The sequence below is a fragment of the Niallia sp. 03133 genome, assembly GCF_052663225.1.
Genome location: NZ_JBQTCY010000013.1, coordinates 57425 through 144519, shown reverse-complemented (window position 1 = coordinate 144519; position 87095 = coordinate 57425). Strand labels below are relative to the sequence as shown.

Sequence of the window (87095 nt, the reverse complement as noted above, 5' to 3'; positions counted from 1 at the left end):
ATTTTCTAAACTCATAATATCATCCCTTCACCTTATTATTATTTGTTCTACTTTTTTCATTCCACCTATGCGTTCTTTTAAACAGGGATATTGGGATTTTTACATTTTTTTCGTATAGACGCTAGAGAAATTGGAGTGGAGTGTAAGGCCTCTTTAGTTCAAGTTATAAGAAAAAAAGACCACCCTTTCATGAAAAGGATGATCAATAATTTGGAAGTTTCTTAAGAAGCTAGATTTAGATGGATTGCAAAGTCGGTCTAACGACAATCTCGTTCACACCTGCATCATCTGGCTCATTAATGGCATAGGCAATTGCTCTGGCGACACTGTTAGGAGAAATACTGGGATAATCTTCGTATTCTGGAAGAACACTAGTCGCCGTCATTCCTGGAGAGATAATAGTGGAGCGAATATTCGAGTTAGGTGATTCTTCCTGGCGTATCCCTTCCGCAATAGCACGAACTGCGAATTTAGTGGCACTGTAAACAGTTGTTGTCGGAATGACCTTATGCCCCATAATCGAGGAGATATTGATAATATGTCCCGATTGCTGTTCCCTCATGATCGGCAGAACTGCAGCAATTCCGTACAATACTCCTTTTATGTTAACATCAATCGTTTGATCCCAATCATGGACTTTTAGTTCATTTAATAAAGAATTTGGCATAATTCCGGCATTATTCACCAAAACATCGATACGGCCATACTGCTTTACTGCAAACTGTGCCATTTCCTGCATATCTTCCGGTGAAACAACATCTGTTTGGATGGAAACAGCTTCACCACCCTCTTGTTCAATCTCCTTTATGATGGTTTGTAAACGTTCCTTTCTTCTTGCAGCCAATACAACCTTTGCCCCTTTTTTGGCTAGCAGCTTTGCAGTTGCTTCTCCTATTCCACTGGATGCGCCCGTAATAATAACTACCTTTGATTTCAAGTTTTCCATTTTCCTTCACCCCTTCTATCATTTTGTTTTACTATGAATTCATCAATAGACGGCGTTTTGTCATACTCGGAAAATATAAAACACACGTTGAATAATTGACTTATGTTGATTTTCTAACCGCCGTTGATTATTATTATAAAGAGAAGAAAAGGAAGTTCAATCGCTAATATACGTACTTTTGTTATATATCCAACAAATGTAAGTAAATTGTTCATTAACTGAAGGGAGAAATGAGAAGAATGGAAACTGCTGCTAAAACAGATAGACGAATCGCAAGAACAAGAGAAGCCATAAACAAGGCATTTCTCGAACTGTTTTCTGAGAAAGAATTTGAAAAAATCACCATTAATGATATTGCTGAACGGGCAAATATAAACCGTGGAACCGTCTATCTACACTATACCGATAAATATGATCTGTTTGATAAGTGTATAGACGACCAATTAAACAAAATGTTCCTTTCATGCACGACAAAAGAAAAAACAGATCTAATCGGTGCTCTGGAGTCTATATTTATTTATTATGAAGAGAATGTTCAATTCTTTTCTTCTATGCTTTCCAATCAAAGAACTTCTGTATTTCGGGAACGCATGATGCAGGTAGTAACTTCTATCATAAAAGAGAGAATTGATATGATGGGCAGCAATAAAGACATGGATAAGGAATTGATTATACAATTTACTGCATCTGCATTTGTTGGACTAGTGGAATGGTGGATTTCGAATCAAATGCCCCATACACCTCAGATTATGGCAGAGCAAGTCTGGAAACTGTTTGAAAGAAATGATATTCACCCAATGGACTTATTATAGAATCCAGGCAGATTGTATGAAGATGATATAATGGGAATAAATCTAATTGATCGAAAGGGAGACTTAGTTATTTTGGATGCGAAATGTATTAAATTCTACGAATTCGGTAGTCCTAAAAATGTATTAAAAGTGGAAGACAAGAGGATGGAACCACCAAAAGATAATGAAGTAATTGTTCGAATGTTAGCAAGACCTATAAAGTGAACCTTTCCATCAGTGGGGGTTTTCTTCATCGCCCACTGATGGAAAGGTTCACTTTATCTTTCGGTACTTTTTAAATTACAACTTAATTTTCACCTGTAAAAGTGATGGTATTTTTTATATCAATATCTTCGTAAACAAATTCAAGTTTTTTACCAGGAGACATTAATAAGGTAATGTAACCGCTAATCGATTTACCTTTGGATAATTTAGCAAAAGGATCTAATTCAAGATCATTATCTACGTAATCAACCGCACCGTAAGCATTATCAAAAACATCGTAATACTCATCATCCACGTAGCCTTCTGAAAGCCAGCCAATATATTCTCGATCCCCATAGTTAGTGGTTGTAACAGGAAGTGCAATGTATTCATTTTCTCCTTCAAACACATATCCTTCCCCAAATTCATTGATCGGTTTATCGATTTTCACAGTAAAATTTCCCAACTGAACTGTTTTACCAAATGGAACACTTTTGACCTTTTCCGCGGCAAGCTTTGATGAATAAATGTAGCCAGATTTTCCATTGTATGATACTTTATACATTTTACTGCCAACAACAGATTGAGTTGTTAATTTAGCGTTGATTGGAATCGATAGTACCTTCTTCTGTTTTTTAGAAGTATTGTCGTATAAATTAGCACTATCCTTCACATAAAAAGTTAAGGTTGTTAGTTTCGTAGAAAATTTAGATGCGTAAACATACCCTGTTTTCCCATCATACGTTACTTTATACATTTTCTCTTTTTTCGATGTAGTCGTTGTAAGCTTTGTATTAATAGGAATGGACTTCAGTTTCTTCTTGTTGCTTTTCGTACTGCTATACAAATTAGCAGTAGATTTTATGTAATACGTGTACTTCGTTGCTGCTTCTGCTTTTTTTGTAAAGGGAGATTGTAGGAAGATGTTTAAAGCTAATGCTAAAACCAAGATAAATGAAATTTTCTTAACGAATTGTTTCAAGTTTTCCCCTTCTTTCACTATATTTAACAAGAAAATATTAACATATTTAACAAAAAATAAATATAGAAATTTCTATAAATTCTCCAAAAATAAACTTCCTATTTATTCAATAATAAGAGTATAAACAAGCAGAAATAACTTGTTCAGGTGAGACCCTTCTATTAGATTTCAGCAAACTTATCATGAAATCGACAACCAAACGATTTTATTTTATTATTTTTTCCATAATTTGTTATATTATCTCCGATTTCAACATCTATATGAGTATAGTTAAGTCGAAACATCCCTAAATGTAACCGTTTACTTTATTGATCTTTTCTTTTACAATGAACTTATCATAAAAAGTTGACGTTAATAATAAATAGAAAGAAGGGGATAAAAGATGAAGTTTTTAGATAAACAAATTTTCGAGAATTTTATTGAAGACGGTCATTTTGCCATACATTCCTATTTAACATTTTTGTTTTTTAAGCATAGTAAATTAGAGGAAACGATGAGAGATAATACACTATCTATTGAAATAAAGAAATAATAGTTGCAGAATACATGGTGCCAATACATGGCAATACATGGTGGTGCCTGACCCCCAATACTTTAAAGCGTTATCGCACTGGGGGTCAGGCTCCCAAAACAAAAGTATTGTTTTAAGAAGTACATGGAAGGGGAAACTCCTGTTCATACTATTATTAGGAGGTTTACCGTTTTATGAAACAATTATGGATGGCTTTTTTTTTGTTTTTGGCTCAACCCGTTGTGCTTCCTGATAGCTTAACGGTGACTCAGCAAGGGCAGACGATGGCCACGGTTAACCGTGAGAACTTTACTACGTCCTTGCCCGGTACTCCAATGGTTAATGGAGAAAAATATAATCAATTCATCAATAAACTTGATCAGCAAATTTTCCTGGCTCCCATAAATGCCAAAATCAACGATCAAGGAAACATTGTCCCAGAACAGGTAGGTTACATACTTAATAAACAGCGATTTAAGGAGCAATTTTATAACTATTTCTTTGGAAAAGGGTCCTCTATAGTAGAAGTGCCGAAAAGGAACATCTATCCGAAAGTTGACAGTGAGTTGCTTGCCCATATCCGGGTACAACAGATTGGTCAATACGTAACCTATTTTAATTCAAGCAATAAAAACCGTACGCATAATATCTCACTTGCTGCAAAATCCATTGACAATTATGTCATCTTCCCTAACGAAACGTTTTCATTTAATCAAGTAGTAGGAAATAGAACACCAGATAAGGGATACATGCGAGCTCCCATTATTGTGAAAGGAGAATTTTCTGAAGGAATTGGAGGGGGAATTTGTCAAGTATCTTCCACCTTGTTTAATGCTGTAGATCGTGCAGGGTTAAAAATCGTGCAGTAATGCATCATTCTAGTCCCTATTGAATGGGATGAATCCTTTATGAAATTCCTTGCAAGCTAGAAAATAATGGAACATCATGGACGAAAACGAACCTTTTAAAGGAAGCCTGTTTTGTATTAAAACAGGCTCTTTTATCGTAATGGGGGCATGCACTCATATTCAAAAAAATTAATAGGTGTAGGAAAAAGAACACTACTCAAGATGGAAAAAACAATTTCAGAAGAGCATGAACTTATTCAATATTTTTATAAAGTGAACCTTCCATCAGTGGGGGTTTTCTTCATCCCCCACTGATGGAAGGTTCACTTTACAAGTTATACACGGTGTCGCTTGCGAGAGAATTTTGCAATTCAATTACTACCTTATTATATTCCTTCATACATTTTCTCCCGACTATATTGATTATCCTTAATTACCTTCCTTTAAATGCCGGAATCAAGGATAATAATTCTTTTAAATCAGTCACTACCTGTTCATCCGTAAATGGCTCTCCCCAATAAGCTGTCTTTTTTCCATATGGCATGCATTCCTGCATTGCGTGCGGCTATTACATCATTCTCTGGATGATCTCCTACATATATACTTTCTTCGGCTTTCACTTTTAAACGTTGCAACACTCTTAAAAAGATATCTGCATGTGGCTTTTTTATTCCTTCTTGCTCGGATACCAATATAGTCTCTATATGCTTATCAATCCCTAAAGCTCGAATGTTATTGAACTGAAAGTCAGTAAAGCCATTTGTGATCATTCCTATTAAGAATCCTCTATTTTTAAGTTCTTTTAAAACATATTCCATATTGGAAAAAGGAACACAGTGATGCTGAAAATGATTGATATAGTCGGTGAGCATTTGCTCCCATGTTAAGCTTGAAATAGCATATTCTCTTAATAGTTGGTTATACACTTTATCTTTCCAAACATATCCCCTGTTATCCAACTCCATAAATCTTGCTATGTATTTCTCTTCGGGTATATGCATCAGCTCTTTGATGTATCTTTTATACTGATCTTTTATAAAAAGCTTAAGCGAGCTATCCCTGTCTAACAACGTTCCATCTAAATCAAAAATTACCGCTTTAATCATTATCACAGCCTCCTTTTCTAAAAATGAACAATTCATATAGGTGTTCAAATAACCGTTAAATTTAATGATTTCATCCTATCGAAGATTTAGCTGCATTTATTCATCTTCTCCTACCTTTAAAAAGTATGACATATTGCTTGCTAAATTTTTTTTCGTTAGGACTCTTCCAATCAATATTTTTTATCCTTTCACCATCTTTCAACACGAAAGGAGTATATGACGTCGAAATACCCCTAAATGTAACCGTTTACTTTTAAGTTCTTTTCTTTTACAATAGACTTTACATAAAACGTTAAAAAGGGGATGGAATCATGAAGATTCTAAATAAATAACTATTTGAGAATTTTATTGAAGACGGTCATTTTGCCATACATTCATACTTAACTTTTTTGTTTTTAAAATATGGTAAAAATGAGGAAATAACGAAAGAGAACACCCTTTCTTTAAAAAAAAATAACTAATAAGTGCAGAAATAGGTATTTTGTAAAAAATCTCCAAAAAAGGAAGTATCCAGACTATGCTAATACTAGTAAAATGCTGGTTCTCCAACCAGCATTCCTAATTGTACAACCTCAAGTAAGTCTGTCACTATTCTTTTTACTTCATTCTCTTAATGAGTCTTCATTTAACTCCTGATTCCTTCTTCTTTTACTAAGTTTGCTGACAAATCAATAGAAGGATTGCCATATAAAAAACGATGCAAAGTCTTATTACGGATTATTTTTTTTCCATAAAAAAGACATAACAGCTTCATTGATTATTTCAGGCTGCTCAAATGACAATCCGTGACCTGACTCCTGAACTATTTCATAAGTGAGATTTGGCCATAGATGCTTAGCTTTTTCTACCATTTTTCTCGGATTGTAAATTACTTCATACTCACCTACAAGTAAAAGTGTTTCGACAGATAGATTTTGCAGTTCTTTGACGGAAAATACTGTTGGGACCACTTTCATGCGTGGAATACAATTCATACCCGATATGACAAATTGGTGAATTAACTTATCTAATTGTTCGTTTGATTGGTAATAAGGACTCAGGAACCACGAAAGAGCTTTTTGTAAGCGTGATTCTGATGGAAACAAAATAGCAGGGTAAACTTTTAAAAGAAATTTGGGAGTTACTTTATGTATTCCGGCTGCAGGTGCGAGTAAAACTAATTTTTTTACCTTTTCAGGAGCTTGTATAGCATAATTCATAGATATCCACCCGCCCATAGAATGCCCAATAAAATAAGCTGAAGTAAGATTAAGCCCTATGAGTACATCATCTATCCATTCAACAGCATTTTGACGAGTTTTCATTATCTTTGTTACAATCCCTTTGCCTATATCCCCAATTGTATCCAATGCAAAGACACGATAACGGCCAGCTAGAGATTCGATATTTGGATACCACATCGTAGCACTAAAAGCCATTCCATGAATTAAAATTAAAGGTTCGGCATCCTTAGGTCCTGCTGCTATTAAATGTGTTTGACCAAAACGGGTGGAGATCATTATTTCCTCGTATGGAACTGGCCAGAGTTTTAACACTTCCTCATATGCTTCTATAAAAGGTTGTTCATTTCCGTTTTTTCGAAAAATTGTTAGATTATTAGACATACGCTACCACCCCACTGTTACTATCATCTTATTATGATTCTATTTGAGTAAATTTTCTTTTTCTTATGGATCGTACACCTAGTTTTTAGGGAATAATATCTGGATGGAAAAGGTTTTGAAATTTCTTGCTAATGTCTTAAAGTTTCCGCATCCATACTGAAATTCAGATCCTATTTGTTTCTTATTTTACTCCATTTTTACTAGATTATGTTGCAGAAGGATTAACCAAGAAATAGTGAAGCTAGTTACTTACCCATATTACAGATTTTTCCCAGTAAAATAGAATGCTATTTGTAGAATATAAATATTGCTTTGGATTATTATGAAGGAAAAGAGGCTGTAATAGATATATTTTATTACCCTGTTATAGATAATGTGACGTATGTATTTTTCTCTATCATTTCTGCAATGTTATTTTAGTTTTTCATATCATTCTAGTACATGGTGCCTGACCCCCAATACTTTAAAGCGTTACCGCACTGGGGGTCAGGCTTCCAAAACCAAAAGTACATATTCCTACTTTATTTGACAACATTTACATGAGTTCACATAAAATTAAAACGTTATTAACAGTAAGATTATATACTCAATCCAATGATGAAAAATGATACATATTTTCCTCACAAAAAGAACAGGAAATTCAAAAACGAAAGGATTGAAAATTTTGACATTTAAAAAGAAAGTCAGTAGCGCTGTTTTACTTTTAATTTCTTTATTTGTATTGGCGGCATGCAGTAATGGAACAACATCAAGTTCTAAAGATTCATCCACTACTACAGCAAAGAACGATGAGGAATCTGCTAGTTCAGATGAAACGTTAGTCGTTTATACTAACTCAAATGGTGACGGCCGTGGGGAATGGGTTGTGGAAGAAGCTGCTAAAGCCGGCATTAAAATTAAAATAGTTGGCGCAGGTGGTGGTGATGTTACAAACCGTTTGATATCAGAAAAAGCGAACCCAGTAGCAGATGTTGTTTTTGGATTAAATCATATGTTCTATGAACAATTGCAAACGGAAGATGTGTTAATTCCATATGCACCAGTTTGGTCCGATGAAATAGAAAAAGGCATTAATGATTCAGATGATTATTATCATGGTTTAGTAAAACAAGCTTTAGTATTATCTTATAACCCGAAGAAGGTAAAAGAAGCAGATGCACCTAAAAGTTATCTTGATTTAGCCAATAATAAAAAATATGAAGGTATTTACCAAGCACGTGATGATCTAGGTACGGCTACTGCAAAAGTCATTGTTGCAAGTATCTTATCTCAATTTAAAGATCCAAATGGTGAATTAGGTGTCTCTGATGAAGGATGGGAAACAATTGATCGTTACTTTAAAAACGGTGTTCAAATTCCAGAAGGGGAAGATTACTACTCCCTATTTGCATCTGGTGACGCACCAATAGGTACGATTATATCTGGTGAATTGGCAGCTAAAACGAAACAATATGGCACGGAGCCAGCATTTATCCAACCAGAAGCAGGAACACCACAGGTTGTTGAAAGTATTGGAATAGTTAAAGGCACAAAAAGAGAAGAATTAGCAAAGAAATTTGTTGATTGGTTTGGCTCTGCAGAAGTCCAAGGTGCATTTGCAGCTAAATTTAATGCGATGCCCGCTAATGTAAAAGCCCAAGAGCAAGTGACGGACTTTCAAAAACAAATTTTTGCTGACATCGTTCCACAAGATATTGACTGGTCATTTGTTACAGAAAATATTGATGCTTGGGTAGAAAAATTAGAACTAGAAATATTGTAGATTGTTTCTAGTATCCTTAAACATGTAAATCCATAAAAAATCATACTTCCATATCAAGGATTGAAATAACATGTGCGTTTACTAGTTATTTCAATCTCCTATTTTTTATTAGCATTAATCCAAGGGAGAGGAAATTCATGATTACCTTTAAAGATATTACGATCAAGTATGATGATTTTGTAGCAGTAGAGAATTTAAACTTCCAAGTGGAAGATGGAGAATTTTTCACCTTTTTAGGACCTTCTGGCTGCGGCAAAACGACAACATTACGAGCATTAGTTGGTTTTATTCATCCTGAAGCAGGACGAGTTTACATAAATGATCAAGATATAACCGATTTACCAACCGAAAAACGCGATATCAAAATGGTCTTTCAAAGCTACGCACTATTCCCTACTATGACAGTCTATGAAAATATTGCTTTTGGACCTAAAGTAAACAAAGTGAATAAAAAAGAGATTAACCAAATAGTTCAAGAAATCGCTAGAAAAGTCGACCTTAGCGAAGACCAATTAGCGAAAAAAGTCTCTGATTTATCAGGCGGACAACAACAAAGAGTCGCCATTGCTAGGGCGCTTATCAATAAACCCAGCATTTTAGTATTAGACGAACCTCTATCAAATCTTGATGCCAAGTTAAGATTACAACTGCGAAATGAATTGAAGAATTTACAAAAAAACTTTGGGATTACAACCATTTATGTTACCCATGATCAAGAAGAAGCGTTAATATTGTCCGATCGGATTGCTGTTTTTAATAAGGGAAAAATTGAACAAATTGGTACACCAGAAGAAATTTATGAGCAATCGGCGACCAAGTTCGTATGTAATTTCATTGGAGACAATAATAATATTACGCCATTGGTACAGAAATATCCGGAGAAGTTTAATCAATTAAATCTAACAGATAATACAACTTATTATTCTCGAATTGAAAAATCAAAAGTTTTGCCGGCAGGGAAAGATTTTTCATTAGAAAAGGATGAAATTTCATTTGAAGGACAATTAATGGATTCCCACTATTATGGAATTTACAGAAAATGTTTCATTAAAATAGAAGATATTATTGTTCGAGTTATATTAACGGGAGATATTCCTGTTAATACCTTTCAAAATCAAAAAGTAACGGTCATTTTTAATCAGAAAAATATTCTACAGTATGCATAGGAGTGGAGGAATGAAATCTTTAAGGATTAGAAGGAAACCATTTAATCCAATCATTTTTGTTTTATCTCTATTTATTCTCTGGTTTATTTACTCATTTTTGATTTTCCCTAATGTGAACCCTATTTACGAGACATTTTTTGGAACCGGCACCTTTTCCCTTGAATCCGTTCAAAAGCTTTTAGGATCAGAACGCGCTGTTTCCAGCATAATAAATAGTATTACGTTAGCGATTATTTTGGTTTTCACCGTAAATCTTGTCGGAATTTTTCTTGTTTTAATCATCCATTATTTTGATATAAAGGGTGCTGTTATTTTAAAACTAAGCTTTTATTCTACCTTAATTTATAGCGGTGTGGCGCTTAATTTTGGCTATAAATTGGTTTATGGCAAAAACAGCCCGCTTACGAATTTTTTGATTCAAGTGAATCCCGATTGGGATGCCAATTGGTTTAGCGGATTATTTGCAGTAGCCTTTGTGATGACTTTTGCCTGTACCTCTAATCATGTACTCTTCTTATCCAGCGCTTTAAAAAACGTGGACTATCAAACGATTGAGGCGGCAAAAAATTTAGGCGCATCACAATATACCATCCTTAAAAAAGTAGTGCTGCCTACCTTAAAACCGACTCTCTTTGCCATGACGATCCTAACCTTCTTAGTAGGACTAGGCGCCACCTCGGCACCATTAGTATTTGGCGGGAAAGATTTTGAAACAATTACACCAATGATTTTAACTTTTGCTAATAGTTCCAGTTCGAAGGATTTGGCAACCGTGCTGGCGCTGATTCTAGGAATTATTACCATTATTGTCTTATCATTTATGCTGCATTCTGAAGGAAAAGGCAATTATATTTCCATATCGAAAACAAAAACGAATGTTAAGAAACAAAAGATTAAAAATTGCCTGGCTAATATCGTTGTACATGTAGCTGCATATTTATTGTTTATTATTTATACACTGCCTGTTCTTGCGATTATTATCTATTCCTTTACTGATTCATTAGCTATTTCATCAGGTGTCATTACGTTAGATAGCATCACGTTGGATAATTATGTACTAACGTTTTCCAGTATAGAAGCACTGCGCCCATATTTCATTTCCTTAGGCTACGGCTTTACAGCTGCTTTCCTAGTGGTTGTTGTTTGTTTATTATGCTCCTACCTGATGAAGAAATATGATAATGGGTTAACCAAAGCACTGGATTATTTCTTAATGATTCCTTGGTTTCTACCATCTACATTAATTGCAGTAGGACTAACCGTTACCTTCAATGATGTTCAAGGGATAGTCTTTAATCAAGTCTTAACAGGGACACTTTGGCTGCTGTTAATTGGATATGTAGTCGTTAATCTGCCATTTACCTTACGTATAACCAAATCAGCCTTTTTCGGCATTCATAATCAAATGGAGGAAGCAGCAAAAAATTTAGGAGCCAATGCTTTTTATACGTTTGTAAAAGTTCTCCTTCCAATCATTCTGCCGTCTATATTAGGTGTCTTTGCCTTAAACTTTATCGGCATTCTGCCAGATTATGATTTAACCGTTTTTTTATACCATCCTTTGTATGAACCGTTGGGCATAACGATTATGAACGCCATAGGAAATTCTGTAACAGCAGATACGAAGGCATTAAATTTAGTCTACACCGTCATTTTAATGATTATTAATACTATTATTTTAGCATTTGTGTATGGTAATTTACGCTTCAATAGAAGAAAGATGGGTGAGCATGAATAATCTGAGAATAGCAACTTATAACATTCGAATGGAAACCCCCTCTGATACCGAGGATCTTTGGAGCGATCGAAAAACAAATGTCATGAAAATCATGCAAGATTATGACTTTGATATCATTGGCTTTCAAGAAGTAAAAGAGAGTCAACTAAATGATTTAAAGAAAATGACGAATTACGATTCTTTTGGACTAGGCAGATCAAAGGATGAAAGCAATGAATACAATCCCATTTTTTATAAAAAAGCTAAGATAGATAAGTTGAAATCAGACACATTTTGGCTATCAAGCACCTTTCAGTACGAGGAAAAGTCGAAAAGATGGGATGCAGATTGTCCGAGAATATGCACTTGGGGACATTTTCGGATAAAAGCAACCGAAAAAGAGTTTTATGTCTTTAATACACACTTTGATCATATTAGTGAGATTTCCCGCTATCGTTCAGCAGAAATTTTATTAAACAAATTTTCAAGCATAGATCAAGAAACGCCTATTTTTTTAACTGGTGATTTTAACGGAGGAAATAATGAACGTTTTTATTCATTAATCCTGTCTAAATTGATTGATGTTGTTCCCCATTCACCACATCATATTGGCCCCAAAGCAACCTGCACAGGGGTTGGTTTCAACCATGAGCTTAGCTGGGATAAATATCAATTAATCGACTATATCTTTGCAAATACATGTTCTAAAATTAATAAAACAATGGTCATTACCGATCAATTTAGTGGTCGTTATACATCAGACCACTTTCCTGTTTGTTTAGATACAACCTTAACTTAAATACGGCGATCAATTCCAGAAGATGGGCTATACCAAATCTTATAAAGTAAACTTCCATCAGTGGGGGTTTTCCTCATCCCCCACTGATGGTTAGTTGCACTTATCGGACCTTTACGGGCAGTTATCCCCCGCCTATCTTCCTCGATTTCTCGTAATCTTGAGGCGGGGGTCTTACTGCTCGTTAAGAGTGGGATAAAAGGATTCAAGATGTATGAATAATTACATCTTGAATCCCTTTTTATATCACATCCCCTGCCAACCTTAGCTGACAACAAACTGCAAGCCAACGGTTCTCTAGCTAAACCGTTCTTTCTAAGTTCGGGATTAACACCTACAAAATGTATGTAGGATTCAAAGGAACAGAAATTACTGATGTTTAAACTTCAAAAAAAGACGATTTTCCATTCGGAGCTTGAATAGAAAGTCGTCTTTAATTTTGATATCTACTGTTTTTTTGCCACGTTTCTTCTATTTATTATTAGCAACAGAATAATCTTGAATTTTTTCCAGTCTCCTTGAAATGATTTTTCAAGTGATACAAGGCTAGTGATCTAACACCGCTTTATAAGTGTTAGTTTATTGAAGCTTGATTCACATCTTTTAACAATAACCCACAGCACTTTTTAAATTTCTTCCCACTTCTGCATAAGCATAAATCATTTCTTAGAGGAAGCTTAACTCCTCTTTTGAAAGCTTCATTAAGCCAATGAACTTTAACTTTTTTTGTCAGCTTGATCATTCGCTCATCAGCATATTGGTAGAGCATCTTATAGCTTTCGCAGAAATAATCAACATCTGTTCCTTGATTGCTTCGGCTTCTCGGGCATCCACCATGACAAAAATTTAAGTACTCGCATTTTTTGCACTTATCTGGAAGCGATGGTTTTAGGTTAAGAAATGCTTCATATTTAGGATGATTTAATATATTTTCTAATGAATCTGTACCAACGTTTCCAAGTTTATAATCATCATGGATAAAAAAATCACATGGATATGCATCGCCATTTTGCTCTAGAATAAGCATCTTTGGACAAGTTTCCCGGTGAATGCAAAGCTCTGCACTTTGATGAAGATACATATCTAATAAATTATCAAAAAATCTAACTGACATCCTTGGATTTCCATCGTTAAACCAATAATCAAAGGACTCACACAAAAATTGCCCGTATTCTTCTGCAGTTATAAGATATTTGCCGGACTTTTCTGTTTCCTGTGCTCGAAAATCCATACATGGAATAAATTGAACATAATCAAAACATTGTTCGTTATAAAAGTCTAAAAGATCCCTCGCCTTACTTACATTGTCTTCATGAATAACAGACAATATATTAAAACTGACTTTCTTCTCCCTTAAATAAGCTACCCCCCTCATTACCTGATTGAAACTACCTTTTCCTGACCCTGTGACCCGCCTTCTATCATGTATGTGTTGAGGGCCATCTAAACTCACACCGATTAAAAAATCATGTTTTTTAAAAAAGTCCGCCCATTCTCTATTAATTAGTGTCGCATTTGTTTGAACCGAGTTTGAAATTCGCATATTAGGTTCTGCATATTTTTTTTGTAGCTGCACGATTTTTTCAAAAAAATCCAACCCGGCAAGAAGTGGTTTTCCTCCTTGCCAGACAAAAGCGGCCATGCCATTTGAAACTTCTAAGTATTCTTTAATAAATTTTTCAAGCATATGTATTTTCAAAGTTATTTGGGAATTTAGATTCGCATCCAACAGTACCAACTAAAGAAGCAACTGATTATATCCACGAACTTGATTCCTCTCATGGAGGAGGTAGAGCCAACTCTTGGCATACAGATGTTACATTTATTGATTCATATCCAAAAGCATCCATTTTACGAGCAGTTGTTGTTCCTCCTTTTGGCGGAGATACCGTTTGGGCCAATACAGCTGCAGCCTATCAAGATCTTTCTCCTGAGTTACGTGATCTAGCTGATCGTCTTTGGGCTCTACATACCAATGAATATGATTATTTAGGGTCACACACACAAGCATCTTCTAAAGAAATTAAACATTTCACCGAAGTCTTCGCCTCTAATGTTTTCGAAACGGAACATCCGGTTGTCCAAGTACATCCAGAAACTGGGGAACGTACTTTAATACTTGGACATTTTGCAAAAAACATTTTAGGATTGTCTACCCAAGATTCTTTTCATATATTATCCGTTTTGCAGAATCATATTACTAGATTAGAAAATACTATACGTTGGCGTTGGAAAGCTGGTGACGTAGCGATTTGGGACAATCGTGCAACACAGCATTATGCAATAAATGATTATGATGACCAACATCGCGTTGTTCGGAGAGTTACTGTAGAAGGCGAAGTACCAGTTAGTGTAGATAACCGCCGAAGTGTTACTCGTAGAGGAAAATAAAGGATTAATACATGGTGCCTGATTAATACATGGAGCCTGACCCCCAATACTTTAAAGCGTTACCGCACTGGGGGTCAGGCTCCCAAAACCTAGCTGGCAACAAACTGCAAGCCAACGGTATAATGATTTTTCTTTTTCTTCCGAACCCATTTAACAGATGCAAGACGTTCGATATCCATATTCGGAAAAGAAACAGCAATGATTTGTTCTATCTCAAGGGGATTCTGCACACTAATTTGGCAGCCAGTGGAACTAAGGTCAATCAGCTGTATCTCATAAGAATCCTTATGAAACATGCTGGTTTCTTCATATGATTCCAACGAAGCAGCTACTTCCTTGTTTAGCACATAAGGAATAAGCTGACCGGTGCTGTTCGTTTCTTCTCGCAAATTCTGGCGTTTAAACGATTGCGGTATTTTCTTCGATGCTTTTAAAAAACGAACAACCGTAAAAAAAAGATCGGAGCCTTTTTCTTTCTCAACTTGTTTAACAATCGAGCCATTGTAAATAAATTTTATAATCTTTCTATACAAATCAACTGATATGTCATCGAATTTCAATCCTATTTCCACTCGATTATGAAGTGGTGAAACCCATGTTACTTTGCTAGGAATCCTACCGATTGGTTCTATTTCTATTGTTTGCAGAATCCCATCGAGCTGTTTATAACGATCAACAGGCATTTCAATACGAGCTCCCGAATCACTAATATCTTTTAAAATTGCTTGATGATGCTGTGTTTGGTGATGCAAGGAAACTTGAAACCCTCTGCGAATGGAAAATCGCTCTGAATTTCGAAACCGAGGACGTTCAAAGGCAAGAAAAATGGCCATAATTAAGCCGCCGAAATTAAATAATGTCCAAAAAAGATTAATAAGCGTTAAGTTCTTATTAAAGGAACCATAGACAAAATAATCAACAGAAACTTTAATCAATGCGCTAACCGTCAACACAATTAATATCACATGTGGTCTAACAGAAGAGCGGGCAAAGCTTCTTGAATCCGACTGTTGTCCTTTCGGAGTTACCTTAAATTCCAACCGCTTTTTCAAAAGCAGCTCCGATAAAGCAGAATAAGCAATATGGGGAGCCATTGTCGTATCATAGATGTGAGACCATGTCATACTTCGTTTTCCTTTGGAAATTATCCGAAAAGCAAGATACGAGCTTAAAAATGATGGCAGCCAAAAAACAAATATAGAAGAAAGCGTCGCATTTAAGCTATGAATGCCAAACAGTAAAAACAATAAAGGCGCGAGTACATATATCATTTTATATACACCAAAAAACCAGTAAAGAATGCCATCAAAATAGAGTATTCTCTGCATCCAGGATAAGCCCGGCAAAGTCAATGGATTCCATTTTCTTGCACATTGAATATTCCCCCGGCACCAGCGATCCCGCTGCTTCAACATATCGAGCCAGCTTTCCGGTGCCAATCCCACGGCACACACATCACTAACAAAAACAGAGCGAAACTTCAGTTGAATTAACATGCCTGTAGCCATATCCTCTGTAATAACTCCTGTCGCAAATCCTCCAATCTCCTCCAAAGCTGTACGACGAAAAATAGCATTGCTTCCTACATACATAACAGAATTAAAGCGATCTTTCCCAGCCTGCAATGTCCGCATAAAAAAGTCCTGTTCATTTGGGATATTGACATTCGAGAACATATTAAACTGATAAGGATCCGCATTATAAAAAGCCTGCGGCGTTTGGACAAACGCTACCCTGTTCTTTTTGAAAAATCCGACTGTTTTTTCCAAAAAGGATGGAAATAGCACCATATCTGCATCCATCGTGACAATAAGATCTCCAGTAGAATGCGCCATCGCATGGTTAAGGTTCCCTGCTTTCGCATGCTTATTATCAGGACGAATCATATAATGAACAGAGAATGCTTCCGCAAGCAGCTGTATCTCTTTCCTTTTTCCATCATCGCAAATATAAATAGTAATAAGCTCTTTTGGATACGCTAGATTGGTGCATCCAGCAATGGTCCGCTTTAGAATAGAAGCAGGCTCATTATAGGTTGCGATAAAAATATCCACAGAAGGAAGCTGATCAAACCCCTCTAGTGAAGATTTCCTTTGAAGAACTGGCTTCCATTGAAGGGTATAAAACACAATGATTTGTAAAAAACCAATTACCTCCGTTAGAAGCAGTAAAATACCGACTACTATACTAATTGGATCAGATGCTGGCAAAGTAAAAAATAATCTCCAAACGATATAGAGTGCATTTGTAAGCAGACAAACGATAATAAGCGGCTTTATTACCTTTTTCGTCCACTTGCTTCCTAAAAATAAGAAAAGAATAACAGGCAAAATAATAAAAGGATAATACTCCGTTAAGAAATCAACCATGGATAGATGTCCCCCCCCCCTTTATATAAGTATACTATCTATTATCACTTCGATAACAGGCTGAAACTTTTGAGAAGGCGAAAAGAAGGAAATAATAAAGTAAACTTCCATCAGTGGGGGTTTTCCTCATCCCCCACTGATGGTTAGTTGCACTTATCGGACCTTTACGGGCAAGTTTCAACACCTATCTTCCTCGATTTCTCGGAATCTTGAGGCGGGGGTCTTACTGCCCGTTAAGAGTGGGGTAAAATGGAAATCTTCCAACACTATAGTGGCAAAAGTAGATAGTAAAGGAAAAGTAACGGCTTTTGGTGTAGGGACAGCTAAAATATTTAGAACCATGGCAAAAAAGGAAGAAAAGCAAAAAATACGTTATCATAACTACTAATGATGAGTTTATCCTATAATAATATGTACCAAGACAGGCAGGAAAAGGTAATGATAATATTATTTTCACAAAAAAAATCAGCAAATAGGGAGGAAGCATGACAAAACCAAAGAATCGACAAAGAAAGAACAGAATCATTCTTTTTACACTATTGTGCAGCTTGCTGCTTTTGTCTCTTCTTCTCTATTACCAACATAAGGAGAGGAAGCAAGTAATGTTTCGATCAATAAATATTGGAAATGCACTGGATGCTCCGCGGGATAATCCGTGGGATGTTACGATGAAAGCCGAGTATTTTAAAGCGATTAAAAACGCAGGGTTTGATACGGTCCGGCTGCCTGTACGTTTTTCCGATTATGGCAAAAACGCACCAAATTATGAATTGGACGCTTCCTTTATGGAACAAATAGATTCTTACATAAAGGAAGCATTGGAGAATAACTTAACCATCATTTTAGACTTTCACCACTTTGATGAAATCATGCAAAATCCGGAGCAGTATCATGATTGTTTTATCAAAATATGGGAGCAGCTTTCTGTTCGTTATCAGGATTATCCATCTAAGTTGATATTTGAAATTCTCAATGAACCAAAAGACAATCTCCAAGGAGAATTGTGGAATACTTATTTGGCGGAAGCAATCTCTGTTATTCGAAAAACAAACCCGGATCGCCAAATCATGGTTGGACCAGACAACTACTATTCGATAGATAGGCTCGAAGCGCTTCGTTTACCGGATGATCCAAATCTAATAGTTTCTTTCCATTATTATGAACCAAGCAATTTTACATTCCAAAGCAACCCTTATCTCGGCTTCCCCGATGTCCATAATCTCGATTGGAATGGAGATGCAAACGAACAAAACCATATAAAAATGCGCTTTACGCTCGTTAAAAAATGGGCAGATGAGCATGATGTTCCCATCTATCTCGGTGAATTTGGCGCAAACAAACAAGCTCCATATGAATCTCGATTGCGCTGGACGGAAGAAGTTCGAAAACAAGCAGAAGATTTTGGATTCAGCTGGGGGTATTGGGAGCTTGCTTCCCATTTTGGAATCTATGATCCCAAAACTGGTGAATGGGATGAAAACATGCTGCGGACATTGCTGCCTTAAAATAAAACTGATTATCTCTTTGTTTTCGTTAATACAGCTAGAATGAAAAAATGAAAAATAGGGTTCAATAGATACAATGGATGCATTTCATCTTATCTATTGAACCCTTGTTAAAACTATTTTCAATGATGCTTTCTTTATGTTTCCTCTGTCCTATTAAACTAGCTGCGATACTCCTATTTTAGATAAGAAAAGAAAGGTGAAGAATATGACGGAACATAATCAAAAAGGGAAAGAAAACAATAGTGCTTCCAGTAGTCTAGAAAAAATTATAGGTTACATTTATACTTCCTTTGCCTATCTGCTTTGGGGATTTTTAGCATTGTATTGGAACATCTTAGATACAGTCTCCTCCGTAGAAATATTAATTCATCGGATTTTTTGGGGATTTCTTTTTCTATTTTTTATTATGTTCTTTCAGCCGAAAAAGCGATCGATCTTCTTCTCCCTGCTAAAAGATTATCGTTCAAACGTCAAACAATTGATTTATATTTTTGCGGCCACACTATCGATAAGCGCAAATTGGCTTATTTATATATGGGCTGTCAACTTCGGTCATATAATGGAGGCAAGTTTTGGGCTATACATAACCCCTATAGTCAGCATGATGATTGGAGTCCTTGTATTAAAAGACAAAATCAACAAAGGAGCTTGTCTATCCATTATATTGGCTTTTTTAGGGGTGTTAGTTATTACCTATGACTTTGGCAAAATTCCATGGATCGCTGTATCTTTAGCTGCTACTTCAGGAGTATATGGATTGGCGAAAAAATATATCAAGCTTGATACATTAGTCGGAATGTGTTTAGAAACCATGATGGCCACCCCATTCGCTTTGCTTTTGTTCTTGTTTTTACAACGAACCAATAATATATATTTTGGTTCCACCCTTCCTTTAACCTTATTACTAATTGGTGCAGGCATCCTTACTGCGTTACCACTACTATGGTTCACAGAAGGTTCAAAAAGACTTTCCTTAACTACTATCGGATTTTTCCAATATATTACTCCAAGCATCACCTTTCTTTTGGGGTTATTTATATTTAAAAATTCCATCACTTTGACTCAATGGATCTCCTTTGTTTTCATTTGGTTTTCTCTCGCTCTTTTCTCTTTTTCTTCAAGCAATAGTAAAACGACTAAATTTATGAATCGCCTTTATCCCCATGATAATAAAGACCAGAAATTTTATTGAAATTTTCTCTCTATATATTATGGAATGAAAAAGAGATTCGAAATGCACCATAACGACACCTCGAATCTCTTTTATACTTACCGTATCTATTTTAGTTGGCCACAAACTGCAGCCCTACAGCATATTCATTTCTCTTTTTCTTCCGAATCCATTTAACATTTGCAAGACGTTCCATATCCATATCTGGAAAAGAAACCGTAATGATTTGTTCTACCTCAAGGGGGTGCTCTACTTTAATTTGGCAACCAGCCACACTAATATCTACCAACTGAATCGTATATGAATCTTCACGAAATTTGGAGGTTTCTTTATACGATTCTAAAGATGCTGCTACCTCCCTGTTCAGGTTGGATGGCATAAAGTGACCGATGCTTTTCATTTCTTCCCGCAGATGTTGCCGTTTAAACGACTGCGGTATTTTCTTTGATGCTTTTAGAAAACGAAAAACGGTAAAAAGAACATTGGAGCCTTTTTCTTTTTCAATTTGTTTAATGATCGATCCATTGTAGATGAATTTTATGATTTCCTTATACTGATCAATCGATATTCCATCATATTTCAACCCAATTTCCACTCGATCGGTAAATGGCGAAACCCATGTAACTTTGCAAGGAATCATACCAATCGGTTCTATTTCTAGTGTTTGGATACTACCTTCCAGCTGTTTATATTGATCTATTGGCAGCTCAATACGAGCACCTGCATCACTTATATCTTTTAATGCTGCTGCTGCAAGCTTCGTTTCATCATGCAAGGAGACTTGTAATCCTCTTTTTATTAAAAACCGTTCTGAATTTCGAAATCTAGGACGTTCAAAAGCGATGAAAATAGCCATAATTAAACCGACAAAATTAAACAATGTCCAAAAAAGATTAATAATGGTTAAATTCATATTAAAAGAATCAAAAACAAAGTAATCCACTGAAATTTTAACCAGTGCGATAACCGTCATCACAATAAATAGCATATGCGGCATCACAGACATCAGGGCAAAACTTCTAGTATCGGATTGCATGCCTTTTGGCGTCACCTTAAAGTCCAGCCGCTTTTTAAATAGCAGCTCCGATAATACCGAATTAGCAAGGTGCGGAGCCATTGTCATATCATAGATATGGGACCATGTCATACTTCGTTTTCCATTGGAAATGATCCGGAAAGCAAGATATGAGCTTAAAAAAGACGGCAGCCAAAAGACGAATAAAGAAGAAAGGTTCGCATTTAAGCTATGAATGCCAAATAATAAAAACAATAAAGGCGCGAGCATATAAATCATTTTATACACACCAAAAAACCAATAAAGAATGCCATCAAAATATAAAATTCTCTGTATCAAAGATAACCCCGACAAGGTTAATGGATTCCATTTTCTTGCACATTGAATATTGCCTCGACACCAGCGATCCCGCTGCTTTAACATATCGAGCCAGCTTTCCGGCGCCAATCCAACTGCACATACATCACGGACAAAAACGGAACGAAATTTCCGTTGAATCATCATGCCTGTAGCCATATCCTCTGTAATGACTCCCGTGGCAAATCCTCCAATCTCCTCCAAAGCAGTCCGGCGAAAGATGGCATTGCTTCCCACATACATTACAGAATTAAACCGATCTTTCCCAGCCTGTAATGTTCGCATAAAAAAGTCCTGTTCGTTTGGGATATTCGTGTTGGAGAACATATTAAACTGATATGGATCCGCATTATAAAAAGCCTGCGGAGTTTGAACAAACGCTACTTTCTTCTTTTTGAAAAAACCTACTGTTTTTTCTAAAAAGTGTGGAAATGGAACCATATCCGCATCCATTGTGACAATTAGATCTCCCGTAGAATGTGCCATCGCATGATTAAGGTTCCCTGCTTTCGCATGTTTATTGTCAGGACGAATCATATAATGCACCGAGAATTCCTCAGCAAGCTTCTTTATCTCTTTCCTTTTCCCATCATCGCAAATATAGATGTTGAGAAGTTCTTTCGGATATGCTAGATTAGTGCATCCAGCAATTGTCCGCTTTAAGATTGTAGCAGGCTCATTGTAGGTTGCGATAAAAATATCCACAGAAGGAAGCTTATCAAACCCATCCAACGATGATTTCCTTTGAGGAACCGGTTTCCAAAGAAGTATATAAAACACAATAATTTGGAGAAAACCGATTACCTCCGTTACGATCAGCAAAATACCGATTGCTATACTAAATGGATCAGATGAAGGCAAGGTAAAAAACAAACGCCATATGATATAGAGTGCATTTGTAAGTAAACAAATGATAATAAGTGGCTTTTTTACAAGTCCAGTTACTTTACTTCCCAAAAATAATAGGATAATAATGGGCAATATAATAAAAGGATAATAATCATACAAGAAATCAAACATGTGTATTAGTCCCCCTGATGTTGTCCTATATAAAATTATTCTCTTATTATATATTATTATTGCATCTATAACATTATGAAATTATTAGGTGATTACCATTCTTGGAATAAGAAAAAGGAAAATGGTTATGAAAGATTAGGAATAGTAGGCATCAAGAAGAAAATAGCGATTCAGTAAATGATTGAATCTTTATAATGGGACTCAAATAACTACTAAAATGAATACTATGTTTCAATTTACCTTTAATTGGTTAAACCAATAATACTAAATAGGAAGAGGTGGACGGATGAAGGCTAGCGGCTGCTTCATGAGTATTATCATAAGTATTGGATTAACCATTTTGCTTAATATCATTCTTTGGTTCGTATTCGGTTCTCCATTTATCATATTTCGATAAGCACAAGTATTAAAAATAAAATAATCAAGGAAATTTTCAGAGCGAATAAAAACTTTTCATGATAAGACAAAAAGCCTTGCAGAAAAACTACGCAAGGCTTTTATACTTTAAAACAGTGATGGTCAGGCACCCTTCGTTTATGCTTTTACGTAACCCGATTCAGTCCCATTAAGCAACGATTGAAATCTAGAACGAAGATAATGGTATACTCCATCTTCATCGCATGTGAATTCGGTTACGTCAACAGCTAAATCTTTAATGAAATCTGGTGCATTTTTCATCGCCACAGGAAATTTAACAAATTTAAGCATCGGTATATCATTGTTACTATCACCAATTCCCATCGTTTCTTCCTCTGACAAATTAAATCGTTTTAACATCTGTTGAATGCCTGTAGCTTTGTTCACATTCGCAACCATTAATTCAACATTATGATCCGAAGATGTAGAGATAGTAAAGTCTATTTCTTTCTTTAATTGATTTAGTTCATTAATCCATTGATTAATATGCTCCTTCGTTCTTGCAAAGAAATAAAATTTCGAAAATTTCGTTCCCTCTACCTTATCCTTCCAGTCTATGTTTTTTTCTATTGCTTGTTGACGGGACATCCATTCATTAATTCCGACACTATCTGGCTTCGGCTCTCTCATTTCTTCTTCCATATACTGTTTATCTTGTTTTAATGTTATACGAGATGCCTCATATGGGAAAAGCTCATAATAAACCTTACTATTTCTTGCCTTCTCAATAACGGTTTCCACCAATCCAATATCAAGAGAATGTTCGAATAATACTTCATCTCCTACATACCCAGTCATCCCATTCGAAGTAACCATCCCATCCACTTCAAAACCTGGTGGTACTACCTTCTTTATTTCATTAATCGCTCTGCCTGTAGCGATAAAAACGTATATTCCCTTTTTTCGCAAGTCATCAATGATTTCTTTTGTATGAATACTTGCCTCATTATAATGATTTAATATCGTCCCATCCATATCTAAAAAAATTGCCTTAGGCTGCAACACTACTATTCCCCCCTAGTTTTTATAAAGAATTTACTTTCTCCAGTATACACGTTGCCTTTTTTAATCTCCATGTGAAAATTTGTTATTATGGATTTTACTGGATAAAGTAAACTTCCATCAGTGGGGGTTTTTCCTCATCCCCCACTGATGGTTAGTTGCACTTATCGGACCTTTACGGGCAGTTATCCCCCACCTCGATTTCTCGGCATCTTGAGTGAGGTGGGGGTCTTACTGCCCGTTAAGAGTGGGATAAATATACCTCCAAAATATGCGAAAGCGCGGTAGAAACTCTGTGTCTACAATCTTAGACTTAATTAATCTAATCTTCCATCTATTGAGGCTGCCTACAACACCATCCTTAACTTCTCCACCGCCCCCTTCTTCCAGCCCTTAACAGCAGATAGCGAAACATTCTCTTTTTCGGCAATTTCTCTAATGGTCATCTGATGGATGATCGTGTAGATGACCCATTTGGTTTGGCAGTCTGTTAACGGTTTGCACAGTTGTCTAATGGCATATTCTTCTTCCGTATAGAGGCTTGGGCTTTCTATCATCAACCAAAATTCTTCTTCTGGATGCACATGTCTTTCTTGGTCTTTTGTTTGTTTTTTTAATTCATCAACAAATCGTCCCCACATATGTCGGTAGAGGTAGCTGCTGTATTTTCCTTTCTCTGGCTGATAAGTATTGGTTGCTTCCCATATACTAATTAATCCAATCTGAAAGAATTCTCCCTTATTTTTGTAAATAGATAGTTTATTGATCATATGTTGAATCATCGGGGAATACTGTTCGACCAACTCTTCAAAACTAGCAAGTTCCATTTTCCTATCCTTCTAGAAAAGCGCTTTTCTTGTTATTCCTAGGTACGTTCTAAATTACAGGAAAAAGAAAAGACGAGCGAAAGCAGAAACGCTACGTTTAACGGAAAAAGGAGAAAAATAAAACGCAAATTCGCTGTAAACGTAATAAATGGACAGATGAAATTGCAAGAACAGCAAGAAAAAACCTTAAAAAGGAGAAAAAAGTGGTTAAACAAGGTATTTTTAACTAATTGTCACATTTTGTTAACAAATTCATTTCTATAAAATGTAGAAATTTTTCCATTTTATCAGATAATAACTATATAGATAAAAAGAACTATTAATTGGAGGGGAAAAGCTTATGACAATTTCAGTAGGGAAACAAATTAGAGAGGCGAGAAGGAAAAGGAATTTATCATTGGCAAAACTAGCAGAAAAGACGAATATCACACCTAATCATTTAGGAAAAATTGAACGGGGAGAGGTAAAGCCATCCTATCATACTATTAGTGTTTTGTGCATAGTACTCCAGTTTAATCCCTTAGATAGTTTATTAAGAAAAGAGAAAAAAAGGATGAAGTAGATTGTAATGAGTAGGCGTACAAGTAATATTATCTGAATTTTCAAAAATAAATAAACTAACCTATTGCTTTATGTAAACTTTTAGAAATACTTATCCTTTTAACAAGCTAACACTGAAATCTTTTTATCTTAGATCACTAGATCACAAAATACGAACAAAAAAGGAGCTAATATGACCACTATCTTATCCGATTATGATATCAATGAAAAAACAATGGCGCTTTTGCCAGCATTCCATCACGAATACGATACGATTGTATTAGAAGTAAATCAAATACTGTTTGTTAAGCAAACAGCCCTAAAGCTGATTGAAAAAGCTGCCATAAAAGGCGGAGCCGACTACAGAGGTCGTCGAACGTATGTAATTTACCTGCTTGGTGAAAAAAACAAAATTCCGATTCCAATTAACGAGACAAAACAAATTTACGCCTTTCCAACCAAGTCTCCCAGTCATATAAACTGCTCTTGGATTTTCTTCCACCATGTTGAATGCATCCAAAAGCCAAACCATTCTACTCCTAAAGAATTCCGCTCTATCGTTGTTTTTAAAAATGGTCAAGAGCTTCCAATAAAAGAATCTCCGTATACCCTTGATAAACAAATGTACCGAACATGGAAGTGTATCAAGGATTTAGGTGGGGATGATCCTTCCATTTCTATCAGTTGAAAACTTGAGATTTACTTTTTCATCTTTTAACACTATTTTAGTTTTTATTATATTGCTTCTTGTCCTTAAAATAATTCCAATCTATTAACATACAACGATTCATCATTTTTTCAAAAACAAACGCTACAGATTGTGAATTGACTATTTTCCCAATTAAATAATGGAAAAATAGAGGGCTTCTGCCAGCGTATGATAGTGTATCTATCATTTAATCGAGCTGAAAATGAGACGTGCATAGGAAGTAAAACGCCAACTCTGTCCCTTAAGTATTCACTGAACTGTCTAAGAAAAGCACAAGCGCCCTTGCTCATCGACGAAAAAAGCTGGACTGAATCGAGTGAGATAAAGGAAACACGATGAGCGTTAGCGAATCGATTGGATAGGCTTACACTTTTTATCCCACTCTTAACGGGCAAAGACCCCCACCTCGGGGATGCCGAGAAATCGAGGAAGCTAGGTGGTGGATAACTGCACGTAAATATCCGATAAGTTCAACTAACCATCGGTGGGGATGAAGAAAACCCCCGCTGATGGAAAGGTTCACTTTATCGTTATTTATTTTTTCATTTGGATTTCATTTTATATTTTGGGGGAAAATATAATAGCAAAGTTAAATGAAGAATTGTTAAAAAGATAGAATTTGTTTGTTCTAGATGATAGTAATGGAATAAAGAGTTATACTCTCTTGTTAGGAGAGATAACTCTTTATTAAATGAGGAGAGGCATGAAGGTCATTGGGAGTTCATAAGAAAGGGATCTATGTAGGCTATCCTTTCCTATCTCCTAATATATATATTCCTCTTTTTCATCCTCAAGCGGAAAATAATCCGGATATTTCTCTATTATTTCTCTATAAGTGCCGCTATCTTTATTCCTCAGTGGATTGAAGCAAGCTTTATGCGTTAACGTATTACCTATATCCATATTTAGTTCATCCCCTAAACTAAAGGGTTTCCTACATACCGGACAATAAATTAATCGGTCATAGTATTTTAATCGCTTTAGCAACCTAACAGTTAACATATAATCCCTCCTCCTTTTATAAGAAGAGTTCTTGTTCATAGGTGAATATTCCTGTTAGTTCACAAAATGATCATAAAAAATCTTTCTTTTCAATTACTAAAAAGATGCTTCATATAGATAGCTAAATTCCCTAGATATTCTTTTAAAGCTAGATTAACATTGGTTAAGTTAGAAGGAACAAATTTGTTTGCATATAAGCTGCTAGTTAAACTTGCTAAATAATCGGTTGGATATGGTTGAACGGTTATGCCTATTTGGGAAAAATTCTTTACAGATCGATCCATATGAAAGGCTGAAGTTACTAAAATAGGACGTTTGAAACCTTTTTCCAACAATATCTCTTTGGAATTTTGTGCGTTTTCCGCCGTATTTAAGCTTTTATTTTCCACATAAATTTTTTCTGATGGAATCCCTAAACCGATTAATTGTCGTTTGGCAATTTCCGCCTCATTGCCGTAATCTTCGAAAACCTGTCCACCGGAAACAATAATGGGCAAGCCAGTAAGACGATAAAGCCTCGCTGTGGTGATTAAGCGGTTAGCAGCAGATCCTCTTAGCTGTCCTTCCCCATCGATATCTGGTACTCCACTAACGGCGCCAGCACCTAACATAATAATAACATCCCCTTTTATTTCATTAGGCTGTTTATAGTTGTTTTCTAAGGATCTTATTAAAAGATCACCTGTTAATGGGATGGAAAAAATATATACAATGAATGTAAGGAGCAGCATTATTTTAAAGTAAGAAACTTTCTTATAAAAAAACCAAATACTAAGCAATAATAACAATGTTATAAATAATCCTGGAGGAAGCAAAAAGCCATAAATAATTTTTAATAGATATAACAAATGGTACACTTCCTTTTATTTGTAAATATTTTGGTGATTACTCTATTAAATCTATCCTATACTACTTGCTCTATTTTTTATTACTTTATTATAACGAATAGTCCCTATGACCAAAAGTTAGAGTTTTTTATACAGAAGAAGGAGAAATAAACAATTTGTTGAATCATTAGATTTATTTTGTTTGGAAGAGTTTTTCCTAAAAACATATTGTAGAACTAAGACTTTCATCCTTTATCGTGGCATAAGTCCGTCTCTCCATTTAAGAACAAAAGCGCAAGCGCCTTGATCATCGCCGTACAAACTGGAAAGGCTTCGACTGAGATAAAGGAAACACGATGAGCGATAGCGAATCGATGTTGACTTATCGTAGGGAGACGACCTGAAGTTTGATAGGCGATAGGCGCTGGAGCTGGACGCGGACCAAACTGCTAAGTTATCCACAACTCTATCTCGTTTATAATTTCCTAGACGACAATAAAGGAAGAAGTTTCTGGGAATATCCTCAAAATATCCCCAAAAACTTCTTCCTTTTTATAGGCTGTGGTATTTCTTTATAAATATTTTTATCTTCTATCAACAGCTCTGCATTTTCTGTAAATAGGTAGACATAGTCGGTACCAAATACTGCTTCGATTTCGTCGAATGCCTGCCTCACTTTAAAGGTTCGGGTTGTGGTATTATGGGCATCGGATGCGATGAAATGAGTTAAATTCGCTTCGATTAGCTGTTCAGAAAATTGTTTTACCTTTTTGCCAAAGGAACCGCAGACACTTGCTGCTGTTACTTGTGTCAGTGCGCCGTTTTGGACAAGCTTGTACATTAATTCTGGTTTTTCCTGCAGTTCTTTATTTCGCTCAGGATGGACGATAATGGGAATGATGCCTTGTGTCTGGATATCGTATAGCAGTCTTTCTGCATATCTCGGTACAGAAGAGGATGGGAATTCAATAAAAAGATATTTCGTATGGTTCAGTGTCAGTATTTCTCCTTTTTGATAGTCTTCCAATACTTCTCCAAAGATGCGTACTTCTTGTCCCGGCAAGATGGTAAGCGGCATGTTTTCTTGTACAAGCACCTTATTTAACGCTTCAACACCTTGCAAAATCTCTTCTTTTTTGTTGTTGTATTGATTGTTTCGATGATGAGGTGTCGCGACAATCGTTTTAATGCCTTCTTCCGCTGCAGCTTTCGCCATCGCTAAACTATCCTCTATTGTTTTTGCCCCATCATCTATACCGGGCAATATATGACAATGAATATCAATCATTATTCAAGTTCCCCTCCCTTTTTCCTATTATTCTATTATACTATTTATTTTAGAAAAAACGCAGCAAATCTATTTATCCCACACTTAACGAGCAGTAAGACCCCCACCTCGGGGATGCTGAGGAATCGAAGAAGCTAGGTGGGGGATGAAGAACCCCCCCAATGATGGAAAGGTTCACTTTATCGAAGTGATAGTTCGCTGTTGCATAAATGTTAGATTTTTCTTTGTATCATTACTTTATCAATTATATATATATCTTAAAAGTTATTTCAAATAGATGGAAGAAATTCCTTATTGGCTGCTTATTTGGGGAATAAAAGGAGGCCTCAATGCATGGTAAAGCAAAAGAAGCCAACAAGATTCCCTGTCAGCTCCTTTCCTTCTAAAAAATCTTTTTTAACTATTGCTGATGATTTCCTTGCTTCTCATAGGACTGATTTTTGGTGCCTGTCCCCCCATTCATTAAAGCATTACTATACTGGGGGGCAGACTCCAAAATTTATTCTTGATGGGCAAACTCGCGTTGGAATCTAGCATCTTGTAAAATACGTTCCATACGCTCAAAATGCTCTGTCTCATCTACAATCAAATCTTCTAATTTAATAGCCAGCTCTTTTAAGCCCAATTCTTCCGCTTGTTCAATACGAGTTTTATATCGTTGAATCGTATCTTGTTCTGCTTTGCGTGCTTCCATAAGCATATCCTTTAATTCCGTCACTTGTTTAACAGGAGCCGGAGTTGTTGTTGGTGTACCACCATATGTGGAAATTTTTTCAGATAAGTACAGTGCATGACCTTGTTCGTCAGGGATCTCTTTTTCAAAAAATGGTTTGAACATTTCATAGTGAATCCCCTTAATAGTCGCTGCATAATATGTATATTGAATAACAGCAGCATACTCATTAGCAAGATCTATATTTAAATCATCGATCAGCTCTTTCATTTTTTGTTCCATAAAAAAATCACCCTTTCGTTTTTCTATATTTAATAAGTACCCGTTATAAAAAGGGATAAACATTGAAGCTGGTTCCCCGGTACATTCAAGCATCACCGTACTAGGAGGGCAGACTCCAAAATCAGAACCACTTACTCCCTTTGCATGATCGTATTTTCCCCATAGCCCCTGTTCAGAACAACACGTATACATATAGCCAAATTTGCCAATTGCAAAAGCAGGTAAATATTGTATTAATTGATTTTGTATTGACAGGACCTAATAAATCACTTATTATCTTTGATGTTATAATGAATACGCTTTGAGTGGGAGTAGTAAAAGATTGATTCGTTAGGTTAAGAGAGCTGCGGGGTGGTGAAACGCAGTCCAATGACACTTTGAACTTGTCCAGGAGCGGTAAATTAGTAAAAGATAAATAAAAGCCTTTGTTTTCTTTTCCTAATTTAACGGTTTACCTTCGTTACAAGGTATTAGTATAGTTACATGTACTAGTAAAGGTGAATTCTAATGCGTTAGAATTAATAAGAGTGGTACCGCGGTAAGTTAAATCTCATCGTCTCTTATCTTATATTTATATATATATAAGATAAGAGACGATTTTTTTTTGGAGGGAGAAAGAAATTGAGTACACAACAAGACAAGACATTAAAACGCACAATGACTACACGGCATATTATGATGATGGCATTGGGCGGTGCAATCGGAGCAGGATTATTTAAAGGAAGCAGTGTAGCAGTCGATATGGCTGGTCCAGCTGTATTACTTGCTTACCTCTTAGGAGGAATGATCTTGCTTTTCATTATGCAAGGCATCGCTGATATGACAATTAAAAATAGACAAGCAAGAACATTTCATGATCTTATTAAACCAGCCATTGGATCCTACCCAGCTTATTTCTTAGACTGGATTTATTGGAAAATGTGGGTATTAAACATTGCGGCAGAAGCGATCGTTGCTGCTTTATTTTTACAATACTGGTTTCCTCAGTACCCTATTTGGGCATTAGCTCTCATTATTTCGGTTGCTGTTACGATAGTAAATTTATTATCGGTAAAAATATTTGCAGAAACAGAATATTGGCTAGCTCTTCTTAAAATCAGTGTCATTATTATTTTTATTATTGCAGGTTTATTTTTAATGTTTATTACTACCGGCAGCCATGAAGCGGTTGGTGTATCTAATTTAACAAAACATGGTGGATTTTTCCCGAATGGAATAGGCGGTTTAGTTACTGCCATGTTAGTCGTTATTTATTCATACGGTGGAACTGAATTGATTGGAGTGACATTAGGGGAAACGAAAAACCCGGAAAAGGTAATACCAAAAGCTGCTCGTGGCACATTAACACGAATTGTCGCTTTCTATCTATTGCCATTCTTTATTATTGTCAGCCTTATTCCTTGGAATCAGGTAAATAAGGCAGCAGAAAGCCCTTTTGTTACAGTCTTTCATTTATTAGGCATTCCTTACGCGGCTGATATTATGAATGGTGTTATCTTATTAGCACTTATTTCATCCATGAATTCTGGATTGTATGCCTCATCCCGCGTTATTTATACACAATCAGTAGATGGCACTATTGCCAAGATATTCAGTAAGTTATCGATAAAAAAAGTACCAACCTATGCAATTTTACTATGTACTTCTTCTCTTTATATCGGTGTATTAATTTCTATTATTGCAGGGGAAAATACATTTAATTACTTAATGGGGTCATTAGGCTATACCGTTCTTTTCATTTGGTTAATCATTGCCACGGCTCATTTTAAATCAAGGATGAAACAGAATAGTACGGAGAAAAGGAAATTCCCAATCACTACCCTTATCGCCATTATTTTCTTGTTGGCCATATTAGTTGGTGTTATTATGACAACAAAAATAATGATTACCTTCATTACACTAACAATCTATTTAGTAATTACTGCTTTTTATTTTATAAAAAAGAAATAACAAAAAACGATACAAGTACTTATAGCGATTCTTTAAGTGCTTGTAGCTATATAAACGTCAAATAGTCCCCACCTCCACATCCGGCTGGGGGCTATTTGACGTTTACTCATCAGCAGGGAGAGTCATAAGGAGTCGTGATGTTAAAGTCAAAAGTCCTTCTTACAACATACTAATTATTATGTTTATCATTTTGCAGTGCTTGTCGCCATTGTTTTTCACTATCGCTCTAGTAAAATACCAATTATTAACTGTAAATAATTGCAATAATTTTTACAGAGGTTTACAATTAATGCGGTAGTACATCCTACATATAGACGGGGGTTTTATTATGACCAAAGTAGCAATTATAACAGGATCTGCAGGTGGACTTGGGAAGGGAATAGCTAAACTCTTAGCTAAAAACGACTTTAGAGTAGTACTTCACGATATTAATAATGAGTTACTTCAGTCTGCTTTAGAAGAATTTAAATCGGAAGGCTTTGAAGCAATCGCTGTTGCAGGTGATGTTTCAAAACGCGAGGATCAATTCCAATTAGTTTCAAAAGCGGTAGAACAATTCGGAAGATTAGATGTATTTGTCAACAATGCCGGCATCGATGCCGTTACCCCACTATTAGAAATTGATGAAAAACAATTAAATCGTTTATTTTCCATAAATGTTAATGGGGTAGTATTTGGAACACAAGCCGCGGCTCAACAATTTATTAAACAAGGGTCAAAAGGGAAAATTATTAATGCTTGCAGTATTGCAGGGCATGAATCATTTGAAATGCTAGGCACTTACTCCGCTACCAAACATGCTGTAAAATCATTTACACATGTTTCTGCAAAAGAACTAGCGAAGCATCAGATTACAGTAAATGCTTACTGCCCTGGTATTGCTAAAACAAAAATGTGGGATCGTATTGACGAAGAGATGGTAAAATACGATAAAAACCTAAAACCTGGTGAAGCATTTGAAAAATACTCAAGCGGTATTGCTTTAGGTCGTTATCAAACACCAGAAGATGTAGCGAATCTTGTCAATTTCCTAGCTTCAGATGCATCCGATTATATTACAGGTCAAGCTATCTTAACGGATGGTGGTTTAGTTTATAGATAAAATTCAACTAACCACCAGTGAAGGTTTTTCTTCATCCAACACTGATGGTTAGCTGAACCAATGAATGCTACAGATGAGGTAGCATGGGCAATAAAAACCTACCATCGCATCATACGAAATCCGCACGTCCATCTGCACTTGTCAATCCTTCAAACCTTTTAATCCACTATTTAAAATCCACTAGCTTGCTAAACTTTCATTCGTTGTTTCTATGCTTTTCTTTATTCTGATCTTGCCAGCAAAACCTCCTAGTATTTCTTGTAGGAGAGTATCGCATAGAAAGAAAGGACGCCCTAGATGGGGATGGGGTGAAGATTATATCTTTTTCAGCAGTGACACCCCGAAGCTCCTCAAAATTTGTTGAAGATTCATAGATTGTAAGTGCAACTGCTGAATTGTTGTGTTTGTTTGTTTCTTATTGAATTTTTGTTATCCTAGTCCTTAAAATTTGCAGAGAAAGGCAATTACAACTATTAATTCCTTTGTCTTTTTTTGAGGGTCTGACCCATAGACAAAAAAGAACAAAAAGAAAGAAGCACAACAATTAAGCTGTTGCACTTCTCGTAAATGAAAATTCGATACTTTGGATAGTCCCTATGACCTTGTGTTACTCTGCTGGAAACAATTCTGTTGATAAATATCTTTCACCTGTATCAGGTAGTAGGACGACAATTGTTTTGCCTGCATTTTCTGGTCGTTTTGCGATTTGAACGGCTGCAAATGCTGCTGCACCTGATGAAATACCTACAATTAGGCCTTCATTTCTTGCTAATTGCTTAGCTGTTTCAAAAGCATCCTCATTTGAAACAGTATAAATTTCATCTACTACAGATCGATTGAAATTATCTGGTACAAAGCCTGGTCCAATTCCTTGAATTTTATGTGGAGCCTTTGAACCACCAGATAGAACTGGAGAGCTAGAAGGTTCTACTGCAATAACTTGCACAGAACTTTTTTTCGATTTTAACACTTCTCCTACTCCACTAATCGTACCACCTGTTCCTACTCCACCTACAAAAATGTCTACTTCTCCATTTGTATCTTTCCAAATTTCTTCTGCTGTTGTTTTTTTATGAATTTCTGGGTTGGCTGGATTCTTAAATTGTTGAGGAATATAAGAATTAGGAGTTTCCGCAGCCAATTCTTCTGCCTTTTTAATCGCACCAGGCATACCATCAGCTGCTGGTGTTAAAACTAGCTCCGCCCCTAAAGCAATAAGTAATTTTCGACGTTCAATACTAAAGCTTTCAGGAAGGGTAATAATGAGTTTGTACCCCAATGCTGCTGCTGCAAATGCTAAGGCAACGCCAGTGTTACCACTTGTAGGTTCAATAATAACCGAATCTTTATTAATTAACCCCTTCTCTTCTGCATCTTTAATCAGCGCAAGTCCAATTCTATCTTTTACACTTCCAGCGGGATTAAAATACTCTAATTTGGCAATAATTCTAGCTCCAACATTGTTCGTTTCATTAAATTTCACAAGCTCTAGCAAAGGTGTATTCCCAATAAGCTGAGTTAAATTAGTCGCAACATTTTCTAGTTTAGTTACCATTTTCATTCCTCCAACAATTTTAATCCCGATTTACCTTATCGGATAAATAAACTTTACTACTATTTGGGAAAAAAAACAAGTATGAGTTTTTAAAATTTTTTATGTTCTTTCACAGTGACGTCCCGAATATTACCGAAACTTATCGAAGGTTGATAGATTGCAAGTACAATAGTTGGATTATCGTTGTGCTTGGTTGTTTTTTATTAAACTTTTATCATCCTAGTCCCCAAAAGCTCTGATTTCAGCCCCTCATCGAATCAGAATTCACCATTGCATCAAACTCTTTCCACTTCCTGGCGGGCCACTCATAAGTACATTATGCTCCCCAGCAGCAGCAATTTCTAGTGCTCGTTTCGCTTGTTCATGCCCGATCACATGACAGAAATCCTTTTGATGAGAGTCAACATTTTGTGACAGTTGCTCGATTGGAGAGGCACAGGGATGCAAGAATAAACTTTCTTGACCTTCGATCTGCTGGGAATACTAGAAACTTTAACAATCATACATCCGCCTCCAATTTAAAATTTTTAAATAACAGCAACATAAGAAGTAGGATTCATTTAAAATAAATACATGGAGATAAAAAATAAAGAGGAAATCCATTGAGGTTTAAAACAGGAGCGTTCCCTTTTAGAACATAGGAACGAAAAACACTACTATTCTACAAAATAAGCCAAAATCCTGCCATGACATTACAAAAAATGGATTAAAGAAAGAAGCACAACAAATCCAACTATCGCACTTCTAATCTATCAATATTCGACAAATCTCGAGGCACTTCGGGTCGTCACTGTGACCTAATCTTAATATTTCTAGCACGATTTGAGATTTAAACTCTGGTGTATACCGATTTCTTTTTGTCATAAACCTACTTTAGCATCTCCTTATTTCGTGTCTAGATTTATGGGTCCATTATACTTCTTTCTTAGAGCACTATTGTCTAAACCATCCTTTCATTTATTTCTTATTTATATTATTCCGATAGGGTTAGTATAAATCATCATTCTTCCATTGTATAATCAGCATTATTAAAGTTACACTTTAATAATTCTCATACAAAAGTCTGGAGCCTGCCCCCCATCGCATTAAAGCATCACCGTAGTGGGGGGCAGGCTCCAGAACCATATATTATTATCTATTTATAGCGAACAGAACCGCCGTTTACTGGGAATTCTGCGCCGTTTACATAGGCAGCTTTATTGGATGCTAAAAAGAGTATAACATTTGCAACTTCTTCTGGTTTTCCAATAGAACCGCGGGGAATTTTACGAACTTCTTTTGCAAAATAAGAGACCGCTTCTTCCCGTTCTTTATTAAATTTCTCAGCTAACATATCTACCATGCCGCCTGGTTTGTTCCACATGCTTGTTCTTGTTGGACCAGGTGATACAACGTTAACACGTATTTCATCACCAAATTCATTGGCAAGTGCTTGTGTTAAATTTAACACGGCCGCCTTACTGGCACTATAATCGATTGCAAAGTCATCAGGTACGTGTCCGCTTTCTGATGCAATATTAACAATGCTTGCTCCTGCTTGTTTTCGTAAATATGGAATAGCTTCTTTTGTTAGTCGTGCAACAGCAAAAACATTTGTTGCAAATGTTTTTTCCCAATCTTCATCGGTTACATCTAAAAAACTTTCTTTATAGATGGCAATGCCTGCTATATTGGCAAGAATATCAATTTTTCCAAAATGTTTAATAGCAGCATCTATTAATTTTTTACTCTCATTTTCCTTTGTTAAGTCGATTGCTAGTGGAAGAAAAGTATCGCTATTTGCTAAATCCTTTATATCGTCTACATTTAAGCTGGCAGCTACCACTTTTACCCCTTCTTGTAATAATGCCTTTGTCGTAGCAAGACCAATTCCATCATTTGCGCCTGTTACAATAGCGACCTTATCTTGTAAACCATAACTCATATCGTTTCCATCCCCTTTAAATGTTCATCTCTAATGCATGTTTCCTGTTATCAGAGTAAATAAACATATTGTGGGAATTTGCTTACTTAATTGCACCCATAACTATTATCAATCTTCTTTCTCTTCTTCTATTCTTCCATATGTATATCGTGTTCTCCTAGATAAATAGGACCGTTTGCATGGTCAATTCTGATGGGCCATTCATATGGAACTGCTAAGCGTCTTGCAACACCTCTCCAAAATCTAATTGACTCCGTTTCAAAGTCTTGAAACTCTTTTAACAGTTCTTTATAAGACACACCATCAAATTGTATATTCATTTCTTGTAATCGCATGAAAGCCGTATATCTAATTTCAAGCTCTGCTGCCTTTTCCATCTCTTCTTCCGTTGCCTCCCCAATAATGGTTCCTGGAGGGGGTAAAATAGCATATATATTATCTACTTCAGCTTCAGTTTCTTGTGCGGAAATCATTTTATTTAGAATCCGATTAAACATAAATTCAACTCCTAATAGTAAGTATATTTTATATATTAGACTGTTTTTACTCCAATCTAATTCCATACTCAACTAGCTTAACCCTATTATAACATGCGGAAAATAAGCTACCATAAAGCAGTATACATTTTAATTTGGGAGCCTAATTTGGGAGCCTGACCCCCAGTACGGTGATGCTTTAATGCATTGGGGGTCAGGCTCCTAAATTCTAGGAGAGGATGGTTTTTTGCTTACATAACTCGGCGGGAATACCACCCGCTATATGGTGCGACATTGCTCAGTCGCTCTCACTGTGACCTAAAGTTAGTCCATAGCTCCGTTCATTGAAATGTTTATCCTATCTAGGTCTAGTACTGGATTATTCGAGAAAATAATCTTGAACACAAAAAGAAATAACCATCATCCTATATCAGAAACATGGTTATTCCTATTTTTGTCCTCCCAAGAGAGACAAATTATCCAATTGTCTTTGCTAGGGGTCTGCCCCCATAGCCTTTCTTTTTTTCTTTATATCATTGATTGTGTCCATTTTGTTTTTTCAGGCTCTGTTTCGATCAGAACTTCCCCGTTCTTAAATACAAATCTGCATTTAGGCTGACGAAAGAAAAGATCCCTAATATTCTTTACAGGGTAGGAAACGAATGTAGCTGGTAATCCTATTTTTATTCCATATGTCTCTTTAATAGAAAATGCATCAGCGCCATTAGACGTTATCATATGATAGATATGAGTTAATTCTTCACTTCCTGTCATATGGGCTAAATGAATCGCCATATGGGCTGCCTGCAGTATATTCCCATTTCCAAAAGGATAAAAAGGCGTTTGTATGTCATCATGGGCGATGCAGACATTTATTCCTCCTTCTGTTAACTCTTTAATTCTTGTAATACCTCTTCCCTTCGGATGGGCATCCATTCTTCCTTGCATAGTGCTATTAATCAAAGGGCAGCATACAATAGTAAGCTTTGCTTTTTTCACTAATGACATAACTTTTTGCGCATACGCATCCGAATAATAAAGCAGGGCATTTGCATGGCTAGCGGCAACTCTTCCCTCCATCTGCTCTTTTATTGTTATACTTGCAACTACTTCTAAAAAACGAGAATGTTCATCATCAGTCTCGTCACAGAAAATATGTACGTCCTTCCCATATTCCTTTGCCACTGAAAATGCAAATTCCAAAGATTTTACTCCATCCTCTCTTGTATACTCAAGATGTGGAACAGCACTTACAGCATCAGCGCCTCGTTTTACTGCTTCGATAAGTCTTTCTCTATTAGCAGAACAGGAAATCAACCCATCTTGAGGAAACGCAATAACTTGCAAATCAACAAAAGGCTGAAGTTGTTTTTTCAAATCCAAAAGTGCAGTTAATGCCGTTAAATTGGGATCAGAAATATCAACAGCAGCTCTAATATGCAATGCACCATATTCCATGAGCATTTTTATAGCCGCAGCGGCTCTTTTTTTGACATCATCCTCCCTTAAAGATTGCTTTCTTTTTGACCAAATTTCAATTGCTTCACTTAAGGTGCCGCTATTATTAGAAGTTGATTCGCCTGCTGTCAGCACTGTATCTAAATGTGTATGCATTTCTACTAAAGGAGGCACGAGTAAACTTCCCTCTAAATCAAATTCTTCCTTTCCAATAAGCTGCTCTGTTGAAATAGATGCAATGACACCATCTATAATACCGATATTCAAAAGATCCTTTTGAAGTGGCAGCTGAGCATTTTTTATTACTTTCTCAAACATATATTTGACACCGAACCTTTCTGAAATATATCTGTTCTCAAACAAAAACCTAGTCTTTTCCTATTACACTTGATAATTGGTTTAAACGTTCGTTTTCAAACCGATGATCAGAAAACATGCAGCTTATCCATTCACCATTATGAAAAATCCTGCGAGTAGGAGACAGATTTGCAAAAAGATCATACATATCTTTTGCGTCAAAAAGAACAAAGCTAGCTGCATTTCCTTCCTTTATTCCGTATCTGTGATCATTAAATAAAAATGCCGGTGTACTTGTCATCATTCTTAAAACGGCTAAGAGCTCTTTTTCACTTGCTAAGTGAGCGGTATATGCAGTCAAAAGTCCAATTTGCAGCAAATCTCCTCTCCCAAATGGATGAAAAGGATCATTGACATTATCGGAGGCTGTTGCAAGCATAACACCTCGTTGAAGCATCTCTTGCACCCTTGTAATTCCTCTTCGAATTAGCCCTTTATCTCCTCTCCCCTGCAAATACATATTTGCTCCAGGCAATGTAGCTGCTCCGATTTGCTGAATTGCCATATCTTCTATTATTTTAAATGCTTTCCTCTCTTCCATTGCCGATAAAGAACACAAATGTCCTGTCATTACTCTTCCTTGAAAATCCCATCTTTTTGTATTTTGAATTATCTGTTCAATTGTACAAACATTAGGATTATCCTGTTCATCCACATGCAAATCAATAAATTTATGGTGCTTTACAGCAAGTTGGAATAAATAGTCAATATCTTCTTTTGCCTTTGGCGACAAATGGGGTGCACCGCCAATACCATCAATCCCATAAGATATTGCTTCCTCGATAATTTCTAGGTCCTCTCGGCTTTTGGATGAAATCTCTGAAAACATTGGGACAATTTGCAAGTCAATAAATGGTTTCATCAATTCCTTCGCTTCGAGAACTGCTTGTAAATTGCTCAACGCAACCTTCGGCGAAATATCCAATTCAAAGTTCACATGTGTACGAATACGAGTAGTTCCATAGGATAAGGATTGAAGCGCTGATTTTATCACTCTATTTTTTATTTCTTCATAAGTAAAATCAGCAGCTTTTTGACTATAGTTTAAAATAGCCTCTTGCAAGGTCCCTGATTTATTAGGAACCATTTTGAGAGAAAATGCTTTATCTAAATGGGTGTGGATATCAACAAAAGAGGGAAGAATTACCCTCCCCTCCAAATCTATCTTTTTTTGACTTTTCCAATCCACCGAAAAACCTTTAGAAAATTTCGGGATATTTAATATCCTTTTTTCCCCTTGTTTCTTTACTTTGGAAAAAACTCCATTCTTGATGGTGAGTGTATAGAAATGTTGACTGTCTAATATTGGAATGCTAACATTATATAATTGGATTTCTTCCATAATTATTCCCCTAGATATTTAGTTGTATATAGTTTTGACACATCTTCCTTCTTTTTAATGATTCCTAAATCTATTAGTTCCTCTTGAAGTTTTGTCCAGCGCTCTTTAGACATATATCCAAATCCATGTTCTTTTGCATCCCCGCCGAAGATTAAGTCTTTTTCGGTTTTTGCTCCATATTCCATTACATCTAAGGATAAATCTGGATTTTTTTCTTTTAAAAATGGATTAATTTCATCCGAATTATCACGATAATAATTCCATCCTTTAACAGTCGCTTTCATAAAGGATTCCACAAGCTTCGGATTGTTTTTCAAAACATCCTCTGTCGTAAAAATAACGTTCGCATATGTTTCAAAACCAGAATCATGAATATATAGGTAATTTGTTTTCACACCTTTTTGATCCAATACAAAAGGTTCAGAAGTTACATATCCTTGTGTCACGGAATTTTTGTTATCAATAAATGTAGATAAAGAACCTGTATATGCCATATCTTTTACATTTAAATGATACTTTTTCTTAATATATTCCCAATAGCCGCTTCCTGGAGCAGTATAAACCGTTTTTCCTGCTAGATCTGAAAAATCTTTTACAGCTCCTTCATGAGAAATAAGGACTTGTGGACTTTTTTGGAAGATTGCACCGATTGCAACTAATGGTATTCCTTTATCTCTAGCAATTAAAATATCTTCCGCTTGCGTATAGCCAAACTGCGCTTTTCCAGATGCTACAATTTGAGTAGAAGATATTTGAGGACCTCCTGGCTCAACCGTCATATCAATGCCTTCTTCTTTATAAAAGCCTTTTTTCAACGCTGCATAATTTCCCCCATGCTCCGGCTGAGCAAACCAGTTTGTAACTAACTTTGCTTTTTCCAAACCGTCGCTGGTCTTTGTCCCACTTGTCTTATCACTATTTCCGCATGCTGCAAGCATCAGTATCGCAGAAGCTGTTAATACCATCCCAATTCGTTTTCCCGCTTTCCATCTAACCATCAGCTTTTCCCCCAATATTTTTTGTAATTACCTAATAAAAATGTCTTTTCTATTTCCCTACTAAAAAATACCTTCATTTTTTTAATTATCACGTTTCATTTCTGATTCATGCCAAGATCCAAGCACCCATTTCGAAAACAAATTTACTACCAGGAAAAACAATATACCTAAAATACTAGCAGAAATCCCACAAGCAAATAAAAAAGGTGTTTCCATTTTAGTAGAAGCAACAGTTATGGCATAGCCTAAGCCTCCATCTCCTCCGCCTATTCCTGCAATATATTCCCCAACGATAGCACCAACAACCGCTAGCGTACAGGATATTTTCAAACCTGCCATTATATAGGGAAGGGCAAAGGGTATACGGACCTTCCACATAATTTTCCAATTAGAAGCTTGATATAAATGTAAAAGATTAATCATCCCTCTATCAGTTGCATTCAAGCCAACCAATGTATTGGAAAGCATCGGGAAAAACCCAATTGTAAATGCAATAATAACAATTGCATTTGCACCGGATCCGAACCAAATAACGATAATGGGTGCTATTGCAACAATCGGAATTGTTTGCAGTAGAATAGCATACGGATATAAGCTTCTTTCTAAAATTTTGGAGCTAGCCATTAAAATTGCACCAACAATTCCACCAATAACACTTAAAAGAAAACCAATGATAGATTCGGAGATTGTTCTAAAAACCGCATTTCTTAAATTCTCGCCATTTTCTATTGCTGCTGTTAAAATATCGGTTGGTTTTGGAAGCAAATATGGTGGTATTTGAAACCACACCGTACCATATTGCCAAATAAACATAAACAAAATAAACACAAGAACAGGTGGTGTCCAAATATTTAAAATTTTCCGTGAATTTTTATTACTTTTAATCTTAACAGCTTGAACTTTCGTCAATCCTTGTCGGGCTTGTTCCACGTTGTTCCCTCCTCTTTATTTATTGGCTCTGTTAAATTTTGTTGTTAATTTTAAAATGGTCAGGGAATGCACTCGTTTTCCTCGGACGAACTTGCAAGCCACCCCGATCGCACCTCGCTGCAGCGTCTTGCCAGCCCGTTTTTCCGCAGGAGTCTCGCAGATTCCCCAAATCAACAGTATCGTTTAACAGAGCCTATTTATTAAGCCTCGTTTCCTGTTTCACTGGAATTTTTCCTGGATTTAACAAATCGTAAGGATCATTTTCTTTTTTCTTCTGCAAAATTTCTTCCATTCTTAAATTATATCCACCAAAGCCTAGCAAATAAGTATGGGGATCGTTTATTTCTACTCCAACACTTCTGAAGTAATCAATTATTTCATATAATCTTTCTTTTGACTGATAAATTAATACCGGTAAGGAAGCTGGCGTAATTTCACCTTTTATCTTTATATATTCAAAATGAAATTGTACTTCATTCCCATATTTCCCGCGTATCGCATCCATTTGTTCAAAAATTTGACCTACTTTAAAGCGTGCTTGTAAATAAGTCATGTTTTCACCATGTTTATGCGCCCATAATGTCGCATGATTCCACGTAAAATCAGATACTTTCAACCCTCTATGATATTTACTAGCAGGAATTGTCAAATCAATTGCCCCAGCATATTTCTGTATCAACTGCTTCAGTAATTCCCTTGATTTTTCTTCTAATTCCAACATGACAATCGACTTATTGGGCTGTAAATATTCTTTTAAGCCTTGGAAATGAGTTGGAATTGGCCATTCACATACAGATACAAGACGTTTCGTTACTTCTTCTATATGTGCTAACTCGTCTGCAAATTTAATTGCTTCCTTAAAAGTATGAAATGACACAATATGCTGTTCCCATTCTGTTCGATTCTCTATTGGCAAAACCGCTTCCAATACGATGCCAGTTGTACCATAGTTATGTATATATTGTTCTATTTCTTCTCCAGCTACATCAAATATTTGCGGTTCTTCTTCAACGGTCATTACCGTTACACCTAAAATGTTTTGATCCCATAAATTGCCCCATCTTATGGAGCCAATACCTCCAGATCCCCCACAAAGAAATCCTCCAACTGTTGCAGTCATAAATGTACTAGGAAAAATCCGCAATTCTTTTCCTTGTGCACGCAGACTCTTTTCTAACACACCTAGCTTCATTCCGGCTTGTACACGAACTGTTTGATCAGTAACCTCCAATAAACGGTTTAGCATCGTTAAGTCAAGTACAATTCCGCCTTTAAGAGGGATAGCTTGTCCATAGTTTCCTGTACCTGCTCCACGAATAGTGACTGGAACTTTATGATCTACCGCAAAAGCTACAATTTCTTTCACTTCATCCATAGTCGTTGGCTTCATAATGCAATCAGCAATCTTTTCTTTTAACTCTTCATAAAGAACTGGTGAATACCAATAATAGTCTTTTGATAAACGTTCCTTTACATTTTGACTGACAATTACTTTATCTTCTCCCATTAATTCCATTAATTTTTCCAGCCACATATTAACCACCACCACCTAAAATTTTAAATAATGCGAAACTTTTGCTGCAATATCACTAAACTTATGATCTGTTCTTAGTTCTGCTTCCCTTGGAAAAGGAAGGTCTACAGCTACCATATTTTCTATTTTTCCAGGACTAGGTGTCATTACTGCTATTTTTGTAGATAAATAAACCGCTTCAAATACATTATGGGTAATAAATAGAACGGTCATTTTTTCTTGCTCCCAAATTTTTAATAATTCTGCTTGTAATTTTTGTCTCGTAATTTCATCTAGCGCCCCAAAGGGCTCATCCATTAGTAATAATTTTGGTTTAGCAATCAGAGCTCTTGCTATCGAAACCCTCATTTTCATTCCACCGGACAATTCTCTTGGAAGTGCTTTCCTGTAATCTTCGAGTCCTACCATTTTTAATACTTTTTCAGCCATTTCACGCTTTTCCGCTTTCGGAATAGGCCGAAATTCTAACGGAAGCATCACATTATCCATCACATTTCTCCAAGGAAGCAGGGTTGCATCTTGAAAAACAAAGGAAACATCAGTGCTTTGTTTTTGCGCAAGACGTGGGCTTGTCCCTAAAATTTGCAGCTCTCCTTCTGTATGCTCAATTAATCCTGAAATCATTTTAAAAATCGTGGACTTTCCACATCCTGAAGGACCAACAAATGAAACAAACTCTCCTTGCTGAATATCTAAGTTAACATTTTGCACTGCCGTTTTTCCATTTGGATATACTTTATTGACATTTTTTAAATGAACAATATTCCTATTACTCGTCTGTTCGACGTCTAACACGGAAAGGTTTGAACTTTGATTCAATGAATTCTCCTCCTTTTTAAAATAATTGCAAAGGACTTTTAACGGTTGAAATGTCAAATCGAATCATTTCTTTTAATGCACTAGCTACTTGTTGACTAACGAGAGCATTTATTTTCCTTCCTTTTTCAATTGTAGCGCTTGCTGCATCTCCTGCTACACCTGTATTGGAAATGTCATTCATTACCCAGGCAAAATAGCTTGACCCTTTTAAATACAGATGCTTTGTATCCTCCGGCAATTGTACAAATTCAGTTGGACTTAAATCCATATTTACCCAAGATTCTTTTAATGCTAAAATCATGGAAGTTTCTACTTCCCCTGCATGTATGCCAAATTTTTGCTCCTTTTCAGAAATAAGTGAAGCAACAACGGAGTAGTCAGGATTTAAACGAAAAACCGTTAACCCTGTCTCAATCCGAATATCTCTTGAAATCATATTTAATAAATCGTGATTGCCACCGTGTGTATTAAAAAGCAGCAATTTCTTAAAACCACTTTGCTGCACACTCTTCGCAATATCAGTAATAACCGCTTGCAATGTGGAAGCAGACAATGTAATCGTACCTGGCATTCCTAAATGCTCTGTGCTTTTTCCATATGCAAGTGGCGGAAGCACCCAGATATTTTCCTCTTCTGGAAGCATCTCTAATGCTTGAACTAGAAGTCCCTCCCCTATTAAAGTATCTGTATAAATGGGTAAATGGGGACCATGCTGTTCGATAGCACCAATTGGTAGGACAACTACTGCATCTTCCTTTTCTAAAACCTCTACTTCTTTTGTAGATAATCTTGGTAAAAATCTTTTTTCAAAAGCATGTCCAGAATAACGATTGTGTAGCATTCTTTCCTCATTCCTCCCGAAAAATCTTTTTATTTTTCCAAAATTTAAATAAAACACCTTATACTTAACATATTAAGTGATTTTTTCTAACATCAATACACTATTAATGATAATAAATAGAAATGAAATATTCATTAGTATATATAGCTGTTTATTTTTTGAATTTTTGTACAATTTAAACAAAGGATTTACATTTTATGTAATATAATCTCACATATTTATCCCCTTTAAAAAAACATTGTAATCATAGTGAATCACTATTGTCAGGTTTCAGCCATAACCCTCATAGACAAATAGAATGGGGAACTAATAGTTAACTTCATTGTTAACCGAAAGGGATCTTAACTTTTGAATGTATGCTAAAATTAGCATTTAATTCGGGTAGTCACTGTGACCAAGTCTTTTAGAAGAAAAGTAGAACAAAGCAAGGAGAAGCTTATACAATTAAAACAAAATAACACTTTAACCTCCCGGGGACAGTGCAAAAATCCAAAATTCTTCAAATCTATCAATCTTCGACAAATTCCGAGTCCCTTCGGGTCGTCACTGTGACCTAGGTGTTAAATTTCCCTCTTCTTAGGTGATTTAGTACTCTGTATTCAGGACATATTATATCGCTAGGAGGTAAAATTTCATCGTCAATAAGATTTTCTCTTTCCACCATTTTACTCACCCGCATCTAAATTATTAATAACTTTTAGAACAAATTCTTCTTTTGAATCAGTGTATTCATTGATGCCTTCATTGCTTTTATTTGTAAAATTCAGTTTGATTAATTCGTACTCTTCACGTAATGCTTTGTTTTTATTTAATATATCTCGGAAGGTAACTAATTGAGACCATTTGTATCCCTTATATTTAACTAAATGAATAAAATGAGTTTTAACCTTAAAAGTTCCATCTGTAAATTTAGATAAAACTATTTCTTGTTCTCTTTCAACTCTCAAGCGGTAAAATCCTATTTTTTCAAATTCTTTTAACAAATCAGGTTTAATTTCATCTAGATTACTTACTCCTACTAATATATCAATTATAGGTTTTGCAGCTATATTTACAATTGCTGTGCTACCGATGTGTTCTATACACTCATAATCTAACCCTGTAGCAAGTTGAATTTCCTCTTTAATTTTCAAAAATTCTTTTTTCCACTCTTTGTTGTGTGGAACAAGTTTAACTTCGTTTCTCCCTAAACCTAACTGCATTCTATTTACTCCTTTCAACAATAAATATAGATATAGTGAGTCACAGTGACGCCCCAAAGCTCCTCAAAATTTGTCGATGAATGATAGAATATAAGTTCAATAGCTGGATTGTTGACTCGTATGTTTCTTATTGAACTTTTGCTATCCTAGTCCCTAAAATGTTGCAGAGAAAGACAATTATAATTATTAATTCCTTTGTTAATTCCTTTGTTGAATTAAGGGGTTGACCCCAATGTCATCAAGCTAAACTTCAAAAAATTAGAAAAAAGGTTAAAAAAGTAGGGGGAAGTGTTAGGTTTTCCGAGGCTTACCACTCGCTTTCCATGGGGCTACGCCTGAGCCTCTCCTCGTCGCAGACGCTCCTGTGGGATCTCGCCTGTCTCGCAATTCCCATAGGAGTCGAGCGGACGCCTCTCCAAACGAACAATTTTTAAATGAATACAATTTATGGAATCTTAAGTTGATGATATTGGGTCTGACCCCATAGCCCAGGAGAAAAATCTAATCCCAATCTTTTTTTGTTAATATGAAATATTCTCTGTCTTCTATAATTAATTGCAAAGGCGAAATTAAATCTTTGAATTTCAACTCTGTACATTTTAATAAGGGATCATTTTCTTCCCCATACCATGCTGTATAAAACTCAATATTAAAAGAGTGCTTCTTCACTTGATTAATATATTTAAATAATAATACTAAACATTTTTTATCAGCATCAGAGTCATCTTTAAATTGTCCGCCTTCTGGAGTGATAGTAACACAATAAGGATTTTTCAGATGAATAGGTATTTCTGTTTTTTTTATTTTATTCACAATAATAGCTGCCAAGTCTAATTCCGATCCAGAGAAAACTGTGTTTTTTTAAAATTTCTGCCAAAAATTCCAGTAGGTAAAGGATCTTTTGCTGAAAGAAAATAACGTTGAGTCATAATTTATCTTCCTTTCTAAATTTGAAAATGTATGTCAAGTTTGAGCAATTAATATTTTGAAAAGAAAAACGCAACTAATTGTAAGTTGCGTTTCAAATTTTAATTAATGTATCCAGTATTAAATAATGCAATAAGGAAGGTTTCATATTCTTCATTTCCAAGCACGCAATCATTTTCATTAATACCCTTAAAAACTAATAGCTCATTAAGTAATTGTTCTGAACCTCCTTGTATACTAAAGTTACTAATAAATTTTTTATCAATGGATTCAAAAATAATGTTAATAGAATTTTCTTCTATTGTTATTTGTTGTTTTTCTTCTTCACTAAGCTCTAAGTCATTTAATATTTGTTTTTTAATATATTCTCTTTCTTTCTTTTCTTCCTCAGACAAAATACTGTTCAATACTTTATCTTCGTCAATTGTAAAACAAAAAATAATTTTTCGGGAATTCACAAAAGAATCTGAATTTAAATCTTTAAAATCTTCTTTATCTTTTTCTTTAGCTTGATATTTTGTCATTAATAAATTACTCACATCAACTAAAGAATACTTATATGGTAATTCTGATTCCATAAAATTTTGATGCAATTTGTTAAGATTCATATAAAATTTTCACTCCTATCTTAATAAAAGGAATGTCCACCTACCCTTTTATTATAAGCATCTCTTGCATGATAATGTCAAAAGTAATTGGTTCCCGTACCATGTACTTCTGTTTTAGTAGGAGCATATTTTCCTGCTTTATCTGCTATTGTCCAAGCAAGCGAACTACTTCTTTACTCTTTGTCACAGTGACGCCCCGAATTTGCTATAAAACAATACGGTAAAAAACTAGCTATGCAAGCCCTAATTGATTTTGGAGTTTCAAAAATTTCAGATGCTTACGGCGGATCAACTAAAAATGCTAAAAATGGAAAAGGAAAAGTTATTACTATTCCTAATAAAAAACAAACTATTGTTATTAGATTAATGGAAGCAGGATCTGGTGGTAGAGATGAAGCTTACTGGAGAATGTCTGTTGGCAATAAAGCTGTTAATAGAGCAGGCAATTTCTCTGATAATGCTAATGAGACTAACATAACTTTACAAGAATCCTCCATTTCTACAATAATAAATCTTATAAAAAAGTATAAGAAATAGAGGTGTAGTAATTTGTTAAACAAAATAGAATTTGCTGAAGAGATAAATAGCCTATTTGTTCAGAATGCAGAATTTTGGAAAATTATTGATCTACAAATTAGTTATTTAAATGAATCAATTATTTTAAAATTAGTTTCAATCGAAAATGAAGTGATTAAAATAACTAATATTCAATTTAATCAAGTTTTATCATTTTATCTAAATCAAGAAGCAGAGATTGAAACCTATAGATTAAATAACTATGAAGATAATGATGACTTATTGCTTACTGAAATTAGTTACCATCCAAATGGATTCGGACAAATATATATCAAAACGCTTGAACCAGAGCTAAAAGAAATCGAATCACTTACTGCTCCAACAAATTTTTATTTCCAAGTTAATAATAAAGATTGTTTTTTTATAGAAGCTAATTCAATTCTAATTAATGGGAAGTCTTATAATAATCTAATTGAGGACGAAAAAGTTCTTAAAAATCCATATTAAAACGTCTCGGTTAATTTTGGAGCCTGCCCCCCAGTACGGTATGCTTTAATGCATTGGGGGACAGGCTCCAAAATTCAAAGCCTAACATCACATCATACGAAATCCACACCTGCACTTGGCAATCCCTCAAAGCTTTTAAGCCACTATTTATAATAATCTAGTAGGCTATTCCTATTCATAAACGGAGGAGCGGTGTATTTTGCAAGACAAAAATACACATATCGTTTTTTCCACAAATGATATAAATATTTTCCACACTTGTATAGTTGTATTTCACAGATGTTTCAACTCCCTCATGACCGTTTGGATGATGTGCTTATCCACGCTGTTGAAGAAGGAGATTTCCGCGTTTGCTATTTTATCGTGCAAGCGTTATCGGAAGAGGTTGTTGATGAAGTGGCAGTAAATGAAACTTTATTTTCGGAATGTAGTGTAACGGCAACAATGGTAAGTTTTTGTTGCAACATATGAAAAGCACCTCCTTAAATTGATACGTTTATCGTACCAGGAGGTGCTGCATGTTCATATGCGTTGTTTGATTGGGGGCTTACCTTGTAACCCAAGTATGTCCCAGCCATATTTGTTATTTTCCTTTACTGTGCCACTTCCATGCACTACTAATAATCTCTTCTAACTTAAATTTAGGTTCCCAACCAAGCTCTTCTTGAATCTTCTCTGATGAAGCAACTAACTTTGCAGGATCTCCTGCACGGCGATCAGCATATTCAATATTCGCTTTTCTTCCTGTTACTTTTTCGCATGTATCAATTACTTCTTTTACAGAAAAGCCATTACCATTTCCTAAGTTATAAGTAACCGTTCTCTTTGATTCAGATAAAAGAGCCTCTAGTGCAAGTATATGAGCATTTGCCAGATCCGTAGCATGAATGTAATCTCGGATACATGTACCATCAGGAGTATCATAGTCAGTACCAAACACACTAATTTTGTCACGTTCTCCTAATAAATGCTGTAGAATGATTGGAATTAAATGTGTTTCCGGATCATGACTTTCACCAATCTCAGCGGAAGCATGTGCACCAGCAACGTTAAAGTAACGAAGCACTACATAGTTTAAACCATATGCATCTGCTAAATCAGCTAAAATATACTCCACCATTAGTTTGGATTGCCCATAAGGATTAATCGGCGCATTCGGTTGTGTCTCATCAATTAAATCTACATGTGGGATACCATATGTAGCAGCAGTAGATGAAAAAATAAAATTCTTCACATTATAATCTAGCATTGCTTTTAATAAGGTAAGCGTTGCTGCAACATTATTTTCATAATACTTATAAGGATCTACTACAGACTCCCCTACTAAACTATTTGCTGCAAAGTGCATTACAGCTTTAATTGGGTATGTAGTAAATACTTTATCAAGCACTTTTCTATCCCCTAAGTTTCCCTCAACAAAAGTTGCTCTTAAATCTACTAGGCTTTTAAAACCAGTTGATAAATTATCTAAAACAATGACTTCTTCTTTTTCGATAAGTTCTCTTACCAGATGACTACCTACGTATCCCGCTCCACCTACTACTAGAATCATGTGAGCATCTCCTTTGGGATAATTATTTTTAATACATGGACACTGTTATTATAAATATATTTTTCATTTTTTAAATTCACTTTATAATAGCCTATACTTCGCCAAGTTGATATCTAGTGATCTTCTTATAGATATTTCCAACTTTAAACTAGTCATCTTTCTTCTTACCATAATTATCCTTAAGACTACTTAATTGCTCGAATGTGAGGCTATAATTCGCATGTCCCCTTTCAATTTAAAACGCTCTACCCCGTTCGGAAGAATAAAATGGCATCCCTTTTGCAAGGTGAAAATTTCATCATCAATATGAAGTGTACCTTGTCCACCAATAACACTAGCTAATATAAAATGATGGTCTTGAACCAGTTCTAATGAACTTTCAACATCCCACTTATAAACTGAAAAATAATCTTCTTCAACAAAAGTAGTGATAGTACCACCTTCTTCTTTTGCAATTACCGCTTCTACTTTCGTTGCAGTATGGGGAACTGTTGTTACTTCAATAGCCTTTTCTAAGTGAAGTTCACGTAAGCTTCCATCTTGTCCTATACGATCATAATCATATACACGATAAGTGGTATCAGAACTTTGTTGTGTTTCTAATACCAGCGTACCTTTACATAATGCATGAATAGTGCCACTTGGTACGTAAAAGAAATCACCTGGTTTAATTTTTATGCGTTGCAACAAATTATCCCATTCTCCAGTTTCCATCATTTGTATTAACTCTTCTTTTGACTTTGCATGATGGCCAAAAATCATGTCCGCACCTTCATCGCAATCAATAATATACCAACACTCTGTTTTCCCTAACTCTCCATGTTCAAATTCCTTCGCATATTCATCATTCGGATGTACTTGAACAGATAAATCATCGTTTGCATCTAATATTTTTGTCAGTAATGGAAAACGATCACTTTCAAAATTCCCAAATAAAGCTGGCTGCTCGTCCCACAGTTCACCTAAAGTTTTCCCCTCTAAATCTCCATTTAGAACTACACTTTGTCCATTAGGATGTGCGGAAATTGCCCAACATTCCCCTGTTTGATTAGATGGAATTTTATATCCATAAACATCACTTAGTTGATTTCCACCCCAAATACGTTCTTGAAAAATTGGTTTTAAAAAAATTGGCTGCTTCACCTTATTTTTCTCCTTTATTCTTTAAACTTATTTTAAAAAAAGTATGTAAGGTTTCATTCGGTTGTAAGTATTGCAAATCTTCCTTTGTATTAAAAGCGTTAGGTTTTGCCATCCAAGGCTCTACACAAATAAATGGTTTACCTGGATCAGACCAAAGCGTTATATATTTAAATTCTTCACCATATTCCAGTAAAAGCTCTTTTTCTTCATCAATAGGAAAACTAATGTTATTTTGTTTATTATCTAATAGAATAAGAGCCTCTTTAGTTTCAGTTAAATCTAAAAAACTCTCAATTGATTTTACCCTAGAATCATTCACATCAAAATATGTTTTTGCATCTGTTCGATAATACAGATTTTTTTTAGCAACTTTAAAATATGGATGAAAACCCGCATAAAAAGGCATCTGTTCTTCTGATTTATTCTGATAACTTTGTTTAACGATAAAATTTTCATCCTTCAAAACATACTCAAATGTTAATTTGAAATCAAATGGATATTGTTTCTTGGTAATTGCATTACTCTCTAGTACTTGAGTAATCGCACTCCGATCCTCTTCTATTGTTTTAACAGACCAAGGAAGATTCCTTGCAAAACCATGGTTCTTCATTCTGTATTCCTTATCATTTAACATATAAGTTTCATTTATTAACCGATCACAAATTGGAAAAAGAATTGGTATTCCTCCACGGACATTGCTATCACTGTCATGGAAAGTATCTTTATTTAAATAAAGTATTTCTTCTCCTCCAAGTACAAGACTAGTAACAATACCTCCACGTTTTGGCGCTATCGAAAACCATGAGTTTTTATTTTTCTCATGTTGTTTATAAGTTGGAAATTGTTTATTGGACAAATTATATCTCCCTTCAAATCATAGAGTTAGAAACTAATTTTCCACTACGAATCACCATCTTCTAATGTAATATCTAATAGTGATTTATATGCTACATTAGTTAAATATATCCTTTTAAATTATTCTACTTAATTGTAAGCTTTAAGATATTCTCGTAAATAATGAAAGTTTTCCATTGAATTTTCCACTTTTTTTTCAAAGTGATAGTTTAAGCTACTTTCTTTAAAGATATCTTCTATTAGGCTATCTTTAATGGGATTATTGCTATATATATCATAATATTTATCACTATTAATAGACTTATAAAAATAGTCAATTTTAGGACTATAAGATAAACTAAGTGTTGGAACTTTAAAAAACTCAGAAGCAATACTACCATGTAACCTACCTGAAAAATGAAATTGAGCGTTGTATATTATATTTGTTATATTTTCAATACTTGAATCTTCATCAAAGTAAACCTCCACACCTTTTTTTGTAAATTTATCCTTTAATATTAAACAACTTTCAATATCAAAGTCAGTATCTAATGCTGATAAAACAACGTTTGAATAATTTTTTTCATTCATAAGATTATGAACTTTTTCAACTACTTCATCCATAAGTAATAATTCTTGGTCTTTGGACATATAACCTATTAAATTTCTCCAAGTTACAAGTACATAATTATTCAACTTATATTTAGAAATATCACCTAAATTATGAAAATACATATATGCAAGATCTTCTGCAAGTTTAAATCTATTTAATCCAGTATATTTTTCTGCTCGTTTCAAAGAAATTTCATCTCTAAATACCGTAAATTTACTTCTTTTCAATAGATACTTTGTTTTTAAGTATCTATTTTTTTTATTTAGCGAACCAATCCCAACACCTATATAACCAATTTTCCCTCCTAAGTTTACTATTGAAGCAAATGAAGAAAAATTGCCATCACCATCTGAATCAGTAAATATTGTTCCTCCTCCCCATAAATTAATATCATATTTAGCTAAAGCTTTTACAATTTTAAGTTTCTTTATTTTTGAATATTCATAATAATTAACAACTTCAATATTTTTATATTTATTTTGTATTTTTAATTGTAGATTATGATTATAAATATCAATCAGTTTTATATGTGCTCCTTGTTTTTCAAAATAACGGAGAATAACGTCCATCATTATATCATCACCATAATTTGTTCCATAATATCCCCATAGAGCTACTTTCATTGCGTCCTCCTCAAATAACCTTTATTGAATACTAAATTTAATAAGTTTTTATTATAAAACCCTGCTATTACTATCGATAAAATAATAGTAGTAATTCGAATAAGTTCAGATTCAACATTAAAATAAATAACCATAAATATTAACGTAATAATTGTGAGAGATATCAAAGTTTTATAATCTAATTGTATTCTGAAATATTTTTTTGTTTGCTTAATTCTCATTATCCACATAGATAAAAACGCTAACATTGTTGCTATTGCTGCCCCTTGTACTCCGACCATAGGTATAAGTATAATATTTAAGATTATATTTATTATAGAGCCTACAACTGAACTATAAAATGAACCCTTTGTTTCTTTAGAACTTTGAAAACCAGTCCCATAAAAAGATGAAAATGCAGAAAATATTGCACCAAGAAATAGAAAAGGCATATAAAAATATGCATCTTTAAATTGATTATCCACAAAAAAATACATTAAAATATAACTACATGATAATAAAATAAATAAGCAGGAAAATTGAAATTTCATATATCCATTAAACATTTTTGTATAGAAAGAATCTCTATCTTTTGATTCAAACTCAGTAATTGAACTCTCTTGCCATGCTAAATAAAAAATACTGCTCATTACAAACAACATTGATGGAAACTTATTCGCCACGGCATAAATACCATTTGCTTCAATACCTATATAATAATTTAATAATAGTCGATCTGACACGTTCATAATCCACCAATTTAATATATTAGGTATTAGAGGTATAGAATAACTTAATAATTGATTATTCATTACAGAATTCCATTTAAAAAAATTAACTTTTTTTATAAGTTTTAATTTAATTTCTAAATATCCTATCGATATTAAAAAACCCAGAATAACAGAAATTAATAAAGCCTCGATTTTCAAATGCAGAATTATTAGTAATAATATAATTGAAAATACATTACTAAAAGTATTTATTACACCAGCAGTTGCATATTCTTTATTTTTTTTAAGACCTCTTGCAACTTGCAAATATAATTCCGAAATAATATAAACATTAAAATATAACATTATCAAAATAGAATATTTTATATTAAATAAATATACAACTGCTATATATACAATATTTGTTAATGAAATATTTCTAATAGCTATCTGAAATGCAGATGATATCACCTGATTTCTTTTCCTACTAGAATTCTCATCAATGATATAACGAAAAACAGCCTCTTGTATCTGAAAGCTTATTATAGGAACCATAAGGGCAACAATAGTAACAATTAAGTCATATGTACCGAATTCAGATGGAGTTAAAAACTTTGTATAAATAGGTAAAAATAAAAATATTAAAAATTTTGATGAAATATTTCCTATAGCATATATTATTGTATTTTTTAATAATTTTTTATCTCTACTCATATCATAACCTTCTAACCTGATTTTAATTTTTAATTTAATCAATTATTTTCTAATTATTATGATTTCTTTCTATAATTTTTATCTTTTAACAATTAGTTATTAATTATCTTCACTTCCCAAGATATAAATTGGACTATTTCCAATTTCAACTTTTTTTGAACTGTGCACATTTCCAATTTTTTCACCGTATATAGTAATTATTGAGCCATCAACTCCATCTGGCAATTTAATAGAATGGAGAGAGTCTGTAGTCCATACAACATATTTCTTTTCACCTTTTTTATTCTCGAACATTAGTAAATAATCATTATTATTATTTAAACTAATTCTTTCAGAAAATTTGTATCCGGATAGAATATTTTCTAAGTTTTTTATCGCAAAATATGATTGTTTTGGTTTATATACATTTTCTTTTCTCAATCCAAAATTATGCTCACCGTTATTTGGATCAAGACCGTCATTTTTCCAATCATACCAAATGCTTAGAGGAATATTATTATACTGATTAATAAGAAACATTCTAACAGCATAATCAGCCTGTTCATATTCATTTAAATTTAAACCACTCCATCCCTTACCTGTTGAATAACCCCATTCTCCAGAAATTATTTGAATTTTTTTATCAGAATACTTCGAAATTAACATTTTTAATTGCTTATAATCTGATGTAACTGTTTCAGGCATACTGGCACGATAAGGATGAACTGTAATTGCATCAATATATTTCAACAAATCTCTTTTTAATAATTCTTCAAACCACATTAACGATTCACCGTTCAAACCAGCTAAAGCTGGAGCGACAAGTATTGATGTTGGATCATTCTTCTTTATAATTTTAGAAGTATTTTCAACTAACTTTGAGTATTCTTCATAATTTGGTTTAGGCTTCCAAAAACCTTCTATATTAGGCTCATTCCAAATTTCCCAAATTATATCTTTTTCTTTATAACGATTCGTTACTGCTGAAACAAACTTACCAAAATGCTCCAATCCTTCCTTAGTAGTAATTGATTTTTGATTTTCATATAAACTATTACTGTAAGCTAGAATAAACATAGGACGTAATCCATTTTCTTCTAAACCATTTACTAATTCATCATAACCAGTATTACTGAAATCATATACCCCTCTTTGTTTTTCAATTGTTGACCATTGCATATCCATTCTTACAGTTTTTAATCCAGCATCCTTAATTAATTTTAGATCCACTGGATTTCCTGTAAAGTGAACGCTCACTCCATATGGATTAAGAATACTTTTAGGTCTTTCATTCTCTTGTTCACTAAAATAATTATTGATAATTAGTATTAAAGCAATAACAAAAAGAAATAATGAACATATAATTTTAATGAATTTCTTTTTTCCTCTACTAATTACTATCACTCCAGTAACTAATTTTTTACGAATTAATTAACATGTTTATAAAGGAATATTAAGTCTTTAGTTAATTTGCAAAAAACATATATATTTAAAACATTCTAATTTAAAAAGGAAGTAAAATAATTATTCTACTCCCTCTTTTACTAATCAAAAAATCTTATACCCTTATAGATTTACAATAGTCTATTATACAACTCCAATCAGTTTCTAACCTAATTATATCTTCTTCAATTAATTGTGAACCCCGTTGCACTTCAATGATTTCAATTTCAGTAATAGCTCGAATTGCATGCTTAGCTGCGATCGGAACTTCGAGAACATCTCCCGTATTTATTTGGAATAATTGATCATTTAACACGAATTCCCCTGAACCTTTTATTACTGTCCACACCTCACTACGATGATAGTGTTGTTGATAACTTAAATTTTTACCTTTTTTAATACAGATGCGTTTAGTAAGCGTTTCAATTCCCTCTTCAAATTTTGTATAATCTAATACTTTGTACCAACCCCATCGACGTTCTTCATACATAGGACGGTTATCAAATTGTCCAATTAATTCTTTTATACGCGGACTTGCATCTTTATCAGATACTAGTATCCCATCTGGACTAGCAGCAACAATTAAATTATTACTCCCCAAAACAGTAACTGGTATGTCCAATTCATTAATTAAGTGTACATTCGTACTATCCTCACTTATAATCCCTTTACCAAGCAAGTTTGTTCCCATTTCTTCTGTAAGAGTGTTCCAAGTTCCTAAATCTTTCCAATAACCTTCATAAGGTAAAGCAACAATGTTTGCTGTTTTTTCTACTACCTCATAGTCAAAACTAATTTTCTGAAATTTTTCAAATTGATTTGAAAGTTTCTGATAATCTAGAGGTAACCCAAGTGCTTTAACCTTAGATATGATATATCCTAATTTAAATGCGAATACACCACAATTCCACAGTGCAGATTGATTAATAAGAAGTTTTGCTTTATCAGGTGTTGGTTTCTCCAAAAAATGTGCGACGTTAATATAGTTATTTGTTTCTTGACTATTTTTTGGAACAATATATCCATATTTAGAAGATGGATAAGTTGGTTTAACTCCCATCAATGCTATATCAGCATTTGTCTCATCAAGTAGCATTTCTAAATCTGTAATCCTCTTAAAAAAATGATCGTCAACATAAGGATCTACTGGTAACACTCCCACAACTTCTTCTAAATCTATATTCAATTCAGAATAAAGATAAACTGATGCTAGTGCAATTGCAGGAAATGTATCACGTCTTGAAGGCTCTACAATAAGAGGTACTTCTAAGTTCAGTTGATTCTGTAACATTTCTACTTGACTTTTACTTGTTGCAATAACAGTAGATTGATCTAAATTAACCTTTTTTAGTTGTGAAAACACACGTTGTACCATGGAGTACAACTTCTTATTATCATCTTCTAAAACTTTTAGAAATTGTTTCGAACGTGCATCATTAGAGAGTGGCCACAACCTTTTACCAGAGCCACCTGATAATAGAACTAATTTCATAATAATTACACCTCTACTGAAAAATTTTTTTCGTTTTTTTACTTTCTTGAAATTTTTCTTCTACAAATGTGGAAAATTCATTTCTAAAACGCTCAGGAGAAAACTTTACCGCATTTTCACGACATGCTTCGGAACTAAATAAATTATATTTTTCATCAAAAATTCTTATCGCTTCAATAATAGATTCAGCACTTTGTTCATAGAAAAACAAACCTGTTGGAATTTTTGAGTGATCTAACCCATTAACAGTTTCTAAAGAACCACCTTTACCATATGCTATCACAGGTGTACCACAGGCTTGTGCTTCTACAGGTGTAATACCAAAGTCTTCTTCCGCTGCAAATACAAACGCTTTTGCACGTTGCATATGGTCTCTTAACACTTCAAAAGATTGATATCCTAGAAAGAGGACATTTGATGTGGCTTTTGCTTTAATTTTTTCAAGGTCAGGTCCATCCCCTATAACAACTAGGTTTTTATCTGGCATCTTGCTAAAAGCCTCTACAATAATATTAACCTTTTTGTAAGGTACCATTCTTGATGCAGTTAAATAAAAATCCTCTTTTTCTCCACCCAATGTAAATGCAGAAACATCAACTGGAGGATACATGGTGACAGAATTTCTACGATAGACTTTCCATATACGGCTACCAATAAAGTTCGAATTAGATAAAAAATAGTCTATTCCATTTGCAGTTCGATAATCCCAATCACGTATTTTATAAAGCATTATCTTAGCTAATAATCCTTTAAAACCCTTACTCAAACCAGATTCCTTAAGATATTGATGTTGTAAATCCCAAGCATATCGAATTGGAGAATGTACATAAGATATATGAACTTGATCAGGACCAGTAATTACTCCCTTAGCAACTGCATGTGAACTAGAAATTACAACATCATATTTTGATACATCTATTTGTTCTATTGCAAAAGGCATTAATGGTAGATAGCTACGATATTTTTTTTTTGATAATGGTAGTTTCTGAATCAATGAAGTAGTTACTTTTTTATCTAATATAAATTGTCTGTTTCCTTCTGGTATATAATCTACAATACTAAATAAATCTGCCTTTGGATAAACTTTTAACATTTCTTCTAGTACTTTTTCAGCACCAGCATACGTTACTAACCAATCAACTACTATTGCTATTTTCATTTAATTAGCACCTCTTCCATTACTTTAATGGTTTCAGTAGCACAGTTTTCCCATGAAAACAGCCGTGCCCTTTCAATTCCCTTCTTCTTAAGTTTAATTTTTAAGTTACCATCTTTTATTAACTCAAGCATCTTTTCAGCAATTTCTACAGAATTAACTGGGTCTATATAAATTGCTGCATCACCACAAATCTCCGGAAGAGAAGCCCTATTAGATGAGATAACCGAACACCCACAAGCCATAGATTCAAGTGGTGGTAAACCAAACCCTTCATATAGGGATGGAAAAACTAAAGCCTCTGCATTTTCTACATAATTTTTTAACTCTTCATCATCTACAAATCCTGTAAAATGTACTCTATCACTTAAAATTTCTGCTTGATTTATTACATCAGAATCACCAGTAATAAAACCTTCTTTTTTTCCTATTATTATTAAGTTATGTTCTACTTTATCTTTCAATAAAACAAAGGCTTCAATTAATTTTTTTAAGTTTTTATGTGGCTTTATATTTCCAACATATAAAAAATAAGGTTTTCTATGCACTCTTTTTGATTCAGACTCTTGAAACCAAAATTTATCGACTCCATTATAAATAGTATACAAGTTATGCTGACCATTGTTTACTAGCCTTTTATACTCATCCTTTGTAAAATTTGAGACACAAATAATCTTTTTAGCTTTCCTTGATATTCTACTGAATATCGATTTAACATATACTTTTCTTAATAATCCATGCATGTATTCCGGGTTTGCCAAATGAAACAAATCATGTATGGTTACTAATAGCTTACCTTTATAAAACATAGGAATATTGAAATGTGGTGACCAGAACATATCTATTTCTTTAGGAATTAATTTAATAAAATCCAATTGTTCTTTTAATGAATAAATTTTACTGTCAAATTGAATAATATTTATCCTAATATTTTTAAAATTTAATGCCTTACTGATTTCATCTTTGTCTCCGAATAAAACTATTCTTTCATGCCCAAAATGATTAACAATATACGGAACAATATTTTTAAGATAGGTTCCAATCCCTGAAGAATTAACCATCCTCAGGTCAATTCCTATTTTTTTCATTTGAATTCTCCTCAGCTAGTTTGTTTTGAAAAAAATAAAATAACATCAGGCAACAATAATATAGTACTTAATTCTATAAAAATTTCTTGTAGAACTAAACGTAAACAAAGTGGCAAAGTTGAAAAGAAACAACTTCCAAATAGTAAAATTAAGCCAATTAATTTAAAGGGATTTCGGCAACATATTATTGTTATTTAAATAATTTAATGATGATACAAAAAAATCTTGATATTTTCATCTAATATATTTAAGACAACTTTTCATGTTTATTATTTTTTCTCTAAAGATTCCTGCACTATCTTAAAAAAAGACTCTCTAAAAGAAATAAAAGATAATTGCTCCCTAGCAAACTCTCTTGATTCTTTACCAATACTTGCCCTTATTCTGTCATTTTTAATTACCTCTTTAAGTTTATTAGTTAAACTTTCTACTGATCCTGCCTTATGAAGTATCCCATTTCTCATATCAATAATTATTTCTTTTGCACCACTATTATCAGAGGCTACCACTGTACATCCTGCATGCATTCCTTCTAAAACAACTGTTGGAAAAGGATCCCTTTTAATTGAGCAATGTACGAGAAGATCTATACTTGATAATAGATTATGAATATCTGTTCTACTTCCCAAAAAATTAATTTTAAGTTCTGGATAATCACCTATAATTTCTCTAACTTTGTCTTCATAACCATCTTCAACAAATGGACCTATTATCCAATATTCTAATTTTTTATATTCTCTTAAGTTGATAGCAGACTTAAAAAGTATATGTAACCCCTTCCATTCAGCAAGAGCCCCTATAAACCCTATAACAATTTTATCTTGATCGACTTTTCTTGGTAATTGGTTTAACTCAATTCCATTATGAATTACTTTTATTTTATTTTTGTTATAATTCAATTTCACTAGATCATTCGCTACATCATTGGATACACAAATTACTTTTGTTACTTGTCTTCTTAATAATTTTGCTATTATTCTCACTAATCGATCTTCAGAATAATAATCATGGACATGTAAAATAATGTGTTTTTTAAGCATATATGTAGATATTACAACATAAAGTAAAGACGGTATATTATTGACATGTATATACGAAGGAGCATATTCTTTAATATATTTTCTCATGTATGGTAAAGATTTTATGACTGCAATTAATTTGCTTAATCGAAAATTTTTTCTTTCAAGGGAAACTAGTCCTTCCATATATTTAACCTTAAAATCTTCTTTTTTAAAGTATTTCTCTTGAGGCTTACTACCTGTTAAAACAACTGTTTTATTTTTATTTTCACCATATAAAAGACTAGTAATTTTTTCAGCTCCAGAAGCAATTTTTCCTTGAGTAACTATTAATACTTTCATAGGATTCCCCTTATATATTATAATTACAAATACTTCTAAATAAATAACTATACTATTTATTCATTTTTACTTCCTCATAAAAATCCATAACTTCTTTTTTTATATTTGACCAATAAAACCTTTTCGATTCATTATGTGTATTTACTCTTAGAATATTATACTGATCAGTGTCCATTCTCTCAACATCTAAAAGTTCATTAATAAGTTCTTGCTCAGAATCAAATAATCGAGTAGTTGAAAGAGCATAATCTTTAATAGCTTGCAAATTAGTTGCAACTGTTGGTACTCCAAGTGCATGAGCCTCTAATAAAGCATTATTAGCAGTTGCAAAAGTAACAGGTAATAAATGAACATGGCTATTTTCTATAATACTTATATACTGATCTTCTTCTAAATACTTATAAACTTTCACATTTTTATTATCTTTAAATTCTGAAATACGACTTTTCTCTAAACCTAGCATATGAATTTCCCAATTTTTAGATTCCGATTCTATAAACTTCAACAGATTGTATATTATATTGTAATCTCTAAAATTTGATCCAATAACTACAATCTTAAAATTATCCTTTGGTATTTTTAAAGGCTTGGAAGTTAGCTCGTTAATACCATGTGGTATAAACTTGATATTTGAATTAGGTAAATATTCTTTAAGAAGATCTGCCTGATCTTGGCTTAGTGTAATAATACCATCTAACTTTAAAAAAGCATGATATCTTAATTCCCCAATAAAACTTCTTTTACTATTTTTTTCCAACCACTCTACTGGTAAATGGACTGTTGCAACGTTCACTCTTTTTTTAGAAACACTAACCAACAGATGATTTTCCGGATATATATAATGGATTAATTGATGTTCTTTATATTTAAAAGGGATTAATATGTCATATATTAATAAATTAATTTTTCTCTTAAATGAGCCAAACTCACTATTTCCAAATAAATATCTATTAGCATTCAGATATTCATCTGAGATTAGTGGCACTATATGATGATACCCACTTGAATGCGAGTGGTGTGGAAAGTTAAAACCACAACATAAAACTTTATTTATTGATAATCCCAAGATTCAATCTCCCTTTCTAAATAGTAATGTTTTTATTTTTTTACTCATAAATAAAACCCTAAAAAACTTTGGATAATTATGAAATAATGGGCACAAAGGGGATTTTTTATTATTAATTTTAATATGCGCCTTTCCTAACAATAACAAGTAAAACAGTATTTAATAAAATTTTCATATCTAATTTAAAACTCTGATGATCAATATAATAAAATTCCAAATCTGCACGTTCTGGATAACCTACATCACTACGTCCACAAATTTGCCAATATCCCGTAACTCCTGGTCTTACTGTTAGAAACTCATTTAAACGAAACTTATATTCTTTTAATTCTTCTTTGACAACTGGTCTAGGCCCGACTAAACTCATATCACCTTTTAAAACATTTATTAATTGAGGTAACTCATCTAAGCTAGTCTCCCGTAAAAATCTCCCTATTCTTGTAATACGCGGATCCTCATCTGGCTCTAATTTATAATTATTTTGTAAATACTTATTATAAAGGTCAATATCGCTTTTTAAAACTTCCTCTGCATTTACAATCATGGATCGAAATTTATAAATTTTAAATTCCTTCCTATTTTTCCCTATTCTTTTTTGACAAAAAAATATAGGTCCCTTGTTATCGCCAAATAAATATAAAATACAAATAATTAAAAAAATAGGCGATGTAATAATAAGACCAATTAGTGCACCAATTATATCTATAGATCTTTTAGTAGCTAGATAGAAATTGCTTAGTTTTCTGTATTCAGGTTGCATATCATTTAATTGAACTTGGGTCAATATTCTTTTTTCAGAAACTTTTCCACTCATATGATCGCCTCCACTTTTAGTACTTTCACCTCGAAAACTATGAATAATTGAATAACAAATAAATTTTATATCAATCAAATTTAAGCATTCGCCCTTTAAATAAGATATATTTTTACTATTCTGGTTATTTTAATATTACTACTATCTTATTTTTGCATCTCAAGGTTTTTTCACTAACACATGTTCTCTTAAGTGATATTTTCAAGCATGACTGGTGAGTATTATACTAGTAACCTGTTATTTGAATAACCTATAGTAAAGAAATAAACTACAATGTTACTTTATATAATTTTAATAACTATAATACATGGATTAACTTAATTTATTATATTTTTTATAGCTTTCTATATTAATATTAAATTTATAATTATTTAAAAAATCCCAAAAAACTTTTTCTTTTTAATTGGTTGAGGTAATTCTTCTAAAATGTTTTTATTCCATTGACCGATTCTGAATTTACTATAAATAGGCATATTGTATTACGAATCGCTCCTCAATTAAGTTATATGCCTCATTGATTTTGAATGTTCAACTGAAAGTATTATGTGCATCTGAAGCAAAAAAATGGGTTAAGTTATAGTCAATTAGCTGTTCAGAAAATTTTTTTATTATTTCCCCAAAATATCCAGCGATACTTGCTGCAGTTACTTGAGAAAGAGCACCATTCTTTACTAATTTGTAAAGAAGATCTGGATTTTCTTGCAATTCCTTATTCCGTTCTGGATGAACTATAATTGGATAATCCCCTCAGTTTGAATATTATACAATAATCTCTCAGCATATCTCTGAACATAGAAAGAAGGAAATTCAACAAAAAGATAATCAGTATGAGAAAGAGTTAATATTTCTCCATTTTGGTAACCTTCTACTATATCTCCATATATTCGTACTTCTTGGTAGGATACTTAACGAAATATTTTCATCTTGTAATCGCTTATTGAAAATTTCCATATTTTGAACAATCGATGCTTTTTCATTTTCATATTTATTATTGTGATGATGAGGTGTGGCAATTATTGTCTTAATACCCTCGCGAACTGCTTCCCTTGCCATTTCTAAACTTTCTTCTATTGTTGTTGGTCCGTCATCTACACCAGGCAATATATGACAATAAATATCAATCATTACTACACACCCCTTCCTCTTTTCTTCTAATGTTTAACAACCTTTTCTCTCTAATAATATTAAATTACCACCCTATTAACTTTCTATAAAATAGATTTATTTAGTGAATTTAATATAATATTAATTTGTTCCATAATAATAATAGTTGCCTTTTTTTTCATGTTTTTTATTGTTTAAGACAACCCCTAGAATCTTTCCGTTTGCAGCAGACAAAAGTTCTTTTGTTTTTAGTAAGGAATCTTTTTCGGTATAACCACTGCTTACCACCAGCAATGTCCCTTGGCACACATTTGCCAAAATTTGTGCATCTGTAACCGCAAGCACTGGGGGAGTGTCAAATAATACAATATCAAACTCTTCTAACGCCTGATCCATAAAATGTTGCATTGCCCTTGATCCTAGTAATTCAGATGGATTCGGTGGAATCGGTCCACTTGGCAGAACATATAAATTCTTCTCATCATTGACATGAACTGCTTCCTTAAGCGCGGTTTGATTCGTTAACACAGATGTTAATCCTGAAGTATTAAGCAAATTAAACGTATAATGTACAGTTGGTTTTCTTAAATCTGCATCTACTAAAAGTACTGTTTTTCCTTGTTGGGCAAAAACTACCGCTATGTTCGCAGCGGTTGTTGATTTTCCTTCTCCTGGACCTGATGATGTAACCATTAAAGTTCGAATTTCCTCATCCACACTAGAAAACAGAATATTCGTACGAATCGTGCGGTACTGCTCAGATATAGGAGATTTCGGATCCATTTTTGTAATAAGTTTTCTTTTACTGTCTAGTAATCTTTTTTTACTGACTTTATTATTTGCTGCCAACCAAATCACCCCTGCTTCTGCCACTACTCGTTTTTAACTTTGCTTCTTTGCTTTCATCAATTGTTGTAATCGCTCCTAATACCGGCAATTCTAATAAACTTTCAATATCTTGTTCTGTTTTCACTGTATTGTCTAGGTATTCTAATAAAAATGCAAGACCCACACCAATCATTAATCCAATTACTGCTGCAATTGCAATATTTATTGGAGGATTCGGACTTACTGGAGATTGATTTTCTTGATCATTAGCAAGTGGAAGAATACTTACATTATCTACTTTCATTAATTTTTTAATTTCTTTTTCAAATACTGCTGCGGTTGTATTTGCAATTTCTAACGCGAGTGCTGGGTCTGAATCTGTAACTGAAACTGTCATAATTTGCGAATTCTGTGTACTCTCAACAGTAACTTTGTCATTTAATTCATCTACGCTTAAATTTAGATTCAGGTCACTTTTAACACTATTTAAAATAGCTGCACTTTTAATAATTACACTATATGTATTTATTAACTGAATATTTGTTTGTACTTCATTGTAATTGTAAATAGATTGGTCATCTTTTGCTTGATTCACAAGAATTTGGGTTGATGATTTATATTCTGGAGTTAAAACAAAGTAACTAATTACTCCGCTTATAATCATTGCAATCAATGTAACGGAGATGATCATTGCTAACCTTTTCTTTACTGTCTGAACTAGTTCTTTTAAGCTAATAGTTTCTTCCATGATTTCCTCCTAAAAAAAATTAAAAACATACACATTATATTATAAAGGATTGCTAAAATTGTCTAGACTTGTCATAATTTTAGTAGAAAAGTTTTCTCTTTGATTTCTACTTTAGCAAGTTTTTTACATTTTTAACAGCAATTTTTTTATAAAGGTTAAAATTTCCTATGTAATTACTTTGTTTTTCTATTATTCACTTGAATTGATTAAACTAATTTATTATAGGAGGATACAATGAAAGCAATCATCATTTCTTTACTTGCTATTATTCTAGCTATTGTTTTAATTTTTGGAAATATACTATGGGGAAAACAGCAATCAAGTCCGTCTCCAATTAAAAAAACAGAAAACTATAAAAAGAATACTGTCCCAACTAGTTCGGGCACCCCTTTCAGTTTAGATTATTATTTGAGTATTACTGATGCTTGGCCAAAAAATGCAAAGAAGCAGTTGGAAGCAAAGCTACAAAAGAATCAAAACTATCATATTTTGCTATTAGGTTCTGAAGCAATTGGTGATAATAAAACTGGCTTATTGCCGATCATAAAAGAAAAACTAGCTTCGTCTTATGATCGATATGTAACGATTGAAAGCATAGTGTATGATGGAACTTCTACGGAGTATGTGGAAAATGATGAAGTAGCAAATTTAATTCAGAAAAAACCAGACATGATTATTTTTGAGCCTTTTACTTTGAATGATAATAATGTTGTTGGTATGGATGAATCTCTTTCCAATATTTCTAACGTTATAAGTGATACACAACAAGAGCTTCCAAATGCAACTTTTGTGCTGCAGCCGCCTAACCAAGTTTATCATGCCAATCTTTTCCCATTACAGGTAGATGCATTACAAACCTATTCAGAAAAACACCATATCCCTTACCTCAATCATTTAGAAAGCTGGCCTGCTGGTGATAATGAAGACTTATTAAATTATGTAACTAAATCGGGTGTTATTACTGAAAAAGGATATGAAGTTTGGAGCGACTATATTACTAACTTTTTAGTAAAAGAATAACGGGCGGTATTGCTCGTTCTTTTTTTTCACAATTATCGTTCTTTATAACGTACATTTATCATATCACCAACTTTTCTAAACGTAAATAGGGAAAAACCGATTATTTTCAAGAATTTTAGCTTTATTAAAATGTAAGCGATACCAAGTTTCTTCTATTATATATCTCTTTTTGGATTTTAATTCAACTTCCTTTTAGATTCATAAACTAAAATTGTTTTTTATAATTAAAATTAACTTGTTGGAAAGATTTAATTTTCATCAAATAATATGATTAATACTGATTATTAAAGATAAATATTCAATTATTTTTAGCCTTCTAAAGGAACCGGTTCCGAGTTTCTTCCATTATATATACTTTTTCTCACTATGCCTATTCGTTTTTTATAGTTGTTCTTAATTTGTATGGATAATCATGAAAACACCAAACTATCTTATTAACTTTTTGGACAGATTTGATTTTTCATTAAAGAATATTATTACTTCTTTTTCACAGATTATAAAAGTTAATGTTTCAATTTTATAAGTTTTTAGGGAACCGGTTCCGAGTTTCTTCTATTATATATGCATTCAGTATTTAACATCCCATAACTTGATCCAAATTCTCTTTCAATTTTGTTTCTAAAAATCCCTTACTTAGTTATGTTGTCAGATCATTAGGATGATAAATAAGAAAAAGTACTACACAAAAAAAATGATTAATTATTTTATTAATTTCATTGTAAGTTCAACTATAGTTTTTTTGGGGAATAAGGGAGATGAGAACGTTTTGAGGATTTGCTGTACCAAAATTATGAGAGTGTAATGTAATCTTTCAAACCAATTAAGAGAAAGTTTGAAGCAACAAATTATATTGGCTAGAGGATATTTATTATTGCATGATGCCAGTTATAAAGAGGAATTTTCTTAAAAGACGGGAAAGCGAGTAGAAATGAAATTAAGTTCTTTAATTGGGGATACAGATGCTTTCATGGATGGGGTGATTAGAGTGCAAAATAGGAAGGGGTATTATTAAAGTCTTTCCTGTTTTTTAACAAGAAGGAGTAGACAATGACCTATTAAATGCAAATTGTGATATATAAAGGACACATCTAACGAGTGCCCTTTATAATAATTTAGCAATAATTACAATAGCAATAATCCATAATGGTATGGTAATAACTAATCCTGAAAAACAACCTTTCAATATGCTCTTATGCTCATTTTCCATCATTCATCACAGTTACCCTTTGCTTTGCATCTACTCTTTTCATCTTGTAGTAGGCAACAACTTTTTGTTCCTTTGTCGTTAAGTAGCCGCATTTCCTTCTGGTAGCATTTTTTCTTTTATTTTTTCTGTTCATTTTCCCCTCCTAAAGTAATCGTAGAGAGGTTATGTAATTATTCGGCACCTGGCAAGCATAGTAGATAGACCTTAGCCCCTATAGTTTTGCGACACCATCTTTCAATGATGTTGCCTTTTCGTACGAGTAATTTTTCTATAATTTATTGTTACTTACATAGTACCATAGACACAGATAATAATAACAAGTAAACATGCATATTAATCAGAATATTCAGATTTTATATATTTTATTTGTTTTATACTTTAATTTATTTCTCCTTTGTCTACCTAAACATAAAAAACCTACAAAATCTTTTGCCTTTAAATGAAAACTTTAATAGCTATCATTTGAGAAATATCCTAAAGGTTTATTTTCTGTTAAACCGTCTATATAATAATAAACCATTAAAGGAGGTTGTTTAAGATGGTGAAAAGAGATGATTTAAAAAACAAAACGCTCGAAAGAGTAATAGGCACTGTTAAAAATGAAAAGTAAGTGCTAAAGAGAAGGAAACGGAATAAAAAACATGAAAAAAATTTGGATCAATTAAGAAGCAAGGTCCCATATTAACGATAATAATTTGTTAATATAAGACCTTTTTTTATTTATATATACTTTATAAAATTTGTCGTAAAAAGTCAGAATATTTTTATTTATCATTTTACTAAATTAAAGTATATTTAAATTAATATACATAGATAAAGGCAAACTCTTCGAAAGAGTAGGACGCAAAGCTGCAGGTCTAAGGTTGTTTAACTACGACGGCTGTGCTGCCTGAAATATTAAGTTATTTTAGGGGGACGTTTATAATGTTTTCTATTTTTGTTGATGAAAATGGACTAGACAAGGAATGGGCAGAATTAATTTTGGAAGCACTGCAAATTGGCATACCTATTGAAGACGTTAGAGACTTTCTTCAAAAACGATTTAGAAATGAGTAGTTTTTTTGTTTTAGAGCAACTATATGCTGTAATCAAGGGAAATAAAAACAATTGGTTTTTGGAGTAGAGCGAGCTATCAACAATCAGAGCATAACAAGAGAGTTTATGTGAAATCCTTCGTTTAGTTGTCAAACTTGGTGTATACCCGTTATAATGGCATACTTGCATCATAGCTATAAAGCTGTAGTTTATACTTGTGATAGTTTTATCCAATGAAGGATTTACATTTTAAAAAAAACGTTGCTAATACAAAAAACACCTTTACACCATTTGTTTTATAAGCCTTATGACTAATAATTCGTTCTCCAATCGTTCTCCAAGAACGATTGGAGAACGAATTATTTCTATAACCCATTAAGAGCAAGTATCAAAGCACCTGATATAAACAATGTGTTGTAGTGTATCCTGTATACTATGTACTATACTGTATAGATACATAGCACGTTCTTTTAGCATCGGAAGAGCGTAACAAGACTATGCATAAACTTCAATAAAATTAATTTAATAGAAGGAGGTACAAGTCTATTGATTTTTGATGTATATCTTACTGATTAAAATTTTTTTAAATCTTCTAACATATAAAACCATTTATTGCTATAATGTTATATAGTATATCGTAAAAACAGCTAGCGATAGGGGGGAACTTCTTGCTAAAGAGTTTAAGTTTCGAATTATCTAAAAATGATAATTTGCTATCAAAACTAGTAATACTGGTTTATAGGTATGGAAATTGGGTCTATTATCAAATGAAGGTCCCCATAATACGAGAATTATTATATTTATTATATAAAATAGTAGATTTAATTTTTCTCACAACGATTATCGGGGTGGAAATACCAGCAAAATGCAAAATCGGAAAAGGTCTTGTCATTGCGCATGGAGGAAAAGGTGTTATTATCAACCCAGAGGTAATAATAGGTGAAAATGCGTATATTATTCATCAAGTTACAATAGGAGCTATTGGCCAAGGAAATACTCCAATAATAGGAAATAATGTATTAATAGGGGTTGGAGCAAAAATTCTCGGTAAAATAACAATAGGTGATAACGTTAAGATTGGTGCAAATGCTATTGTAGTAAAGGATGTTCCCAGCGGATCTACTGCAATTTCACCATCTGCTACTATTATTAACAAAGAAAAAGGAGAAAAACTTGGAATAAGTTAATATGCACTATGCTTTAATTATGAATATAGCAGGGTAGCATTTTAATATACAAATCTCACCTCAGAATAATATTTATGAGTGAGATTTTGGTTAATTGGGATTCCAAAATTTTTATAGGGATATTATTAGATATTGCTTATCCAATATCATAAAAGTAAAATGAAGGTAAAAATGGGTTGTGGTGATATGAATGAAACGATTTGCAGACTATTTAATTTTAATCTTTTTTTTAACCTATGTTTTTAGCGCATTAATTCAATATCTTGTTTCTTTTGTTGGAGCATCTTCCTTAATAGTTTTTGCTAAAAACATTATTCCGGTAATAGTGCTATTAATTTGCTTAATAAATATGCTAAAAAATAACATTATTTATACAAAGTTTGCCTTAATACTCATAATATTATTGTTTTGTACTCTTATAGGGATATTAAATAATCTCCCAATCATTCAGATTATTTTTGGAATAAAGGCAGTGATTCCTTTACTTTCTTTATATTTGTACATCGTTAACTTTAAACCTAAAATTAATTTTGTTATGTGGTATAGAATTTTAGTTCCTCTTGTAGCAATTGGTATAGTTTTAGATAAATTTTTAACATTACCTTGGTCTAGTCTGGTGTTTAGCATAGGAGGTCTAGAAAGAGAAGTTAGTCGTCAATGGAATGCTTTCGGAATCGAAAGATTAGCTGGATTTCAAGCGTCTAGTGTTGATAGTGGTACAATTCTTTCACTTTTGATTCTCTTTAGATTCACTACCATATTCGTTGGAATTAAACAAAAATTTAATATATATGACATTTTAATATTATTAATAGGTTTATACTGCATTTACCTAACTACTTTTAAATCAGCGTATATTTATATCCTATTTTTATTAATTATTACTTTGTCCTTTAAACTGCATAAATACAGCCCTTGGTTTCAGTTAGTTACGAAATTTTCCATGTTAGTTGCTTTAGCTTATTGTATTGTTCCACCTGCATTGTCAATTTTCATGAAAAATTTTAAATTAGACTTTACAAATAGTAGTTTTATTTATCAATATTTATTTACAAGTTACGGTATGAGAATAACATCAACTTGGCCACTAGCAGTACAATTACTTGATGGTTCAATTGCAAATGGATACTTCGGTAGAGGAATCGGTGGGATAGGAACTGCGCAAAAATTTGGAGAAATGACTAGATATGCGTTCGCTGATAATTTGTTTGTTTACCTTTATGTATCAATTGGAACTATTACATTATTAATTGTACTATTTATGCTAAAGGTTATTCTATTTAATAAAGATAGCAATGATAAATCTTATTTATCATTTTCTCTAATACTTTTAGTATTAATATTTGGGGCTACAACAGACTTTATTGAATCAGTATTATTAATGTCAGTAATTGGATTAATATTAGGCGAATATAGTAATCTATCTTTAAAGGATACATTGAGTATTAGGCAGGAAAAGCCTCTATATAAAAACAATTTAGAAATCAGTTAAAAAAATATATTAAAATAAATGCAATTAAATGAAAATTAGAATCATAGGACAATCAAGCACTTCGTTATGAAGTGCTTTTTTTATAGGCAAGGAGGAATGAAAATTGCACTAAAAAACCTTATCAATGTAAATAGTGATAAAACCAAATCCACCACAATAAATCACCCCAATAAAGACTTCGGAATGGATTATTCCCTTGGATATGCAACATAACAATCGCAAAATTAAATAGTGGTATTAATGTTATTCAAGATGATCGAAATCTACGTATAAACTTGAATAGACAAGCAGCTATATTTATAAAAACTAAGATTATTATTATGAATAAATACCATTTTTTCCTTTTTTAAGTTTTTCCAATCAACAACCTCTTTTCATTGCGAAATATCAAAAAAACATTTTATTCTAAACGCTTGTACTGAGAGATTCCACCATCCTTTTTCTTCTTCCTACGAAACCATATACAAATTCCCTCCCATTCTTACCATCATTTTTCACAAAATTACTTCAAAAAGACTAGCCTAACTAGTGTCATTTTGGCTAGTTATTTCTTATAGCTTAATCTCTCTAATAGTAACATCGACATTAAACTTCCTAATTTTATCCATGAGCAATAGGATTATCTTCCCTTCCTCCTTTTTCGTCTTTTTTCCTTTTTTGCGATCCTTTGTTAGACTGTTAGTTAGCAATCCAAAGGAGTTGTTACTAGCATGAATAAACGAGAAACGTGGATTGATGTTGCAAAAGGGATAGGAATCATTCTTGTTATCATGGGGCATACAAGCAATGATATTGCCCAGCATTACTTTTTTTGGTTTCACATGCCTTTATTCTTTATTTTGAGCGGCTATACGTTCAAAGAAATTTCAAATACAACGGACTTTTTGGTTTGGCTTAAAAAGTTTACCAAACGATTAATGATCCCTTATTTCTCTTTTGGCATATTCCTTTTCACGCTTTATACATTTACCAAAATAATTACGAATGAATTTACATTAATAGATACTTTCCAGGATTTTAAGGATCTTCTTTATGGCGGACAAGTGCTAACTGGATATTTTACTGTGTTTTGGTTCATTACTTGCCTACTCTTTACACAGATCTTATTTGCGGCTATTCTTTTGTTTTTTAAATCGCATAAAAGCAGGATATCCATTATTGTACTGTGCTATGTACTGGCTCATATTGAAGCAAGCTTGGTCCCTGAGGATTTTGCTTTTCCTTTAAATGCAGATGTATCTTTGCTTGCGCTTGCGTATGTTGCGATCGGCTGGTATGTCAAACAATACGCAAAACACTTGTTCAAAAGTTATTCTGTAGCTCTCGCTATTCTAGGTGTTTTCACCTTATTATTGCTAGGGGAGCATTTAAACTTATTCGAATATACACTAGATATGAAAAATCATGGTTATACGAATGTGGTATTAGACTTACTTATTCCAGTAACCTTTAGTTTCACACTACTACTGATTTGCTATTGGTTGGCAAAAATACCAAGCGTCAATGTCTTTGCCAATCTCGGGAAAGTGACGATGCCAATCATGTACTTGCACATGCCTTTTAATCGAATAGTTGCCTTGGAGTGGGACAGTTACCATTGGTTGCTGTTTACGTTAATTGGACTAGTTGTTCCGCTGATTTTTTATAAGATTAGTGAAAAATATACGATTACAAAAGTGTTGTTTTTAGGAAAGCCGATATTCCTTAGAAGGAAGTTTATTAACTTCATATAATAAGAGTTTCAAAGACGAAGAGTGGAGCAATACATGGCACTTTTCGTCTTTGTTGTTTTTTTGCCGGAAGTTGTGCACCTAATTGAAAATGCCACTATTGCTTCAGATTACTTGGATACAGGAGAAAAGATGCTAAAACAAATTGACAAAAGAGTAAAAAAACTAAAAAATGGATATATAAACATATATTAACACTTAGTGAGGTATCATCTATCTTGAAAAAAACACTTAAGTATTTAACATTATTCACTTGGGCAGTTCTTTTTACCTATTTCTATGATATGTTCATGCCTAAAACAATCCTATACCTTATCATTGGCATCCCGGTGCTTATTATTAGCTGCCTTTATCTGTTGAGATTGTTTGAAAATAGGGAGCAGAATTAAAATGAAATGCGCCTTTATAAGGTGCCTGACCCCCAGTGCTTTAAAGTACAAAAGGGGAGGAAAGCGGTGAATGACAAAATGATCCTCCTTAATGGAATAAGACGAAAAAAGCGTCCAACATATAGGACGCTTTCCTCTATTCCTTTTATAAAATTAATTCACTCCTACCGCACTAAAGGCATTTGCAACCGTTGTTTTTTCCAAACTAGATGCGCCGTATAAATCTGCTGCTGATTGGACTAATGCTGCTTTTGCTTGTGAGAAGGTAGCGGACGAAGTTAAGTAAGTAGTATTTGCCCGATAGAAAATCGCACCTAACTTATCTACCCCAATTCCTTGTACAGTTATCCCATAATGAGTACCGCCGGCTCCAATTAAATAAGCAGCTTTGTTGATAATCCCGCTGTTTGTATGAACTCCACCATTATCAGAGGTTCCCGTATATCGTTTCGAATAATGGTCAGGATCTCCATATTTTGCAGGATCAGACATGGAGCGAAGGGCATCTCCTGCAATAGTTGGTGTATAAATATCCTCGCCAATATCATAGTCTGCTTTAGACGCTTGATACTTGTATTCTACTACTGTTCCAAAAATATCCGAAATGGCTTCATTAAGAGCGCCAGATTCATATTGATAGATTAGATCAGATTCTGAAGAAGTGACTGCATGTGTTAATTCATGGGCTACTACATCCAGTCCGCCGGATAACGGGATAAAATTATAGCCGTCTCCGTCGCCATATACCATTTGGGTTCCATTCCAGAATGCATTATTATAATTTTTACTATAATGCACGGTTGATTTCAAACTAGCTCCTAGTCCATCATAGGAATTGCGATTAAACGTATTTTTGTAATAGTCATACGTTTCACCTGCGTAATTATGGGCGTCTACCGCCGGAGCATCAAAGGCAGTCTTGAACACATTATCCGCATCTGCCCAAAGCGCTCCCGGCAGTCTGTTTCTATTTTGTCCATTATAGGTAAAAATTCCATTCCCTCTCGTATTGTCTTGAAGATAATAGACGCCGCTCGATAACGTAGTGTTTAATGATACCGTATTATTTGTTAAACCAGTGCCGGATCCTACTGCATTTGTCCCCGTCACTTCATCCAATGTATTATATTTATTTAAAATTTCTCCAGTCTGAGCAGAAACAAAATAATAGTAATTTCCTGGCTTTGGATCTAAAAAGTTTAGATTTACTTTATATGCATAATCCGCTTGATCATTGGCTGTAAATACAACTAGGTCAGACTTGGGTGTCTCTTCATATGTAGGAGTAAACCCTAAATCTTTCTGTGCTATATCAATCGCTTCTTTTGCCTTTATTCCTTTATTGGCTTTGCCGCTAAGCTTGTCCTCTAAATCAGCAACTACTGTACCAGACACTACATTCAACTCGCCTTTGTCGTTGATAACAGCAGACTGTGTAGAACCAAATACCGGAACCCCTTCAAATATTTGCTGCAGCTTTACCACCGTATTCCCTAAATCATCTTTGCTTTTTTTCTCTATCTTAAAAGAATCCTTTGCTTTTTTCGTTCCAAGCTTATAGGACTTCTTATTTTTATCAAAATAATCAAATAAGATCGTTTCTGCGGTTTGTGTGGAAGCTTCGCTTAAGTTTCCAGCATTGAATTCCAGGGAATCTTTTTCCTTATTATATTTCTCCACACTCAAGACGTTCTTCGCAGCCAATGCATTGGATTGAGGCAACACCGAAACCATAAGACCAAGAGACAAAACTGTACTTGCTACTAACCTTTTTTTCATTTTACATCTCCTTCTCCATTTCCTATTTGAGTATTTTTTGATTTTCTTTCCCCTCTGTAACATTACACTACTAAACTAGTAATAACTTTATTGAAATAACACCTCTCTTTCTATTTACATTAATAGAATAATTCACGATACCAACTTGATAGTCCTTCTATAAATGAGAGAAAATTACAAAAATTAATGAAATTACTTCTTTTTACCTAATTTAAATCTTTTTTATCTCGGGAAATAATCAAAAACACTTTTATTAAACTAGCTTTTTTATAAGGAAATACAAGAGATGTTTTTCACAACAAAAAAAAGAACTAGCTAGATTTCTAAACTAGTTTTTAAATAAGATTTATTCCATTCATCTTCACCCTTTCCTACACAAATGAAAAAAGTTCTATTTTTACACAAAATAAATTATTTTTATATATTTTATATCTATATTTATACAATATTAGAAAAACTTCTTGGCTTTTGTATTTATACTAAAAGAAAGGAGCATGGAAAATGAATTCCATGCTCCTTTTCTAAGACTAAAAAGCGGTTACATATATTTTTTTTAAAAAATAGCTGCCATTAAATTGTAATTTATTTATTCTTCTTTTGCTTAGCAATTCCTTCTTAAATTAAACTCTCCTTTTATTTTTAAAAAAACAGCTGATCTTCTTCAAGGAAAGCACCCTTTAGTTGAAGAAATAGTTAGTTTTCTCACAGACAAAAAAGTACATATAGTTAATTAATCTCTAATAAGATTACCGTCTTTATCAAAACGCTTGAATTTATAGGTAAGATTTCCAGCATTTTTAAAATAAATCCAATAAACAGACTTGTAATTCACTTTTAACTCCTGTTCTATTACCTGTTCATTTACACCTAATTCTATTTTAGCAATCTCATTTTCTTGATTAGTAACAATCATAAATTTTAATTCGTTGGATTCTTCATTCGATACGTGAATTAAATAGGAAGCAAATGATTGACCTTCACTTTGTGAATTTTTCACATTTCTAGTGAGTCTTTTAGAAAAGTGGTTAAATATTCGACATTGGTTATTTTTTTATTGCATTCGCTGCTATCGGCGCAAATAAGATTGCCGATGGACTTATAATAATCTGGATTTTTAGATTTTTTTGCTTTTGTAACGGTAGAAAAATAAGCAACCTCACCAAAACAATTACAGAAGGAACAAAGGTTTTTTTTACTAGTCGGTGCAAATTCACATTCAATGCCGACCATTTTTCCCTCTAGCTCATATACTATAAATTTTTTATTGGATCTTAGGTCGTTCCAGCTTAAATAGGTCAGCTGGCTGTGGTCTATATTTGATAAATCAGGCAGCTTTAATTTTTTATGTTTCGGAAACATTTTTTTCAGCTGCTGCTCGGTGATTTTTGGAAAGGACAGCAAATAGTCCGACAGAAGCTGGATATATAGCTCATACTCTTTATCTGTTTTCAATCTGGAAAGATCCAGCATTTCTTGTTGTTCCAAGGATACATTTGGAAAGAGGTCGAAGATTTTGGCATTGGCTAAGTCGATCACAGCAGCCAACACGTTTTGGGGTACGTTCTTTTTGGTGCTGTCCTTAATTAAAGCAATCTGTTTTTTGATAAAATTCAACTGTTCATTTTTAATAAATTTTTTGGTCATCACGTATATCTCCAATCATTTTGCTGCCGGCTCGTTACACTTATTTTAAACAATGCAGCAAACCTCTAAAATAGATAAAATGACTTAGAAACGTTTTTTACATAAAGTAAACTTCCATCAGTGGGGGTTTTTCCTCCTCCCCCACTGATGGTTAGTTGCACTTATCGGACCTTTACGGGCAGTTATCCCCCACCTAGCTTCCACGATCTCTCAGCATCCCCGAGGTGGGGGTTTTACTGCCCGTTAAGAGTGGGATAAAAACAGCACGGATGAAGAAGTTTCACCAGTGCTGTTCGCCTACTTTTTATGTGAATAAACAATTTTCTTAATGGTTTCCGTTGAAAGGTAATATTCCTCGGCTAGCTGATGGATACTGGTGCCACTAATAAAAGAATTTCTAATAGCAGCATTACGGCGGTCAAGCAGCCGTCTTCCTCCACTTGAAGTTCCCCATTTCCGATACTCCGTTTCCTGCTTAGGAATATAAAGGGTTTCCCCTTGAACATACTTTTGGATTTCTACGAGTAGCTTCTCAGGTAAAACTTTATTTGCATTCATATATTTCAATTTTGCCCGCCCCCTTATTTTGATTTTGAAAAAAATAAGGTGCAAAGCCAAAATATTAGAAAAGCTTGTTCAGCGATAAAAAATTAAATGTTTCGCCCCATGCAAAGTATCGCCTTTCTAATAATAGGCTTTGCATGAGTGGAAGTAGTACCAGACAATTTTACGTGATTGTCCACCTGTAAGCACCCCCTTTAATTTGAAATTATAGCAAAATTTATCATTCAATTGAATAGTTTTAGCCTCTTGTTTTTAATGGAGTTTTTTTATCCCACTCTTAACGGGCAGTAAGACCCCCACCTCGGGGATGCTGAGGAAACGAAGAAGCTAGGTGTTGAAACTTGCCCGTAAAGGTCCGATAAGTTCAACTAACCATCAGTGGGGGATGAAGAAAACCCCCACTGATGGAAAGGTTCACTTTATCAATTGGTTCCAAGACCATACTACAAGGAAAGTTTGCTGCCTTTGATTGTAAAGAATGCCACGAACCACTAGAAGGCTAAATTTTTATGTAATCTTTCTTTAGAGAATCCCATTTATATGAACCTTCCTTAACAATTACCATTTCAGCCCATTTTACTCCTGTATCTAAATCATCTCCTATATCTAAATCATCAATACTAGCTAACTTATAATCATAACCAATTATTTCGTTTGTAACTGCAATTAAATCATTTTCTTCGTTCGAATATTTATAAACAAAAACTAAATTTTTCTCATCTAGCATTTTAAATACTCTCCCCTTTATGAACATAGCTGTATTTTATATTATAACCAAAATTAAGGCAGTCAACTCGAAGGGAATTTGATGAGATTAAACCAATAGGAACTTCTTCTGGTTCCCCATAACCGACACATACATATTATCCCTATCTTAAATAAAAATACTTCCCGTTAATACAGCGTTTTGATTCCCCAGCATTTATAATGGAGATATCGAATATAATGGTATGTAAGCTTAATCTCGAGGGGGAATAATATGCTAAAATTTTTAGTGATCAGCCAAATTTTTTATTTGATTTGCATCGTGCCTTGGCTTGTTATTTTTGGTTTATCCTTTATGAGTTTTGACGGTGGTGTTAACTTCTTTAACGTTGCTTTTGTTATAGGAATTGGTTTATATCCAATTGCTGTCATCTTATGCTCCATTTTTGCCTGGTTTCTTCGAGAACGCAGCAAGCGAGTTGCCATTATTCTTAATTTAGTACCGATGCTATGGGTAGCAGGTTTGGGGATTCCATTGTTATTCCTTAATTTTTCATAAGAAAGGCAATGTCATTTATGATTACTCCTATTTTCCGCCATCAAGTATTTCAAATAGTTCTGATGACTTATTTTTGTCCAATTGAATATATTTACTTTCAGCATCTATTACAAGTTCCACTTTATCTTTATTTGGACTTATCCAAAGTTCATATAACACCGCTTTTGCTTCAATTTCAGGATTTTTAAATTGAAATACAAATCTGTAATCTGCAGGTCGTACCATATCTACTTTTGCATTTTCCCAATCAATATCGTCTATTATCTCTTTCACTTTTTTAACTTGCTCATTATTAGTAATTTCTTTGAAGTCTTTATATTTATTTTCATCACTACTACTCTTTTGAACTTCTATATTTTGTTCTTCATCTTCCATTACGTTTGAACAACCTGCTATAAAGTGATCCTTCCATCAGTGGGGGTTTTGTTCATCCCCCACTGATGGTTAGTTAAACTTATCGGATCTTTACGGGCAGTTATCCCCCACCTAGCTTCCTCGATTTCTCAGCATCCCCGAGGTGGGGGTTTTACTGCCCGTTAAGAGTGGGATAAAAATTGAAATTATTCCAAGAAAAGCAACTAAATGTTTAATATTTTTCAAAGTTATCTCCTCCTCTTTATAATAGACGTATGTTAATTGGAGAAGTCTCAAATTTTTCCTTTTTATTATATCTCTTTAAAAGCAACAAGCTTTGAGAAAACAGCCAAAAAGAAAAAGCACTCTTCGGAATGCTTTTTCTAGCCGTAATGATGGATTAAATATATTTCTTCAAAGAGAAAAATTGAATGATTGGATATGCGCATAAGCGATGCATAAGGCGATAAACAAAGTATAGTTCTTCCCGCTGCAAATAAAGAAAACGTCTATTATCCAAAGGATAAATAATATGATCAAAACAAAATAATAACTTAAATGGGCGCTGTTTCTCACAATTTGTTTTCCCATTTCACCTTTTTGAACTTTTCTTCTATTTATTGCTTTCTTATCTATCCCATATGTCTTAACCCCCACGGAGTTATATAGTTTATTGGCTGGTTTATCACCGGAAAATATTTTTATATTTCCCATCAATTGAAAATTAATCTGTTCTAATGTGATTCAACTGTTCTATCACTCACCATATACCATAGAGTGAAAACAACATTTTTTAGTATAAATCTAGAATAGATTTTAATCGGGGGTTTTGATTATGACGGAATACACGATTTTTGCTTTAGCCTTTGCAGCTTCTGCAGCAGCACCTGGGCCAGAAACGTTAGGAATTTTATCTAGAGCTTTGTCTGGCAGACTTTTTGCAAGCTTGCCTCTTGCTTTCGGCATTATTATGGGAAAATTAATCATGCTAACAGCAGCCCTTCTTGGTTTAACTGCCTTGGCGGAAATACTTGGGCCTCTATTCGTGGTATTAAAATATGTTGGAACAGCCTATCTATTATGGCTCGGCATAAAAAAATGGAGAAATGCTAGTAGAGCTTTTGAAATAAAAAAAAATCCAAACCCCATAAATTGGACTATCGAAGTAGGGCTGGGTCTTGCATTGACTCTTTCTAACCCTATTGCGATTGTTTTTTATATAGCACTCCTTCCAGGTGTAGTAGATGCCTCTAATGTCACATGGAACAGCTATATGATACTGTGTTTCATCATTGTTTGTATGATGCTTATTATTATGATCGGGTATAGTTTGATAGGAGCAGCTGCGAAAAAAATGTTCTCTTCCCCGAAGTTTAAGATACATCTTGATCGATTAGCCGGTACAATGATGATCGGCGCAGCAATCTTGATGGTAATTCGTTAAGTATGCTTTTATTTGTACTATATTAATAAAGATGGTTGGTTTAAAATGGAGAGAAAACTACAGGTCAAAACATTGTAAACTATTTTGTATATAAAAAACCAAAAAGTTGGACGATTTTAAGTATAACTAATAGATACAAGGAGTTTTCGTTATGCATAAAGACATGGAAAGTATTTTGGAAAACTGGGTTGAAAAAATAAAGGAAGATGAGTTCTATCTAGCTCATTCCTTTGATAGATTAATAGATAATAAAAGCAGTATGGAAGCATTTGAGTATATCCCTCATATGCTAGATGCCATACTAGAAACAAATGATGATTTTATCGCTTCTCAATTAATCTTTTATACCAACTGTATGTATGGAAAAGCGAATACAACAGAACTTCATCCTGTTTTCGTTTTAAAACTAGAAGAATTAGAAAGCCATATTCACCATATAGATGGTAATCATTCTAAACGCGAATATGAAGAAATGAAAAGAGATTTACGAATGACATAAAGTGAACCTTTCCATCAGTGGGGGGTTTTCTTCATCCCCCACTGATGGTTAGTTGAACTTATCGGACCTTTACGGGCAGTTATCCCCCACCTAGCTTCCTAGATTCCTCAGCATCCCCGAGGTGGGGGTCTTACTGCCCGTTAAGAGTGGGATAAACGTCTTTGCACTATCTTCTAGATAGTGTGTTTTTATCTAGATTGTGGAAAAAGATACCTAGAGAGGATAAAAAGAAAAAGAATTTTGCGAAATCCCCAGCATTTTTGCGGAAATTTTATTTTTTTTGCGAAAAATTAGGTTTTTTTGCGAAATTTCTTCTCTTTTTTGCGAATGCAATTTCTATCAGTTTCATTCCGCTTAATTCACTATTTGAACATCATTTATTGGCCAAATTTCCCTACTAATTTCCCCTAACTTTCTGGAGAACGTCATGCTTTCTATTTTTTGCATTAAATTTTCTATAAACAAGTTGAAAATAGTACGAAATGGATTATTTTTCAATTCAATACTTCTTCTCATCCATCCGATATATCTAGTGACAGCAAGCATATTTAGATTGAATCAAAGGAGAAAACCGTGTGAAATTACTCAAAAATATGACAATCACAAAAAAATTACTCGTAATTATAAGTGTCAGTGCGTTATCACTTAGTATTGTGGGAATGGTTGGGCTGAATTATATAAAAGAAATGGCAAAGGATTCTGAAAAAATGTATAAAGAAAATCTATTGCCTATCAGTCATCTGATGCAGTTCAGATTGAACACGAGAGCGAACGATGCCTACACGCTCGAACTGATGCTTACAAAAAATCCAACAAGAAAAAATGAACTATACAAGGAAATAGACACGAATTTGAATGAAAATAAGGCAATTGTTCGGCAACTCCAAAATAGCAAGATGGACAATAAAGAAGCGAAATTGATGCAGGACTTTGTAGAACAGGCTAAAGTTCTAGAAGCTTCTAGAGATAAGGTATTACAGTGGGCAATGTCTAATCAAAATGAAGAAGCCTATTCAGTCTATTCAAAGGAATTGGAAACGAACCGATTAGCAGTAACCACCATACTTAGAGAATTACAAAGCACTAATATTTCTATTGCTGAACGAATTAATCGGGAAAACCACGAGGGATTAAAGCAAGCGACTACCATTGTATGGGTCGTTATTATAACTGCTCTTCTTCTTTTATTATCACTTGGCTTTTTCATTGCCAAAATGATTATCACTCCAATAAGAGAAATAAAAAGTTTGCTTGGCAAAGCAGAAAATGGAGATCTTACAGTAAAAGGAAATTATCAGTCAAAAGACGAAGTTGGCGAATTAATGACATCTTTTAATCATATGACGGAGCAGCTTCAAGCTACTCTTGCTACGGTAAGTGATTCCTCTCAGCAAGTCGCAGCTGCTTCTGAAGAATTAAGTGCGAGTGCTGAGCAAAGCAGCAAAGCGAGCGAGCATATTACATTAACCATTCAAGAGCTGGCTTATGGTACGGATAAACAAGTTCAAACGGTGGAAGATAGCTCTAGTGTAATAACAGATATATCACAGTATACAAAAACAATGGAAGAAAACACCCAAAAAATGACACAAGGTGCCCATCATGCTTCTCAAATGTCATTAGAAGGAAATCAAGCAATTGAAGAAGTCAGCAACCAAATGAATTCGATCAATACTAATGTAAACCGTTTATCTGAAACAGTGAAAAGCTTAGATGAACGTTCTAATGAAATCGGCAAAATCACCGATGTTATTACTGCTATTTCATCGCAGACAAATTTGTTAGCATTAAATGCAGCGATTGAAGCGGCAAGAGCTGGCGAGCATGGGAAAGGATTTGCTATTGTTGCAGACGAAGTAAGAAAGCTTGCGGAAGAATCATCCAAATCAACCGAACAGATTTCCAAGCTCATCCAACTTATTCAAAAAGATACGGAAAGTACCCTTCAATCGATGAAAAACACGTCCGATGAAGTTCAGACAGGACTAAAAGTAGTGGATGTAGCAGGTGATTCCTTCCAAAAAATCGAAATCGCTATTAAGGATGTCGTCGTGCAAATAGAAGAAATTTCGAAAACGTTAAAAGACTTGGCAAAAGGAACAGAGCTAGTAAATGATTCCATCCTTGTTGTAAGTGAAGTAGCAGAAGCATCTGCTTCCAGTACCCAAAATGTTTCTGCCGCAACCCAAGAACAGCTTGCTTCCATGGAAGAAATCGCATCCTCTTCCGTATCTTTGGCTATGTTAGCGGAAGATCTTCAAATGATGCTTACTAAATTTAAAATCGGATAAATACGGAGGATTCGGGGGAAGGCTTTTGGGTGCCTTCCTTTTTTTCTGACTGTTTTTAAGCAGATTGTTAAACAGCACTGAATCTGCCTTTAATCTATTTACTTCCCTATAAGTTTAAATCCATACTATACTGTTTTTGTATCTATAAAAAGAAAGGGAGAAAAAGCAATGGGAAAACAAATATATATTATCCATGGGTACGGAGCTTCACCAGCCAATCATTGGTTCCCATGGTTAAAAGAAAAATTAATAACGGATGGTAATCAAGTTTCGGTTCTTCACCTGCCAAATTCGTCTGACCCCAAGAAAGAAGAATGGTTGGAAACATTAGCTGATAACATAAAGAATTCAGATAACAATACTTATTTTGTAGCACATAGCTTAGGGTCTATCACACTATTGAACTATCTAGACCAATTAGATCCGTTGCCGAGCTTTGGAGGCTTTATTCTTGTTTCTGGCTTTTCTGAACCATTATCACCCTTACCTTCATTAGATCCTTTTACAGATAAAAAAGTGGATGATAAAAAAATAATTTCTGCAACTAATTCACGTGCTGTTATTGCTGCCAAAAATGACTATATTGTTCCTTTTCAATTAAGTCAAAATTTATCAAAACAATTGGATGCATCATTTTACCCTGTTGAAAAGGGTGGTCATTTTCTAGAAGATGATGGTTTCACTACTTTCCCATTGGTTTATGATATTCTAAACAAAATGATGAAAACTGTATAAAGTGCCCCTTCCATCAGTGGGGTTTTTTCCTCCCCCACTGATGGAAAGCTTGAGTTCCACAGGATGTGGATCACACAAACGAAGACATAAGGAAGTGGCGACCTTAGTTTGTGTACCTCTATCGGACCTTTACGGGCAAGTTTCAACACCTAGCTTCCTCGATTCCTCAGCATCCCCGAGGTGGGGGTCTTACTGCCCGTTAAGAGTGGGATAAACTAATAAAATAATGTAACCTTTTATAGAACAAAAATTTCTGCTATTCCATATGAGGATACTTTCAGTAACTGCCCCCACACCCTATCAATTTTTTAAACTATCTTTTTTATTTAGACAAAATATACTCGTGAATCAAGTAAGGAGTTAAGGTGTTATTTAACTAATTTTTATTTGTTAGGAGTTTTGTAACATTCCTACGTTTGTTCTCATTATGTATTCGAGTAAATTATCTAATGCTGCTATTTACTAAAGCCGCCTCGATTTCAGTTTTCAATTCCACCGCCGTTATTTCAGTAGGATATTGATATTCTTTGTTATTGATAAAAACAGCAGGCACCATTTTCACATTTCTACGGATGGCTTCAGCAGTTACGTTTAAGCTAATTTCGGTATTTTGTGGTTCTTCTTTTAATTGGTATTTTTCTTCTAATAGATTCTTGATTTCTTGATTGTTCAAATGATCCCATTCCCCTTGTGATCCAAATAATTCCTTTAAGATTTCTTTCACACGCGATGGATTCTCATAATCTAGGAAGAGGTTAATTAACGTTCCATTTAACAGCATCTCTCTAGGCTTGTCATAATGTTTTACAATGAATTCAATTTGCCCATTATCTAAGGAGTCTTTTAAAACATCTTCTGCAATACCGTAAAATGACGCACAATAAGGGCACGCTAAATTCAAAAACACTTCAACCTTTACTGGAGCATCTTTCTGTCCAAAACTTAATAGAGACTTCTCAATCGGATTCGTCAATTCTCTCACTCTCTTTCCATAAAGTTCTAGTTATTTCAACAAATTATAACAATTCCTATAAGAATTATCAACATTAATTCCCATAATATTTAACTCCTATAATATTCAATTCTATATTCGCCTTCTAGATTGTTTGGAATAATGCTTTGAATGATAGTATTGTTAGTAATTTAGAAATTCCATCACCCATATAAGAAATCGGAACCTTTGTACCTAACTCCACATCTGCCAACTACTATTAATTCTTTTCCCATTCTCATCAACATTACTTGCCGTTTGATAGAAGAAAAGAAGAAAAGCACCCTATTCAGAGTGCTTTCTGCTGTGATATTCCTCCAGCTTTTTATACATACGTTCTTCTTATGTATTGTTTTCTATTTCATATCACTAATTTTCACTTCAAAGATAGTCAATAAAGCTATTGTTATTCCTATTGCTAATAACCAAGCTAACAGAGGATTTTTATGGTGTATTGGTAAAATAAAAAAAATAATTCCAGTAAAAATAACAGACCATCCCATGTTCCAACCATTATGATAAGTGATAAAGCCAAACTTACAGTTAGAATATTCTATTACTATAAATATGACTAACCATAATAAAAACCATAATGCGCGTTTTATCCAACCAGTAGGGAAATTGCCTAAATATATTAATACCGTTGCCGTGTAAGATATAGTCATTGCTAAAAGTGTAATCATCGTATGATTAGGTAAAATTAAATCATGAAAGAGCCACATTGTTTTATTGTAAAGCAAAAAATTATATAAAAAGTCTCCCATCATAAAGAAAAGAATGGTTGGATAATATTTTTTCCAATTCCTCCAATCTCCCCATATAACCCCTGCTATTATATATAATACATTTATTAAAATATACATATGTTATCCTCCAGAAGATTATTACTATAATTATCCAGAAATTATGAGGAGGAAGGAGATAAGGATCTGAGAGCTGAATTATTGCATCACAGTTCTTATGCTCCCACCTTCCTCTTTAGTGGAAGAGAAAAACACTTGATTCTATGCATTCGGTAATTTTTTCATCTTTATATTAAATAACTCAAAGTTCGCAGTTATCAATTCCTTTTCATGTCCCTGAGACAACTTGTTTTGCAGCAATAGAAAAGGGAGGTTGATTTTTCTATTTGGGTATTTTTTTAAAATTTATTGCTTCTAAATAGGGTGGTTGCTTTCCGTTTCAGGTTGCTCGCTTTCCGTGGGGCGTGCGATGAGCCTCCTCGGCTTCGCCTTGCGGGGTCTCATCTGTCCCGCTAATCCCACAGGAGTCTCGAACCTTCTACTACAATCAACTAGGTTTATCAATTGGTTGCGTCGCTGAATCTAGTAAAAACATCCATCTTT

77 protein-coding genes, 5 pseudogenes, 2 riboswitches and 1 other annotated feature are annotated in these 87095 nt (G+C 33.9%); of the genes and pseudogenes, 30 read left to right on the top strand and 52 right to left on the bottom strand.

Annotated features, from left to right (window positions below; all coding sequences use genetic code 11):
- Nucleotides 1–235: 235 nt before the first annotated feature.
- Nucleotides 236–946, bottom strand: a complete 711-nt coding sequence (locus ACTYBU_RS18025; protein ID WP_445491821.1) for an SDR family oxidoreductase — start codon at nt 944–946, stop codon at nt 236–238.
- Nucleotides 947–1185: 239 nt separating this feature from the next.
- Between ACTYBU_RS18025 and ACTYBU_RS18020 the strand changes: the two genes are divergently transcribed.
- Both ACTYBU_RS18020 and ACTYBU_RS18015 read left to right on the top strand, forming a co-directional pair.
- Nucleotides 1186–1758, top strand: coding sequence for a TetR/AcrR family transcriptional regulator (locus ACTYBU_RS18020; RefSeq protein ID WP_445491839.1), 573 nt, complete (start codon nt 1186–1188; stop codon nt 1756–1758).
- Nucleotides 1759–1830: 72 nt separating this feature from the next.
- A pseudogene (locus tag ACTYBU_RS18015) lies at nt 1831–1956 on the top strand (alcohol dehydrogenase); the annotation flags it as partial.
- 88 nt (nt 1957–2044) lie between these two features.
- Here ACTYBU_RS18015 and ACTYBU_RS18010 read toward each other — a convergent pair.
- Nucleotides 2045–2923: a hypothetical protein gene (locus ACTYBU_RS18010; protein ID WP_445491820.1), complete on the bottom strand. Its 879-nt coding sequence runs from the start codon at nt 2921–2923 to the stop codon at nt 2045–2047.
- A gap of 382 nt (nt 2924–3305) precedes the next feature.
- On the opposite strand from ACTYBU_RS18010, the gene ACTYBU_RS18005 reads away from it, so the two are divergent.
- From ACTYBU_RS18005 to ACTYBU_RS17995, 3 genes and pseudogenes are all read left to right on the top strand, one after another.
- Nucleotides 3306–3455 (top strand): hypothetical protein, encoded by a 150-nt coding sequence (locus ACTYBU_RS18005; protein WP_445491818.1) that lies wholly within the window; start codon nt 3306–3308, stop codon nt 3453–3455.
- A 173-nt stretch (nt 3456–3628) separates the two neighbouring features.
- Nucleotides 3629–4300: pseudogene (locus ACTYBU_RS18000) on the top strand (VanW family protein); the annotation flags it as partial.
- Nucleotides 4301–4450: 150 nt separating this feature from the next.
- Nucleotides 4451–4597, top strand: a complete 147-nt coding sequence (locus ACTYBU_RS17995; RefSeq protein ID WP_445491817.1) for a hypothetical protein — start codon at nt 4451–4453, stop codon at nt 4595–4597.
- A 118-nt stretch (nt 4598–4715) separates the two neighbouring features.
- On the opposite strand, the pseudogene ACTYBU_RS17990 reads toward ACTYBU_RS17995, so the two are convergent.
- Both ACTYBU_RS17990 and ACTYBU_RS17985 read right to left on the bottom strand, forming a co-directional pair.
- Nucleotides 4716–5388: pseudogene (locus tag ACTYBU_RS17990) on the bottom strand (HAD family hydrolase).
- A gap of 710 nt (nt 5389–6098) precedes the next feature.
- Nucleotides 6099–6992, bottom strand: a complete 894-nt coding sequence (locus ACTYBU_RS17985; RefSeq protein WP_445491816.1) for an alpha/beta fold hydrolase — start codon at nt 6990–6992, stop codon at nt 6099–6101.
- Nucleotides 6993–7647: 655 nt separating this feature from the next.
- On the opposite strand from ACTYBU_RS17985, the gene ACTYBU_RS17980 reads away from it, so the two are divergent.
- From ACTYBU_RS17980 to ACTYBU_RS17965, 4 genes are all read left to right on the top strand, one after another.
- Nucleotides 7648–8754 carry an extracellular solute-binding protein gene (locus ACTYBU_RS17980; protein ID WP_445491815.1) on the top strand — a complete coding sequence of 369 codons (1107 nt, stop codon included), beginning with the start codon at nt 7648–7650 and terminating at the stop codon, nt 8752–8754.
- Between the two features lie 137 nt (nt 8755–8891).
- Nucleotides 8892–9920 (top strand): ABC transporter ATP-binding protein, encoded by a 1029-nt coding sequence (locus ACTYBU_RS17975; protein ID WP_445491814.1) that lies wholly within the window; start codon nt 8892–8894, stop codon nt 9918–9920.
- Between the two features lie 10 nt (nt 9921–9930).
- Nucleotides 9931–11658, top strand: a complete 1728-nt coding sequence (locus ACTYBU_RS17970; RefSeq protein WP_445491813.1) for an ABC transporter permease — start codon at nt 9931–9933, stop codon at nt 11656–11658.
- On the top strand, nt 11651–12436 hold the full coding sequence (locus tag ACTYBU_RS17965; protein ID WP_445491811.1) for an endonuclease/exonuclease/phosphatase family protein: 786 nt from the start codon (nt 11651–11653) through the stop codon (nt 12434–12436). Before ACTYBU_RS17970 ends, ACTYBU_RS17965 begins: the two co-directional genes overlap by 8 nt.
- 571 nt (nt 12437–13007) lie before the next feature.
- On the opposite strand, the gene ACTYBU_RS17960 is transcribed toward ACTYBU_RS17965, so the two are convergent.
- Complete coding sequence (locus ACTYBU_RS17960) at nt 13008–14120, bottom strand: anaerobic sulfatase maturase (RefSeq protein WP_445491810.1); 1113 nt, start codon at nt 14118–14120, stop codon at nt 13008–13010.
- 5 nt (nt 14121–14125) lie between these two features.
- Here ACTYBU_RS17960 and ACTYBU_RS17955 point away from each other — a divergent pair.
- A pseudogene (locus ACTYBU_RS17955) lies at nt 14126–14824 on the top strand (TauD/TfdA dioxygenase family protein); the annotation flags it as partial.
- Nucleotides 14825–14913: 89 nt separating this feature from the next.
- On the opposite strand, the gene ACTYBU_RS17950 reads toward ACTYBU_RS17955, so the two are convergent.
- Nucleotides 14914–17193 carry a glycosyltransferase gene (locus ACTYBU_RS17950; protein ID WP_445491808.1) on the bottom strand — a complete coding sequence of 760 codons (2280 nt, stop codon included), beginning with the start codon at nt 17191–17193 and terminating at the stop codon, nt 14914–14916.
- Between the two features lie 139 nt (nt 17194–17332).
- Here ACTYBU_RS17950 and ACTYBU_RS17945 point away from each other — a divergent pair, with 139 nt between their 5' ends.
- The 3 genes from ACTYBU_RS17945 (at nt 17333) to rarD (ending at nt 19893) form a co-directional block, all read left to right on the top strand.
- Nucleotides 17333–17581, top strand: coding sequence for an Ig-like domain-containing protein (locus tag ACTYBU_RS17945; protein WP_445491807.1), 249 nt, complete (start codon nt 17333–17335; stop codon nt 17579–17581).
- Between the two features lie 97 nt (nt 17582–17678).
- Complete coding sequence (locus ACTYBU_RS17940) at nt 17679–18698, top strand: glycoside hydrolase family 5 protein (RefSeq protein WP_445491805.1); 1020 nt, start codon at nt 17679–17681, stop codon at nt 18696–18698.
- 208 nt (nt 18699–18906) lie between these two features.
- A complete protein-coding gene (rarD, locus tag ACTYBU_RS17935) occupies nt 18907–19893 on the top strand; it encodes an EamA family transporter RarD (protein ID WP_445491803.1) in 987 nt (328 codons plus the stop codon).
- Nucleotides 19894–19984: 91 nt separating this feature from the next.
- Here the strand turns inward: rarD and ACTYBU_RS17930 are convergent, their stop codons facing one another.
- The 3 genes from ACTYBU_RS17930 to ACTYBU_RS17920 all read right to left on the bottom strand — a co-directional run bounded on the left by ACTYBU_RS17930 (nt 19985) and on the right by ACTYBU_RS17920 (nt 24510).
- Entirely contained in the window at nt 19985–22264 is a 2280-nt protein-coding gene (locus tag ACTYBU_RS17930) for a glycosyltransferase (protein WP_445491801.1), read from the bottom strand.
- Nucleotides 22265–22798: 534 nt separating this feature from the next.
- Nucleotides 22799–23692: an HAD family hydrolase gene (locus ACTYBU_RS17925; RefSeq protein ID WP_445491838.1), complete on the bottom strand. Its 894-nt coding sequence runs from the start codon at nt 23690–23692 to the stop codon at nt 22799–22801.
- A gap of 338 nt (nt 23693–24030) precedes the next feature.
- Nucleotides 24031–24510 carry a sigma-70 family RNA polymerase sigma factor gene (locus ACTYBU_RS17920; protein WP_445491799.1) on the bottom strand — a complete coding sequence of 160 codons (480 nt, stop codon included), beginning with the start codon at nt 24508–24510 and terminating at the stop codon, nt 24031–24033.
- Between the two features lie 340 nt (nt 24511–24850).
- Between ACTYBU_RS17920 and ACTYBU_RS17915 the strand changes: the two genes are divergently transcribed.
- Nucleotides 24851–25072, top strand: a complete 222-nt coding sequence (locus ACTYBU_RS17915) for a helix-turn-helix domain-containing protein (protein WP_445491797.1) — start codon at nt 24851–24853, stop codon at nt 25070–25072.
- Nucleotides 25073–25243: 171 nt separating this feature from the next.
- Entirely contained in the window at nt 25244–25738 is a 495-nt protein-coding gene (locus ACTYBU_RS17910) for a competence protein ComK (protein ID WP_445491796.1), read from the top strand.
- A 783-nt stretch (nt 25739–26521) separates the two neighbouring features.
- On the opposite strand, the gene ACTYBU_RS17905 is transcribed toward ACTYBU_RS17910, so the two are convergent.
- From ACTYBU_RS17905 to ACTYBU_RS17890, 4 genes are all read right to left on the bottom strand, one after another.
- Complete coding sequence (locus ACTYBU_RS17905) at nt 26522–26761, bottom strand: hypothetical protein (protein WP_445491795.1); 240 nt, start codon at nt 26759–26761, stop codon at nt 26522–26524.
- Between the two features lie 89 nt (nt 26762–26850).
- Nucleotides 26851–27609, bottom strand: coding sequence for a YdcF family protein (locus ACTYBU_RS17900; RefSeq protein ID WP_445491793.1), 759 nt, complete (start codon nt 27607–27609; stop codon nt 26851–26853).
- 502 nt (nt 27610–28111) lie between these two features.
- Complete coding sequence (locus ACTYBU_RS17895; RefSeq protein ID WP_445491792.1) at nt 28112–28876, bottom strand: tyrosine-protein phosphatase; 765 nt, start codon at nt 28874–28876, stop codon at nt 28112–28114.
- A 499-nt stretch (nt 28877–29375) separates the two neighbouring features.
- A complete protein-coding gene (locus ACTYBU_RS17890) occupies nt 29376–29831 on the bottom strand; it encodes a ferritin-like domain-containing protein (RefSeq protein ID WP_445491790.1) in 456 nt (151 codons plus the stop codon).
- Between the two features lie 292 nt (nt 29832–30123).
- Nucleotides 30124–30395 (top strand) — a binding site (T-box leader).
- A 93-nt stretch (nt 30396–30488) separates the two neighbouring features.
- Here ACTYBU_RS17890 and ACTYBU_RS17885 point away from each other — a divergent pair.
- Together ACTYBU_RS17885 and ACTYBU_RS17880 are read left to right on the top strand one after the other, a co-directional pair.
- On the top strand, nt 30489–31781 hold the full coding sequence (locus ACTYBU_RS17885; RefSeq protein WP_445491836.1) for an amino acid permease: 1293 nt from the start codon (nt 30489–30491) through the stop codon (nt 31779–31781).
- Nucleotides 31782–32109: 328 nt separating this feature from the next.
- On the top strand, nt 32110–32883 hold the full coding sequence (locus ACTYBU_RS17880; protein ID WP_445491789.1) for an acetoin reductase: 774 nt from the start codon (nt 32110–32112) through the stop codon (nt 32881–32883).
- Nucleotides 32884–33490: 607 nt separating this feature from the next.
- Here ACTYBU_RS17880 and cysK read toward each other — a convergent pair.
- The 14 genes from cysK to ACTYBU_RS17810 all read right to left on the bottom strand — a co-directional run bounded on the left by cysK (nt 33491) and on the right by ACTYBU_RS17810 (nt 47854).
- Nucleotides 33491–34438: a cysteine synthase A gene (gene cysK, locus ACTYBU_RS17875; protein ID WP_445491788.1), complete on the bottom strand. Its 948-nt coding sequence runs from the start codon at nt 34436–34438 to the stop codon at nt 33491–33493.
- Between the two features lie 264 nt (nt 34439–34702).
- Nucleotides 34703–34813, bottom strand: a complete 111-nt coding sequence (locus ACTYBU_RS17870; RefSeq protein ID WP_445491786.1) for an ATP-binding protein — start codon at nt 34811–34813, stop codon at nt 34703–34705.
- A 760-nt stretch (nt 34814–35573) separates the two neighbouring features.
- Nucleotides 35574–36362, bottom strand: a complete 789-nt coding sequence (locus ACTYBU_RS17865) for an SDR family NAD(P)-dependent oxidoreductase (protein ID WP_445491785.1) — start codon at nt 36360–36362, stop codon at nt 35574–35576.
- Between the two features lie 128 nt (nt 36363–36490).
- Nucleotides 36491–36835: a hypothetical protein gene (locus ACTYBU_RS17860; protein ID WP_445491834.1), complete on the bottom strand. Its 345-nt coding sequence runs from the start codon at nt 36833–36835 to the stop codon at nt 36491–36493.
- A 531-nt stretch (nt 36836–37366) separates the two neighbouring features.
- The gene (locus ACTYBU_RS17855; RefSeq protein ID WP_445491784.1) at nt 37367–38614 is read right to left on the bottom strand and encodes an amidohydrolase family protein; all 1248 of its coding nucleotides are present in this window, start codon (nt 38612–38614) and stop codon (nt 37367–37369) included.
- A 49-nt stretch (nt 38615–38663) separates the two neighbouring features.
- Nucleotides 38664–39995 carry an amidohydrolase family protein gene (locus ACTYBU_RS17850; protein ID WP_445491783.1) on the bottom strand — a complete coding sequence of 444 codons (1332 nt, stop codon included), beginning with the start codon at nt 39993–39995 and terminating at the stop codon, nt 38664–38666.
- Nucleotides 39996–39997: 2 nt separating this feature from the next.
- Nucleotides 39998–40993: an ABC transporter substrate-binding protein gene (locus ACTYBU_RS17845; RefSeq protein WP_445491781.1), complete on the bottom strand. Its 996-nt coding sequence runs from the start codon at nt 40991–40993 to the stop codon at nt 39998–40000.
- Between the two features lie 81 nt (nt 40994–41074).
- Nucleotides 41075–41923: an ABC transporter permease gene (locus ACTYBU_RS17840; protein ID WP_445491779.1), complete on the bottom strand. Its 849-nt coding sequence runs from the start codon at nt 41921–41923 to the stop codon at nt 41075–41077.
- 193 nt (nt 41924–42116) lie between these two features.
- Nucleotides 42117–43472, bottom strand: coding sequence for an FAD-binding oxidoreductase (locus tag ACTYBU_RS17835; protein WP_445491778.1), 1356 nt, complete (start codon nt 43470–43472; stop codon nt 42117–42119).
- Nucleotides 43473–44276 carry an ABC transporter ATP-binding protein gene (locus ACTYBU_RS17830; RefSeq protein ID WP_445491776.1) on the bottom strand — a complete coding sequence of 268 codons (804 nt, stop codon included), beginning with the start codon at nt 44274–44276 and terminating at the stop codon, nt 43473–43475.
- A 16-nt stretch (nt 44277–44292) separates the two neighbouring features.
- A complete protein-coding gene (locus tag ACTYBU_RS17825) occupies nt 44293–45117 on the bottom strand; it encodes a creatininase family protein (protein WP_445491774.1) in 825 nt (274 codons plus the stop codon).
- 665 nt (nt 45118–45782) lie between these two features.
- Nucleotides 45783–46319, bottom strand: a complete 537-nt coding sequence (locus ACTYBU_RS17820; protein ID WP_445491773.1) for a GrpB family protein — start codon at nt 46317–46319, stop codon at nt 45783–45785.
- Nucleotides 46320–46820: 501 nt separating this feature from the next.
- Entirely contained in the window at nt 46821–47147 is a 327-nt protein-coding gene (locus tag ACTYBU_RS17815) for a hypothetical protein (protein WP_445491771.1), read from the bottom strand.
- A gap of 200 nt (nt 47148–47347) precedes the next feature.
- Nucleotides 47348–47854, bottom strand: a complete 507-nt coding sequence (locus ACTYBU_RS17810) for a hypothetical protein (RefSeq protein ID WP_445491769.1) — start codon at nt 47852–47854, stop codon at nt 47348–47350.
- 234 nt (nt 47855–48088) lie between these two features.
- On the opposite strand from ACTYBU_RS17810, the gene ACTYBU_RS17805 reads away from it, so the two are divergent.
- Nucleotides 48089–48391: a hypothetical protein gene (locus ACTYBU_RS17805; protein ID WP_445491768.1), complete on the top strand. Its 303-nt coding sequence runs from the start codon at nt 48089–48091 to the stop codon at nt 48389–48391.
- 12 nt (nt 48392–48403) lie between these two features.
- Nucleotides 48404–48877, top strand: a complete 474-nt coding sequence (locus ACTYBU_RS17800; RefSeq protein WP_445491766.1) for a YxiG family protein — start codon at nt 48404–48406, stop codon at nt 48875–48877.
- Nucleotides 48878–49460: 583 nt separating this feature from the next.
- Here the strand turns inward: ACTYBU_RS17800 and galE are convergent.
- The 15 genes and pseudogenes from galE to ACTYBU_RS17725 form a co-directional block, all read right to left on the bottom strand.
- The gene (gene galE, locus ACTYBU_RS17795) at nt 49461–50429 is read right to left on the bottom strand and encodes a UDP-glucose 4-epimerase GalE (RefSeq protein WP_445491764.1); all 969 of its coding nucleotides are present in this window, start codon (nt 50427–50429) and stop codon (nt 49461–49463) included.
- 189 nt (nt 50430–50618) lie between these two features.
- Entirely contained in the window at nt 50619–51572 is a 954-nt protein-coding gene (manA, locus tag ACTYBU_RS17790) for a mannose-6-phosphate isomerase, class I (protein ID WP_445491763.1), read from the bottom strand.
- Nucleotide 51573: 1 nt separating this feature from the next.
- Nucleotides 51574–52428, bottom strand: coding sequence for an aldose epimerase family protein (locus ACTYBU_RS17785; RefSeq protein ID WP_445491761.1), 855 nt, complete (start codon nt 52426–52428; stop codon nt 51574–51576).
- 128 nt (nt 52429–52556) lie between these two features.
- Nucleotides 52557–53642 carry a polysaccharide pyruvyl transferase family protein gene (locus ACTYBU_RS17780; RefSeq protein ID WP_445491760.1) on the bottom strand — a complete coding sequence of 362 codons (1086 nt, stop codon included), beginning with the start codon at nt 53640–53642 and terminating at the stop codon, nt 52557–52559.
- Nucleotides 53639–55087, bottom strand: a complete 1449-nt coding sequence (locus ACTYBU_RS17775) for a lipopolysaccharide biosynthesis protein (RefSeq protein ID WP_445491759.1) — start codon at nt 55085–55087, stop codon at nt 53639–53641. The genes ACTYBU_RS17780 and ACTYBU_RS17775 overlap by 4 nt, the downstream gene beginning before the upstream one ends.
- 57 nt (nt 55088–55144) lie before the next feature.
- Nucleotides 55145–56428, bottom strand: coding sequence for a cellulase family glycosylhydrolase (locus tag ACTYBU_RS17770; RefSeq protein ID WP_445491757.1), 1284 nt, complete (start codon nt 56426–56428; stop codon nt 55145–55147).
- Between the two features lie 154 nt (nt 56429–56582).
- Complete coding sequence (locus tag ACTYBU_RS17765; RefSeq protein WP_445491756.1) at nt 56583–57959, bottom strand: sugar phosphate nucleotidyltransferase; 1377 nt, start codon at nt 57957–57959, stop codon at nt 56583–56585.
- A gap of 13 nt (nt 57960–57972) precedes the next feature.
- Nucleotides 57973–59118 (bottom strand): glycosyltransferase family 4 protein, encoded by a 1146-nt coding sequence (locus ACTYBU_RS17760; RefSeq protein WP_445491754.1) that lies wholly within the window; start codon nt 59116–59118, stop codon nt 57973–57975.
- Nucleotides 59115–60203, bottom strand: a complete 1089-nt coding sequence (locus ACTYBU_RS17755) for a glycosyltransferase family 4 protein (RefSeq protein ID WP_445491753.1) — start codon at nt 60201–60203, stop codon at nt 59115–59117. The genes ACTYBU_RS17760 and ACTYBU_RS17755 overlap by 4 nt, the downstream gene beginning before the upstream one ends.
- Before the next feature lie 269 nt (nt 60204–60472).
- On the bottom strand, nt 60473–61564 hold the full coding sequence (locus ACTYBU_RS17750; RefSeq protein WP_445491751.1) for a glycosyltransferase family 4 protein: 1092 nt from the start codon (nt 61562–61564) through the stop codon (nt 60473–60475).
- A 52-nt stretch (nt 61565–61616) separates the two neighbouring features.
- Nucleotides 61617–62630, bottom strand: coding sequence for a glycosyltransferase family 4 protein (locus ACTYBU_RS17745; protein ID WP_445491749.1), 1014 nt, complete (start codon nt 62628–62630; stop codon nt 61617–61619).
- Nucleotides 62631–62748: 118 nt separating this feature from the next.
- On the bottom strand, nt 62749–63390 hold the full coding sequence (locus tag ACTYBU_RS17740) for a sugar transferase (protein WP_445491832.1): 642 nt from the start codon (nt 63388–63390) through the stop codon (nt 62749–62751).
- A gap of 425 nt (nt 63391–63815) precedes the next feature.
- Nucleotides 63816–64569: pseudogene (locus tag ACTYBU_RS17735) on the bottom strand (tyrosine-protein phosphatase).
- 120 nt (nt 64570–64689) lie between these two features.
- A complete protein-coding gene (locus ACTYBU_RS17730; RefSeq protein ID WP_445491830.1) occupies nt 64690–65331 on the bottom strand; it encodes a CpsD/CapB family tyrosine-protein kinase in 642 nt (213 codons plus the stop codon).
- A gap of 52 nt (nt 65332–65383) precedes the next feature.
- On the bottom strand, nt 65384–66124 hold the full coding sequence (locus tag ACTYBU_RS17725) for a YveK family protein (protein ID WP_445491748.1): 741 nt from the start codon (nt 66122–66124) through the stop codon (nt 65384–65386).
- A 234-nt stretch (nt 66125–66358) separates the two neighbouring features.
- Between ACTYBU_RS17725 and ACTYBU_RS17720 the strand changes: the two genes are divergently transcribed.
- Complete coding sequence (locus ACTYBU_RS17720) at nt 66359–67144, top strand: hypothetical protein (protein WP_445491746.1); 786 nt, start codon at nt 66359–66361, stop codon at nt 67142–67144.
- A 1196-nt stretch (nt 67145–68340) separates the two neighbouring features.
- Here ACTYBU_RS17720 and ACTYBU_RS17715 read toward each other — a convergent pair.
- On the bottom strand, nt 68341–68484 hold the full coding sequence (locus ACTYBU_RS17715; protein ID WP_445491744.1) for a hypothetical protein: 144 nt from the start codon (nt 68482–68484) through the stop codon (nt 68341–68343).
- Between the two features lie 40 nt (nt 68485–68524).
- Nucleotides 68525–68609: riboswitch (cyclic di-GMP riboswitch) on the bottom strand.
- A 550-nt stretch (nt 68610–69159) separates the two neighbouring features.
- A riboswitch (cyclic di-GMP riboswitch) is annotated at nt 69160–69244 on the top strand.
- A gap of 31 nt (nt 69245–69275) precedes the next feature.
- Here ACTYBU_RS17715 and ACTYBU_RS17710 point away from each other — a divergent pair.
- The 5 genes from ACTYBU_RS17710 to ACTYBU_RS17690 all read left to right on the top strand — a co-directional run bounded on the left by ACTYBU_RS17710 (nt 69276) and on the right by ACTYBU_RS17690 (nt 73990).
- The gene (locus ACTYBU_RS17710; RefSeq protein ID WP_445491742.1) at nt 69276–69407 is read left to right on the top strand and encodes an anti-repressor SinI family protein; all 132 of its coding nucleotides are present in this window, start codon (nt 69276–69278) and stop codon (nt 69405–69407) included.
- Between the two features lie 647 nt (nt 69408–70054).
- Entirely contained in the window at nt 70055–70573 is a 519-nt protein-coding gene (locus tag ACTYBU_RS17705; protein ID WP_445491741.1) for a serine O-acetyltransferase, read from the top strand.
- 190 nt (nt 70574–70763) lie between these two features.
- On the top strand, nt 70764–72065 hold the full coding sequence (locus tag ACTYBU_RS17700) for a hypothetical protein (RefSeq protein ID WP_445491739.1): 1302 nt from the start codon (nt 70764–70766) through the stop codon (nt 72063–72065).
- A gap of 710 nt (nt 72066–72775) precedes the next feature.
- A complete protein-coding gene (locus tag ACTYBU_RS17695; protein ID WP_445491737.1) occupies nt 72776–73798 on the top strand; it encodes an acyltransferase family protein in 1023 nt (340 codons plus the stop codon).
- Between the two features lie 33 nt (nt 73799–73831).
- Nucleotides 73832–73990: a hypothetical protein gene (locus ACTYBU_RS17690; RefSeq protein WP_445491736.1), complete on the top strand. Its 159-nt coding sequence runs from the start codon at nt 73832–73834 to the stop codon at nt 73988–73990.
- A gap of 347 nt (nt 73991–74337) precedes the next feature.
- Here the strand turns inward: ACTYBU_RS17690 and ACTYBU_RS17685 are convergent, their stop codons facing one another.
- The 5 genes from ACTYBU_RS17685 to ACTYBU_RS17665 all read right to left on the bottom strand — a co-directional run bounded on the left by ACTYBU_RS17685 (nt 74338) and on the right by ACTYBU_RS17665 (nt 78898).
- Entirely contained in the window at nt 74338–75963 is a 1626-nt protein-coding gene (locus ACTYBU_RS17685) for a M4 family metallopeptidase (protein ID WP_445491735.1), read from the bottom strand.
- A gap of 730 nt (nt 75964–76693) precedes the next feature.
- Complete coding sequence (locus ACTYBU_RS17680; protein ID WP_445491733.1) at nt 76694–76960, bottom strand: hypothetical protein; 267 nt, start codon at nt 76958–76960, stop codon at nt 76694–76696.
- The gene (locus tag ACTYBU_RS17675) at nt 76957–77607 is read right to left on the bottom strand and encodes a FusB/FusC family EF-G-binding protein (protein WP_445491732.1); all 651 of its coding nucleotides are present in this window, start codon (nt 77605–77607) and stop codon (nt 76957–76959) included. Before ACTYBU_RS17675 ends, ACTYBU_RS17680 begins: the two co-directional genes overlap by 4 nt.
- A gap of 297 nt (nt 77608–77904) precedes the next feature.
- The gene (locus ACTYBU_RS17670; RefSeq protein ID WP_445491730.1) at nt 77905–78174 is read right to left on the bottom strand and encodes a CD3324 family protein; all 270 of its coding nucleotides are present in this window, start codon (nt 78172–78174) and stop codon (nt 77905–77907) included.
- A gap of 496 nt (nt 78175–78670) precedes the next feature.
- Nucleotides 78671–78898: a hypothetical protein gene (locus ACTYBU_RS17665; protein ID WP_445491728.1), complete on the bottom strand. Its 228-nt coding sequence runs from the start codon at nt 78896–78898 to the stop codon at nt 78671–78673.
- Between the two features lie 252 nt (nt 78899–79150).
- Between ACTYBU_RS17665 and ACTYBU_RS17660 the strand changes: the two genes are divergently transcribed.
- Nucleotides 79151–79435 carry a hypothetical protein gene (locus ACTYBU_RS17660; protein ID WP_445491727.1) on the top strand — a complete coding sequence of 95 codons (285 nt, stop codon included), beginning with the start codon at nt 79151–79153 and terminating at the stop codon, nt 79433–79435.
- Between the two features lie 27 nt (nt 79436–79462).
- Here the strand turns inward: ACTYBU_RS17660 and ACTYBU_RS17655 are convergent, their stop codons facing one another.
- Entirely contained in the window at nt 79463–79810 is a 348-nt protein-coding gene (locus ACTYBU_RS17655) for a hypothetical protein (protein ID WP_445491725.1), read from the bottom strand.
- A gap of 393 nt (nt 79811–80203) precedes the next feature.
- Nucleotides 80204–80503, bottom strand: coding sequence for a VanZ family protein (locus ACTYBU_RS17650; RefSeq protein WP_445491724.1), 300 nt, complete (start codon nt 80501–80503; stop codon nt 80204–80206).
- 121 nt (nt 80504–80624) lie between these two features.
- Between ACTYBU_RS17650 and ACTYBU_RS17645 the strand changes: the two genes are divergently transcribed.
- The 4 genes from ACTYBU_RS17645 to ACTYBU_RS17630 all read left to right on the top strand — a co-directional run bounded on the left by ACTYBU_RS17645 (nt 80625) and on the right by ACTYBU_RS17630 (nt 84758).
- Nucleotides 80625–81233 carry a LysE family translocator gene (locus ACTYBU_RS17645; RefSeq protein ID WP_445491722.1) on the top strand — a complete coding sequence of 203 codons (609 nt, stop codon included), beginning with the start codon at nt 80625–80627 and terminating at the stop codon, nt 81231–81233.
- A gap of 151 nt (nt 81234–81384) precedes the next feature.
- Nucleotides 81385–81732 (top strand): hypothetical protein, encoded by a 348-nt coding sequence (locus tag ACTYBU_RS17640; RefSeq protein ID WP_445491721.1) that lies wholly within the window; start codon nt 81385–81387, stop codon nt 81730–81732.
- A gap of 575 nt (nt 81733–82307) precedes the next feature.
- The gene (locus ACTYBU_RS17635; RefSeq protein ID WP_445491719.1) at nt 82308–84023 is read left to right on the top strand and encodes a methyl-accepting chemotaxis protein; all 1716 of its coding nucleotides are present in this window, start codon (nt 82308–82310) and stop codon (nt 84021–84023) included.
- A 168-nt stretch (nt 84024–84191) separates the two neighbouring features.
- Nucleotides 84192–84758, top strand: coding sequence for an RBBP9/YdeN family alpha/beta hydrolase (locus ACTYBU_RS17630; protein WP_445491717.1), 567 nt, complete (start codon nt 84192–84194; stop codon nt 84756–84758).
- A gap of 442 nt (nt 84759–85200) precedes the next feature.
- On the opposite strand, the gene ACTYBU_RS17625 is transcribed toward ACTYBU_RS17630, so the two are convergent.
- Nucleotides 85201–85731, bottom strand: a complete 531-nt coding sequence (locus ACTYBU_RS17625; protein WP_445491715.1) for a thioredoxin domain-containing protein — start codon at nt 85729–85731, stop codon at nt 85201–85203.
- 374 nt (nt 85732–86105) lie between these two features.
- On the bottom strand, nt 86106–86612 hold the full coding sequence (locus ACTYBU_RS17620) for a CBO0543 family protein (RefSeq protein ID WP_445491713.1): 507 nt from the start codon (nt 86610–86612) through the stop codon (nt 86106–86108).
- Between the last annotated feature and the right edge of the window lie 483 nt (nt 86613–87095).

Coding starts and splice junctions, on each gene's coding strand:
- ACTYBU_RS17850 (WP_445491783.1), bottom strand. CDS start 39,995: ATGGAAGAAATCCAATTATATAATGTTAGCATTCCAATATTAGACAGT.
- ACTYBU_RS17890 (WP_445491790.1), bottom strand. CDS start 29,831: ATGGAACAAAAAATGAAAGAGCTGATCGATGATTTAAATATAGATCTT.
- ACTYBU_RS17655 (WP_445491725.1), bottom strand. CDS start 79,810: ATGGAAGATGAAGAACAAAATATAGAAGTTCAAAAGAGTAGTAGTGAT.
- ACTYBU_RS17965 (WP_445491811.1), top strand. CDS start 11,651: ATGAATAATCTGAGAATAGCAACTTATAACATTCGAATGGAAACCCCC.
- ACTYBU_RS17660 (WP_445491727.1), top strand. CDS start 79,151: ATGCTAAAATTTTTAGTGATCAGCCAAATTTTTTATTTGATTTGCATC.
- ACTYBU_RS17970 (WP_445491813.1), top strand. CDS start 9,931: ATGAAATCTTTAAGGATTAGAAGGAAACCATTTAATCCAATCATTTTT.
- ACTYBU_RS17675 (WP_445491732.1), bottom strand. CDS start 77,607: ATGACCAAAAAATTTATTAAAAATGAACAGTTGAATTTTATCAAAAAA.
- ACTYBU_RS17950 (WP_445491808.1), bottom strand. CDS start 17,193: ATGGTTGATTTCTTAACGGAGTATTATCCTTTTATTATTTTGCCTGTT.
- ACTYBU_RS17720 (WP_445491746.1), top strand. CDS start 66,359: ATGAAAGCAATCATCATTTCTTTACTTGCTATTATTCTAGCTATTGTT.
- ACTYBU_RS17805 (WP_445491768.1), top strand. CDS start 48,089: ATGCAAGCCCTAATTGATTTTGGAGTTTCAAAAATTTCAGATGCTTAC.
- ACTYBU_RS17910 (WP_445491796.1), top strand. CDS start 25,244: ATGACCACTATCTTATCCGATTATGATATCAATGAAAAAACAATGGCG.
- ACTYBU_RS17880 (WP_445491789.1), top strand. CDS start 32,110: ATGACCAAAGTAGCAATTATAACAGGATCTGCAGGTGGACTTGGGAAG.
- ACTYBU_RS17760 (WP_445491754.1), bottom strand. CDS start 59,118: ATGAAAATAGCAATAGTAGTTGATTGGTTAGTAACGTATGCTGGTGCT.
- ACTYBU_RS17930 (WP_445491801.1), bottom strand. CDS start 22,264: ATGTTTGATTTCTTGTATGATTATTATCCTTTTATTATATTGCCCATT.
- ACTYBU_RS17845 (WP_445491781.1), bottom strand. CDS start 40,993: ATGGTTAGATGGAAAGCGGGAAAACGAATTGGGATGGTATTAACAGCT.
- ACTYBU_RS17620 (WP_445491713.1), bottom strand. CDS start 86,612: ATGTATATTTTAATAAATGTATTATATATAATAGCAGGGGTTATATGG.
- galE (WP_445491764.1), bottom strand. CDS start 50,429: ATGATTCTAGTAGTAGGTGGAGCGGGATACGTAGGTAGTCATCTGGTA.
- ACTYBU_RS17855 (WP_445491784.1), bottom strand. CDS start 38,614: ATGTTTGAGAAAGTAATAAAAAATGCTCAGCTGCCACTTCAAAAGGAT.
- ACTYBU_RS17960 (WP_445491810.1), bottom strand. CDS start 14,120: ATGCTTGAAAAATTTATTAAAGAATACTTAGAAGTTTCAAATGGCATG.
- ACTYBU_RS17750 (WP_445491751.1), bottom strand. CDS start 61,564: ATGAAAGTATTAATAGTTACTCAAGGAAAAATTGCTTCTGGAGCTGAA.
- ACTYBU_RS17690 (WP_445491736.1), top strand. CDS start 73,832: ATGGCACTTTTCGTCTTTGTTGTTTTTTTGCCGGAAGTTGTGCACCTA.
- ACTYBU_RS17640 (WP_445491721.1), top strand. CDS start 81,385: ATGCATAAAGACATGGAAAGTATTTTGGAAAACTGGGTTGAAAAAATA.
- ACTYBU_RS17945 (WP_445491807.1), top strand. CDS start 17,333: ATGGTTAGTTGCACTTATCGGACCTTTACGGGCAAGTTTCAACACCTA.
- ACTYBU_RS17685 (WP_445491735.1), bottom strand. CDS start 75,963: ATGAAAAAAAGGTTAGTAGCAAGTACAGTTTTGTCTCTTGGTCTTATG.
- ACTYBU_RS17710 (WP_445491742.1), top strand. CDS start 69,276: ATGTTTTCTATTTTTGTTGATGAAAATGGACTAGACAAGGAATGGGCA.
- ACTYBU_RS17860 (WP_445491834.1), bottom strand. CDS start 36,835: ATGATTTCCGCACAAGAAACTGAAGCTGAAGTAGATAATATATATGCT.
- ACTYBU_RS18020 (WP_445491839.1), top strand. CDS start 1,186: ATGGAAACTGCTGCTAAAACAGATAGACGAATCGCAAGAACAAGAGAA.
- ACTYBU_RS17895 (WP_445491792.1), bottom strand. CDS start 28,876: ATGATTGATATTCATTGTCATATATTGCCCGGTATAGATGATGGGGCA.
- ACTYBU_RS17700 (WP_445491739.1), top strand. CDS start 70,764: ATGAAACGATTTGCAGACTATTTAATTTTAATCTTTTTTTTAACCTAT.
- ACTYBU_RS17780 (WP_445491760.1), bottom strand. CDS start 53,642: ATGAAAGTAGCTCTATGGGGATATTATGGAACAAATTATGGTGATGAT.
- ACTYBU_RS17755 (WP_445491753.1), bottom strand. CDS start 60,203: ATGAAAAAAATAGGAATTGACCTGAGGATGGTTAATTCTTCAGGGATT.
- ACTYBU_RS17645 (WP_445491722.1), top strand. CDS start 80,625: ATGACGGAATACACGATTTTTGCTTTAGCCTTTGCAGCTTCTGCAGCA.
- ACTYBU_RS17820 (WP_445491773.1), bottom strand. CDS start 46,319: ATGCAGTTAGGTTTAGGGAGAAACGAAGTTAAACTTGTTCCACACAAC.
- cysK (WP_445491788.1), bottom strand. CDS start 34,438: ATGGTAACTAAACTAGAAAATGTTGCGACTAATTTAACTCAGCTTATT.
- ACTYBU_RS17995 (WP_445491817.1), top strand. CDS start 4,451: ATGCACTCATATTCAAAAAAATTAATAGGTGTAGGAAAAAGAACACTA.
- ACTYBU_RS17905 (WP_445491795.1), bottom strand. CDS start 26,761: ATGTTAACTGTTAGGTTGCTAAAGCGATTAAAATACTATGACCGATTA.
- ACTYBU_RS17915 (WP_445491797.1), top strand. CDS start 24,851: ATGACAATTTCAGTAGGGAAACAAATTAGAGAGGCGAGAAGGAAAAGG.
- rarD (WP_445491803.1), top strand. CDS start 18,907: ATGACGGAACATAATCAAAAAGGGAAAGAAAACAATAGTGCTTCCAGT.
- ACTYBU_RS17885 (WP_445491836.1), top strand. CDS start 30,489: ATGACTACACGGCATATTATGATGATGGCATTGGGCGGTGCAATCGGA.
- ACTYBU_RS17665 (WP_445491728.1), bottom strand. CDS start 78,898: ATGCTAGATGAGAAAAATTTAGTTTTTGTTTATAAATATTCGAACGAA.
- ACTYBU_RS17920 (WP_445491799.1), bottom strand. CDS start 24,510: ATGGAACTTGCTAGTTTTGAAGAGTTGGTCGAACAGTATTCCCCGATG.
- ACTYBU_RS17740 (WP_445491832.1), bottom strand. CDS start 63,390: ATGCAACCTGAATACAGAAAACTAAGCAATTTCTATCTAGCTACTAAA.
- ACTYBU_RS17730 (WP_445491830.1), bottom strand. CDS start 65,331: ATGGATCCGAAATCTCCTATATCTGAGCAGTACCGCACGATTCGTACG.
- ACTYBU_RS17650 (WP_445491724.1), bottom strand. CDS start 80,503: ATGGGAAATATAAAAATATTTTCCGGTGATAAACCAGCCAATAAACTA.
- ACTYBU_RS17765 (WP_445491756.1), bottom strand. CDS start 57,959: ATGAAATTAGTTCTATTATCAGGTGGCTCTGGTAAAAGGTTGTGGCCA.
- ACTYBU_RS17630 (WP_445491717.1), top strand. CDS start 84,192: ATGGGAAAACAAATATATATTATCCATGGGTACGGAGCTTCACCAGCC.
- ACTYBU_RS17940 (WP_445491805.1), top strand. CDS start 17,679: ATGACAAAACCAAAGAATCGACAAAGAAAGAACAGAATCATTCTTTTT.
- ACTYBU_RS17715 (WP_445491744.1), bottom strand. CDS start 68,484: ATGAACAGAAAAAATAAAAGAAAAAATGCTACCAGAAGGAAATGCGGC.
- ACTYBU_RS18025 (WP_445491821.1), bottom strand. CDS start 946: ATGGAAAACTTGAAATCAAAGGTAGTTATTATTACGGGCGCATCCAGT.
- ACTYBU_RS17810 (WP_445491769.1), bottom strand. CDS start 47,854: ATGAATCTTAACAAATTGCATCAAAATTTTATGGAATCAGAATTACCA.
- ACTYBU_RS17865 (WP_445491785.1), bottom strand. CDS start 36,362: ATGAGTTATGGTTTACAAGATAAGGTCGCTATTGTAACAGGCGCAAAT.
- ACTYBU_RS17825 (WP_445491774.1), bottom strand. CDS start 45,117: ATGCTACACAATCGTTATTCTGGACATGCTTTTGAAAAAAGATTTTTA.
- ACTYBU_RS17975 (WP_445491814.1), top strand. CDS start 8,892: ATGATTACCTTTAAAGATATTACGATCAAGTATGATGATTTTGTAGCA.
- ACTYBU_RS17695 (WP_445491737.1), top strand. CDS start 72,776: ATGAATAAACGAGAAACGTGGATTGATGTTGCAAAAGGGATAGGAATC.
- ACTYBU_RS18005 (WP_445491818.1), top strand. CDS start 3,306: ATGAAGTTTTTAGATAAACAAATTTTCGAGAATTTTATTGAAGACGGT.
- ACTYBU_RS17985 (WP_445491816.1), bottom strand. CDS start 6,992: ATGTCTAATAATCTAACAATTTTTCGAAAAAACGGAAATGAACAACCT.
- ACTYBU_RS17725 (WP_445491748.1), bottom strand. CDS start 66,124: ATGGAAGAAACTATTAGCTTAAAAGAACTAGTTCAGACAGTAAAGAAA.